This window comes from Leclercia sp. LSNIH8, assembly GCF_002920195.1.
In the GTDB taxonomy this organism is placed as follows: Bacteria; Pseudomonadota; Gammaproteobacteria; order Enterobacterales; family Enterobacteriaceae; genus Enterobacter.
In genome coordinates this window covers 403007-518349 of record NZ_PQJY01000001.1, presented here as the reverse complement: position 1 = coordinate 518349, position 115343 = coordinate 403007, and the positions used below count along the sequence as shown (strand labels likewise).

Below are 115343 nucleotides of genomic sequence, written 5' to 3'. Positions count from 1 at the left end.
GCTGGCGCTGGGGGCAGGTGCCTGCTGGGCCATCTATATTCTGACCGGACAGCGCGCCGGCGAAGAGCATGGTCCGGCCACCGTGGCGCTGGGATCGCTTATCGCCGCTATCATCTTTGTGCCGCTGGGGATGGCCCAGGCCACAGAATCGATCTGGCAGTGGTCAATCCTGCCGGTGGGGTTGGCGGTGGCGGTGCTCTCCACCGCGCTCCCCTACTCGCTGGAGATGATTGCCCTCACGCGTCTGCCTACGCGAATTTTCGGTACCCTGATGAGTATGGAACCGGCGCTGGCGGCGATATCCGGAATGATATTCCTCGGCGAAACCCTGACCTTCACCCAGACCCTGGCGCTCTGCTCGATCATTGCCGCCTCGATGGGTTCGACCCTCACCCTGCGCCGGGAGAGTAAAGTCGAAGAGGTGGATATTCGCTAGCGGGCGTTATTTTGCCGGGGAGCGGTTCCCCGGCAAAATATTCCCATTCGCATTAGCGTCATTATTTTGAAATATTTTACGCCCCTCCTTCAAAGTCCTTCAAAAATAAGATTAATTTACCCACCGATATAAGTATCCATTTGTTTTCAAATAGTTATATATCACAACCAACCTTTTACTATTAAACCGATAGGCAGGACCCGGTCGCGCTATCTATAGCCGGTGCTATACTTAATTTCGAAATAACTTTGGACGCCAACATCAAGAGGAAATGAGATTATGCCTACCGCTAAACTGGTAAAAACAAAAGCACCTAATCTGCTGTATACCCGTAACGATGTGTCAGACAGCGATAAGAAAGCGACGATTGAGCTGCTGAATCGCCAGGTGATCCAGTTCATTGACCTGTCCCTGATTACTAAACAGGCTCACTGGAATATGCGCGGTGCCAACTTTGTTGCTGTGCATGAGATGCTGGATGGCTTCCGCACTGCACTGACTACTCACCTGGATACCATGGCTGAACGCGCTGTACAGCTGGGCGGCGTGGCGCTGGGTACAACCCAGGTGATCAACAGCAAAACCCCGCTGAAGAGCTACCCGCTGGATATCCACAGCGTTCAGGACCACCTGAAAGAGCTGGCGGATCGTTATGCTGTTGTCGCCAACGACGTGCGTAAAGCGATTGGCGAAGTGAAAGACGAAGACACGGCGGATATCCTGACCGCGGCTTCTCGCGACCTGGATCAGTTCCTGTGGTTCATCGAGTCTAACATCGAGTAATCCATAGCATTTTGCTATCACACCCTCGCTCCTGGCGGGGGTTTTGCACTTTTATGGTGCAGTCATTTCTCCTCTCCCCCGCCAAACGTAAAGCATTTGTAATAATCACCTCACACAATCGTTAATGAAAGATTGTTTTCTCATCAATATTTGCGCTAAATAGCATAACCGTTAGTGATGGCGTTTCACTGCACCAAAACAGTGCTTCGTTATGGTGCAATTGACCGCCATTGTGACCTTTTTTGTGCAATGAAATCCGTCCTGGCCTTGCAAAAACAACACGTTGTAAAGTTGGCACGATTTTTTCATAGAGCGTTCGTTCTCGCAGGGGATCGCCCCGTGGATATAAAAGGAAATGCTATGAAGTCTGTATTAAAAGTTTCACTGGCTGCACTTACCCTGGCTTTTGCGGTCTCTTCTCAGGCTGCTGATAAGAAACTGATTGTTGCCACCGACACCGCCTTCGTACCGTTCGAATTTAAACAGGGCGACCAGTACGTTGGTTTTGATGTGGATCTTTGGGCGGCTATCGCGAAAGAACTGAAGCTGGACTACACCCTGAAGCCTATGGACTTCAGCGGCATCGTTCCGGCACTGCAAACCAAAAACGTTGACCTGGCGCTGGCCGGTATCACCATTACTGACGCACGTAAAAAAGCGATCGACTTCTCTGACGGCTACTACAAAAGCGGCCTGCTGGTGATGGTGAAAGCGGATAACAACGACGTTAAAAGCGTGAAAGATCTCGACGGCAAAGTGATTGCGGTGAAGAGCGGGACCGGTTCTGTTGATTACGCCAAGGCCAACATCAAATCGAAAGATCTGCGCCAGTTCCCGAATATCGATAACGCCTATATGGAACTCGGCACCAACCGTGCTGACGCTGTGCTGCACGACACACCAAACATCCTTTACTTCATCAAAACCGCAGGCAATGGCAAGTTCAAAGCGGTAGGTGATTCCCTGGAAGCACAGGAATACGGTATCGCCTTCCCGAAAGGCAGCGACGAGCTGCGTACTAAAGTGAATGGCGCGCTGAAAACCCTGCGCGAGAACGGCACTTACAACGAAATCTATAAAAAATGGTTCGGTACTGAACCTAAATAATTCAGCCTGACCCAGGCTCTGTCAGGCCCGGTGGCGCGCGCTCACCGGGCCTGCAATTTTAGTCACGCACACTGTCGCTGACTGTTTGTTTTCACCACGGTATACAGGAACTCATCATGCAGTTTGACTGGAGCGCCATCTGGCCCGCCATTCCTCTTTTGCTTGAAGGCGCCAAAATGACCCTGTGGATTTCGGTCCTCGGTCTGGTTGGCGGGTTGATTATCGGCCTTGTCGCCGGTTTTGCCCGCACTTACGGCGGCTGGATAGCCAACCACGTAGCGCTGGTTTTCATCGAAGTGATCCGCGGCACGCCGATTGTGGTGCAGGTGATGTTTATCTACTTCGCCCTGCCGATGGCCTTTACCGACCTGCGCATTGACCCCTTCAGCGCGGCGGTGGTCACCATCATGATCAACTCCGGCGCCTATATCGCCGAGATCACCCGCGGTGCGGTACTGTCGATCCATAAAGGCTTCAGCGAGGCTGGTCTGGCATTGGGTCTCTCCCGTCGCGAAACCATCCGCCACGTGATCCTGCCGCTGGCGCTGCGCCGTATGCTGCCACCGCTGGGTAACCAGTGGATCATCAGCATTAAAGACACCTCGCTGTTCATTGTTATCGGCGTGGCTGAACTGACCCGTCAGGGCCAGGAGATCATTGCCGGTAACTTCCGTGCGCTGGAGATCTGGAGCGCCGTGGCCGTGGTCTATCTGATTATTACGCTGGCGCTGAGCTTCGTGCTGCGTCGTCTTGAAAAAAGGATGAAAATCCTGTGATTGAATTTAAAAACGTTTCCAAGCACTTTGGTCAGACCCAGGTGCTGCACAACATCGACCTGACTATTCAGACCGGCGAAGTGGTGGTCATTATCGGGCCGTCCGGCTCCGGTAAATCGACCCTGCTGCGCTGCATCAACAAGCTGGAGGAGATCACCAGCGGCGATCTGATTGTCGATGGCCTGAAGGTCAACGACCCGAAAGTGGACGAACGCCTGATCCGCCAGGAAGCGGGCATGGTGTTCCAGCAGTTTTATCTCTTCCCGCACCTGACGGCGCTGGAAAACGTGATGTTTGGCCCCCTGCGTGTGCGCGGTGCCGACAAAGCGGCAGCCGAGCGGCTTGCAAAAGAGCTGCTGGCGAAAGTGGGGCTGGCGGAGCGCGGGCATCACTACCCGTCCGAGCTCTCCGGCGGCCAGCAGCAGCGCGTGGCCATCGCCCGTGCGCTGGCGGTGAAACCGAAGATGATGCTCTTCGATGAGCCAACCTCGGCCCTCGACCCGGAACTGCGCCACGAAGTGCTGAAGGTTATGCAGGATCTGGCGGAAGAAGGGATGACCATGGTGATCGTGACCCACGAAATCGGCTTTGCTGAGAAAGTGGCCTCACGCCTGATCTTTATCGACAAAGGCCGTATTGCCGAAGATGGCAATCCGCAGACGTTGATTGAGAACCCACCGAGCCAGCGTTTGCAGGAGTTTTTGCAGCACGTTTCGTAAGTTTTTGCCTTTTGTAAGCCGGGTAGGCGTAGCCGCCACCCGGCTTTTTTATTGCCGGAATTCTCCCAAAAACCCCCCGCTTCCGCTCGCCTTCTATACTTATCACTTTGCACAATTTTGTCACCGGAGGACATCGTGCCGTGGATTTTGCTGCTCCTGATAAGCCTGTTTTGTCTGCCTGCCCAGGCCGTCAGCCTGCCGGGCATTCCCGCCGCCACTGCCAGCGAGCAGAGCACGCCGCCACCGGAGCCGGACGTTGAGCAGAAAAAGGCGGCCTACTCGGCGCTGGCAGATGTGCTGGAAAATGACGCCTCGCGCAAGGAGCTGATCGATCAGCTGCGCAGCGTAGCTGCCACACCGCCTGAGACACCGGTGCCTAAAATAACCCCGCCGGAGATCACCGAAGAGAAAACGGTGCTGGAGAACGTCACTGATATCAGCCGTCACTATGGCGATGCCCTCGCCTCCCGTTTCGCCCAGCTCTACCGCAACCTGATCGGCTCCCCGCATAAGGCCTTTAACCCGCAAACCTTTACCGCCGCCGCGCAGCAGTTTCTGATCCTGGCCGGACTGGTCTTTGCCTTTTACTGGATGGTGAGGCTCTGCGCCTGGCCGTTGTACCGCAAAATGGGGAGCTGGGGGCGCAAAAAGAACCGCGAAACCAGCAGCTGGGTTCATCTGCCGCTGACCATCGCCGCGGCCTTTATTATCGATCTGCTGCTGCTGGCGCTAACCCTGTTTATTGGCCAGATGCTGCGCGAGTACCTCAACACCGGCAACCCGACCATTGCCTTCCAGCAGGCGCTGTTCCTCAATGCCTTCGCGCTGATTGAATTCTTCAAAGCGATCCTGCGGTTGATATTTTGCCCGCGGGTGCCCGATCTGCGACCTTTCGCCATTAACGACAGCGCCGCGCAGTACTGGTCGCTACGCCTGAGTATTCTGAGCGGCCTTATCGGCTATGGCCTGCTGGTGGCGGTGCCAATTATCTCCAATCAGGTCAACGTGCAGATTGGCGCCCTGGCCAACGTGCTGATCATGCTCTGTATTACCGTCTGGGCGCTGTACCTGATCTTTCATAACAAGCGCGCCATTACCGAGGGGCTGCTCCACCTTGCCGACCGTTCGCTGGCCTTCTTCAGCCTGTTTATTCGCGCTTTTGCCCTCGTGTGGCACTGGCTGGCGAGCGCCTATTTTATTGTGCTCTGCTTCTTCTCCCTCTTCGATCCGGGCAACAGCCTCAAGTTTATGATGGGGGCGACCTTCCGCAGCCTGGCCATCGTCGGCATTGCCGCCTTTGTGTCGGGGCTGCTCTCCCGCTGGCTGGCTAAAACCATCACCCTCTCACCGCACGTGCAGCGCAGCTACCCGGAGCTGCAAAAACGGCTCAACGGCTGGATCTCCGTGTCGCTGAAGGTGGCGCGGTTCCTGACGGTCTGCGTGGCCATTATGCTGCTGCTCAGCGCCTGGGGGCTGTTCGATTTCTGGAACTGGCTGCACAACGGCGCAGGGGAAAAGACGGTCGATATTCTGATCCGTATCGCGCTGATCCTCTTCTTCTCCGCCATCGGCTGGACGATCCTGGCGAGCCTGATCGAAAACCGGCTGGCGTCAGATATTCATGGCCGCCCACTGCCCAGCGCCCGCGCCCGAACGCTGCTGACGCTGTTTCGTAACGCGCTGGCGGTTGTCATCAGCACCATTACCATCATGATTGTGCTCTCGGAAATTGGCGTCAACATCGCTCCGCTGCTGGCAGGGGCCGGGGCGCTGGGGCTGGCGATCTCTTTTGGTTCCCAGACGCTGGTGAAGGACATCATCACCGGGATCTTTATTCAGTTTGAAAACGGGATGAATACCGGGGATCTGGTGACCATCGGGCCGCTGACCGGCACGGTGGAGCGGATGTCGATTCGTTCGGTGGGGGTGCGGCAGGATACCGGGGCGTATCACATCATTCCGTGGTCATCGATCACTACCTTTGCCAACTTTGTCCGCGGCATCGGGTCGGTGGTGGCGAACTATGACGTGGACAGGCATGAAGATGCCGAAAAAGCGAAAGATGCGCTGAAAGCGGCGGTGGATGAGCTGCTGGAGAGAGAGGATATTCGCGGGCTGATTATCGGCGAGCCGTCGTTTGCCGGGATTGTCGGCCTGACCAGCACCGCCTTTACCCTGCGCGTGTCGTTCACCACCCAGCCGCTGAAACAGTGGACGGTGCGTTTCGCCCTCGACAGCATGGTGAAAAAGCACTTTGACCTGGCGAACGTGCGGATGCCGGTGCAGATGTATCAGCTGTTGCCGTCGCCGGGCACGACACCACCAGCACCGCAGGAGCCCACCCTGTAGCCCCGGTAAGCGCAGCGCCACCGGGGAGAAGCGGTTAACGCTGGCGGCGTTTGGCGTTGTCCATAAAGGTCCAGGCGATAAAGCGGCTCTGCTTCTGTCCCTGGGCCATCTCTTTTTTCACCACTTTCACCGCGCCGACGTCGGTCAGGGCGCGGTAGAGCGGCGGCAGGTTTTCGCTGCGGGAGACCAGGGTGGTAAACCACTTCACCTGACGGGCAAACTGGGCGCTTTCGGCAATCATCTTTGTGATAAACGCCACTTCGCCGCCTTCGCACCAAAGCTCCTGCTGCTGGCCGCCGAAGTTCAGCGCGGCATCGGCCGCCTGGCCGAGGTTGCGACGCTTACGCTCGCTGCCCGCCCGGGCGGATTCAGCAGAATCATGGAACGGCGGATTGCACAGGGTGGCGTCGTACTGTTCGTTTTTATGGATGATACCCGTGAAGATCGCCGAGGCCTCTTTCTGACGACGCAGACGGATGGCGCGGCTCATGCCGGGGTTACCGTTAATGATGGCCGTGGCGTTGGTAAACGCCTGCGGGTCCACTTCGCTGCCGGTAAAGCGCCAGCCATATTCATGTACACCAATCAGCGGATAAATGAGGTTCGAGCCGGTGCCAATATCCAGGAGGGTTGCCTCTGCGGGAACGACGCCGTTGTTACCCTCCGCCAGCAGATCGGCGAGATGGTGAATGTAGTCGGCACGCCCCGGCACCGGTGGGCAGAGATAGCCGTCCGGAATATCCCACTGCGTCACGCCGTAGAAATGCATCAGCAGCGCTTTATTAAGCGTCTTCACCGCCTGTGGATCGGCGAAGTTCACCGTTGGCTCGCCTGTAGGCGTCTGGGTGATAAATTCGCGCAGCGCCGGACAGCTCTCGCATAAGGCATTCATGTCGTAACGGCTACGGTGGCGGTTGCGAGGGTGCAACCCCGGCTTCTGGGATGTCATGGCGTTCTCCTGTAAACAGCGGCGTAAGATACCCGTTGCGGGCGCAACGGTAAATATTTCTCTGCGTCGCAGAATAAAACACCAGAAATCAGTCACCTGTATGTCGCTGATTTGTCATGAAATTGTCAAAAAGTGTCGTTCAAAAAATAAGCAGATCATCATCAATTTTTTGCCCTAAATCACACTCTGCCCCGTTCTACACTTACTGTGCATCACCCGTTGTCAATCAGAGGAAGTGATTATGAAAAAATACCTGGTAATGCTCGCTGCCGCTTCACTGGCAGGTGCGTCGTTTGCTGCATGGTCAATCGAATCACTCAGCAATGGCGATACCGGTCAACTAAGACCAGCCGGAACCGTGCAGGCTTCTGGCGCAAGAAACCTTGACGATCTGCAGGACAAACTGGCTGAGAAAGCGCGTGAACAAGGTGCTAAAGGCTATGTGGTGAATTCTGCCAGCGGCGACAACACCATGTTCGGTACCGCCACGATTTACAAGTAATTCCCCGCCCTGCACTGCAACTGCATCCCCCGGGGTGCAGTTCATTTCTTGCCCGAAATCCACTTTGTGAAGTTTTTTAGCAGGCAATGTAAATTTACGTATTTCATTTTGTTGACGAGAGTGATAAAAAGTCACGCCAAATGATAATGTTTATCACAATTATTATCATTTGTAGGCTCATTACAAATATCACGTGGCACAGGATAAGGCGCATACCTGCCTGACAACGTAATGGAAACTCAATACTAAAAATTATAAGTCGCTAAACAATATGGATAAAAATCGCAACGTTCCGAACAGCTTTAACTCGCTGACCTTTTTTGCGGGTCTGTGTATCGGTCTTTCCCCGGTGGCGACAGCTCTTGCCGCAGACAGCACGGATAACAAACCTGACGATACCCTGGTGGTAGAGGCCACCCAGCCTTCGCTCTATGCCCCACAAAAGTCTGCGGACGCCAAATTCAGCCGCCCGGTGGCAGACACGACTCGTACCATGACGGTGATCTCCGAGCAGGTGCTGAAGGATCAGGGCACCACCAATCTGACCGACGCGCTGAAAAACGTCCCGGGTGTCGGCGCCTTCTTTGCCGGTGAAAACGGCAACTCCACCACCGGCGACGCGGTCTACATGCGCGGCGTGGATACCTCGAACAGCATCTACGTTGACGGTATCCGCGACATCAGCACCACCACCCGCGACACCTTCAACACCGAACAGGTGGAAGTGATCAAAGGGCCGTCCGGCAGCGATTACGGACGCAGCGCCCCGAGCGGCTCGATCAATATGATCAGCAAACAGCCGCGTCTGGATTCCGGTATTGATGCCTCTGCCAGCATTGGCAGCGCCTATATGCGCCGTGGAACCCTCGATATTAACCAGGTGATGGGCGATACCTCGGCGTTTCGTCTGAACCTGATGGGGGAAAAAACTCACGATGAAGGGCGCGATAACGTTAAAAACGAGCGCTACGGCGTGGCCCCTTCCCTCGCCCTGGGGCTGGGAACGGAAAACCGCCTCTACCTGAACTACCTGCATGTCACCCAGCACAACACCCCGGATGGCGGCATTCCGACCATCGGGCTGCCGGGCTACTCTGCCCCATCGGCGGGCACCGCGGCGCTGAATCACTCCGGCAAGGTGAACACCAGCAACTTCTACGGCACCGATTCCGATTACGACGATTCTACGTCTGACACCGCCACGATGCGCTTTGAGCACGACTTTAACGACAACACCACCCTGCGCAACACCACGCGCTGGTCGCGGGTGAAGCAGGATTATCTGATGACCGCCGTGATGGGCGGGGCCAGCAATATCACCCAGCCGGATCGCAACAACGTGGACACCTGGACCTGGTCGCGCAACGCCAACACCAAAGATGTCAGCAACAAGATCCTCACCAACCAGACCAACCTGACCACCAAATTTTATACCGGCAGCGTCGGGCACGACATCAGCACCGGGGTGGAGTTCACCCGCGAAACCCAGACCAACTACGGCGTGGATGCCCTCACCCCGCCGCCGGTCAATATCTATCACCCGAACAGCAATATCGACATCGGCGGTCTGAACAACAGCGGCGCCAACGCCAATGGCCGGACCGATACCTTCGGTCTGTATGCCTTCGATACGTTGCAGGTCACCCGTGACTTCGAGCTGAACGGCGGGATTCGTCTGGACACGTACCATACCGAATATGACAGCGCCAGCATCTGCGGCGGCACGGGGCGTGGGGCTGTGGCCTGCCCGGCCGGCACGCCGAAAGGTTCCCCGGTCACGACGATTGATACCGCTACCTCCGGTAACCTGGTCAACTGGAAGGCTGGGGCGCTTTATCACCTGAACGAATACGGCAACGTCTATGTGAACTACGCCATCTCCCAGCAGCCGCCGGGCGGCAATAACTTCGCGTTGGCCCAGGGCGGAACCGGTAGCAGCGCCAACCGCACCGACTTTAAGCCGCAGAAGGCTAAAACCAGCGAGCTGGGCACCAAATGGCAAGTGCTCGATAAGCGTCTGCTGCTGACCGCGGCGATCTTCCGCACCGACATCGAAAACGAAGTCGAGCAGAACGACGACGGCACTTACTCCCAGTACGGTAAAAAACGCGTCGAAGGTTATGAGCTGTCGGCAGCGGGTAACATCACCCCGGCCTGGCAGGTGATCGGCGGCTATACCCAGCAGCGCGCCAGCGTGCGCACCGGCAATGACGTGGCGCAGGATGGCACATCTTCCCTGCCGTATACCCCGGAACATGCCTTCACCCTGTGGAGCCAGTACCAGGCCACGGACGATCTCTCCGTTGGCGCAGGCGCCCGCTATATTGGCAGCATGCATCGCGGCGCTGACGGCGCAGTGGGTACGCCGTCGTTTACCGAAGGGTACTGGGTGGCGGATGCCAAACTGGGCTATCGCGTCAACCGCAACCTCGACATGCAGCTCAACGTCTACAACCTGTTTGATGAAGACTATGTCGCCTCCATCAACAAGAGCGGCTACCGTTACCATCCGGGCGAGCCACGCACCTTTATGTTAACGGCGAACATGCACTTCTGATCCCGCGTGGGGCTTCGGCCCCACCTTTCGGAGAACCTTTTATGATGTATCACATTCCAGGCGTGCTGAACGCCGATGAGGTAGCGCAGTTTTGCGCCCAACTGGAGCAGGCCCCCTGGATTGACGGGCGCGCTACGGTAGGCAACCAGGGCGCGCAGGTTAAAAACAACCAGCAGGTCGACACCCAAAGCCCGCTCTACGCCACGCTACAGGCCGCGGTATTGCAGGCGGTGAATCAGCACCCGCTCTTTTTTGCCGCCGCTCTGCCGCGCCAGATCTCAAGCCCGCTGTTTAACCGCTACCAGCAGCAGGAGACCTACGGTTTTCACGTTGACGGCGCCGTGCGCAGCCATCTACAAAGCGGCTGGATGCGGACCGATCTCTCTGCCACCCTCTTTTTAAGCGACCCCGACAGCTACGAGGGCGGCGAGCTGGTGGTGAACGACACCTACGGTCAGCACAGCGTCAAGCTCCCGGCGGGGGATCTGGTGCTCTATCCCTCCAGCAGCCTGCACTGCGTCACGCCGGTCACCCGCGGCGTGCGGGTAGCTTCCTTTATGTGGATCCAGTCGATGATCCGCGACGATAAAAAGCGCGGCATGCTGTTCGAGCTGGATCGCAACATCCAGACCCTTCGCGCCCGCCACGGCGAAAGCGACGAAGTGCTCTCCCTGCTGAATCTCTATCACAACCTGCTGCGTGAATGGTCTGAAATCTAGCCGTTCGCCTTGATTGTACGTTTTTTGGCCCCATAGTTACTGAACAGCGCAATAACCTGTCAGGAGGGGTCTATGGCTTCCGGTTGGGCAAATGATGACGCCGTTAACGAACAGATCAACAGTACCATTGAAGATGCGGTGGCGCGGGCGCGGGGCGAAATTCCGCGAGGCGAAAGCCTGAAATTCTGCGAAGAGTGTGAAGAGCCGATCCCCGAAGCGCGGCGTAAAGCGGTGCCTGGCGTGCGGCTGTGCATCGCCTGTCAGCAGGAGAAAGATTCACATAACGCATCACATGCAGGATATAATCGCAGAGGATCGAAAGACAGCCAGTTGCGATGACTGGCCGGGCGGCGACATCGCCACGCAAGCGATTACCTTTTAGCGCACGCTTTTTCACCGCAGGTTTGGCAAAATGTGCCCTCACCGCCGCGTCTGTAAAGCGCAACGGCAAGAAACGTAAATCCATTCACTGAATTTATTAATATTCAATAACTTATTTGTCATTCAAATTTTTCGAATGATGACGTCAATTCTCTTCGATTTTATCGCTCGCAAAAAAGCGTGATACTTATCACATCGACGGAACAACGTCCCCTTAACAGAATAACCTGCGAGATACTGACCATGAAAACCATCAAATATGCTGTTGCTGCTGTTGCCCTGACCACCCTCTCTTTCGGTGCTTTCGCTGCGGAATCTGTAACCGCTGCCCAGGCAAACAGCATGAATAAAATCGGTGTGGTCAGTGCAGAAGGCGCGACCACTCTGGATGGTCTGGAAGCACGCCTGGCGGCGAAAGCTGAAGCGGCTGGCGCGACCGGTTACACCATTACCTCCGCTAACACCAACAACAAACTGAGCGGCACTGCGGTTATCTACAAATAACCTGACCCTTATCTCTGCTCTGCTCGCCGGTTCGCTGGCGAGATGTTCCAACCCTCATTGACCCTGTTGTTATTTTTTGGCCCGTCCATCGCTGGACGGGCCTTTTTTTAGTTAAAAACTCTGGTTAACCCGCTCAAGCCCGGCCTCGACCGTTTCAACCTGACCCGTCGCCAGCAGGCAACAGGCCATCTGCAGCTTGAGGGAGTGCGGCACCGCTTCGCGCCCGGCGAGGCAGCCCTCAATCCAGCGCGCCGTGGTTTCGGCATCTTTTGCCTGCGGCAGCACAACGTCGCTGTTCTCTTCGCCGCGCTCCAGCACCACCCGGGTGCCCGCTGCATCAATCAGCGTTAGCTGCGGACAGCGCTGCGGGTTGGCATAGACTTCGCCTTCCGTCCCGTGCATCAGGAGCCCTCTGCCGCCGATATCGGCAAAAAATGTCGCCACGCGGGTGACATATTCCGGGTGAGACACGCTGGAAAGGCGTAGCGCGGCATCTTCTGCAAAGGGCGTCGCCAGCTTGGCAAGGGTGTGGGCGCTGTTACGTACCCCCATGCGCCAGCGCATCGCCAGCTGTTTTTCCAGCGGCGGACAGAGAGTGCTCACCGGGATATAGACCGGGTGATGGCCGTCGAGCTTCGCCTGCGCCTGGCCGCCGTGACGGGTCGGCTCAATGCCCAGCAGGGTGAAAATGGTTTCCGTCAGCACACGGGTTGGATCTTCACTCACACCGTGCACCACCACCGGGAAACCCAGCTTATGCAGCAGGATCGCCAGCAGCGGAGTCAGGTTGGCCTGCTTGCGTGCGCCGTTGTAGCTCGGGATCACAATCGGCATCGGCTTCGCAACCGGCGGCGTCAGGCGCAGAGTTTGTGCCTGCATCGCCTCATAGAAGCCACGCATTTCGCCTTCGCCTTCACCCTTAATGCGCAGGGCAATCAAAATGCCGCCCATCTCCAGGTCCGGCACCTCGCCGTTCAGCATCGCGGTATAGAGCGCCCGGGCGGTCTCCTGATCCAGGTCGCGGGCGTGGTTTTTCCCCCGCCCGACCTCTTTGATAATTTTGCGATAATCCACGTTGTTTCCCCTTGTGACATCTTGTTAACACTATAGCGTTGATAAGGGGCCATCGGACAGACATTTCTCTTATTGCTGCCGGGCGGCAATAACACCATCCCACTGTAATTACAGTAAAAATAAAAAATCAAGCATTAATGAAATCACTATTGACCGGGTCAATAGTTATCTGCCAACGATTAATTTCGTAAATTACCCCCGGTAAAAAGTCGCCCCGCTTTTTTCCAAAAATTAATCACAACGGATGTTATAAACACCGGAATTCACTCAGGAATTATTATGCGTAAAATTGTCTCCGGCACCTTTATTGCCACTGCATTATGTTGTTCTGTCTCTGCCTGGGCTGCAACCAGCGGCGAGGGGCAAATTAATTTTACGGGTGAGATCATCGACTCCGCCTGCCAGGTGGTCAATGGTGTCAGCAGCCCGCTGGATGTTTCCCTCGGCAAAGTGTCGCAAACGGCCTTTACCGGTTCCGGCTCCACCACTGCGACAACCCGTTTTGATATTCAGCTGAAAGACTGCCCGGAAACCATCACCAGCGCGGCCATCACCTTTGGTGGCTCCGCTGACGGCACCAACGCCAACGTGCTGGCCGTCACCCCAGGTACTGGTGCGGCAACCGGCGTGGGTATTCAGCTGCTGGATAAAACCGAAAATCCGCTGAGCCTCTATACCGCCTCGACCAGCTATGCGCTGCAGTCTGGCACCACCACCAACGATCTGGTATTCGGCGCACGCTATATCCAGACCGGCAGCACCATCACCGCCGGTTCGGCTAATGCGGTCTCCACCTTTACCGTCATGTACAACTAATCCTGCGGCGCCTGGCCTCTGCGGCCAGGCGTTGTCAGCTTTATTCAGAGTCCCACCATGCGTAAATCTATTTTCATCGCCTCCCTGTTAGTTATGACCACTGCCGCTCACGCCGGCGTGATTATCGAAGGGACCCGTTTAATTTATCAGGGAGATAAAAAAGAAGCGTCGTTAGGGATTTCGAACCCGGATAACCTCGACTACCTGGTGCAGTCCTGGGTAGAGAACGCCGATGCCGGGCAGGATAAAGCGCCGTTCCTCATCACCCCGCCACTGTTTCGCCTTGATGGCAAACAGGACAACGTCCTGCGCGTGGTGCGCACCGGGGGCAATCTGCCAGACGACCGCGAATCGCTCTACTGGCTGAATATCAAATCCATTCCCTCCACCTCCCGCAACGAGAGCAGCAACACGCTGCAAATCGCCATTAAAACGCGGATTAAACTGATCTACCGTCCGAGCGGAGTGAGCGGCAAGCCGGATGAGGTGGCGGATAAATTACGCTGGCACAAACAGGGTAATAACCTGGTGGTGAGCAACCCAACACCGTTTTACATGAACTTCCAGGCCATCACCGTAGGCGGCAAAAAAGTCAGCAACGTCACCTGGGTAGCCCCGGCCAGCGACGCGCACTTTGCCGTGCCGGGCGGCATCACCGGAAACACCGTTTCCTGGAAAATCATCAACGACTATGGCGCGGTGAGCCACGCCTTGTCTGCGCCTCTGCAATAAGCCCGACGCTGCCATGGCCTGGGACTACTCCACCAAAGCCCCCCGTAATCCCCTGCGCGCTCTGCTGGTTGCCCTGGGCTGCGCGGTGCTGAGCGTGGGGGTGCAGCAGGTGCTGGCGGAGGATTACTTCAACCCGGCGCTGCTGGATATCGACACCCCCGGCCAGGGCAAAACCGACCTCTCGCTGTATGAGAAGGGCCCGGGCATCGCGCCGGGGAACTATCAGGTGGATGTCTATGTGAATAATAATAAAGTCGCCAACAGAAAAATTGCCTTTGGCCTGCAACAGCCGGCCAATGGCCCGGCCACCCTGCAACCCTGCCTCTCGCAAGACACCCTCAAGAGCCTGGGTATCCAGAGCGATAAATTCAGCGTCACAACGGATGACGGCTGTGTCGATCTCTCTGGGTTACCTGCCGCCAGCGCCACTTTCCGCCCCGGCCAGCAGCAGCTGCTACTGAGTATCCCCCAGGCGGCCATCACACCGGTGCCCCACGGTTACGTGGCGCCGGAAGAGATGGACAACGGGATCAACGCTTTTCTGCTGAACTACAGCTACTCCGCCGGGGATAGCCACGGCCGGGGTGAAGAGAGCAGCCACGAGCGCAATGAATACCTGAACCTGCGGCCGGGACTGAACCTCGGCGCCTGGCGTCTGCGCAACTACTCCACCTGGAGCCGGACCCGGGACGATCGCACCACGCAGCACGACTTCTCCCCGGTCTACAGCTATGCCCAGCGCAATATCCTGTCGCTGGGCAGCATCGTCACCCTTGGGGAAAGCTCCACCCCTTCCGACGTGTTTGACAGCCTGTCGTTCACCGGGGCGCAGATCGCCTCCGACGATGACATGCTGCCGGACAGCCTGAAGGGCTTTGCCCCGCGCATTCGCGGCGTGGCGCACAGCAACGCCCAGGTGGTGGTGCGCCAGAACGGCTACGTGATCTATCAGAACTACGTCGCGCCTGGCGCGTTCGAAATTAACGATCTCTACCCTACCGGCGGCAGCGGCGATCTGAACGTCACCGTCAAAGAGACCGACGGCAGCGAGCAGCACTTCGTGGTGCCTTACGCCTCGGTGCCGGTTTTGCAGCGTGAGGGCCGGTTCAAGTACAGCCTGACAGGCGGGCGCTACCGCAGCTATGACCACAGCGTGGAGAAGACGCCGTTTCTGCAGGGCACCGGGATTTACGGCCTGCCGTACGATATCACTGCCTACGGCGGCATCCAGACCAGTGAATATTACGATGCCCTGGCGCTTGGCACCGGGAAGAACATCGGTAACTGGGGAGCGTTTTCCGTGGATATGACCGCGGCAAAATCGCAGATGGCGGGACAGAAAACCTCCCGTGGCCGCGCCTGGCGGGTGCGCTACAGCAAAGACTTCGCTAACACCGGCACCCACTTTACGGTGGCCGGGTATCGCTACAACAGCGCCGGGTTTGAGACCATGGCGGATGTGTTTGACTCCCATACCCACAACGATGACTGGAGCCCGGCGGATCGCCGCCGCAACCGCCAGGAGGCCACCGTCGATCAATCCCTGGGCGGGTCCCTGGGATCGATGACGTTAAGCCTGGTGAAAGAGAATTACTGGCACAGCGACCAGAGCATGACCTCGCTGAGCATCGGCTATAACGGCAGCTGGCACGGCATCAGCTACGGTATCAACTACGGCCTGAGCAAAAACGTGCAGGATGAGGATGACAATGACGATGACCAGCGGGAGAACGAGCAGACCTTCGGCTTTAACGTCTCCGTGCCGCTGGATCGCTGGCTGAGCAATACCTGGGTCAATTACACCTTTAACAACAGCAAGCATGACACCAGCCAGAGCATCGGTCTGAACGGTACCGCGCTGGCGGGCAACAACCTCAGCTGGGGCATACAGCAGGGCCACAGCCACGCGTCCGGCTACAGCACCAACCTGAACAGCGATTACAAAGCCACCTACGGCGAGATGACGGCGGGCTATTCCCAGGATAACCAGCAGCGCCAGCTCAACGTCGGCGTGCAGGGGAGCATGATTGTTCACGCCCACGGCGTTACCCTCGGCCAGCCGATGGGCGATACCGTGGCGCTGGTGGAGGCGCCGGGGGCCAGCGGCACCGGGATCCAAAACCAGACCGGGGTCAAAACCGACTACCGCGGCTATGCCATCGTGCCTTACGTCACGCCATACCATCACAACACCGTGGCGCTGGATACCGAGAGCCTGCCTGCGGGGGCCGACGTCGGCCAGGCGGCCAAAGTGATCACCCCGACCCGGGGAGCGGTTGTGCGTACCCACTTTGATACCCGCGTCGGCAGCCGCGTGCTGCTGACCCTCACCCGCGCCGACGGCCGTCCGGTGCCCTTTGGCGCCACGGCGGCACCGGCCCATGAGAGCGGGGAGTTTATCGTTGGCGACGGCGGCCAGGTCTACCTGACCGGGATGCACGCCCGGGGCAGCGTCAACGTCAGCTGGGGCAAAGGGGCTGCCGCCCACTGCTCCGCCCACTATCAACTGCCGTCCCGCTCCGCTGACCCGGTGATTCGCGTCACTGCGCAGTGCTCATGACGGCACCGAGGAAAAGATGAAACCCTTCCGTTACGGCTGTGTTCTGGCCCTGTTTGCCCTTCTGATTCTGTGGATGCCGCAGGCGAAAGCGGCCTGTTCCACCCCGGATCTGCCCTGGACCGCCACGCCGGGGACGCTGACGATGCCCGCCACCCTCGGCACTGGCAATGTCATCCCGGGTTCCGCCCGCTCGCATACGGTCAAAGGGACATGCGATGCTGCCGACAGCGGCAAGCCGATCACCGCCTGCCATCTGGGCGAAGGCGAGGAGGTGCCGGGAATGCCTGGGGTTTACCGCAGCGGTATCGAGGGGATCGGCATTGAGCTGCTGAACAGCGCCGGCCAGCCGGTGCGCGGTCGCGCCGCCCACTGCGACAGCCGCAGCACGCCGCTGGGCTACGTCAGCAGCGACGGCAGCTTCAACGTGCCGCTGACGATGCAGCTGATCAAAACCGGCACCACCACCGGCCACCAGACGACGGTACGCAACGGCATCTGGTCCCTGGGCATCTACCCGGATCACACTCTTGGCCAGCTGAATGCCGTGCGCTACGGCGGCAACCTGGCGCTGAAGGCCACCACCTGCTCGGTGGATCCGAGAAGCCTGGTCGTTAACCTGGGGGATTTCCCGGTCAGCCACTTTACCCAAATCGGCAGCACCAGCGACATGAAAAGCTTTAACCTGACGGCAACCTGCACCGACGCGGTGACCATTACCGCCCGGATCACCAGCCCTGACGGCGCCACCTCAATCAGAGATGGTAATGACGTGCTGAACATTGCGCCCGGCAGCGACAGCGCCACGGGAGTCGGGGTGAAAATGACGGTGGGCGGGGTGGCGTTGCGCTACGACTACCCGATCCCCTTTGGCGACCAGACCGTCCCCAACCAGCCGTTCGATCTGCCCTTCCTGGTGCAGTATTACCAGATAGCCGATCAGGTGACCGCCGGCAGAGCCAATACGCTTGCCACTATCGATATTGAATACCAGTGAGATCCCGATGAAATATGTTGCCCTGCTTATGCTGCTGGCCAGCCTGCCCGCCTCAGCCACCGACGTGATCCTCAGCATCAAAGGCAATATTTACGACACGGCCTGCGAGGTGGACAGCGCCAGCCAGAACAAGGTGGTCGATCTCGGCCAGGCGGTAGCCAGTGATTTTAAAGCGCCGGGGGATGTCGGCGTGTGGAAGAATTTTGATATCACCCTCTCGCACTGTCCGCAAAGCCTGACTCTGGCAACCATCAACCTGGAGGGGAAGCGCGACACGCTCCACCCGTTCAAGTTCGCCAACACCGGTACGGCGAGAGGGCTGGCGCTGGAGCTGGCCGACCGCACCGACTCGATCATTCTGGCGCCGGAAGCGCGCTTCAATGCGGTAATTGACCCAATCACCCACACCGCCGATTTCCCGATGGCGGCACGCTATTACGCCTCGTACGTTCCGGTCCACGCGGGGGAGTTTTCAAGCACGGTGCTCTTTACCTTCACTTACCAGTAGGACCGCGCCCCTTAGCACGGATGCTTTTCCTGCGCCCGGCGGCAATCTTGGCCGGGCGTTTTTTTACCTCCGGCACCCCGGGCTGCTCAATGGGAAAGACCGGCAGGGCGTTCAGCAGGCGCTTGCCGTAGTTTTTGGTCAGCAGGCGCTTATCGTAGATCACCACTTCTCCCCAGCAGCTGTGGCTGCGAATCAAACGCCCGACCTGTTGGATCAGGTTGAAGGATGCCGCCGGCAGGCTCTGCACTTCAAACGGGAAGCGGTTGAGGCTCTTCAGCCACTCGCCCTCGGTCAGCACTACCGGGCTGTCGATGGGGGGGAAGGCGATCTTGTGAATATGCACCTGGGTCAGATAATCGCCCTTCAGATCCAGCCCTTCAGCAAAGGACTGAAGCCCCACCAGCACGCTGCGCTCCCCGGCATCAATGCGTTTGCGGTGCAGCTCCACCAGCCGGTAGCGGGGCTGATCCCCCTGCACCAACAGCAGCAGACGCAGATCGGTGACAAAGGTTAAAAACAGGTTCATTGCCCGGGCGCTGGCGAACAGCACCAGCATGCCGGGGTATTTTTTGCTTTCCAGCTGTTCGCGGAAGTAGGCCGCCATCTCGGCCAGATGCTGCTCTTCGTTGTCGATCAGCGGCTCATACTGCATGCGCGGGATCACCAGCTTGCCCTGCTCGCAGTGGTTGAACGGCGAGTCGAGGGCCACAAAGCGATCGCCCGCTTTCTCCTTCAGGCCGCTCATCTCCTGCAAGCGCGAGAAGCTGTTCAGCGAACGCAGCGTGGCGGAAGTTACCACCACATGCGGGACGCTGCGCCAGAGCAGTTTTTCCAGCTGATCGCTGACGCGAATGCCCGCGCAGTGGAAGAAGAGATGCACCTGCCCCTCCCTGACCTCCCGCGTCGCCCATTTGGTGACCGGCGCGCCGGAGGCCTGGGCCATCGACGCCAGCCGCCACAGCTTGCTCTGCCCCTCGAACATGCCCAGGGCGCGGTTCATCTGCAGCAGCACCCGGTGCACACGCACCACGTCATGGGTGCCCGTTTTCTCACTGAGATCGTTTAAAAACAGCTCCGCCAGCCCACGCAGTTTTTCGATAAGCTGCGCCAGCTCGCGGCAAACATCCATGATCTCCTCCGGCAGCGTGCCCATCTCAAAGCGGTGCTCTGCCTCCTGGCCGGGTGGCAGATAGAGATTGAGGATGTTGTTCAGGGAGGCGATATGGCTATAGATCGTTTCACAGTGCTCGCTGAGGCGCTCCGCAACCGCCAGCGGCGGGATCGTTTTCGGCCGGAACTGATCCATGCAGGTCGCCACCAGCTTGCAGAACAGATCGAGCTGCAGGCGGAACCAGGTGGCAGTTATCTCGGCGCTCATCTCCAGGGCGTCGCGGGCGACGTCCGGCAGGTGATGGCCCTCATCCAGCACCAGCAGCAGATTTTTAGGATCCGGCAGCACCGCTTCGCTCTCCATCGCCGCCATTACCAGCGCGTGGTTGGCGACCACCACTTCGGCCTCCTGAATTTCACGGCGGGCGACAAAGAACGGGCATTCGCGATAGTAGTGGCAGTTGCGGTTCAGACAGCTGGCCTTATCGGTACTGAGCCTGCGCCACAGATCGTCGCTGAGCGCCTGATCGGTGTGATCCCGCAGGCCATCCCATTTATAGCTATCGAGATCGGCCTTAAGCCGGGCGCACTGCTCCTGCTCAGCTTTATTGTTAGGGGTCAGTTCGTCATCGAGAAAGGCCAGCAGATCCTGCTGGGTGGGCTCGGTGCTGGCAAGGGCGGTTAAGTTGCGCGGGCAGACATAGCGCCCGCGACCAAAGGCGGCAGTGAAGCGCAGCTCGGGAATAATTTTGCGCAGCAGGGGCAGGTCTTTGCTGTAGATCTGATCCTGCAGGGCGACGTTGGCGGTACTGACCACCAGCGTCTTTTGTTCTTCCCGGGCGATAGCGATGCCGGGGATCAGGTAGGAGAGGGTTTTACCGACGCCGGTCGGGGCTTCAATTGCCAGATGTCGACCCTCGTCACCGGCCAGCGTTTTTGCCACATCGGCAATCATCTGCCGTTGCGGTGCGCGGGGAATGAAGTCGGGGATCTGCTGTTGTAGCGCCTTATACCAGGCGGCAATTTGCGCTTTCAGCGCGGCGGTTAAAGCCATGATGAACCTGAAATACTGTATAAACAGCCACTATTGTGGCACTTTCTTAAGCGGGCCGCAAAAGAAAAGCCCGGCTTTACGACCGGGCTTCCAGATTACTGCGCGCTGGCAGGTTTGCGCGGACGGCGTCGGCGCTGGCCTTCACCTGCCGGTTTCGCGTCGCCATCGCGACGCGGTGGCTTGCTGGCCGCTTTCGGCGCGCCGCCTTCGCTACGGCGCGGCTGCTGCTGACCACGGCCACCGCCGCCCTGCCCGCGTCCACCACCCTGACCACGTCCGCCCTGACGCCCGTTCTGGATCGGCTCAGCTTTGATGGACGGATCTACCTCATAGCCCTCGAGGGCGATACGCGGGATCTCTTTTTTCAGCAGGCGTTCGATGTCGCGCAGCAGCTTGTGCTCATCCACACAGACCAGCGACAGCGCTTCGCCCGTTGCCGCCGCGCGACCGGTACGGCCGATACGGTGGACATAATCTTCCGGAACGTTCGGCAGCTCGTAGTTCACCACGTGCGGCAGCTCTTCGATATCCAGGCCGCGGGCGGCGATGTCGGTTGCCACCAGTACGCGGATATCACCAGATTTGAAATCGGCCAGCGCGCGGGTACGAGCCCCCTGGCTCTTGTTACCGTGGATGGCCGCACTGCGGATGCCGTCTTTGTTCAGCTGTTCCGCCAGGTGGTTCGCCCCGTGCTTGGTACGGGTGAAGACCAGCACCTGCTGCCAGTTCCCTTCGCCAATCATCTGGGAGAGCAGTTCGCGCTTGCGCTTTTTATCAACAAAGTGAACGTGCTGGGTCACCTGTTCGGAAGCGGTGTTGCGACGCGCCACTTCTACTTCCAACGGATTGTGCAGCAGCTTTTCCGCCAGGCCTTTGATCTCGTCGGAGAAGGTGGCAGAGAAGAGCAGGTTCTGACGACGGGCCGGCAATTTTGCCAGCACGCGACGAATATCGTGAATGAAGCCCATGTCGAGCATGCGGTCGGCTTCGTCGAGCACCAGGATCTCCACGCTGTCGAGCTTAACGGCGTTCTGGTGTTCCAGGTCGAGCAGACGACCCGGGGTGGCGATCAGCACATCCACGCCGCCGCGCAGTTTCATCATCTGTGGGTTGATGCTCACCCCGCCAAACACCACCAGCGAGCGGATGTTGAGATAGCGGCTGTACTCACGCACGTTCTCACCCACCTGGGCGGCCAGTTCACGGGTTGGGGTCAGGATCAGGGCGCGCACCGGGCGACGGCCTTTGGCGTGCGGTTCGCTTGAGATCAGGCGTTGCAGCAGCGGCAGGGTAAAGCCGGCGGTTTTACCGGTCCCGGTCTGGGCGCTGGCCATCAGATCGCGGCCTGCCAGTACAGCGGGAATGGCCTGCCGCTGAATAGGGGTCGGTTCGCGGTAACCCTGCTCCGCTACAGCGCGCAGAATTTCCGGGTTCAGGCCAAGGGTATCAAAAGACATAACAACTCCGAACCGCCCCGACCATTTTCAGGTGTAGTTTTCAGGGAGATATAACAAATGAAAGGACAAAAACCACGGTGTCGCGAAGCAGCGGAGTGTAGCAGCTTTTGTGATACAGCGCATAAATATCCCGTCGGGGGCTGCATTTACGCTATTAAACAAGCCGGATACCGGCAAGAAAACTGGACACGCTCAAAAAACAGTCATACTCTTAATCAATCGATTGATTAATTTTGTGTGCCGCTATGAATCCGATCCCGACCACCACCAAAGGTGAGCAGGCTAAAAGCCAGTTAATCGCTGCCGCGCTGGCGCAGTTTGGCGAATATGGGCTGCATGCCACCACCCGCGATATCGCTGCGCAAGCCGGGCAAAATATCGCCGCCATCACCTACTATTTTGGCTCGAAAGAGGATCTCTACCTCGCCTGCGCCCAGTGGATCGCCGACTTCATTGGCACCCAGTTTCGCCCCCACGTGGAGGAAGCCACTGCGCTGCTTGCCGAGCCGTCGCCGGATCGCGCCGCCATTCGTGGCCTGATCTTAACCGCCTGCAACAACATGATTCAGCTGCTGACCCATGACGATACGCTGAACCTGAGTAAGTTTATTTCACGCGAGCAACTCTCGCCCTCTGCCGCTTACCAGCTGGTGCACGATCAGGTTATCGCCCCGATGCACACCCACCTGACCCGGCTGGTGGCGGCCTATACCGGGCGTGACCCTCTTGATACGCAGACCATTTTGCATACCCATGCCCTGCTGGGGGAAGTGCTCGCCTTTCGCCTGGGGCGTGAAACCATTCTGTTACGCACCGGCTGGACCGAATTCGATGAGGATAAAGCGCTGCAAATCAGTCAGGTCATCACCTGTCATGTCGATTTGATCCTGCAGGGCTTAACGCAAAGGAGCCTGGAGTCATGAAAAAACCTGTCGCCATTATTGTGGCTGTGGTGGTTGTGCTGGCAGCCGGTATCGGCGGCTGGCTGTGGTATCAGAGCCAGCAGGATAAAACGCTGACCCTGTACGGTAACGTCGATATCCGCACCGTGAACATGAGCTTTCGCGTCGGCGGACGGCTCGCCTCCCTGAGCGTGGATGAAGGCGATGCTATTACCGCTGGTCAGACGCTGGGCACGCTGGACAAGGCCCCCTACCAGAACGCGCTGTTGCAGGCCCAGGCGGGGGTTGCCGTGGCACAGGCGCAATACGACTTAATGCAGGCGGGCTACCGTGACGAAGAGGTCGCCCAGGCCGCCGCCGCCGTTAAACAGGCGCAGGCCGCCTATGACTATGCGCAGAACTTCTTTGTCCGTCAGCAAGGGCTGTGGAAAAGCCGCACCGTGTCGGCCAACGATCTGGAGAACGCCCGCTCCTCGCGGGATCAGGCTCTGGCGACGCTGAAATCCTCCCAGGATAAGTTGCGCCAGTACCGCTCCGGCAACCGCGAGCAGGATATCGCCCAGGCAAAAGCCAGCCTCGAACAGGCCCAGGCTCAGCTGGCGCAAGCGCAGCTGGATCTGCACGACACTACCCTGGTGGCCCCAGCCAACGGCACCCTGCTGACCCGCGCCGTGGAGCCCGGCAGTATGCTGAATGCGGGCAGTACGGTACTGACCCTCTCCCTGACGCGTCCGGTGTGGGTGCGCGCTTACGTCAATGAAGCCAGTCTCGGCGAGGCGAAACCGGGGCGCGAAGTACTGCTTTATACCGACAGTCGCCCCGACAAGCCGTATCACGGGAAAATCGGCTTTGTCTCCCCGACCGCGGAATTTACGCCAAAAACCGTCGAAACCCCGGACCTGCGTACCGATCTGGTCTATCGCCTGCGCATTATCGTGAACGATGCCGACGATGCCCTGCGCCAGGGGATGCCGGTAACCGTCAGCTTCGACAATGGGCAAGCCCATGAATGACGCGGTGATCCAGCTTACCGGCCTGGTCAAACGCTTTGCCGGGATGGATAAACCCGCCGTCGCGCCGCTCGACTGCACGGTGCATAAAGGCTACGTCACCGGGCTGGTCGGCCCGGACGGCGCGGGCAAAACCACCCTGATGCGGATGCTTGCCGGCCTGCTGAAGCCCGACGAAGGCAGCGCCAGCGTGCTGGGGCTGGACCCGGTTCGCGACGATCGCGCCCTGCATGCGATGCTGGGCTATATGCCGCAGAAGTTTGGTCTGTATGAAGATCTGACGGTGATGGAGAACCTGACCCTGTATGCCGACCTGCGCAGCGTCACCGGTGAGACGCGGGAGAAAACCTTTCAGCGGCTGCTTGAGTTTACGTCGCTCGGCCCCTTCACCGACCGGCTGGCGGGCAAGCTCTCCGGCGGCATGAAGCAGAAGCTGGGGCTGGCCTGTACGCTGGTGGGGCAGCCGAAGGTGCTGCTGCTGGACGAACCCGGCGTTGGCGTCGACCCCATCTCCCGCCGCGAGCTGTGGCAGATGGTGCACGAGCTGGCGGGGGACGGAATGTTAATCCTCTGGAGCACCTCCTATCTCGACGAAGCGGAGCAGTGCCGCGACGTGCTGCTGATGAACGAAGGGGAGTTGCTCTATCAGGGCGATCCCACAGCCCTGACCCGGAGCATGACCGGGCGCAGCGTGCTGCTGCACTCCCCTCATGAGAATAACCGCCGCCTGCTGCAACGGGTGCTGAAGCTGCCCCAGGTAAGCGACGGCATGATCCAGGGGAAATCGGTGCGGGTGATCCTCAAAAAAGAGGCCAGCGCCGACGATCTACGCCAAAACGCGGATCTGCCGGATCTGGCGATTGATGAGACTGCGCCGCGGTTTGAAGATGCCTTTATCGATCTGCTCGGCGGCGCAGGCACCGCCGAATCGCCGCTGGGGGCGATCCTGCATACCGTGGAGGGCACCCCCGGCGAGACGGTGATCGAGGCCAAATCCCTGACCAAAAAGTTCGGTGATTTTGCCGCTACCGACAATGTGAACTTTACGGTAAAACGCGGCGAAATCTTCGGCCTGCTGGGCCCCAACGGCGCGGGTAAATCCACCACCTTTAAAATGATGTGCGGCCTGCTGGTGCCCACCGCCGGCAAAGCGCTGGTGCTGGATATGGATCTGAAGGTCAGCTCCGGCAAAGCGCGCCAGCATCTGGGCTATATGGCGCAAAAGTTCTCGCTCTACGGCAACCTGACGGTTGAGCAAAACCTGCGCTTTTTCTCCGGCGTCTACGGCCTGCGCGGGCGAGCGCAGAGTGAAAAGATTGCCCGCATGAGCGAGGCCTTTGGTTTGAGCAGCATCGCCAGCCAGGCCACCGACGCGCTGCCGCTCGGGTTCAAACAGCGGCTGGCGCTGGCCTGCTCGCTGATGCACGAGCCGGACATTCTGTTTCTTGATGAACCCACCTCCGGGGTCGATCCCCTCACCCGCCGCGAATTCTGGCTGCATATCAACAGCATGGTGGAGAAAGGGGTGACGGTGATGGTGACTACCCACTTTATGGACGAGGCGGAGTATTGCGACCGGATTGGGCTGGTGTACCGCGGCAAGCTGATTGCCCACGGCACGCCCGACGATCTGAAAGCTCAGGTGGCGGACGAGCAGCAGCCCGATCCCACCATGGAACAGGCGTTTATCACGCTCATTAACGACTGGGATAAGGAGCATGGCCATGTCTGACAAAGCCCTCTCCTGGCGTCGGGTCCGCGCCCTGTGCATCAAAGAGACGCGGCAGATTGTGCGTGACCCGAGCAGCTGGCTGATTGCGGTGGTGATCCCCCTGCTGCTGCTCTTTATCTTCGGCTACGGCATAAACCTCGACTCCAGCAAGCTGCGGGTGGGGATCCTGCTGGAGCAGCACAGCGAAGAGGCGCTGGACTTCACCCATACCCTGACCGGCTCGCCCTACATCGACGCCACCATCAGTGACGATCGCCATAAGCTCACCCAGGTGATGCAGGCCGGGCGCATTCGCGGGATGATTGTGATCCCGGTGGATTTTGCCGCCCGCATGGCGCGTCCGAACGACACCGCCCCGATCCAGGTGATCACCGACGGCAGCGAGCCCAATACCGCCAACTTTGTGCAGGGCTACTCAGAGGGGATCTGGCAGCTGTGGCAGATGCAGCGGGCGGACGATCGCGGCGAGACGTTTGAGCCGCTGATTGACGTCCAGACCCGCTACTGGTTTAACCCGGCGGCCATCAGCCAGCACTTTATTATTCCCGGCGCGGTGACCATTATCATGACGGTGATCGGCGCCATTCTGACCTCGCTGGTGATTGCCCGCGAATGGGAGCGCGGCACCATGGAGGCGCTGCTCTCCACCGAAGTGACGCGCACGGAACTGCTGCTGTGCAAGCTGATCCCCTACTACTTCCTCGGAATGCTGGCGATGCTGCTCTGTATGCTGGTGTCCGTATTTATTCTCGGCGTGCCCTATCGCGGCTCGCTGCTGGTGCTGTTCGCCATCACCAGCCTGTTCCTGCTCAGCACGCTGGGGATGGGGTTGCTTATCTCCACTATCACCCGCAACCAGTTTAATGCCGCCCAGGTGGCGCTGAATGCCGCGTTTTTGCCGTCGATTATGCTGTCCGGGTTTATTTTCCAGATCGACAGTATGCCGGCGGTGATCCGCGCGGTGACCTATATCATCCCGGCACGTTATTTCGTCAGCACCCTGCAAAGCCTGTTCCTGGCGGGCAATATTCCGGTGGTGCTGATGGTGAACCTGCTGTTTTTGATTGCCTCGGCGGTGATGTTTATCGGCCTGACGTGGATGAAAACCAAACGGCGATTAGATTAGGTTTCGCCCGGTGGCGCTGCGCTTACCGGGCCTACGGGTCTTGTAGGCCGGGCAAACACAGTACCGCCCGGCGTTTTGAGGAGTGACTATGTTTCACCGTTTATGGACATTGATTCGCAAAGAGCTGCAATCCCTGCTGCGCGAGCCGCAGACCCGGGCGATATTAATTCTGCCGGTACTGATCCAGGTGCTGCTCTTCCCCTGGGCAGCCACCCTGGAGGTAACCAACGCCACGATCGCTGTCTATAACGAAGATAACGGCAAACATTCGGTGGAGCTGACCCAGCGTTTCGCCCGCGCCAAAGCCTTTACCCACGTGCTCATCCTTAACAGCCCACAGGAAATACAACCCACCATCGACACGCAAAAGGCGCTCTTGCTGGTGCGCTTCCCGGCCGATTTTTCCCGTAACCTCGACACCCTGCAAACCGCCCCTATGCAGCTGATCCTCGACGGGCGTAACTCCAACAGCGCGCAAATCGCCGCCAACTACCTGCAACAGGTAGTGAAGGATTACCAGCAGGAGCTGATGGTGGGTAAACCGAAACCGAACAACAGCGAGCTGGTGGTGCGCAACTGGTATAACCCGAACCTCGATTACAAATGGTTTGTGGTGCCGTCGCTGATCGCCATGATCACCACCATTGGGGTGATGATCGTCACCTCCCTGTCGGTGGCCCGCGAGCGCGAACAGGGCACCTTCGATCAGCTGGTGGTCTCCCCGCTGGCGACCTGGCAAATCTTTGTCGGTAAGGCGGTCCCGGCGCTGATTGTTGCCACTTTCCAGGCCAGCATTGTGCTGGCGATTGGCATCTGGGCCTATCACATCCCCTTTGCCGGATCGCTTCTGCTCTTTTACTTCACAATGGTGATTTATGGGCTGTCGTTGGTGGGGTTTGGTCTGCTGATCTCGGCGCTCTGCTCGACCCAGCAGCAGGCGTTTATCGGGGTGTTCGTCTTTATGATGCCCGCCATTTTGCTCTCGGGCTATGTCTCGCCGGTGGAGAACATGCCGGTCTGGCTGCAGAACTTAACCTGGGTGAATCCGATCCGGCACTTTACCGATATCACCAAGCAGATCTATCTCAAGGATGCGAGTCTGGATATTGTCTGGGGGAGTTTGTGGCCGCTACTGGTGATAGCGGCCGTGACGGGTTCAGTGGCGTACGCGATGTTTAGGCGGAATATCGCGTAGCTTTTTGTCTTTGGTTAACAGTGAAACGATCGCGGGCCCAGCAAGGATAGCCAGCCCTGCGACAGCCAGCAAAAAGTTGTTTTGCAGCACGCGGGACAACAGCCACAGCACAATCAATGCCGCGCCAAAATACCAGGTGGTGGTGAGCTCTTCGAGCACATCTGCCACTTCGCGCCAGCGCGCTTCATGATGACGCTGTAAAAAGAGCATCAACAGGACAGTCACGCCGTACAGCACGCATAATCCTAAGCCGACCCGCACCAGGGTACCGCTCATCCAGGCCATCACCAGCACGGCCACCACCAATAAATGCAACATAATCTGCCAGCAACTCAGGCCGGTTGCGACGCGTATGCGTTGTTGCCACTTCATGGCACTCTCCTGAAGGATTTTACTCTGCCTGTTCAGACTATCGCACTTTACGGAAAATTCCGTAACACAGCACCTTTTTGTGACGACGACTACACTTTATTTTCATCAGGATAGTGACGCGGGAAGGAGTGTATGGCCCAACAAACCCGGCATTTTTCGCTTAAAGTGTTAACAATCAATATTCACAAGGGATTCGCGGCTTTTAACCGCCGTTTCATTCTGCCCGAACTGCGTGACGCTGTACGAACCGTCAGCGCGGATATCGTCTGCCTGCAGGAGGTGATGGGCGCGCATGAAGTGCATCCTTTGCATGTGGAAAACTGGCCCGATACCAGCCACTACGAATTTCTCGCCGACACCATGTGGAGCGACTACGCTTACGGGCGTAATGCCGTCTATCCCGAGGGGCATCACGGCAATGCCGTTCTCTCCCGCTACCCTATCGAACACTTTGAAAATCACGATGTCTCGGTGGGCGAGAGTGAAAAACGTGGGCTGCTTTACTGCCGTGTCGCGATCCCGGAGCTGACCAGACCGCTGCATGTGGCCTCGGTCCACCTTGGCCTGCGCGAAGCTCACCGCCAGGCGCAGCTGCAGATGATGACCGAGTGGGTCAACGGCCTGCCAGAAGGGGAACCGGTGGTGGTCGCCGGTGATTTTAACGACTGGCGCCAGCGCGCCAACCATCCGCTGAAAACGGGGGCCGGGTTAGAAGAGATCTTCACCCTTGCCCACGGCAGGCCCGCCCGTACCTTCCCGGTGAGATTCCCGCTGCTGCGTCTGGACAGGATCTATGTCAAAAACGCTCACGCCAGCAGCCCTACCGCGCTGGCCCTGAGCAACTGGCGTCACCTTTCCGACCATGCGCCGTTAAGTGCGGAGATTCATCTATGAAATGTTCATGGCAAAGCGGCAACCGGATAAAGCTGCTGGAAAATGGCGATCAATATTACCCGGCGGTATTTGCCGCCATCGAGAAAGCGCAAAGCCGGGTACTGCTTGAAACCTTTATCTGGTTTGAAGACAACGTGGGGCGAAAACTGCATTCGGTGATCCTGCGGGCGGCCCAGCGCGGGGTGCATATCGAAGTGCTGCTGGACGGCTACGGCTCCCCCGACCTCAGCGATGAATTCGTGGGGGAACTCACCTCAGCAGGCGTGGTATTCCGCTATTACGATCCACGCCCGCCTCTGCTGGGTATGCGCACCAACGTCTTCCGCCGCATGCACCGTAAAATTGTGGTGGTGGACGATCAGGTGGCCTTTGTGGGCGGCATTAACTACTCCGCGGAACATATGTCGGACTACGGTCCTGAAGCCAAGCAGGATTATGCCGTCCAGGTCGAAGGCCCGGTGGTACAGGATATTTTGCAGTTTGTCGTGGAAAACCTCCCCGGCAAAGCCGCAGTGCGTCGCTGGTGGAAGCGGCGTCATCGCGCCGAAGAGAATACCAAACCGGGTGAAGCGCAGGCGCTGTTTGTCTGGCGCGATAACGAAGAGCACCGGGACGATATTGAGCGGCACTATCTCAAGATGCTGACCAACGCCCGTCGGGAGGTGATTATCGCCAACGCCTACTTCTTCCCGGGCTATCGCCTGCTGCACGCCATGCGTAACGCAGCCCGGCGCGGCGTGCGGGTTAAGCTCATTGTGCAGGGCGAGCCGGATATGCCCATTGTGACCGTGGGCGCCCGCCTGCTCTACAACTATCTGGTGAAAGGCGGCGTCGAGATTTACGAATACCGCCGCCGTCCGCTGCACGGCAAGGTCGCGCTGATGGACGATCACTGGGTAACTGTCGGCTCCAGCAACCTCGATCCCCTTAGCCTGTCGCTGAATCTGGAGGCCAACCTGATTATTCATGATCGTGAGTTTAACCAGACCCTGCGTGACAATCTCACCGCCATCATCGCCGAGGATTGCGTCCGGGTGGATGAGTCGATGGTGCCGAAACGCACCTGGTGGAATCTGGGCAAAAGCGTGGTGGTGTTCCACTTCCTGCGCCATTTCCCGGCGCTGGTCGGCTGGTTGCCTGCGCATACGCCTAAACTGGCGCAGGTCCCCCCGCCGGTACAACCCGAGATGGAGACTCAGGATCGCGTTGAGGCGAGCAACACGGGGGTAAAACCCTGATGAGCAAAAAACATTCGCGCTGGCGTCTGGCAAAAAAGATCCTCACCTGGGTATTTTTTATAGCCGTTGCAGTGCTGCTGGTGATTTACGCCAAAAAGGTCGACTGGGGCGAGGTGTGGAAGGTCATCCGCGACTACGACCGTGTATCGCTGATGGGCGCCGTGGCGCTGGTGGTACTGAGCTTCCTGCTGTATGGCTGTTACGACCTGCTGGGGCGAGTCTACTGCGGGCATAAGCTGGCCAAGCGCCAGGTTATGCTGGTGTCGTTTATCTGCTACGCCTTTAACCTGACCCTGAGCACCTGGGTGGGTGGTATCGGCATGCGCTACCGCCTTTACTCCCGTCTGGGGCTACCCAGCAGCACCATCACCCGCATCTTCTCCCTGAGTATTACCACCAACTGGCTGGGTTATGTCCTGCTGGGCGGGGTCATCTTCACCGCGGGCGTGGTGCAGTTGCCTGCTCACTGGTATATCGATCAGTCAACGCTGCGCATTATTGGCATCGTGCTGCTGCTGGTGATTGGGTTCTATCTGTGGGCCTGCGCGTTCGCTAAGCGGCGCCATGTGACCATCAAAAAGCAAAAGCTGGTACTTCCCTCCTGGCGTTTTGCCCTGGCGCAGATGGGCATTTCCGCCGCCAACTGGATGGCGATGGGGGCCATTATCTGGCTGCTGATGGGTGAAGATATCAACTACTTCTTCGTGCTGGGTGTGCTGCTGGTGAGCAGTATCGCCGGGGTGATTGTGCATATCCCTGCCGGGATTGGGGTGCTGGAAGCGGTGTTTATCGCCCTGTTAGCGGGGGAGCATGTCTCTCACGGCACCATCATCGCCGCCCTACTGGCCTATCGTATGCTCTATTATTTCCTGCCTCTGGGGCTGGCGACGGTCTGTTATCTGGTGCTGGAGAGCCGGGCGAAGAAGTTACGAGCCAAAAACGAACAACAGATGGCGAAGTAATGATGGGAAATGCCGGGTGGCGCTGCGCTTACCCGGCCTACGGTGTTGTAGGCCCGGCAAGCGAAGCGCCGCCGGGCAAGGCAATCAACGACGGTTGCCGAAGATGCGCAGCAGCATCAGGAACAGGTTGATGAAGTCCAGATAGAGCGTCAGCGCCCCCAGAATGGAGTATTTACGCAGATTTGAGCTGTCGCGCACGTCAATCTGTTCGCCAATGTTTTTCAGCTTCTGGGTGTCATAGGCCGTCAGCCCGACAAAGACAATCACCCCGATATAGGTCACCGCCCACATCAGCGCTTCGCTCTTCAGCCAGAAGTTCACCAGCGATGCCAGCACGATACCAATCAGCGCCATAAACAGCATGTTGCCAAAGCCGCTCAGGTCGCGTTTGGTGGTGTAGCCGTAAAGGCTCATCGCACCAAACATCCCGCCGGCCACCACAAAGGTGCTGGCGATGGAGGAGTAGGTGTAGACGAGAAAAATACTGGAGAGCGTCAGGCCGGTCAGCGCCGAATAGAGCATAAACAGCGTGGTGGCCATTCCTGCGCTGAGCTTATGCACCAGCCCGGAGAGGACAAACACCAGCGCCAGTTGGGCGATGATCAGGCCAAAGAAGGTGATTTTGCTGGAGAAGACAAACATCATTACGGCAGGCGTGTTTGCTGAGAACCACGCGACAAACGCGGTAAGCAGCAAACCGCAGGTCATCCAGCCATAAACCTGGGCCATGTAGGTTTGCAGCCCGGTACGGCTCTGCTGCACGATGGAATCGGAACGGGGAAATCTGTCCATAACACACTCCTTTTTAAGTGGACACACTGTTAAAGCCTAACACATCCCGGCAATCCGGCTACCAGCGGTTGGCGGCTTCCTTGTCGCTGTCGCGGGACTCGACCCAGCGATCGCCCTCCGGGGTCGCTTCGCGCTTCCAGAACGGGGCGCGGGTTTTCAGATAATCCATAATAAACTCACCCGCCGCAAAGGCGCTGCCGCGATGGGCGCTGGTGACGCCGACAAAGACGATCTCCTCCCCCGGCCACATCTCGCCGATGCGGTGGATCACGGTCACGCGGCCGAGCGGCCAGCGCTGACGCGCCTGTTCAACGATCTCCGCCAGCGCTTTTTCCGTCATGCCAGGATAGTGCTCAAGGGTCAGCGCCTTCACGCTGTCGCCCAGATTATGGTTACGCACCTTGCCGGTGAAGGTGACCACCGCGCCATCTTCGTCACGCTCCGCCAGCCAGTTATACTCCGTGCCGACGTTAAAACGCGCCTGTTCAACCAGGATTTTGGTGTCACTCATCTCAGCCCCCGGTCACCGGTGGGAAGAAGGCCACCTCATCGCCCGGTTTGACCGGATGCGTGAACTCCACCAGCGTCTGGTTCACCGCCGCCAGCAGTTTGCTCGCGTCCAGCGCCAGCGCCCAGCGGTCGCTTTGCGCCGCCAGATGCGCCCGCAGCGCTTCGACGTTTTCCACCTCGATATCCAGCGTCAGGCTGTCGGTATTCACCAGCTCGCGCACCTGCGCAAAAAACAGTACTTTAATCATTCTCTTGTGCCCTGAAATCACCCGATTTTCCCCCGCTTTTCGCCAGCAGGCGAACCGGGCCGATAACCATGTCTTTCTGCACCGCTTTGCACATGTCATAGATGGTTAACGCCGCCACGGAGGCGGCAGTTAAGGCTTCCATCTCCACGCCGGTTTTCCCGGTCAGGCGGCACAATGATTCGATGCGCACGCGGTTGTGCTCCGGCTCGGCCCGCAGGTTGACCTCCACTTTGCTGAGCATCAGCGGATGGCACAGCGGGATAAGATCCCAGGTGCGTTTCGCCGCCTGGATCCCGGCGATCCGCGCCGTAGCGAAGACGTCCCCTTTGTGGTGGCTGCCGTCAAGGATCATTGCCAGCGTTTCGGGAAGCATGGTGACGAACGCTTCCGCGCGGGCTTCGCGCACCGTTTCGGCCTTGGCGGAGACATCCACCATATGGGCTTCGCCCGCGGCGTTAATGTGGGTCAGTTGCGACATAGCTTATTTCTTCAGGTGAGGATGGAAATTACACGGACGCGTGCGGGCATCCAGCTGCGGGGCAATGATATTTTCCCACGCGGTGCGGCACGCTTTGGTGGAGCCTGGCATGGCGAAAATCACCGTGTTGTTGGCGATCCCGGCCACGGCGCGCGACTGTAGGGTGGAGGTGCCAATCTCTTCAAACGAGAGCATACGGAACACCTCGCCGAAGCCTTCTATCTCGCGATCGAAGAGCGGCAGCAGCGCTTCCGGGGCCTGATCGCCTGCGGTAAAACCGGTGCCGCCGGTGATCAGCACCACCTGGACGTTATCGCTGGCGATCCAGCGCGACACTTCCGCGCGAATGGCGTAGCGGTTCTCTTTGATGATGGCCTTGTCGACGATCTGATGCCCGGCCTCGTGGGCTGCATCGCGCAGCCAGTGGCCGGAGGTGTCATCCTCTTCGCCGCGGCGTTCAGAAACGGTAAGAATAGCAATACGCGTCGGGATAAATTCAGCGCTTACCTGACTCATCTTCTGGTTCCTTGTAGCGATTACCCGCCAATGTATGACAGGTTCTGGGTGATCCCGGTGTTGCCCTGATGCAGGAAGTGGGTCTGTTTTTTGTGCATCAGCGCCTCAGAAATGCGTGCTTCCAGCGCCGCCTGCTGCGCATCATCGGCCAGCAAGTCGCGCAGATCGACGCCGCCGTCGCCAAACAGGCAGAGGTGCAGCTTGCCCACCGACGAGACGCGCAGGCGGTTACAGCTGGCACAGAAATCTTTTTCATACGGCATGATAAGGCCAATCTCCCCTTCGTAGTCGGGGTGGCAAAAGACCTGCGCCGGGCCGTCGCTGCGCTGGCGAAGCTGGTGGATCCAGCCGCGTTTGAGCAGCTCATCGCGCAATACCATGCCGGAGATGTGATGACGGGAGAAGAGGTCGCTGCCCTCGCCGGTTTCCATCAGCTCAATGAAGCGCAGCTGAATGCGGCGGGGCTTGATCCACGCCAGGAAGGTATCCAGCTGATGATGGTTCACATCGCGCATCAGCACGGTGTTGACCTTCACCTTGTCGAAGCCAGCCGCAAAGGCCGCGTCGATACCGTCCATCACCTGATGGAATTTATCCTGGCCGGTGATGGCATGAAACTGACGGGCGTCCAGGCTGTCGACGCTGACGTTGATGGCGGTCAGCCCTGCGTCGCGCCACTGCGCGACATCGCGCGCCAGGCGATAGCCATTGGTGGTGACCGCAATCTGGCGGATGGCGTCGTTTTCACGTACCGCCGCGATGATATCGGTGAAGTCCCGGCGCAGCGAGGGTTCGCCGCCGGTAAGACGGACCTTCTCCGTTCCCATGGCGGCAAACGCGCGCGTGACGCGGCGCACTTCATCCACGGAGAGAAAGCCGTTATTGGTGACGCTGCCAAGCTTATAGCCATCCGGCAGGCAGTAGGTGCAACGGAAGTTGCACACATCGGTAATCGACAAACGCAGGTAAAAAAACTTACGCGCGAATGCATCGGTAAGTTGTGAAGCCATGTACACCTTTCCTGATACGGGAGGCACAGTCATTTCTTCCTGTACCCTGGTGGCAAAAGCGCCACGGCCAGAGCGCCATATCTGTCGACACAGGCGCAAAGGCTAGAGTGTATGTTTTCAATGATGAAAACGTGGTTATGTCGATAGTAGCGTGTTAAAGCAAGTTTCGCTATCGTCGACTTACGTTATATAAATGTGCATATAACGAGCTAATCGTGCCATTTCGGTTCAGAATACGTCATTATCACATTTTTGCATTGATATACGTCATTTTGCGCGGGTCGCAGCATCGTCATTTAGGAGTAGTTGCGTTACTGTTTACATGTTGGTCTTAATAAGGAATTTTTATGCGCAATCGCACTTTTGCGGATCTTGACCGGGTGGTCGCTCTCGGCGGAGGCCACGGACTGGGCCGGGTCATGTCCTCCCTGTCATCGCTCGGCTCCCGCCTGACAGGGATCGTCACGACCACCGATAATGGCGGCTCAACCGGGCGCATCCGCCGCTCCGAAGGCGGCATCGCCTGGGGAGACATGCGCAACTGTTTAAATCAGCTTATCACGGAACCGAGCGTGGCTTCGGCCATGTTTGAGTATCGTTTTGCCGGTAATGGCGAACTTTCCGGGCATAACCTTGGAAATCTGATGTTAAAGGCGTTGGATCACCTCAGCGTCCGGCCTCTGGAGGCGATCAATTTAATTCGCAACCTGCTTAAAGTGGACGCCTTTCTCATCCCCATGTCCGAACTTCCGGTTGATTTGATGGCCATCGACTGCAACGACCATGAAGTGTATGGCGAGGTAAATATCGATCAGCTTGCCCTGCCCCCGAAAGAGCTGATGCTCTACCCCACTGTCCCGGCGACCCGCGAAGCAGTAGAAGCGATTGGTGAAGCGGATCTGATCCTCATCGGCCCCGGTAGTTTTTACACCAGCCTGATGCCGCTCCTGCTGATTAAAGAGCTGGCCCAGGCGCTGCGGCGCACACCCGCCCCGGTAGTCTATATCGGCAATCTGGGTCGCGAGCTCAGCCCGGCCGCCGCCGGGCTTTCGCTGGCCGCAAAGCTGGCGCTGATGGAGCAGTATGTCGGTAAAAAGATCGTCGATGCGGTAGTGGTCGGGCCGAAAGAGGATATCTCAGGTATGGAAGGCCGGGTGGTGGTGCAGGAGCCGCTCGAAGCAAGCGACATCAAGTACCGCCACGATCGGCATCTGCTCCGCGTGGCGCTGGAGAGAGCGATTCAGGCGTTGGGTTAGCTTGTACGGCCTGTAATGCCCGGTGGCGCTTCGCTTACCAGGCCTACAGGCAGAGTGCCGTTGTTGAGCCGGTAAGCGCCACCGGGTACAAACTACGACGCGGCGATGAATAAATCCCGTAGCTGATGCAGCTGGTCGCGGATCTGCGCGGCCTCTTCGAACTCCAGGTTCTGTGCGTGCTGCATCATCTGCCCTTCCAGCTCGTGGATTTTCTGCTGCAGCGCTTTCGGCGTCAGTGCCACGGTATCGGCCTCAACCGGTGAGCGCGACTTGCCGCGTCCCTTGGTTTTGGTTTTCGCGATATTCTGGCCAAGCTGCAGGATATCCACCACCTTCTTGTTGAGCCCCTGCGGAACAATCCCGTGCTCTTCGTTATAGCGCTGCTGCTTCTCGCGACGGCGTTCGGTTTCGCCGATCGCTTTCGCCATCGACGGGGTGATCTTATCCCCGTAGAGAATCGCTTTGCCGTTAACGTTTCGTGCCGCACGGCCAATGGTCTGGATCAGCGAGCGCTCGGAACGCAGGAAGCCCTCTTTATCGGCGTCCAGAATCGCCACCAGCGACACTTCTGGCATATCCAGCCCCTCACGCAGCAGGTTGATCCCCACCAGCACGTCGAACTCGCCAAGGCGCAGATCGCGGATAATTTCCATGCGCTCCACGGTGTCGATATCCGAGTGCAGATAACGCACCTTCTCGCCGTGCTCTTCAAGGTATTCGGTCAGGTCTTCCGCCATCCGTTTGGTCAGGGTCGTCACCAGCACACGCTCGTTAATGGCCGACCGGGCGCGGATCTCCGAGAGCAGGTCATCCACCTGGGTGGCCACCGGACGCACTTCGATAATCGGATCCAGCAGGCCGGTCGGACGCACCACCTGATCCACCACCTCGTCGCCCGATTTCTCCAGCTCGTAGTTGCCTGGCGTTGCGGAGACGTAGATGGTTTGCGGCGCCAGCGCCTCGAACTCTTCAAACTTCATTGGACGGTTATCCAGCGCCGACGGCAGGCGGAAGCCGTACTCCACCAGGGTCTCTTTACGCGCCCGGTCGCCACGATACATCCCGCCGATCTGCGGAATGGTGACGTGGGATTCATCCACCACCAGCAGGCCATCCGCCGGCAGGTAGTCAAACAGGGTTGGCGGCGCTTCGCCCGGCCCACGGCCAGAGAGATAGCGCGAGTAGTTTTCGATACCGGAGCAGTAGCCCAGTTCGTTCATCATCTCGAGATCGAACTGGGTACGCTGGCTGATACGCTGCTCTTCCAGCAGCTTGTTATTTTCTAACAGCACCCTGCGGCGATCCGCCAGTTCAACCTTGATGTCCTCCATCGCCTGCACGATGCGCTCGCGCGGGGTGACGTAGTGGGTTTTTGGGTAGACCGTGAAGCGCTGAATGGTCGATTCCACATGGCCGGTCAGCGGGTCGAACAGCGACAGCCGCTCCACCTCTTCATCGAAAAGCTCGACGCGCAGCGCGAAGTCGTCCGACTCCGCCGGGAAGATGTCGATCACTTCACCGCGCACGCGGAACGTACCGCGCTGGAACGCCTGATCGTTACGGGTGTACTGCAGCTCGGCCAGGCGACGCAAAATAGCGCGCTGATCGATAATCATCCCCACGGTCAGGTGCAGCATCATCTTCAGGTAGAGATCCGGGTCGCCGAGGCCGTAGATGGCCGATACCGAGGCCACCACCACCACATCACGGCGCTCAAGCAGCGCCTTGGTCGCGGAGAGACGCATCTGCTCGATATGCTCGTTCACCGAGGCATCTTTCTCGATAAAGGTGTCCGAGCTGGGAACGTAGGCTTCCGGCTGATAGTAGTCGTAGTACGACACGAAGTACTCTACCGCATTCTCGGGGAAGAACTCTTTCATCTCGCCGTAGAGCTGCGCCGCCAGGGTTTTGTTCGGGGCGAGCACCATTGTGGGGCGCTGGAGATCGGCGATCACGTTAGCGACGGTGAAGGTTTTACCCGACCCGGTCACCCCCAGCAGCGTCTGGTGCGCAAGCCCATCCTCCAGCCCCTCTTTCAGACGGCGAATCGCTTCAGGCTGATCGCCGGAAGGACGAAAAGCGGAATTCAGTTTGAACGGTTTACTCATGAACGGCGACCTGATGATGGTTGATACGGCAGGTGAGTAATTTTACTCTTGATGGCTATTTTTGCCAGTAAATTATACTGGACATAAACACAGTGGCAACTGCGACGTTTTGTGCCACCCTGGGCAAGAATCAAACGAAGCTGCACAAAATTTCGCCTGCGACGGGATAAAATTCCATCAACGCACGGTTATCCCCAGAACTTTTTATTTTTTAACATTTGTCAAGGCGAGACGCCGAACTTAAGCGCATTATCGTGACCGTTTAATGACAAAGATTGATTTTATTTAACGCATTGATTGCATTTATTATTTTCAAAAAGACGCGTTTCGCAGCAATTCAGGCGCAGGCCGCGTATTCTCTCGCTTACCCCGCGTTTTCTAACTCTAATGCACATGGTTATCCACAGGAATAGTGGATAACTGCCTCCAGCCCATACGGAGCGTGACTCGGCTAATTCCCGGTTTTTACCCACAGCGAGACGGTAAAAAATTTTTATGACCCAATTTTGGCGATCTTATGACAATAAAACGTTCACCTCCCAGTGAGACATTGCTCACATTTTAACTAAAATAGTACCTGCACCAGGTGAATCATACGGGGCACCGGCGCAGTGCATCCCCCTCTCCTCGCAGCGCTTATTTTTGCGCCTAATCTGAAAAAAGGCGGTTTAAACGCTATTTTTTGGCCAGTGGCAAGAGTCTTGCAAAGTATCAGGGGACACTGATGTCTGAAAAGGAGTAAGACCATGTTGAGCCTGCGTGCCGTTAATCAGTATTACGGGGATCGCCACACCCTGTGGAACGTTGACCTCGATCTGCCGCCCGGCGTCTGTACCGGGGTGGTCGGGCTGCCCGGAATGGGGAAAACCACCCTCGTAAACTGCATTGCCGGCCTGCTGCCTATCGCCAGCGGTACGATGGTCTGGCATGACGCCGGAGCCTCGCCTTGTGAGTGGCTTCCGGGAACCGAAATTGGCTTTGTCCCACAGGACAGGCGGATTTTTTCCCAGCTGACGGTAGAAGAGAACCTGCATATCGCGCGGATGGCAAAAGGGAGTGTAGGCGGGTCGGTGAGCAGCGAAATTTTTGAGTTCTTTCCGGAACTTTACCCGCTACGCCAGCAGCGGGCGTCAGGGCTGAACGACGACCAGCAGTACCAACTGGCACTGGCGAACGCGCTGGTCACTCGCCCTCGCCTGCTGATCCTCGACGAGCCCAGCCGTGGCGCCAGCCCGCTGTTTAGCATCAGGCTGGCGCAGCTGCTGCTGAGGTTTAACCGCGAACTGGGGCTAACGGTGCTGCTGGCCGAGCAGCACCTGTCGCTGATCCGCCGGGTGGCGGAGCGCTTCTGCCTGCTATACCGCGGGCGAAACGTGGCCCAGGGCCGCGTCAGCGAGCTGGATGACCCGCTTATTGCCCACTGGATGGGGCCGACGGCGCCAGTGCGCTGAGAGAGAGATAACGCCCAATATCCGCCGTGTCGGCCTGCTCGCCAAGCCAGGGGATTTCGCCCAGCAGCGGTGCAGGCAGTACGCGTTTCAGCGTTGCCATGTATTCGCCGTGACGTTTGCCGGGTGCCACCACCCCGTTCGCCACCCAGCCCGCAAAATGCAGCCCCGCCTGGCGGATTGCCTGGGCGGTCAGCATGGCGTGGTTGATGCAGCCCAGCTTCACCCCCACCACCAGGATCACCGGCAGGCGCTCGGCGATCGCCCAGTCGGCGAAGGTCTGCTCCGGGGAGAGCGGCGTAAACCAGCCGCCCGCCCCTTCCACCAGCACCCAGTCGGCCTGGCTTTCCAGCGCACGTAGCCCGGCGGAAAGCACGCTAAACTCGATGGGACGCTGCTCATCGGCGCTGACAATATGCGGCGAGGTGGGCTCCGCGAAAGTGTAAGGGTTCACCGCCTGATAGCTGAGCGCCACGCTGCTGTTGCGCTGTAGCGCAAGCGCATCGCTGTTACGCAGCCCTTCCGGGGTCATTTCGCTGCCCGAGGCCACGGGCTTATACCCGGCGGTGTTGCGCCCCAGCGTCCGCGCCGCCTGTAGCAGGGCGGTGCTGGCGACGGTTTTTCCGACCTCGGTGTCGGTGCCGGTGACAAAATAGCGTTCAGTCACGTTCGATAATCCCATGAAAAAGTTGATAAGAGAGCGGGTATTTGCCATCACGCTGCGGCCAGGCCTGCGCCAGGTTCTGCAGCTGTCCTCGGGTTAAGGGCCTGGCGGCCCGCCCGGCGTGCAGATGGGTGGCGCCGATCCCCTTCAGGGAGTGCATGGCGCTGAGCGCATCGTCAAAGTGCAGCGTGATGGTCTGGATCGCACAGCGGTGCCGCCAGCCATCGAGGGCATTGTTTACCTCTTCCCGGCTCAGAAAGCGGTTGGTGTGCGGCTGCGTATCTACTGCCTGCCAGGCCTGCTTCAGCTCCGGCAGGGAGCCGTTCAGCAGCGTGGTAAAGGCCACCCTGCCCCCGGGCTTCGCCACGCGCCAGAGCTCCGCCAGCGCCTGCGGCAGGCTGGCGCACCACTGCACCGCCAGATGGCTCCAGACCAGGCTGAACTGCGCATCCGCCAGCGGAATAGCTTCGATATCCGCCTGCAGGTAGTGGTCAGCCGCCCGGTTGCGGCGCGCCTCCTCCAGCATCGGGGCGCTGAGATCCATCGCCGTCACCACGCTACCACTTCTGCGCCAGGCGAGGCTGTTGCTGCCCGGGCCACAGCCAGCGTCCAGCACGCTGGGGAAGGTGTTTTCTGCGAGCAGCGTCCGCAGCCCGTCAGCACTTTGCCGCTGGAGCGCGTCGTGGCGGGAATAGCTCTGCGCCGCCCGGCCAAAGGCGGCGGCAATGGCCTGTTTATTCACTTGCGACATGCAGCGCCTCCAGTAACGCGGTGATGTCTGCCGCTTCATGGGCCGCCGTCAGGGTCAGGCGTAAGCGCGCCGTGCCCGCCGGTACAGTGGGCGGACGAATGGCCGTCACCCAGATCCCCTTCTCTCTGAGGGTCTGCGCCAGATGCAGGGCGCGCGCGTTTTCGCCCACAATCAGCGGCTGAATGGCGCTTTGCGACGCGGTGATCTCAAGCGGAAGGCCGCTCACGCCTGCGCGGAACTGGCTGATAAGTGCCGAGAGCCGTTGCCGCCGTGCCTCCCCTTCCTCGCTGCGAATAAGGTTAAAGGCCGCCAGCAGCGCCACCGCCTGGGCCGGGGGCATGCTGGTGCTGTAGATGAGATGGCGGGCAAACTGCAACAGATAATCAGCCACCGGGTCGCTGCACAGCACCGCCGCGCCGCTGATACCCACGCCTTTGCCAAAGGTGACCACCAGCAGCTCGGGTTTGACGCCCTGATGTGCCGCACTGCCGCGTCCTTCTGGCCCGGTGACGCCAATGCCGTGGGCATCGTCCACCAGCAGCCAGCTGCCCTTACGGCGGGCCGCAGCATGGATATCGACCAGCGGGGCGCTGTCGCCATCCATGCTGAAGATCCCCTCGGTCACCACCAGCTGCTGGCCCTCGCAGGGTTTATCCAGCAGCGAAGCGAGCTGAGCGGCATCGTTATGGGCGAAGCGCCGGAGCTGGGCCGGGCTGTGACTGGCCGCTTCCAGCAGGGAGGCGTGGCTTAAACGGTCGGCCACGATGCGATCGTCCTTGCCGGTCAGGGCTGCAATCAGCGCCTGATTGGCAGCAAAGCCGGAGATAAACAGCAGCGCCCGCGGGTAGCCGAGCCAGTCGGCGAGCTGCTCCTCCAGCGCCCGGTGCGCGCGGGTATAGCCGCTGACATGGCCGGAGCCACCGCTGCCCACGCCATACTGCTCCGCCCCCTGTTGCCAGGCGCGGATAAGAGCCGGATGCTGGCTCAGGCCGAGATAGTCGTTGCTGGAAAAATTAGAGTAGCGCCGCTGGTCGCAGGTGAGAAAACGGCCTGCGCCGTTTTCTACCGGGGTGCGCACGCGCAGCGCCTCTGCCGCCCGACGGGCATCGAGGGCGGCATCAATACGTTGCTGCCAGGTCATAGCGTCGCCGCGTTGTAGAACTGGTCGGTATCGGCGTTGAAGAGCTGCTGTTCCAGCTGGTGCTGCTGTTCGTTATCGCCGGTGAGAACCGCGGTCTGCTGCGGATTTAGCCCCAGCTTGCGGAACAGCTGGACATCTTTGTCCTCTTCCGGGTTCGGGGTGGTGAGCAGTTTGCAGCCGTAGAAGATGGAGTTGGCCCCGGCCATAAAGCACATCGCCTGGGTCTGCTCGTTCATCTGCTCGCGGCCTGCCGAGAGGCGCACATAAGAGGTTGGCATCATCACCCGCGCCACCGCAATGGTGCGGATGAAATCAAAGGCGTCAACGTCGTCGTTATCGGCCAGCGGGGTGCCCTTCACCTTCACCAGCATGTTGATCGGCACACTCTCCGGCGGGGTCGGCAGGTTCGCCAACTGCAACAGCAGACCGGCGCGATCGGTGACCGTTTCGCCCAGACCCACGATGCCACCCGAGCAGACCTTAATGCCCGCCTCACGCACTTTATCCAGCGTGTCCAGGCGCTCCTGGTAGGTACGGGTGGTGATGATGTTGCCGTAGAACTCCGGGGAGGTGTCGAGGTTGTGGTTGTAATAATCCAGCCCCGCCGAGGCCAGGCGCTGCGCCTGGCTGTCGTCCAGCGTGCCGAGGGTCATGCAGGCCTCCAGGCCCATCGCCTTAACGCCCTGCACCATCTGTTCGAGGTAAGGCATGTCGCGCTCGTGCGGGTTTTTCCACGCCGCGCCCATGCAGAAGCGGGTTGACCCGGCGTTTTTCGCCTGACGCGCCGACTCCAGCACCTGCTCCACCTCCATCAGCCGCTCGGATTCGAGGCCGGTTTTGTAGCGCGCACTTTGCGGGCAGTATTTACAGTCTTCCGGGCAGGCGCCGGTCTTGATCGACAGCAGCGTACTGACCTGAATCTGCTGCGGATCGAAGTGCTGACGGTGGATCTGCTGCGCTTCAAACAGCAGTTCAAGAAGGGGTTTTTCAAATAATGCAGTGACTTGCGACATTGTCCAGCGAGTCTGGTGAGCCATGGGGCATCTCCAAAGGGGTTTAGTTCAGTGTGGTTTCGGTTTATACTTGTAAACCTAAATGTTTTCAAAATGGTTTACAAGTCGATTATGACAACGGACGATCTCGCCTTCGATCGGCAACATATCTGGCATCCTTACACCTCCATGACCCAGCCCCTGCCGGTCTATCCGGTGACGGAAGCCCACGGCTGCGAGCTGACGCTGGCCAGCGGCGAGCAACTGGTAGACGGCATGTCCTCCTGGTGGGCGGCCATTCACGGCTACAATCACCCCCGGCTGAACAGCGCGATGAAAGCGCAGATTGACCGCATGTCGCACGTGATGTTCGGCGGGATCACCCATCCTCCCGCGGTAGATCTCTGCCGTCGGCTGGTGGCGATGACCCCCGACGCGCTGGAGTGCGTGTTCCTAGCCGACTCCGGCTCGGTGGCGGTGGAGGTGGCGATGAAAATGGCCCTGCAGTACTGGCACGCCAAAGGCGAATCCCGCCAGCGGTTCCTCACCTTCCGCAACGGCTACCATGGCGACACCTTTGGGGCAATGTCGGCCTGCGATCCCGACAACTCGATGCACAGCCTGTGGAAGGGCTACCTACCGGAAAACCTCTTTGCCCCGGCGCCGCAGAGCCGCTTTGACGGCGAGTGGGATGAGATGGACATGGTGGGCTTTGCCCGCCTGATGGCGGCCCATCGCCACGAGATTGCCGCGGTGATCCTTGAGCCCATCGTGCAGGGTGCGGGCGGCATGCGCATCTACCATCCCGAGTGGCTGAAGCGCATCCGCAGGATGTGCGACCGGGAAGGTATCCTGCTCATTGCCGACGAGATTGCCACCGGCTTCGGGCGCACCGGCAAACTGTTTGCCTGCGAACACGCGGGGATTACGCCGGACATTCTCTGCCTCGGCAAAGCCCTGACCGGCGGCACCATGACCCTCTCGGCCACCCTCACCACCCGCCTGGTGGCCGAGACCATCAGCAACGGCGAGGCGGGCTGCTTTATGCACGGCCCGACCTTTATGGGTAACCCGCTGGCCTGCGCCGTCGCCAGTGAGAGCCTGGCCCTGCTGGAGAGCGGCGAGTGGCAGACCCAGGTGGCCACCATTGAAGCCCAGCTGCAGAATGAGCTGGCGGCAGCGCGGGATTCAGCATTCGTCGCCGACGTGCGGGTGCTGGGGGCTATCGGCGTCGTCGAAACGACCCATCCGGTGAACATGGCAGCCCTGCAACGCTTCTTTGTGGCGCGCGGCGTCTGGGTGCGGCCGTTCGGCAAACTAATCTATCTGATGCCGCCGTATCTGATCAGCCGTGACCAGCTCAGCAAGCTGACCGCCGCGGTGGTAGATGCCGTTCAGGAACCTGCGCACTTCAGGCTCTAGTTTATGCGTTACACTTCTGGCAGAGCTCATTACGGAGGAACAGAATGAAACTCATCAGTCAGGATCTGCGCGACGGCGATAAACTCCCGCTGCGCCACGTGTTTAACGGTATGGGTTACGAGGGAGATAACATCTCTCCGCATCTGGCGTGGGATGAGGTGCCGTCAGGCACCAAAAGCTTTGTCGTGACCTGTTATGACCCGGACGCCCCTACCGGCTCCGGCTGGTGGCACTGGGTTGTCGCCAATATCCCGGCCGATACCCGCGTACTGCCGCAGGGCTCCGGCTCCTCGCTGGTGGCGCTGCCGGAGGGTGCTATAGAGACCCGCACCGATTTTGGTAAAGCGGGATACGGCGGCGCAGCACCGCCAAAAGGCGAAACCCATCGCTATATCTTTACGGTGCATGCCCTGGACGTGGAAAAAATCGAGGTGGATGAAGAGGCGAGCGGCGCGATGGTGGGCTTTAACGTCCATTTTCATACCCTGGGCAGCGCGTCCATTACGGCGATGTACAGTTAAATAAAAAAACCGGCACATTGGCCGGTTTTTTTGTAGGCCCGGTAAGCGAAGCGCCACCGGGCATGTTTTACAGGAAGGCCGGTAACAACCCAACCAGACTGCCTTTATCCAGCAGCCCCATCGCCGCATCAATATCCGGGGCGAAGAAGCGGTCATCATCATAGTGCGCCACCTGCTCCCGCAGGATATGACGCGCCTGCTCCAGCAGCGGGCTGGAGGTGAGGCCATCACGCAAATCGCAGCCCTGCGCTGCCGCCAGCCACTCTACCGCCAGCACGCCACGGGTATTGCCCGTCATCTCCCATAAGCGACGACCTGCCGCCGGAGCCATTGAGACATGGTCTTCCTGGTTGGCAGAGGTAGGCAGGCTGTCCACGCTGTGCGGGTGCGACAGCGCCTTGTTCTCGCTCGCCAGCGCCGCGGCGGTGACCTGGGCAATCATAAAGCCGGAGTTCACGCCGCCGTTGCGCACCAGGAACGGCGGCAGCTGGGACATATGTTTATCCATCATCAGCGCAATACGGCGTTCAGAGAGCGCACCGATCTCGGCAATCGCCAGGGCCAGATTATCCGCCGCCATCGCCACCGGTTCGGCGTGGAAGTTGCCGCCGGAGACCACCTCACTTTCCGCCGCGAAGACCAGCGGGTTATCGGAGACGGCATTGGATTCCACCAGCAGCACCTCTGCCGCCTGGCGCATCTGCGTCAGGCAGGCGCCCATCACCTGCGGCTGACAGCGCAGGGAGTAGGGATCCTGCACCTTGTCGCAGTTGTGATGCGACTCGGCAATGGCGCTGGTGTCGGTCAGAACGTAGCGGAACAGCGCTGCGGCGTCGATCTGCCCGCGCTGGCCGCGCACCTCGTGGATACGGGCATCAAATGGACGACGGGAGCCGAGCACCGCTTCGGTGGTCAGCGCCCCGCAGACCACCGCCGAGGCAAAGAGATCTTCGGCTTCAAACAGGCCGCGCAGGGCAAAGGCGGTGGAGGCCTGGGTGCCGTTCAGCAGGGCCAGCCCCTCTTTTGCCGCCAGCGTCACCGGGGCCAGCCCCGCTTTTTGCAGGGCGGTGGCGGCCGGGAGCCATTCGCCACGGTAGCGGGCTTTGCCTTCGCCGAGCAGGGTCAGAGACATATGTGCCAGCGGCGCCAGATCGCCAGATGCCCCCACCGAGCCTTTGGCCGGGATCCACGGGTAGACGCCCGCATTGACCATGGCAATCAGCGCTTCAATCACGCTCAGGCGGATGCCGGAGAAACCGCGCGCCAGGCTGTTGATCTTCAGCACCATCATCAGGCGCACCATGTCATCATCCAGCGGGTCGCCCACGCCCGCCGCGTGGGACAGCACCAGCGAACGTTGCAGATTTTCCAGATCGTGGGTGGCGATGCGCGTCTGCGCCAGCAGGCCAAACCCGGTGTTGATGCCGTAGGCGGTGCGCCCTTCGGCGACAATGGCTTCCACGCAGGCGACGCTGTCGTTAATCGCCTTATGGGCCGCCTCATCGAGCGTGAGCTGGAGCGGCTGCTGCCAGATCTGGCGCAGCTGGGCCAGGGTCAGGGAGCCGGGCGTCAGGGTTAAGGCGTTCATTAGTGCTTTCCTTGTGTGGCCGCGATCATCGGCAGGTTGAGTCCCTGCTCTTTCGCGCAGTCGATGGCAATGTCATACCCGGCATCGGCATGGCGCATAACACCTGTCGCCGGATCGTTGTGCAGGACGCGGGCAATACGGGCCGCGGCTTCATCAGTGCCGTCGCAGACGATCACCATCCCGGCATGCTGGGAGAAGCCCATGCCCACCCCGCCGCCGTGGTGCAGCGAAACCCAGGTGGCGCCGCTGGCGGTGTTGAGCAGCGCGTTCAGCAACGGCCAGTCGGAGACCGCGTCGGAGCCGTCCTGCATCGCTTCGGTTTCGCGATTCGGGCTGGCAACCGAGCCGGAATCGAGGTGGTCGCGACCAATGACGATAGGCGCGGAGACTTCACCGCTGCGCACCATTTCGTTGAAGGCCAGGCCCAGCTTCTGGCGCCACTCCAGCCCAACCCAGCAGATCCGCGCCGGCAGCCCCTGGAAGTTGATGCGCTCGCGGGCCATGTCCAGCCAGTGATGGAGGTGCGCATCATCGGGGATGATCTCTTTCACTTTGGCGTCGGTTTTGTAGATATCCTCCGGGTCGCCGGAAAGGGCTACCCAGCGGAACGGGCCAATCCCGCGGCAGAACAGCGGACGGATATAGGCCGGGACAAAGCCCGGGAAGTCGAAGGCGTTGGTCACGCCCATCTCTTTTGCCATCTGGCGGATGTTGTTGCCGTAATCGAAAGTCGGTACGTCCTGCTGGCTGAAGGCCAGCATCGCGTTAACGTGGTCAGCCATGGAACGCTTCGCCGCCAGTACAGTGCCTTCTGGATCCTGCTGCGCTTTCTGCTGGTACTCTTCCCAGCTCCAGCCTTTTGGCAGGTAGCCGTGCAGCGGATCGTGGGCGCTGGTCTGGTCGGTGACCAGGTCCGGGCGCACGCCGCGCGCCACCAGTTCCGGTACGATGTCGGCGGCGTTGCCGCACAGGGCAATGGAGACGGCCCGTCCCTCGGCGGTATATTTCTGGATGCGCGCCAGGGCGTCGTCAAGCGTTTCGGCCTGCTCATCAACGTAGCGAGTCCGCAGACGGAAATCGATGCGGCTCTGCTGGCACTCAATGTTCAGGGAACAGGCCCCTGCCAGCGTTGCCGCCAGCGGCTGTGCGCCGCCCATGCCGCCTAAGCCCGCGGTGAGCACCCAGCGGCCTTTCAGGGAGCCGTTATAGTGCTGACGGCCCGCTTCGACAAAGGTCTCGTAAGTGCCCTGGACGATGCCCTGGCTGCCAATGTAGATCCAGCTGCCGGCGGTCATCTGGCCATACATCGCCAGCCCTTTCGCATCCAGCTCGTTGAAGTGTTCCCAGGTGGCCCAGTGCGGCACCAGGTTGGAGTTGGCGATCAGCACCCGAGGGGCGTTTTTGTGGGTTTTGAACACCCCGACCGGTTTGCCGGACTGCACCAGCAGGGTTTCGTCGCTTTCCAGTTCGGTAAGCGCGGCGACAATGGCGTCATAGCACGCCCAGTTGCGCGCGGCGCGGCCAATCCCGCCATAGACCACCAGCTCGTGAGGATTCTCCGCCACGTCGGGATCGAGGTTATTCATTAACATGCGCAGCGGGGCTTCGGTGAGCCAGCTTTTGGCAGTCAGCCTGGTGCCACGTGGGGCGCGGATCTCTTGCTGGCGAAACTTACCTGACGACATTGTGTGCTCCTCATTGGGACAGAATATACAGTAAGATATACTTGTATAGACAAGTGCACACAAGACCGGTTTTAACAATTAAGATACATTTTTGTCATATTGCGTCAGCAATCACGCTTTTGGCTTATGACATGAAATGGCCCTGCAGCCGGTAGCGGTTGCCGGGGAACAACAGCCGGGCATGGGAGACGATGTGGGAGGCTGACCAGGTGCGGCGGTGGATCAGCAGGCAGGGATCGTGCTCCTTGATGCGCAGCAGCTCGCACTCCTTCGGCGTGGCCCGCACCGCCTCGACGATATGCTCCCCTTCCGTCAGCGGCGCAACCCGCGACAGATAAGCATGGGGCGTGGTGGTGGTGTAGTCCTGCTGGAGGTAGTCCGGCACCAGCGCGGCATTGACGCAGCGATCCTCTATCTGCACCGGAACGTCGTTTTCATAGTGCAACATCAGGGAGTGAAAGATGCGCGATCCCTCTTTGACGTTCAATGCCACCGCCTGGGCAGCGCTGGCCTGCGTCTCTTCGAGGAACTGCACTTCACACCGGTGCTGATGGTTGCGGGAGGCGATCTCATCGGCAATGCTGCGGATCTCAAACAGCGCTGACTGCCCTTTTGGCTCGGCGACAAAGGTGCCGACCCCCTGCAAACGCACCAGCAGCCCTTCATCGGTCAGCTCCCGCAGCGCGCGGTTGATGGTCATCCGGCTAAAGCCGAACTGGGCCACCAGCTCCGCCTCGGACGGGATGCGATCGTGGGGACGCCAGACGCCGGTGGCGATCTGATGGCTGATCGCCTGCTTGACCTTTTCATAGAAAGGGGCTGGCGCACTGGCCTGCTGCTGCGGGGCGCGAGAGAACATAGCAATTCCTTAAGCCGTCATAAAAAATCGAGTATATACAAGCTTTATGCCCACCAGTGAGCGATTTGCCACGCCAGCCGTGCGGCGAGCTTCGCCCCCTGGCCGTCGCAATCGAAGCCGGGACTGAACTCAACCAGATCGGCCGCCTGCAGTTTGCCGCTGCGACAGATCTGCTCGATGACCGGGAGCAGATCCCGGGCGGGAACCCCCAGCGCGGCGGGGGCCGATACTGCGGGCATCTCCCCGGCAGGCATCACGTCGAGATCGATAGTCAGGTAGACACGGTCTGCCTGTTCAAGAAGCGTTGTGAGCGCGTCCAGCGCCTGCTGCCGGAAATCGAGATCCTCCACCAGCGTAACGTTCAGGCGCGCAGCCTCATCCCACAGCGCCTGGGTATTGGCCGCCCGGCTGACACCCAGACAGGCATAGTGAAACTCACGCTGCTGCGCGGCGCAGTACCGGGCCAGCTGGCGGAACGGCGTGCCGGAGGTCGCCTGACTGGCGTTTCGCAGATCGAGATGGGCATCGAGGTTGACGATCGCCACCCGCTCGCCGGGAAAGGCATCCAGCACGCCGCGACCATGGCCCCAGGCGGTTTCGTGTCCGCCGCCAAAAACCAGGGTGCGCATGCCCGCCTGTTGGCAGGCGGTGACCGTCTCGCTCAGGGCCTGCTGGGCCGCCTCCAGCGCATTGTCCTCTACGCCAACATTACCCATATCCATCAGCCGATCGTGCCCCTGATGGCTCGCCATGTTCGCCAGCGCACGGCGTAACACATCCGGCGCCTGTGCGGCGCCGGGGCGTCCCTGATTGCGTCTGACCCCTTCGTCACAGGCGAAGCCAATCAGGGCGATACCGTCACCGGTCGGCGTTGGCGTGTCGCTAAGTTGCACTGTCTGGAACAGGCGCAGCGCATTGCTGGCCTCGCTGCTGTCGTCACGTCCTTGCCAGACGTCCGGTGAAACCGGCTGCCACAGGCTCATACTGTTTTTCCTCTGAATACGCGCTGATAAAGCGGGTTACGACCCGGCTCATAGACCATCTCCACCGGGTTTTTCGCATCCCAGATGGCCAGATCGGCGACAAACCCGGCCTTCAACTGGCCGTGGGTCTCACCGCGGCCCAGCGCCTTCGCGGCATGCCGGGTGACACCTGCCCACGCCTCTTCCGGGGTTAAGCCAAACTGGACGCAGGCCATGTTCATCGCCAGGTGCAGGCTGGCGAACGGACTGGTGCCCGGGTTGTAGTCCGTGGCGACCGCCATCGGTATCCCCCGCTGGCGTAACAGCGCAACCGGCGGGCGCTGGCGCTCCTGTAAAAAGTAAAATGCGCCGGGGAGTAAGACCGCCACGGTGCCGCTCTGCGCCATCGCGTCGACACCAGCCTCGTCGAGATATTCAATATGATCGGCGGAGAGTCCGCGATATCGGCTGACCAGCGCAGTACCGCCGAGATTGGAGAGCTGCTCAACGTGGCCTTTAATGGGGATGCCCAGCGTCTGCGCCGCCTGGAACACTCGCTCGCTCTGTTCAGGCGTAAACCCGACATTTTCGCAGAAGACATCGACAGCTTCGAAGAGTCCTTTTTCCCACAGTGCAGGCAGCATATGCTGACAAACATGGTCGATGTAGGCATCCGGATCGTGGCGATACGCCTTCGGCACGGCGTGCGCCGCCAGTAGCGTCGGGCTGATCTCTACCGGGTTGGTCTGTGCAAGACGCCGGGCCACGCGCAGCATCTTCTCTTCGGATTCGTCATCCAGGCCGTAACCCGACTTAATCTCAAGGGTGGTGACGCCCTCGCGCATTAAGCGCTGCAAGCGCTCCTGCGCGAGCTGTTCGAGCTGCTCAGGCGTGCTCTCCCGGGTGGCAGTGACCGTGGCGTTAATGCCGCCGCCCTGAGCGCTGATGGTCTGATAAGAGACCCCGTTGAGTCGCTGCTCCCATTCAGCGGCACGATCGCCGCCAAACACCAGATGCGTGTGGCAATCGATCAGGCCCGGCGTCACCAGCTGCCCCTGTAAATTGATGGTGTTGGGCAGATCCTCCGGCAGGTCTGATTCCGGCACGATGGCCAGGATGGTCTCACCGCGCACAATCAATGCCCGGTTTTCCAGCAGGCCATAGGGAGTGTTGTGGTCGGGATCCAAGGTCGCGAGGCGCAGGTTACGCCAGATCAGATCATCAGGATGAAGTTGCAGCATCGGGCTTCCGCTTGTCATGGGTTGTATAGACATTTATTTTCATTCCTGTCGCCCTGTCAATCGCCTTTACCGAGATTGTTATTTATTTGTGACAACTTCCCCGCTAACCACGGGAAGAAAAAGCAACTTTTTGCCTTTTATTCTTCCCGTTTCGCTCAACTTAGTATAAAAAAGCAGGCTATTTCAGTTGTCCCCCTATTGATATGTTTTGCAGGAGCTTCCCTTGAACATTTCCAGGATTTCTCGTCTGGCGCTGGCACTCGCATTTGGCGTGACGTTATCGGCGTGCAGCTCTACCCCGCCGGATCAACTGCCATCAGAGCAGGCTGCGCCGGGCACGGCTTCCCGCCCGATCCTTTCCGCTGACGAAGCGAAAAACTTCCAGCAGGCTCGCTACTTTACGGCCATGGATCCGAACGCGGCGCCGTGGAGTCCTTATGCCATCCGCCTGCCTGAGCAGCCGAACTTTGTGGTTGGCCCGGCGGGAACCCAGGGCGTGACGCACACCTCCATCCAGGCGGCAGTCGATGCTGCCATTGCTAAGCACAGCAGCTCCCGTCAGTACATCGCCATTTTACCGGGCGAATACGAAGGTACCGTCTATGTGCCTGCTGCGCCGGGGAGCGTGACGCTCTACGGTACGGGTGAAAAACCGATTGATGTCAAAATTGGTCTGGCGATCGACTCCGAGATCGACACTGCAACCTGGCGTCGTCTGGTTAACCCGGGTGGTAAATACATGCCGGGCAAACCGGCCTGGTATATGTTCGACCGTTGCCAGAGCAAGCACAGCGCCACCGTTGGCCTGATGTGTTCCGCGGTCTTCTGGTCGCAGAACAACGGCCTGCAGCTGCAGAACCTGACGATTGAAAACAATCTGGGTGACAGCGTGGATGCCGGTAACCACCAGGCGGTGGCCCTGCGCAGCGATGGCGATCAGGTGCAGATTGACAAGGTGAACATTCTGGGTCGCCAGAACACCTTCTTCGTCACTAACAGCGGCGTTGACAACACCCTGAAAAACAACCGTATCACCCGTACGCTGGTGACCAACAGCTACATTGAAGGGGATGTGGATATGGTTTCTGGTCGCGGTGCCGTGGTGTTTGATAACACCGATTTCCGCGTCATGAACACCCGTACCCAGCAGGAAGGCTATGTCTTCGCCCCTGCGACGCAGTCCAATCTGTTCTACGGCTTCCTGGCAGTGAACAGCCGCTTTACCGCGATGGGCGACGGCGTGGCGCAGCTCGGCCGCTCCCTGGATGTCGATTCCGCCACTAACGGTCAGGTGGTGATCCGTGACAGCGTGATCAACGAAGGCTTTAACATGGCTAAACCGTGGGGCAACGCCGCCATCTCTCAGCGTCCGTATGCGGGTAATACCGGTGCGGTGGATGAAAAAGGCAACGTGCAGCGTAACCTCAACGACGCTAACTTCAACCGCATGTGGGAATACAACAACCGCGGCGTGGGAAGTAAAGTGATCGCAGAGCCGAAGCAGTAAACGTTTAGCAAAAAGGGGGAGCAACTCCCCCTTAATGCTGCGGCTGAAAACGTCAGGCACCAGTTTTAAGATACGCATCCAGCAGTTGCAGAACTGCAACCATGAGTTGCAGGAACAGAATTATCCATCCCATCATGCTCATACGCCACTCCTTGGGTCAGGAGCACTTCCACTGACTTACCTTTCCGCTGCCTGTCGCCAGTGGGCGTTGGTTTATGTTGATGTGCTCCGCAGTTAAGGCACTGACAGCACCACCCGCCAGCCAGGACTTAAAAGTGATCCCAGATTGCGGACTGCCACACATCCACACCAACAGTTCTGATTATAAGCAGACGAGACTGGATATTTAAACAGTCTTTCATCAAATAGGAATTTATAAAGGAGCGAGACTAAAAACAATATTATTCAAAGCATTAAGTAAATATCACTACAAGTCACTCTTTCAGGATTAAGCAACTGACGTTGTGCAAAGGGTCAGCACGACGCTAATATAAGGCGGTTGGTTTATGTTGATGTGCTCACCCGGCTACCACCGGGCATAAAAAAACCTCGCATTCGCGAGGTTTTTTTGTTTCATCCGTTTTAGTGCGCGTTCACCACCACCCACATTGGCCCCTGGCCGACGGCGTAACGTCCCTTCTCTTCCAGCAGACCCTGCTCGCCCTGAATCTCATACAGCGCGATATGGTGCGATTTTTGCCCCGCCGCAATCAGGAATTTACCGCTGTGATCGACGTTGAAGCCGCGCGGCTGCGTTTCGGTTGGCTGGAAGCCTTCGATAGCCAGCACGCTACCATCTTCCGAAACACTGAACACGGTGATCAGGCTGGAGGTACGGTCGCAGGTATAGAGGTGACGGCCATCAGGCGTGATATGGATATCTGCCCCCCAGCGGGTATCGGTGAAATCAGACGGCATCATGTCCAGGGTTTGCACACACTCAATCTTACCGTGCGGATCGCGCAGGGCCCAGACGTCCACCGAGCAGTTCAGCTCGTTCACCACGTAGGCGTACTGCTGATTCGGATGGAAGGCCATATGACGCGGACCGGCCCCTTCAACAGTAGTCACTTCCGCCGGGTTCTGCGCGGTCAGCTTGCCGTCATCGCCCAGCGTAAACAGGCAGATACGATCCTGCTTCAGCGCCGGTACCCACAGGGTGCGGTTATCCGGGGAGATGTTCGCCGAGTGGCACCCTTCCAGCCCTTCAATCACCTCAAAGGTTTCACCAGGAATACCGTCATCCAGACGGGTTACGCTGACGCAGCCAGCATTGTAGGAGCCGCTAAAAATGAAGCGTCCCTGCAGATCGGTGGAGATATGCGTCGGGCTGCCCGGCAGCGCGGCTTCGGCCGTGTATGTCAGAGCGCCATCTTCAGGCGAGATACGGTACGCGAGCACGCGGAATTCCGGGCGAACACCCACATACAGGAAACGTTTATCCGGGCTGATCACCATCGGCTGAACCTGGCCGGGAACATCGACAACCTGAACCAGGGTGAGCGAACCTTCGGGATTCAGACGCCAGACATGGATCTGCTGGCTTTCAGGACTGGCGGTATAAACGGTTTGTTTCATGAATGCTCCTTTCCTCACTGCGCGTAAAAGTAATGTACCAGGATAGTCGTTTTTAACGGTGAATGCTGAATTTTAACCAGGAATTTTGCAGCGTTAGTTGCACGGTGTACCATCTGCGCATCCCCTCCTTTCAACATTAACCCGGAATATCAAATGACCTCGCGTGTGATTGCACTGGATTTAGACGGTACGCTGTTAACGCCGCAAAAAACCCTGCTCCCCTCTTCGCTTGAAGCACTGAAGCGTGCCCAGGAGGTAGGATATCAACTCCTCATCGTTACGGGTCGGCATCACGTTGCTATTCATCCTTTTTATCAGGCACTGGCGTTAGATACACCTGCAATTTGTTGTAATGGAACCTATTTGTATGATTATCAAGCAAAAAAGGTTCTGCAGTCCGATCCGCTGCCTGTCCCTCAGGCGCTGCAACTGATTGAACTGCTCGATGAACATGCCATTCACGGCCTGATGTATGTCGACGAGGCGATGATGTACGAGCGTCCTACCGGCCACGTGATTCGCACCAGCAACTGGGCACAGGCGCTGCCGGAAGCGCAGCGCCCGGTGTTTACGCAGGTACCGTCCCTCGCCCAGGCCGCCCGTGAGGTCAACGCGATCTGGAAATTTGCCCTGACCGGTGAGGACACAGGCAAACTTAACGACTTTGCCTCACAGGTCGAGCAGACGCTGGGGCTGGAGTGCGAATGGTCATGGCACGATCAGGTGGATATCGCCCGTAAAGGCAACAGCAAGGGGAAACGCCTGACGGAGTATGTGGAATCCATCGGCGGCTCTATGAAGGACGTCATTGCCTTTGGCGATAACTACAATGACATCAGCATGCTGGAAGCGGCTGGTACCGGGGTGGCGATGGGGAATGCGGACGACGCCGTCAAAGCGCGCGCGAATGTGGTGATCGGCGATAACACCACCAACAGCATCGCCGAATTTATCTATACCCGTCTGCTGTGATCAGGTGGTGATGGAGACGCTCTTGATCTGCGCGTAAAGCCAGAGGCCAGGTTTGATCCCCAGTTCATCCCTGGCCCACGGGCTGATGCGGGCCCACAGCGTGCGGCTGCCAATCTCCAGCTGCACTTCCACCTGGCCGTTATCGTCGTAACACTGGGCGACTTTGGCGCGCAAAATATTACGGATGCTGCTCTGTAGCGGCGGCTGGAGTACCAGCGAGACATCGGACGCCTGAATGCGAATGCGCAGGTTGGTTTGCAGCGGTTTATCCAGCTTGTTGACCCAGACATGCTGATCCCCGATAGCCAGGGCGGTCATGGCATAGTGCGGATGGTGTTCCAGCACGCTCACCTTCAGAATACTGCTCTGCTGCTCCTGCGGCAGCCAGGGATGCATTACGCTGCTCCCCCACACCTCTTCCAGATTACCGAACGCTTTCACGCTGCCATTTTCCAGCACCAGTACCTTATCGGCCAGATGCAGGATCTCATCCAGCGAATGGCTCACATAGAGCATTGGGATGTTGATTTCGCGGGCCAGGCGCTGCAGATAAGGCAGCAGCTCGCGCTTGCGCGGGATATCGAGGGAGGCCAGGGGTTCGTCCAGCAGCAGCAGTTCCGGGGCGGTGAGCAGCGCCCGGCCTATCGCCACGCGTTGCTTTTCCCCGCCCGACAGCGACGACGGCAGCCGGTCAAGCAGGTGCTCAATGCCCAGCAAAGCCACCAGCTTATCGAACTGCCCGGCCATGCTTTTCGCCATGCCGTAACGCAGGTTACCCAGCACTTTGTAATGGGGAAAAAGCCTGGCGTCCTGGAAGACATAACCAATCCGGCGCTTTTCTGGCGCGAGAAAAATACGCTTTTCGACATCGTTCAGCACCCGATCGTTGAGTACGATCCGCCCCGTCTGAGGTCGTGTCAACCCGCTGATCGCGTTGATTAGCGACGTTTTGCCCGCGCCGGAGACACCAAAAATGGCGGTAATGCCGCTGGCAGGCAGGGTTTCGTTGAGAGTCAGGCAGTGATCGCCCAGCGTCTGGGTAAAATTGAGTTCCAGCATGATTATTTTCCCATCCGTTCACGGCTGATGCGCGACAGCCACTCCGACACCAGCAGCGACACCAGCGCCAGCACAATGGAGATCAGGCACAACCGCGCCGCAGCCCCCTCGCCACCCGGGGTCTGGATCAAGGTATACATGGCCGACGGGAGAGTGCGTGTTTCGCCCGGAATGTTGGAAACAAAAGTGATGGTGGCGCCAAATTCCCCCAGCGAGCGGGCAAACGCCAGCACCGTGCCGACAATAATGCCTGGCAGCGTCAGGGGAAGCGTGATGGTGAAAAAGACGCGCCAGCGTCCGGCACCGAGGGTACGGGCCGCCTGTTCAAGTTTAAGATCGACCCCTTCAAGCGCCAGGCGTATCGCCCGCACCATCAGCGGGAATGACATCACCGCCGCCGCCAGCACGGCACCGCGCCAGCTGAAGGCAAAGCTGATGCCAAACCACTCATACAGGCGTTCGCCGATAAAACCGCGCCGCCCCATGGCAATCAGCAGCAGATACCCCACCACCACCGGCGGCAGCACCAGAGGCAGGTGCAAAATACTGTCGAGAAGCGCTTTGCCCGGAAACTGACAGCGAACCAGTAACCAGGCGAAAAAGACCCCAAAGGGCAAACTCAATGCAACCGCGAGGGAAGAGACTTTCAGGCTCAGCAGCACGGCCTGCCATTCGGGATCGGTCAATATCATTCGTGCGTCGTAAATCCGTAACGTTTAAAGATGGCAGACGCCTGCGGCCCCTTCAGATAATCGTAAAAGGCGCTGACGGTTGCGTTTTTATGTCCATCAATGATGGCCACAGGATATTCCACTTTCTTATGCGAGTCTTCAGGGAACGTACCCACCACTTTCACCCCTTTTTCAGCAACCGCATCGGAACCGTAGACGATCCCAAGCGGCGCTTCATTGCGCGCCACCAGCGCCAGTGCGCCACGCACATCTTCTGCCGGTGCCAGTTGAGGTGCCAGCGTCTCCCAGGCACCCAGTTTTTGCAGCGCCTCTTTGGCATAAATGCCTGCCGGAACGTGTTCCGGATCGCCCACCGCCAGACGCCCCCCTTTCAGCAGGCTGGTCCAGTTTGTCTCCTTGTTGATACTCACCTCGCTCTGAGTGCTGGCTTTAGGCGCCACCACAACCAGGCTGTTGCCGAGCAGGGTGACACGGCTCGCTGCATCAACCGCTTTTTTATCGACGGCGTAATCCATCCACTTTTGATCGGCCGAGATAAAGAGATCGGCAGGCGCGCCTGCTTCAATCTGTCGCGCCAGGGTGGACGAAGAGGCAAATGACGACACCACGTCGACGTTTTTCTCTTTTTTATACACCGCGGCAATATCCTGCATTGCGTTCGTCAGCGATGCGGCGGCAAAGACGGTGATCTTGCCTTCGTCTGCCAGCGCCTGGCTGGCCAGCGTGAGTGTCAGCGTCACGCCGGTAACAAATCCTGACCATGTACGTTTCATTTAAAGCTCCTGCAAAGACCGTTATATAAATCGAAATATAACGATAACCGTCAGGTTTGCCCAGCGTTAAATCGTACCGATCGGGGAGTAGATCAATTTTGTACTAAAAATAGTATCGGCGAGGAAGGGGGAAACTTGAGAGCAAAACGCCCGGCGGAACCGGGCGTTTTTAAAGGGAATTAATGCTGTTTTTTCGGCTGTTTTCTGTGGCCGACATTGGAAAAGATGTTGAACACCTCACCCAGGCCGTAGATGGCACCGAGGATGATAGCCATCACCACTGGTACCATGATCACGGCGAATACCAGACTTTTCAGCAACTCTAACATGGCTTTCTCCAGACAATGTGAATTGCCTTATTCTAACCGGAAAAGCGAGAATTACATCCCCTTTTGTGCGGTACAGTTTGCGCCGGTAACGAATTACGTCACAATAACCCTTTTGCCAGGACATTGTTATGCAGGCCGAAATTCTCCTCACCCTACGTCTTTCGCAAAAACTGTTCGCCGATCCCCGCCGCATTGCCCTGCTCAAGCAAATTGAGCAAACCGGCTCCATCAGCCAGGGGGCAAAAAACGCCGGAATTAGCTATAAAAGCGCGTGGGATGCCATCAACGAGATGAACACCCTGAGCGAACAGACCCTGGTCGATCGCGCCACCGGCGGCAAAGGCGGCGGCGGTGCCATCCTGACACGCTACGGGCAGCGGCTGATCCAGCTCTATGACCTGCTGGCGCAGATTCAGCAAAAGGCCTTCGATGTCTTAAGCGATGACGACGCCCTGCCGCTGGACAGCCTGCTCGGCGCCATCTCGCGTTTCTCTTTGCAAACCAGCGCCCGTAACCAGTGGTTTGGCACGGTCACCGCCCGCGATGATGACCAGGTGCAGCAGCATGTCGATATTTTGCTCGCCGACGGCACCACCCGCCTGAAAGTCGCCATTACGGCCCAGAGCGGCAAGCGGCTGGGGCTGGATGAGGGCAAAGAGGTGCTGGTGCTGTTGAAAGCGCCCTGGGTCAGCATCACGCTGGACAGGGAAACGGCAAAACAGGCGGATAACCAGCTACAGGGAGTTATCAACCATATCGACCGTGGCGACGAGCAGTGTGAAGTGCTGATGACCCTGCCCGACGGTCAGACGCTCTGCGCCACCGTACCTGCGGCCCAGAGCCAGGATTTAGAAGAAGGTGCTGAGGCGACCGCATATTTTAATGCCGACCGGGTGATTATCGCCACGTTGTGCTAAGCGCATTGACATGTGTGCCGACAGTAGGTTATCCCTGATGCTTATTGCTGCAAAAAATGGGATAAATCATGTCATCATTGCAAATTTCGCAAGGCACGTTTCGTCTTAACGACACGCGTACGCTCACCCTCGCTGATTTTACGTTGAATGGTGGTGAAAGCTGGGCTTTTGTGGGCAGTAACGGCAGCGGCAAATCTGCCCTCGCCCGCGCCCTGGCTGGCGAGCTGACGCTGTTGAAGGGCGAACGCCAGAGCAGTTTCACCCGCGTGACCCGCCTCTCCTTCGAGCAACTGCAGAAACTGGTCAGCGACGAGTGGCAGCGTAACAACACCGATATGCTCAGCCCCGATGAAGACGATACTGGCCGAACGGCCGCCGAAATCATTCAGGACGAAATTAAAGATGAGGCCCGTTGCCGCCAGCTGGCGGAACAGTTCGGCATCGCTCACCTGCTGGACCGACGCTTTAAATACCTCTCTACCGGCGAAACCCGCAAAACATTACTGTGCCAGGCCCTGATGGCCGACCCCGACCTGCTGATCCTGGATGAACCTTTTGACGGCCTCGACGTGCAATCCCGCAGCCAGCTGGCGGATCTGCTGGCCTCGCTTAATCAGCAGGGCTATACCTTGGTGCTGGTGCTGAACCGTTTTGACGAGATACCCGATTTTGTGCAAAACGCGGGGGTGCTGGCCGACTGCATCCTGACGGCGGTGGGGGATAAAGCGACCCTGCTTAACCAGGCCTTGATTGCCCAGCTTGCGCACAGTGAAAAACTGAACGGGGTCACCCTGCCCGAACCGGATGCCCCGTCTGCGCGTCACGGTTTGCCGGAAGGCGAAGCGCGGATTGTGCTGAATAACGGCGTGGTCTCCTATAACGATCGTCCGATCCTCAACCAGTTAAGCTGGACGGTAAATCCCGGCGAGCACTGGCAGATTGTCGGCCCTAACGGCGCCGGTAAATCGACCCTGCTGAGCCTCATTACCGGCGATCACCCCCAGGGCTACAGCAACGATCTCACCCTCTTTGGCCGCCGTCGCGGCAGCGGCGAAACCATCTGGGATATCAAAAAACATATCGGCTACGTCAGCAGCAGCCTGCACCTCGATTATCGCGTCAGCACCACGGTGCGCAACGTCATCCTGTCCGGTTATTTCGACTCCATCGGGATTTATCAGGCGGTGTCTGACCGGCAGCACAAGCTGGCGCAGCAGTGGCTGGATATTCTGGGGATGGATAACCGGGTGGCGGATGCGCCGTTCAGCAGCCTCTCCTGGGGACAGCAGCGGCTGGCGCTGATTGTGCGCGCGCTGGTGAAACACCCGACGCTGCTGATCCTCGACGAGCCGCTGCAGGGGCTGGATCCCCTGAACCGCCAGCTTATTCGCCGTTTTGTTGATGTCCTGATTAACGAAGGTGAAACGCAGCTGCTGTTTGTTTCTCACCATGCCGAAGACGCACCCGCCTGTATCACCCACCGCCTGGAATTTGTCGCCGACGGCGACGGCTATCGCTACCAGGTTGGCCGCATCTGACATCCTGACGGGGGCCACGCCCCCGCTCTTTTTCGGACAACCTGCAACATCCCACCCCAAGCGCTTTGATCTACAATCCTTTTTTAGCCGGAGAGCAGCTGCGTTTTGTGCAGTGTAAACGATTCCACTATTTTATCCCATGTCACACTTTCCTGCTCTCTGTTATGCTAGGATTATCTCATACCATAAGCCTAATGGAGCGAAATATGCGAGTTCTGGTAACAGGTGGTAGCGGTTACATAGGAAGTCATACCTGTGTGCAACTGCTGCAAAATGGCCATGACGTCATCATCCTTGATAACCTGTGCAACAGTAAACGCAGCGTGCTGCCGGTTATGGAGCGCCTGGCCGGTAAGCAGCCTGCTTTTGTCGAAGGCGATATTCGTAACGAAGCGCTGATGACTGAGATCCTCCACGATCACGCCATTGATACGGTGATCCACTTTGCTGGCCTGAAAGCGGTGGGCGAGTCCGTGGCGAAGCCGCTGGAATATTACGACAACAACGTAAACGGCACGCTGCGTCTGGTCTCTGCCATGCGCGCGGCGGGCGTCAAAAACCTGATCTTCAGTTCTTCCGCCACCGTCTACGGTGACCAGCCGCAAATCCCTTATGTTGAAAGCTTCCCGACCGGTACGCCGCAAAGCCCGTACGGCAAGAGCAAGCTGATGGTGGAACAGATCCTGACCGACCTGCAAAAAGCACAGCCGGAGTGGAGCATTGCCCTGCTGCGTTATTTCAACCCGGTGGGCGCACACCCATCCGGCGACATGGGTGAAGATCCGCAGGGTATTCCTAACAACCTGATGCCCTATATCGCCCAGGTTGCGGTAGGCCGTCGTGACTCGCTGGCGGTGTTCGGCAACGACTACCCCACCCCGGACGGCACCGGCGTTCGCGACTACATTCACGTGATGGATCTCGCTGACGGCCACGTCGCCGCCATGCAGCAGCTGGCCGATAAACCGGGCGTTCACATTTACAACCTCGGCGCAGGCGTCGGCAGCAGCGTGCTGGATGTGGTGAATGCCTTCAGCGCCGCCTGCGGCAAACCGGTGAGCTATCACTTTGCCCCGCGTCGCGAGGGCGATCTGCCCGCCTACTGGGCCGATGCATCGAAGGCGGATAAAGAGCTTAACTGGCGTGTCTCCCGCACGCTTGACGAAATGGCACAGGATACCTGGCGCTGGCAGTCTCGCCACCCCCAGGGCTATCCGGACTAAGGACCTGTCATGACCCAATTTAACCCCGTCGATCACCCGCATCGTCGTTTTAATCCATTAACCGGGCAGTGGATTCTGGTCTCTCCGCATCGCGCCAAACGCCCCTGGCAGGGCGCGCAGGAGACACCGTCCAGCGAGACGCTGCCCCAGCACGATCCGGACTGTTTCCTCTGTCCGGGGAATACCCGCGTCACCGGCGATATCAACCCGGACTACAAAGGCACCTTCGTCTTTACCAACGACTTTGCCGCCCTGATGACCGACACGCCGGACGCCCCACAGAGTGACGATCCGCTCCTGCGCTGCGAAAGCGCGCGCGGCACCAGCCGGGTGATCTGCTTCTCGCCGGATCACAGCAAAACCCTGCCGGAGCTGAGCGTCGAGGCGCTGACCGAAGTGGTGAAAACCTGGCAGGAGCAGACCGCCGAACTGGGACAGACCTATCCCTGGGTGCAGGTCTTCGAGAACAAAGGCGCGGCGATGGGCTGCTCCAACCCGCATCCCCACGGCCAGGTGTGGGCCAACAGCTTCATGCCTAACGAAGTGGAGCGGGAAGATCGGTTGCAAAAAGCCTATTACGCTGAGCAACAGTCGCCCATGCTGCTGGACTATGTTCAGCGCGAGCTGGCTGATGGCAGCCGCACCGTCGTGGAAACCGAACACTGGCTAGCGGTGGTGCCATACTGGGCGGCATGGCCATTCGAGACCCTGCTGCTGCCGAAAGCCCACGTTCTGCGGTTAACCGATCTGAGCGACGCCCAGCGCAGCGATCTGGCGCTGGCGCTGAAAAAACTGACCAGCCGCTATGACAATCTGTTCCAGTGCTCCTTCCCCTATTCCATGGGCTGGCACGGGGCGCCCTTTAACGGCGAAGAGAATCAACACTGGCAGCTGCACGCCCACTTCTATCCGCCGCTGCTGCGCTCCGCCACCGTACGTAAGTTTATGGTCGGCTACGAGATGCTGGCAGAAACCCAGCGTGACCTGACGGCGGAGCAGGCCGCAGAGCGTCTGCGTGCAGTGAGTGATGTCCATTTTCGCGAATCCGGAGAATAACAATGAGTCTGAAAGATAAAACCCACGCCCTGTTTGCTGAAAAATTTGGTTATCCCGCCACTCACGCAATCCAGGCGCCAGGCCGCGTTAACCTCATCGGCGAACACACCGACTACAACGACGGTTTTGTCCTGCCCTGCGCCATTGATTACCAGACGGTGATCAGCTGCGCGAAACGCGACGACCGCAAGGTGCGCGTGATGGCAGCGGATTATGACAACCAGATCGATGAATTTTCGCTGGATGAGCCGATTGTTGCCCATGACAGCCAGCAGTGGTCTAACTACGTCCGCGGCGTGGTGAAGCATCTGCAAAAACGTAACAAAGAGTTTGGCGGCGCGGATCTGGTGATCAGCGGCAACGTCCCACAGGGTGCAGGCCTGAGCTCCTCTGCCTCACTGGAAGTGGCCGTCGGCACCGTCTTCCAGCAGCTCTATCACCTGCCGCTGGATGGCGCGCAGATCGCCCTTAATGGCCAGGAAGCAGAGAACCAGTTCGTCGGCTGTAACTGCGGCATCATGGATCAGCTGATCTCGGCGCTGGGCAAAAAAGGCCACGCGTTACTGATCGACTGCCGCTCGCTGGGCACCAAAGCGGTCAGCCTGCCGAAAGGCGCGGCGGTGATCATCATCAACAGTAATTTCAAACGCACCCTGGTGGGCAGCGAGTACAACACCCGTCGTGAGCAGTGTGAAACTGGCGCACGCTTCTTCCAGCAGTCTGCACTGCGTGATGTCTCGCTCAACGAGTTTAATAAAGTGGCCCACGAGCTGGACCCGGTAGTAGCAAAACGCGTTCGTCACGTCCTGACCGAAAACGCCCGTACCGTAGAAGCAGCAGCTGCGCTGGAGAAAGGCGATCTGCAACGGATGGGTGAGCTGATGGCCGAGTCGCATGCCTCTATGCGTGACGACTTCGAAATCACCGTCCCACAGATCGACACCCTGGTTGAGATTGTGAAATCCGCCATTGGCGATCAAGGCGGTGTGCGTATGACCGGCGGCGGCTTCGGCGGCTGCGTGGTAGCGCTGGTACCGGAGGAACTGGTGCCGGTTGTTCAGCAAGCCGTGGAACAACAGTATGAAGCCAAAACCGGTATCAAAGAGACTTTCTATGTTTGTAATGCATCACAAGGAGCTGGCCAGTGCTAAACGAAACACCTGTTCTCGCCCCTGACGGCCTGCCGTATCGCCTGATCACCCTGCGCAACGAAGCAGGGATGGTCGTCACGCTGATGGACTGGGGTGCGACGCTGCTCTCCGCCCGCGTCCCGATGACCGACGGCAGCGTCCGCGAAACCCTGCTCGGCTGTGCCTCGCCTGAGCAGTATGTGGAGCAAACGGCCTTCCTGGGCGCCTCGGTAGGCCGTTATGCCAACCGTATCGCCAAAAGCCGCTTTGAACTGGACGGCGTGCGCTATGACCTGCTGCCAAGCCAGGGCGAAAACCAGCTGCACGGCGGCCCGGATGGATTTGATAAACGTCGCTGGCGCATTATGCAGCAGAACGATGCCGAAGCGCTGCTGGCGCTCGACTCGCCGGACGGTGATCAAGGTTTTCCGGGTAACTGTGCGGCGAGTGTACGTTACCGCTTAACGGATGATAACCGTATCGCCATTGAGTATCGCGCCACCGTGGATAAGCCCTGTCCGGTCAACCTGACCAACCACGCTTATTTCAACCTCGACGGCAGCTGCAGCGACGTGCGCCAGCACCGCCTGCAACTGCTGGCGCAACGCTATCTGCCTGTGGATGAGATGGGGATCCCGCAGGAAGGATTAAAAGACGTTGCCGGTACCAGCTTTGATTTCCGCACCACCAAAGCCATCAGCCAGGATTTCCTGGCGGATGAACACCAGCGCAAGGTGAACGGTTACGATCATGCTTTCCTGCTTGATGCCCAGGGCGATCTGAACCAGCCCGCGGCGCATCTCTGGTCTGCCGATGAAAAGCTACAGATGACGGTCTATACCACCGCCCCTGCACTGCAATTCTATTCCGGCAACTTCCTCGAGGGTACCCCGGCGCGCGAAGATGGAGAATACCGGGCCTGGCAAGGTCTGGCGCTGGAGAGCGAGTTCTTACCCGACAGCCCGAATCACGGGGAATGGCCGCAGCCTGACTGCATACTGCGCCCGGGCGAAGAATACATCAGCGTCACCGAATATCACTTTATTGCGCAATAAAAACGAGCCCTCCTGCCGGAGGGCTTTTTTTATCCATCTTGCTGAAAATAGCGCCAGTTACGGACAAAATCACAACCCCTCATTCACAAGCATCTTACACTGCGACACTATTTTCGCTATGGTTAGGGTTAAGCGTTGCCCGCGGCTCAGCCGCAGCAATATAATGAGAATTGTTATCATTCAAATAATGCTTGTTCTGGAGGAGTAAAATATGGCTGTAACTAAGCTGGTTCTGGTACGTCATGGCGAAAGCCAGTGGAACAACGAAAACCGTTTTACCGGTTGGTATGATGTTGACCTGTCCGAAAAAGGTGTTGGCGAAGCGAAAGCAGCGGGCAAACTGCTGAAAGACGAAGGCTTCAGCTTCGATTTTGCTTATACCTCCGTGCTGAAACGTGCCATCCATACCCTGTGGAACGTGCTGGACGAACTGGATCAGGCCTGGCTGCCGGTTGAGAAGTCCTGGAAGCTGAACGAGCGTCACTACGGTGCGCTGCAGGGTCTGAACAAAGCCGAAACCGCAGAGAAATACGGTGACGAGCAAGTTAAACAGTGGCGTCGCGGCTTCGCGGTCACCCCACCAGAGCTAACCAAAGATGACGAGCGTTATCCGGGCCACGATCCGCGTTACGCGAAACTGACCGATGCTGAACTGCCAACCACCGAAAGCCTGGCGCTGACCATCGATCGCGTTGTTCCTTACTGGAACGAAACCATTCTGCCACGCCTGAAAAGCGGTGAGCGTGTCATCATCGCTGCGCACGGTAACTCCCTGCGCGCGCTGGTAAAATACCTGGACAACATGGGTGAAGATGAGATCCTCGAGCTGAACATCCCAACCGGCGTGCCGCTGGTGTACGAGTTCGACGAAAACTTCAAACCAATCAAGCACTACTATCTGGGCAACGCTGACGAAATCGCGGCTAAAGCAGCGGCGGTAGCGAACCAGGGTAAAGCTAAGTAATAAAAAAGCCCGGTCGCGATGACCGGGCTCTGCGTTCTGAATGCCGGATGCTTATCCGGCTTTTTTTTAGCCGCGACGGGCTTTCACCGCGTTCGCCAGCTGGCGCAGTACCGTTTCGGTATCGTCCCAGCCGATACAGGCATCGGTGACGCTCTTACCGTAGACCAGCGGCTCGCTGCCTTCCAGATTCTGATTGCCTTCCACCAGGTGGCTTTCAATCATCACGCCGATAATCGCCTTTTCACCGCTGGCAATCTGCTGGCAGACATCGGCGCCTACCTCCATCTGCTTTTTGAACTGCTTGCTGGAGTTGGCATGGCTGAAGTCGATCATCACCTGCGCCGCCAGACCGGCTTTTTCCAGGCCCGCCTTCACTTCGGCGACGTGCGCCGCGCTGTAATTAGGCTCTTTGCCGCCGCGCAGAATGATATGGCAGTCGCCGTTCCCGCTGGTGTTCACAATCGCGGAGTGACCCCACTTGGTGACGGAGAGGAAGCAGTGCGGCGCCCCGGCAGCGTTAATGGCGTCGATCGCCACTTTGATGGTGCCATCGGTGCCATTTTTAAAGCCAACCGGGCAGGAGAGCCCTGACGCCAGCTCGCGGTGAACCTGTGACTCGGTGGTACGCGCGCCAATGGCGCCCCAGCTCATCAGGTCAGCGAGATATTGCGGGGTGATCATATCGAGGAATTCACCCGCCGCAGGCAGACCGCTGTCGTTGATGTCCAGCAGCAGCTTACGGGCGATGCGCAGGCCGTCGTTGATCTGGAAGCTGCCATCCATATGCGGATCGTTAATCAGCCCTTTCCAGCCTACGGTGGTACGCGGCTTTTCAAAATAGACGCGCATGACGATTTCCAGCTCATCCTTCAGCGCTTCGCGCAGGGTCAGCAGTCGCGCCGCATACTCTTTTGCCGCCGCAGGATCATGAATGGAGCACGGACCGATTACTACCAGAAGACGATCGTCATTACCTTTCAGGATCTTGTGGATCGCTTTACGGGCATGAGAAACGGTGTTGGCGGCGTTTTCGGTGGCGGGAAACTTCTCAAGGAGCGCTACAGGGGGTAATAACTCGTTGATCTCTTTAATACGTAAATCGTCATTCTGATAATTCATGTTCGTTCCAGCGTTGCCATACTTTTATAAATGAATGCAATCCCTCCAATCTATCTTGTCAGTCAGGAAGTGTAAACTCAATTTTACACTAGGCACAGATAAATCCTGGAATTCGCTTAAAAAACGCAACAAAGTAGCGAAAAACGAGATACACCCTAAACTTTTTAACTGTATGCACTGCATTTATAAACTTTATCGCGATTCCATACTGACCTAAGTAGGGATCATGGCATCTTTAACCACTGAGCAGTATATCGATTTCGCATATGCACTGTGGAAAGAAGTTATCCAGAACATAACGACCAGAACAGGAGCAGCATGATGAAAATGACTAAACTCGCAACCCTCTTCCTGACAGCTTCGCTCACGATGGCGAGCGGTGCAGCCCTGGCTGCTGATAGCGCCACCGGCTCTAACACCAATAATGGCCAGGCGAATGCCGCCGCTGATGCAGGGGCCGTTGCGCCTGATGCACGCCAGAATATTGCTCCAAACAACACCGGCAACAGCCAGATTAATACGGGTTCTGGTACAACCGGCACCACAGGTACGACCGGTACCGGCACAACAGGTACGGGTACAGGGACTGGCACAGGTTCTATGCTGAACTCAGATGGTACGAATTCCGGCAGCACCGGAGTGACCAATGGTACCGGCAACAGTTCAACCACTGGCGGCACTAACTCTGTCATGGGTAATGATGACCCAAGTAAGATGGGTAATGACGGCATGTCCAAGGACGATCAGCACAAAAATTCAATGTGTAAAGACGGTAAATGCCCGGATCAATCCGGCAAAGTTGATTCTGAAAGAACCCCGCAAGAACAAAAAACTGACGGCACTACTCAGTAATTAAGGGTAATGCAGTTATGATGAAGGAGAGCTACGGCTCTCCTTTATTTTTTGTGCAAAATGTTAAAAACTCTACACTTACAATAATAATTTACCGGGAAAGTATTCATGGCGCACTCCCACTCGCACGCCCCTTCTTCACAGGATGAAAATGCTAAACGCTTAACACTGGCGTTCGGCGTCACCGCCACCTTTATGGTCATTGAGGTGATTGGCGGGTTGTTTTCCGGCTCGCTGGCGCTGCTGGCCGATGCGGGTCATATGTTAACGGACGCCGCTGCGCTGCTGTTTGCGCTGCTGGCGGTAGTATTCGCCCGCCGCCCGCCAAGCCACGGACGCACTTTTGGCTGGTTACGTCTCACGACCCTCGCCGCCTTCGTCAACGCTATCGCGCTGGTCTTGATCACGATTTTAATCGTCTGGGAAGCCTTCCAGCGTTTCCGCCATCCGCAGCCTGTCGCGGGTGTCACCATGATGGTGGTGGCCGTGGCCGGGCTTATCGCTAATATCCTGGCGTTCTGGATTTTGCATCGTGGCAGTGGAGAAAAGAATCTCAACGTGCGGGCAGCAGCGCTGCATGTGCTGGGGGATCTGCTGGGGTCGGTGGGGGCCATCGTTGCGGCGCTGGTGATCCTCTGGACCGGCTGGACGCCCATCGACCCGATATTGTCGATTCTAGTCTCGTGCCTGGTGTTACGCAGTGCCTGGCGGCTTCTGCAGGAGAGCATCAATGAGCTGCTGGAAGGAGCGCCGGCGACGCTGGATATCCCGGCGCTGAAGCGCAACTTAACGCGCTCCATTCCTGAAGTGCGCGATGTGCATCATGTACACGTCTGGATGGTGGGAGAAAAACCGCTGATGACGCTGCATGTTCAGGTTATCCCGCCTCACGATCATGATGCGTTACTGGGGCGTATTCAGCACTTTCTGGAGCACCATTACGCCATTGCGCACAGCACCATTCAGATGGAATACACCCCCTGTAACGGACCGGACTGCCACCTCAACGAGATCCCGTCCGGTCACGCCCATCACCACCACCATTAACGTGCCAGCGCGTGTGAACCCCGTTCACGCGCGCTGTTAATCCACATCCTGCTGCCGTTCAGGGCGATGAAGGTGAGGATCATGTACTCCAGCGACATGGCGTAGACGCCCTGCAGGGCAAAGATCGCCACGCTTATCACGTTAATAATCACCCACAGCAGCCAGTTTTCGACATATTTGCGGGTCATCAGGATCATGGCGGCAATCGACAGAACCATCATGCATGAATCCCAGAACGGGAAGGCATCAGGCTGCAGCTCCGGCATGGTGACGTTCAGCCCCAGGATATTCATCACCGAGACCGCTACGCGGGTCAGGAAGGCGAACACCGGGTCGATATAGACCGTCATCAGGCCAATGGCTACCACGCAGGCAGCCAGCCAGCCCATGGCCTTCGGCAACGGTAGCCAGCGGATCTGCAGTTCCGCCTCCTGCTGGCTGTTCTGCCGGGACCAGGCGTACCAGCCGTAGATATTGGCTCCAAAGAAGAACAGCTGCAGCAGCAGGCTGGCATACAGCTGGATCTGGAAGAAGATGATGGCGAACAGCGTAACGTTCACCAGGCCAAACGCGTAGTTGACGATCTTCTCCAGACTGGCGAGCCAGATACAGAGCAGACCTGCAATCGTCCCGACCGCTTCAATCCATGACAAGTCATAGCCGCCAGCGCCAATCGGTATATGTACCAGAATGTTTTGCGTGCTAAAAAAATCCATCTTTTCCCCTGAGCGTTACGTTTACGTGGTTTAAGGACGTAGTGTAGCCGCAAAATCCAGCATTCGGTTAAGCGGAATTAACGCCCCCTCTCGCAGCGCGGCATCAACATGGATTTCATGGGCGGCTCCGCCCGTCTCCAGACCGTCTGCAATCGCTTTGAGCCCGTTCATGGCCATCCACGGACAGTGCGCGCAGCTGCGACAGGTTGCCCCCTCGCCTGCGGTCGGTGCTTCCAGCAGCTCTTTCTCTGGCACCGCCTGCTGCATTTTGTAGAAGATGCCGCGATCGGTCGCCACAATCAACTGGCGATGCGGCAGCCTCTTCGCGGCAGCGATCAGCTGGCTGGTTGAGCCGACGGCATCCGCCATATCAACGATCGCCTGCGGGGATTCCGGGTGAACCAGAATGGCTGCATCCGGGTAGAGCCCCTTCATGCGCGCCAGCGCCTGCGTTTTGAATTCATCATGGACGATACAGGCGCCCTGCCAGCAGAGAATATCCGCTCCGGTCTGTTTCTGGACGTAATTGCCAAGATGTCTGTCCGGTGCCCAGATAATCTTCTCGCCCAGGCTGTCGAGATGCTCGATCAGTTCAACGGCGATACTGGAGGTGACAACCCAGTCGGCGCGTGCTTTCACCGCCGCAGAGGTATTGGCGTAGACGACGACCGTTCTGTCAGGGTGGGCATCACAGAAGGCGGTAAACTCGTCGATCGGACAGCCCAGATCGAGCGAGCACTCCGCATTCAGGGTCGGCATCAGAATCGTTTTTTCCGGGCTGAGGATTTTGGCCGTTTCGCCCATAAAACGGACCCCGGCCACCAGCAACGTCGAAGCAGGATGCTTAGCACCAAAGCGCGCCATCTCCAGCGAGTCCGAGATACAACCGCCCGTCTCTTCTGCAAGCTGCTGAATTTCAGGATCGGTATAGTAATGGGCCACCATAACCGCATCACGCTCTTTGAGCAGACGCTTAATTTTCTCACGGTAAAACTGCTTTTCGTCCAGGCTCAGCGGGGCAGGCTTTGGTGGGAAAGGATAGATAGCGGCTTCTGGATCAAACATCACACTCATTTTGGCTTCTCGTTTTACAGGCTTAACAAATTTGCCATGCTTTAGCGATGATAACCAAAGTGACGGCAATTGTGTTTTGTATACTAAACAAGATAGCGAATCTGAGAGGGAAAGTCACATCAAAAAGCGTGCGGGCAGCATTTGTCGGGTGGCGCTTCGCTTACCCGACCTACGTAAACCCGCGCATTTTTAATTCTGGAATAACAGATAGCAAAAAGGCGCCTTTAGGGCGCCTTTTTACATTGGTGTGTCGTACAGGATGACTCGGCTTCGCCTCGCCCTTCGGGCCGTTGCTAAAGCAACGTTATCCTTCACGTTTAATATCTGAGTCAGATATTAAAATTGGTGGGTCGTGCAGGATTCGAACCTGCGACCAATTGATTAAAAGTCAACTGCTCTACCAACTGAGCTAACGACCCCTTGCGGGATGTACTGCTTTTCTTCGAAGTGGTGGGTCGTGCAGGATTCGAACCTGCGACCAATTGATTAAAAGTCAACTGCTCTACCAACTGAGCTAACGACCCATTCGGGTGCTGACTTCGAAGATTTTACTCGGTACCACCAGAAAGTGGTGGGTCGTGCAGGATGACTCGGCTTCGCCTCGCCCTATGGGCCGTTGCTGACGCAACGTTATCCTTCACGTTTAATCCCTGAGTCAGAGACTAAAATTGGTGGGTCGTGCAGGATTCGAACCTGCGACCAATTGATTAAAAGTCAACTGCTCTACCAACTGAGCTAACGACCCGAGTGGTGGGTGATGACGGGATCGAACCGCCGACCCCCTCCTTGTAAGGGAGGTGCTCTCCCAGCTGAGCTAATCACCCGATACTACGCTGGATACTACTTACTACTTAGTTAGTGGTGGGTCGTGTAGGATGACTCGGCTTCGCCTCGCCCTACGGGCCGTTGCTGACGCAACGTTATCCTTCACGCTAACCTACTGCTTTCTACTTAAGTAGTGGTGGGTCGTGCAGGATTCGAACCTGCGACCAATTGATTAAAAGTCAACTGCTCTACCAACTGAGCTAACGACCCACTATTTCGGCTGCTTCTGGGGTGTTTGATATCCCTTGGCAACGGCGGCATATATTACTGATTTAAGAATTCTGCGCAACTAAAATTTTGATGAATATCACTTAACTGCTTACGAATTATGCGGCAAGACCAGAAATAAAGCGATTTCTGGTCATGCGGCAATCATCCCATCGCAGCAAGGCGTTTTTGCGCTTGTTTTGCCCCTTCGGTGCCCGGGAACTTTGTGACTACCTGCTGGAAAACGGCTTTCGCTTTTGCGGTGTCGCCTTTGTCCTGCATGATCACACCGACCTTATACATCGCGTCAGGTGCTTTCGGTGATTTCGGGTAATTTTTAACGACTGAGGCAAAATAGAATGCCGCATCGTCTTTTTTACCCTTGTTGTAATTCAACTGTCCCAGCCAGTAATTTGCGTTTGGCTGATAAGTCGAATCCGGGTATTTCTTCACGAAGTTCTGAAACGCCGCCATCGCCTCGTCCTGGCGCGAGTTATCCTGCACCAGGGCAATTGCCGCATTGTAATCAGTATTCGCATCACCGCTCTGCACAGGCGCAGCGGTCGAGGCTGATGTGTCAGCCTGAGGCGTTGCCGCAGCACCCTGATCCCCTGCTGCCGGTTGCGCTGCTGCGCCGCCATTATTCAGGTTATCAATCTGCAACATGATCTGCTTCTGGCGCTCCACAACCTGATTGAGCTGATACTGGCTTTCCTGGATCTGTCCGCGCAGTGAGTCAATATCGGTTTGGTTGTCAGAGAGCTGCTGCTGAAGTTGGGTTAAAAGCTGGCTGTGAGCATTAGAAATACGCTCGAGTTGGGTGACTCGGTCTTCTACCGAGCCTGAGCCGACACTACTGATTGGTGCCTGAGCAAAAGCGGCCCAGGGGGCCGCTATACCAACCAGTAACGACAGACTCAACAGATGATGTCTGAAGTTACTGCTCATGCAATTCTCTTAGTAAACCAGTACGGCACGACGGTTTTTGGAGTAAGCCGCTTCGTCGTGGCCCAGTACTGCAGGTTTTTCTTTACCGTAAGAAACGATGGAGATCTGGTCAGCAGAAACGCCTTTACCCTGCAGGTACATTTTAACGGCGTTAGCACGACGCTCACCCAGGGAGATGTTGTACTCAGGAGTACCACGTTCGTCCGCGTGACCTTCTACGGTGACTTTGTAAGACGGGTTGCTACGCAGGAAGTTAGCGTGCGCATCCAGCATCGCAGCGAAGTCTGAACGGATGTCGAACTTGTCCAGATCGAAGTAAACAATGTTGTTCTGCTGCAGCTGTTGCATCTGAAGACGCGCCTGCTCTTCAGAAGACATATTGCCGTTGCCGTTTGCGTCCATACCGGTGCCGGCACCCATCATGCCTTCGCCGCTCTGGTCGTTGCTGGCGTTCTTGTTAGAAGAACACGCTGCGATTGCCATAACAGGCAGAGCGATCATCAGCCCTTTCAGCACTTTGTTCAGTTGCATTTCTATGATTCCTATATTATTCAATTAATTATTATTACAGGTACGGCGACCAGGCAGGTGATTTTACCTGTCCATCAGTTGCCGGAATACGCGCTTTGAAACGCCCATCGGTAGAAACCAGATTCAGCACGGATCCCATCCCCTGAGAAGAGCTGTAGATAACCATAGTGCCGTTAGGTGCCAGACTTGGCGTTTCATCCAGGAAAGTCGACGACAGAACTTGTACGCCGCCCCCGCCCAGATCTTGTTTAGCAATGTGCTGCTGACCACCGGCCGAGCTAACCATTACCATAAATTTACCATCAGCGCTCACGTCGGCGTCCTGGTTCTGAGAACCTTCCCAGGTGATACGTTGTGGTGCACCGCCATTAATATTAACTTTATAGACCTGTGGACGACCCGCCTGGTCAGAGGTAAAGGCCAGGTTCTGGCTGTCCGGGAACCAGGTTGGTTCAGTGTTGTTGCTGCGACCATCGGTTACCTGACGGATCTGGCCAGAGGCGATGTCCATCACGTACAGGTTCAGGCTACCGGTTTTAGACAGGGCAAACGCCAGTTTAGAACCGTCAGGCGAGAATGCTGGTGCGCCGTTGTGACGTGGGAAAGAGGCAACCTGGCGTACCGCGCCGTTAGACAGCGTCTGGATAACCAGCGCCGAACGACCGCTTTCGAAGGTCACGTAGGCCAGCTTAGAGCCGTCCGGAGACCAGGCCGGAGACATCAGCGGCTGTGGTGAACGGTGAACGGTGAACTGGTTGTAGCCATCGTAATCAGAGACGCGCAGCTCATACGGGAATTGGCCGCCGTTGGTCTGTACAACGTAAGCGATACGGGTGCGGAATGCGCCTTTGATGCCGGTCAGATTCTCGAATACCGCATCGCTGGCAGCATGGGCCGCATAGCGCAGGTACTGTTTAGTGACCTTGTAAGAGTTCTGAGACAGAACGGTCCCCGGTGCGCCGCCGGTATCTACCAGCTGATAGGCCACGGTGTAAGAGCCGTCCGGGTTAGGGGTAACCTGACCTACAACCACGGCATCAATTCCCAGTGCAGACCACGCCGCAGGCTGAACTTCCTGCGCGTTACCCGGCTGCTGAGGCAGGCGAGAACGGTCTAACGGGTTGAATTTACCACTGTTGCGCAGGTCAGCAGCCACGACGCCGCCTGCGTCTTCAGGCGCCGCACCAGGGCCAGTCCACTGGAACGGAACCACACCAATCGGACGTGCCGAATCCACTCCCTGGGTGATTTCGATACGCACTTCTGCGTGCAGCACCGCTGCCCACAGCATTAAGAAACTCATTGCAACACGTAATGCCTGCTTCATCATATCTCCCATATCCGGGTAACCTTACCCGCATAATTTAGCAGAATGTTAACAAACCCAAATAAACAAAACTACCAGAACGCTAAGACTAAACCTGGCCTGTTTTTCCCCGTTTGCACAGGGAAATTAAAACTTAAGGCTTGAAGTCCAGCGGTGCATTTTTGAACGTTTCATACACAGCCTGTGAAGGCGGTTTCGGGAACTTCGTCATCCTGCTGGTTGCAGATAACATCTGCTGACAGAAGGCCTCGTCGCCCCCCTCTTTTTTCACGCTGAGGATGGTTCCGTCCGCGGCCAGGTTTACCCGAAGCGTACAGGTTTTCCCGCGATAGCTATCCCAGTCGTACAGATGCCCACGAATGGCGGCCTGTACCTGTGCAATATACGACGCAATCTCAGCCTGAGATGCACCGCCTTGCCCTGGCTTACTTCCTTTAGCAGGAGAAGTGCCACCTGCGCTACCGCTGTTGGTACCTTTCGGCGCATTCTTACCTGAGCTTAAGTCACCGAACAGGTCGTCAACGTCCGATGCGGCCGCTTTTTCTGCTGCGGCTTTCTTAGCGGCAGCGGCTTTCGCGGCGGCAGCTTTGTCAGCAGCAGCTTTATCGGCAGCCGCTTTCTTTTCTGCAGCCGCTTTTTCTGCTGCGGCTTTCTTCTCGGCTGCGGCTTTTTCTGCGGCAGCCGCTTTCTTCTCAGCAGCCGCTTTTTCAGCAGCAGCCTTTTCAGCTGCCGCGGCTTTTTCCGCAGCAGCCGCTTTCTTCGCTGCTTCAGCAGCCGCTTTTTTCTCGGCTTCCTGGGCGGCTTGTTTAGCGGCTTCTGCTTCCGCTTTTTTCTGTGCGTCGGCAGCGGCTTTCTTAGCCGCTTCCGCTTCTGCCTTTTTCTTCGCGTCAGCCGCTGCTTTTGCGGCTTCGGCTTCAGCTTGTTTCTGGGCATCGGCTGCAGCTTTTTTCGCTGCGGCTGCGGCGGCTTCAGCAGCTTCTTTTGCCTGAGCATCTGCCTTCGCTTTTGCTTCCGCTGCGGCTTTGGCTGCCGCCTCTTCCGCCTGCTTCTGCTGCTCCTGCGCTTTTTTCGCGGCGGCTTCAGCCTGTTTTTGCTGCTCCGCCTGCTCTTTCGCCGCTTCCTGCGCCTGCAAACGTTCTTTCTCAAGCTGCTTCAGGCGCTCCTGCTCGGCGGCCTGCTTTTCACGCAGCTCCTCCGCCTGCTGTTGCGCCTGCTTTTCACGCTGCTCTTCAGCGCGCTTTGCACTCGCCTGCTGCTGCTGCTGACGGTTATAGTTCTGAACGACCGCGCCGGGATCGACCATGACGGCATCGATGGATGAACCTCCACCACCTCCGGCAGCGGCATCCAGATGCTCATCGAACGAACTCCAGATCAGTCCTGCAAAAAGAATGACATGCAGCACCGCCGAGATAATTATCGCCCGTTTAAGCTTATCGTTTTGTTCGGTTGCCTTTGACACTATGGGTTCCCAAAAACTCTGTTGTTTACGCAGATAATCAAATAGGCTGCGTCATCAAGCCGACTGACTTAACGCCCGCGCTATGCAACAGGTTCAGCGCTTTAATTATTTCATCGTAAGGCACGTCTTTCGCACCACCGATTAAGAAGACCGTTTTCGGATTGGACTGCAGACGTCGTTGCGCTTCCGCAATGACCTGCTCCGGCGGCAACTGATCCATACGATCTTTTTCCACCACCACGCTGTACTGCCCTACTCCGGATACCTCAATGATGACCGGTGGATCGTCATTGGTGCTTACAGCCTGAGATTCTGTCGCATCCGGCAGATCAACCTCAACGCTCTGGGTGATGATGGGTGCTGTCGCCATAAAGATCAGCAGCAGCACCAGCAGCACGTCCAGCAGCGGTACAATGTTGATTTCGGACTTCAGTTCGCGACGACCCCGTCCACGCTGTCTGGCCATGGTTTACCCCTTGTTGCTCTCGGTGCTGGTAAACGCCTGGCGGTGCAGAATCGCAGTGAACTCTTCCATGAAGTTGTCGTAGTTCAGTTCCAGTTTGTTCACGCGCTGGTTCAGACGGTTATACGCCATAACCGCTGGAATTGCGGCGAACAGACCGATAGCAGTCGCGATCAGCGCTTCAGCGATACCCGGAGCAACCATTTGCAGCGTCGCCTGTTTTACTGCACCCAGGGCGATAAAGGCATGCATGATCCCCCAGACCGTACCAAACAGACCGATATAGGGACTGATGGAACCCACGGTACCCAGGAAAGGAATATGCGTTTCCAGCGTTTCCAGTTCACGGTTCATCGAGATACGCATCGCACGGGATGCCCCCTCAACCACCGCTTCCGGCGCATGGTTATTGGCGCGGTGCAAACGGGCAAACTCTTTAAACCCACTATAAAAGATTTGCTCGGAGCCGGAGAGGTTTTCACGACGGCCCTGGCTTTCCTGATACAAACGGGAAAGTTCGATACCAGACCAGAACTTGTCTTCAAAAGCTTCCGCTTCGCGGCCTGCCGCATTGAGGATACGGGTTCTCTGAATGATGATGGCCCAGGATGCGATTGAAAAACCAATCAAAATCAACATGATAAGTTTAACCAGAAGGCTTGCCTTCAGGAACAAATCAAGGATATTCATGTCAGTCACTGCTTAAACTCCGCGACAATAGACTTAGGAAGCGCACGAGGCTTCATGATGAGTGGATCAACACAGACAATCAGGACTTCAGCTTCGTTCAGTACCGTGTTCTCTGCATTGACGATCCGCTGCGTGAAAACCAGTGAGGTTCCGCGCATTGATGTTATTTCTGTTTGGACTTCGAGCATATCGTCGAGTCTGGCAGGCGCAAAATACTCCAGCGTCATCTTGCGTACCACGAAGGCAACTCGCTCCGCCAACAGAACCTGCTGGCTAAAGTGATGATGGCGCAGCATTTCAGTGCGTGCTCGTTCATAAAAGGCAACGTAGCTGGCGTGGTAAACCACACCACCGGCATCCGTATCTTCATAGTAGACACGAACCGGCCATCGAAATAGCGTTGTATTCACTTTACATCCCGGTAATGCAAAAAAGGTTAGAGCTTTTAAACTTCGCTACTATACGCGCGGGAATGGTGGTTTGGAATGGGGGAAAGTAAACAGAGAGTAAATTTTTATGGGCCCGGGTAAGCCCATAATATTAACGGATAGTTCTTATTCAGTTGAAAAAGAAAAACAGGCCCAACAGCAGGATCACATCAGCAATCAGCGGGCAAAAAATACCCTGCCAGTGTACGGCTTTCGGACGAAATCCCACCCCGTGGATTACGCCTGCACATACCGCCCACATAATAAGAAAACCGTGCCAGATCTCGAGCTCGCTGGTCTTCGCTGCGAAGCGCGACGGGTCCCAGAAAATGCAGCCCGCCAGCAGTAAGGCCATCACTAAGGAAAGCGCCCTTAACGGGCGCTTGTCCATAATCGCGTAGAGATACGTGATCATCAGTGTTTTTCTTCACCGGCTTTGGACGCTTCAACGTGCTCAAGCGCAAGGGCGGTAATCACACCAAATGCACAGGCCAGAAGCGTTCCTAAAATCCATGCGAAATACCACATATTCAGCTCCTTCCTTAATACATAGAGTGAGTATTGCTTTCAATATGTTCTTTCGTGATACGACCGTACATTTTCCAGTAACACCAGGCGGTGTAAGCCAGAATAATCGGTACGAACACGGCAGCCACAAACGTCATCAGATTAAGGGTCATCTGGCTGGAGGTTGCATCCCACATCGTCAGGCTGGCATTCATCATCGTGCTGGATGGCATCACGAACGGGAACATCGCGATACCGGCTGTCAGGATGATGCACGCAAGCGTCAGTGAAGAGAAGACAAACGCCAGTGCCCCTTTCTCCGCGCGGGAGGTCAGGATGGTCAGCACCGGCAGCGCGACGCCCAGAGCCGGAATCGCCCACAGGATCGGTGTGTTATTGAAGTTCACCAGCCAGGCGCCAGCCTCGCGAGCCACCTCTTTGGTCAGCGGGTTAGACGGTGCGCTATGGTCAATCGCAGTAGTCACAACATAACCGTCGATACCAAACATCACCCACAAACCTGCCAGCGCAAAGCCAACCAGCGTCACCAGAGCCGCCATCTGCGAGACGGCGCGAGAGCGCAGGTGCAGCTCGCCCACGGTACGCATCTGCAGGTAGGTTGCCCCCTGAGTAATGATCATCGCCACGCTGACGACCCCTGCCAGCAGACCAAACGGATTCAGCAGCTGGAAGAAGTTACCGGTGTAGTAGAGGCGCATATATTCATCGAGGTGGAACGGCACGCCCTGCAGCAGGTTGCCGAACGCCACGCCGATGACCAGCGGCGGCACGAAGCTACCGATGAAGATGCCCCAGTCCCACAGGTTACGCCAGCGGGTGTCTTCGATCTTCGAGCGGTAATCAAAACCGACCGGACGGAAGAACAAGGATGCCAGCACCAGAATCATCGCCACATAGAAGCCGGAGAACGCAGCCGCGTAGACCATCGGCCAGGCAGCGAACAGTGCGCCGCCTGCGGTGATGAGCCACACCTGGTTACCGTCCCAGTGTGGGGCGATGGAGTTAATCATAATTCGACGCTCGGTATCATTACGACCGAGGAAGCGGGTGAGCATGCCCACCCCCATGTCGAAACCGTCAGTGACCGCAAAACCAATCAGTAAGATCCCGACCAGCAGCCACCAGATAAAACGCAATACTTCATAATCGATCATTTGACGACTCCTGTCTTACCGTGCCGGCTGAGTAGTCACGGTGGACTGCTCGTATTGAGGCTGAGAAGCAACGGTGGACTGCTCATAATGGTAGCGACCGGTTTTCAGGCTGCTTGGGCCAAGGCGCGCAAACTTGAACATCAGGAACAGTTCAGCCACCAGGAACAGGGTGTAGAGGCCGCAAATCAGCAACATGGAGAAAATCAGATCGCCTGCGGTCAGAGAGGAGTTCGCCACCGCAGTTGGCAGCACCTCACCGATAGCCCACGGCTGACGGCCATACTCCGCAACAAACCAGCCAGATTCAATGGCAATCCACGGCAGCGGAATCGCATACAACGCGGTGCGCAGCAGCCATTTCTTCTCACCGATACGGTTACGAATGACCGACCAGAAGGAGGCGGCGATAATCAGCAGCATCAGCACACCACAACCCACCATGATACGGAAGGCGAAGTAGAGCGGCGCCACGCGCGGAATCGAGTCTTTGGTCGCCATCTGGATCTGCTCTTCCGTCGCGTCAGAGACGTTCGGGGTATAGCGTTTCAGCAGCAGGCCATAGCCAAGGTCTTTTTTCACGTCGTTAAACTGGTCGCGAACAGACTGATCGCTGGTCCCGGAACGCAGTTCTTCCAGAAGCGTATAGGCTTTCATCCCGTTACGGATACGCTCTTCATGCTGCACCATCAGATCTTTCAGACCGATAACCGGCGTATCCACAGAGCGGGTGGCAATGATGCCCAGCGCATAAGGGATCTGAATAGCAAAGTGGTTTTCCTGCGCATCCTGATCGGGGATACCAAACAGGGTAAAGGCGGCCGGTGCAGGCTGGGTTTCCCACTCTGCTTCGATCGCTGCCAGTTTGGTTTTCTGCACGTCGCCCATTTCGTAACCGGATTCATCACCCAGCACGATAACGGAGAGGATAGCCGCCATACCGAAGCTCGCCGCGATGGCGAAAGAGCGCTTAGCAAAGGCGAAGTCACGACCACGCAGCATGTAGTAGGCGCTGATGCCCAGCACGAACATCGCGCCGCAGACATAGCCGGAGGCCACAGTGTGAACGAATTTCACCTGTGCGACCGGGTTCAGCACCAGCTCGGAGAAGCTGACCATCTCCATACGCATGGTTTCGAAGTTGAAATCAGACGCGATAGGGTTCTGCATCCAGCCGTTGGCGACCAGGATCCACAGTGCGGAGAGGTTAGAGCCCAGGGCCACCAACCAGGTTACGCACATATGCTGGACTTTACCCAGACGATCCCAACCAAAGAAGAACAGACCTACAAAGGTGGATTCGAGGAAGAAAGCCATCAGACCTTCAATGGCCAACGGCGCCCCGAAGATATCCCCGACATAGTGGGAATAATAAGACCAGTTAGTCCCGAACTGGAACTCCATGGTCAGACCGGTTGCCACGCCCAGCGCAAAGTTGATACCAAACAACTTGCCCCAGAACTTGGTCATATCTTTATAAATCTGTTTGCCGGAGAGGACGTAAACCGTTTCCATGATGGCCAACAGGAACGCCATACCGAGCGTCAGCGGCACAAACAGGAAGTGGTACATCGCGGTCAAGGCAAACTGTAAGCGCGACAGTTCGACTACGTCTAACATTATGACTCCTTGCTCATCGCATGAAGACTCCGAGAGTGAATCCCGTTAGAGAAGGATCCACACACATGCCCCAAAAATTATCAGCACCCTTTCTTCGTTACTTAATCCTCGCAGGAGGAAAAAAGCGATGATGAAAGGTTACAGATGCGTTAATAAAAACTGAAATTGATCCCGCAAATATATTACGCTGCAAAACCCTTACAATAAACAGGTTTTTAATGGAAGTCTTTTACGATTTACGACAGCGATCAATATTTAGCAAAATTATCACTTTCCGACCAATTTGATCGGGAACAATTTAGCGCCTTTTGACGCTCTTTTCCAGGTATTAAATATTGATATAAATCAATAATCCCTGAACGTGTTAAGGGTGTTTCCGCGTGGTAAATGCAATGAAAATGATGTTAATGATATGTTTTAATATTCGCTTGATGGTTATCAAATAAAGCGGGGATTATAAATAAAGGTGATTTAAATTAACGCAGGCAGCGAAGCATTTTTTTAATAAGCCTGTGCTGCTAATGTCAGATGGTTCACAGTAATTTTCCGTATAGGTTTTATCAAAAATTATTATCACAAATATTTTACTTTTAATAATCTATAATTTAACACCCATGTGTTGCTAATTTGTTTCAATTCGTCGACCCCAAAATGTTTTCACGCCCGTTCGCTTAACTTTCATCCGCCCTGCCCGCCTCTGTCTCCACGCGGAAACACTGTCGCGCAAAAAAAAAGGCCATCTTGCGATGGCCAACCATGTCGAAACGGACATTTATTATGTCAAAGCTCCCCGCACGGGGAGCAGAGAGGATTTACTTAATGATAGATTTCAGTGCTTCACCGATGTCAGCCAGGCTGCGCACGGTTTTCACGCCTGCGGCTTCCAGCGCAGCGAATTTCTCATCCGCAGTGCCTTTGCCGCCCGCGATGATGGCGCCTGCGTGGCCCATACGCTTGCCTTTCGGCGCGGTCACACCCGCGATGTAGCCAACAACTGGCTTGGTCACGTGATCTTTGATGTAAGCAGCCGCTTCTTCTTCCGCGCTACCGCCGATTTCACCGATCATCACAATCGCTTCAGTCTGCGGGTCTTCCTGGAACAGCTTCAGGATGTCGATGAAGTTAGAGCCCGGGATCGGGTCGCCGCCGATGCCCACGCAGGTGGACTGGCCGAAACCGTAGTCGGTGGTCTGCTTAACCGCTTCATAGGTCAGGGTACCAGAGCGGGAAACGATGCCCACTTTACCTGGCTTGTGAATGTGACCCGGCATGATGCCGATTTTGCATTCGCCTGGGGTGATCACGCCCGGGCAGTTTGGCCCGATCATGCGTACGCCCGCTTCGTCCAGTTTCACCTTCACGGTCAGCATATCCAGGGTCGGGATACCTTCGGTAATGGTGATAATCAGTTTGATGCCTGCGTCGATCGCTTCCAGGATGGAGTCTTTGCAGAACGGCGCCGGAACGTAGATCACGGTGGCAGTTGCGCCAGTCGCTTCTACCGCTTCACGGACGGTGTTGAACACCGGCAGGCCCAGATGGGTGGTGCCGCCTTTACCTGGCGTTACGCCGCCAACCATCTGCGTACCGTAGGCAATCGCCTGCTCAGAGTGGAATGAACCCTGGCTACCGGTGAAGCCCTGGCAGATAACCTTGGTATCTTTATTAATTAAAACGGACATTATTTCCCCTCCACTGCGGCAACAACCTGCTGAGCTGCATCCGTCAGACTTTTCGCTGCAATAATATTCAGGCCGCTGTCAGCCAGTTTTTTCGCGCCGAGTTCAGCGTTGTTACCTTCCAGACGAACGACAACCGGGACGTTCACGCCCACTTCTTCTACCGCGCCGATGATACCGTCAGCGATCAGGTCGCAACGTACGATACCGCCGAAGATGTTAACCAGAACGGCTTTCACGTTGTCATCGGAGAGAATAATTTTGAATGCTTCGGTCACGCGCTCTTTGGTTGCGCCGCCGCCCACATCCAGGAAGTTTGCCGGCTCGCCGCCGTGCAGCTTAACGATGTCCATGGTGCCCATTGCCAGGCCCGCACCGTTAACCATGCAACCGATGTTGCCATCGAGTGCCACGTAGTTCAGTTCCCACTGTGCAGCCTGCGCTTCACGTGGATCTTCCTGAGACTGGTCGCGCATTTCGCGCAGGTCAGCCTGGCGGAACAGTGCGTTGCCGTCAGCGCCCAGTTTGCCGTCGAGGCAGATCAGATCGCCCTGCTTGGTGATTACTAGCGGGTTGATTTCGATCAGCGCCAGATCGCGCTCCAGGAAGATAGTTGCCAGGCCCATGAAGATCTTGGTGAATTGCTGCACCAGTTTGCCTTCCAGACCCAGTTTGAAGGCCAGCTCGCGACCCTGGTAAGGCATTGGGCCTGCCAGCGGATCGATAGCGACTTTGTGGATCAGATGCGGCGTCTCTTCCGCCACTTTTTCGATTTCCACGCCGCCTTCGGTAGAGGCCATGAACACCACGCGACGGGAGCTACGGTCTACGACTGCGCCGAGGTAGAGTTCTTTAGCAATATCGGTTGCCGCTTCAACCAGGATCTGGTTAACCGGCTGGCCGCCTGCGTCTGTCTGGTAGGTCACCAGACGTTTGCCCAGCCAGTGCTCAGCAAAAGCGCGGATCTCTTCTTTACTGTTAACGACTTTCACACCGCCCGCTTTACCGCGGCCGCCAGCGTGAACCTGACATTTCACTACCCATGGACCCGCACCGATTTTAGAGGCGGCTTCTTCTGCTTCACGAGGGGTATTGCAGGCATAACCCACCGGAGCCGGTAAGCCATACCGGGCAAACAGCTGTTTTGCCTGATATTCATGTAAGTTCATGTGTTCTATCCATCCTTCAGGGTAATCGTTAGGTCATGCTTTTGTAGGCCCGGCAGACCAGGTGCCGCCGGGCAGTACCGCGAAAAACTAGACGTCCAGCAGCAGACGGGTCGGATCTTCCAGCAGCTCTTTAATCGCCACCAGGAAGCCCACGGACTCGCGGCCATCGATCAGACGGTGATCGTAGGAGAGCGCCAGATACATCATCGGCAGGATCTCCACTTTACCGTCTACCGCCATCGGGCGGTCTTTAATGGCGTGCATGCCAAGGATCGCGCTCTGCGGTGGGTTGATGATCGGGGTAGACATCAGCGAACCGAATACGCCGCCGTTGGTAATGGTGAAGTTACCGCCAGTCAGGTCGTCTACGGTCAGCTTGCCGTCACGGCCTTTCACTGCCAGCTCTTTAATTTTCTTCTCGATGTCAGCCATGCCCAGGGTATCCACATCACGCAGAACCGGGGTCACCAGGCCGCGCGGGGTAGAAACGGCCATGCTCACGTCGAAGTAGTTGTGATAAACCACATCATCGCCATCGATAGATGCGTTCACTTCCGGATAGCGTTTCAGCGCTTCAACAACCGCTTTCACGTAGAAGGACATAAAGCCCAGACGGATACCGTGACGTTTTTCAAAGGCGTCACCGTACTGCTTACGCAGGTCCATGATTGGCTTCATGTTCACTTCGTTGAAGGTGGTCAGCATCGCGGTGGAGTTTTTCGCTTCCAGCAGACGCTCGGCCACACGCTTACGCAGGCGGGTCATCGGCACGCGTTTTTCGCTGCGTGCGCCCAGAGCAGGCTGTGCTGCTGGTGCAGCTTCAGGCGCTTTGGCTTCTGCTTTCGCTTCAGACGGCGCTTTCGCCAGGTGTTTGTCGATATCTTCGCGGGTCAGGCGGCCGCCGACGCCGGTGCCTTTAATGGCCGCCGGGTCGAGGCTGTGCTCAGCCAGCAGGCGACGGATCGCCGGGCTCAGCGCGTCGTTGCTCTGCTCTTCCAGAGAAGCCTGCTGGCGCTGGGCTGGCGTAGAGGCTTTCTCTTCAGACTTAGCGCTGGACTCTTTGCCCGCGCTGTTGCCTTCACGCAGGCGACCCAGGATCTGGCGAGAGGTTACCGTCGTACCTTCATCTTCCAGGACTGCATCCAGAATGCCATCCGCTGAAGCCGGTACTTCCAGTACCACTTTGTCAGTTTCGATTTCTACCAGCACTTCGTCGCGGGTTACCGCGTCGCCTGGTTTTTTGTGCCAGGTGGCGACGGTTGCATCTGCTACGGACTCAGGCAGGTCGGGAACAAGAATATCTACGCTACTCATTATGTATCCTTTAATTAATCGACGTTCAGCGCGTCATTGACCAGATCTTGTTGCTGCTTCTGGTGAACGGACATATACCCTACCGCCGGAGAGGCGGAGGCCGGGCGACCTGCATAACGCAGAGCAGACCCAAATGGAATCACTTCACGGAAATGATGCTGGCTGCAGTACCATGCGCCCTGGTTGAGCGGCTCTTCCTGGCACCAGACAAAATCATGTACGTGAGCGTACTGTTTCAGCACTTCCTGCATCGCCTGATGCGGGAACGGATAAAGCTGTTCGATACGCACGATGGCGACATCTTTCTGATCGTTCTTACGGCGCTGTTCCAGCAGGTCGTAATAAACCTTACCAGAACACATCACGACACGCTTAACGCCCTGCGGATCCAGTTCGTCAATTTCACCGATGGCCGGCAGGAAGGTGCCGTTTGCCAGCTCTTCCAGGCTGGAGACCGCCAGCGGGTGACGCAGCAGCGATTTCGGCGACATCACCACCAGCGGACGGCGCATCCCGCGCAGCGCCTGACGACGCAGCATGTGATAAACCTGTGCCGGGGTAGACGGTACGCAAACCTGCATGTTCTGCTCGGCGCAGAGCTGCAGATAACGCTCCAGACGTGCGGAGGAGTGCTCCGGGCCCTGCCCTTCGTAGCCGTGCGGCAGCAGCATCACCAGGCCACACATACGGCCCCACTTCTGCTCGCCGGAAGAGATGAACTGGTCGATAACCACCTGCGCACCGTTGGCGAAGTCGCCGAACTGCGCTTCCCAGATGGTCAGGGTACGCGGTTCTGCGGTGGCGTAACCGTATTCGAATGCCAGGACTGCTTCTTCAGAGAGCACGGAGTCCCAGACCTTAAACTGGCCCTGGCCGTTGTGCACGTGCTGCAGCGGGGTGTAGGTTGAACCGTTGGTCTGGTTATGGATCACCGCATGACGGTGGAAGAAGGTGCCGCGGCCCGCATCTTCACCAGACAGACGGACCGGAATACCTTCATCAACCAGAGTGGCGTACGCCAGGTTCTCTGCTCCGCCCCAGTCAAAGAGCTTCTCGCCTGAGGCCATTGCCTGACGGTCAGCATAAATCTTCTGCACGCGGGACTGCATCTCGATCGCTTCAGGTACGGTGCTGATGCGTTTTGCCAGCTCCTGCAGACGCTTCATCTCTACCTTGTTCGGGTAGCTCTCATCCCACTCGTGGTTGAGGTATGGCGACCAGGTAAAGGAGTGCATGTTCATCGGACGCAACTCTTTCACCACGCATTCGCCGGCATCCAGCGCGTCGCGGTAGAGGTTGACCATCTCGGTGGCATCTTCCAGGGTGACAACCTTCTCCGCTTCCAGCTTGTCAGCATAGATTTTACGCGGGGTCGGATGTTTTTTGATTTTCTGGTACATCAGCGGCTGGGTTGCACTCGGCTCGTCCGCTTCGTTATGGCCATGACGGCGATAGCAGAACAGGTCGATGAACACATCGCGCTTAAAGGTGTTACGGAAATCCAGCGCCAGGCGGGTCACGAACGCGACCGCTTCCGGGTCATCGGCGTTCACGTGGAAAATTGGTGCCTGAACCATCTTACCGATGTCGGTGCAGTATGGGGTGGAACGTGCATCCAGCGGGTTAGAAGTGGTGAAGCCCACCTGGTTGTTGATGACGATGCGAACGGTACCGCCCACTTCGTAACCCCGCGCTTTCGACATGTTCAGGGTCTCCTGAACCACGCCCTGCCCGGTGACTGCCGCATCGCCGTGGATGGTGATTGGCAGAACTTTGTTGCTGCTTGGCTCGTCCAGACGATCCAGACGGGCGCGCACGGAGCCGATAACCACTGGGCTGACGATCTCAAGGTGCGACGGGTTAAACGCCAGCGCCATGTGAACCAGGCCGCCCTGGGTTTCGATATCCGATGAGAAGCCCATGTGGTACTTCACGTCACCGGTACCGAGGTGTTCTTTATGTTTGCCCGCGAATTCGTCGAACAGATCCTGTGGCTTTTTACCCAACACGTTGATCAGCACGTTCAGACGACCACGGTGCGCCATGCCCAGTACCACTTCGCGGGTACCGCTGTTGCCCGCGTGGCGGATCAGCTCTTTCAGCATCGGCACCAGCGCATCGCCGCCTTCCAGCGAGAAGCGTTTTGCGCCCGGGAATTTCGCACCGAGATAACGCTCCAGCCCTTCGGCTGCGGTCAGTTCGTTCAGGAAACGCTTTTTCTCGTCGGCATTGAAGGTGGATTTACCGGCAACGGATTCGATACGCTGCTGGATCCAGCGTTTCTCTTCGGTAGAGGTGATGTGCATATACTCTGCACCGATGGAGCCGCAGTAGGTCTGCTTCAGCGCTTCCAGCAGATCGCCCAGCTTCATGGTGTCTTTGCCGATAGCGAAAGAGCCAACGTTGAAGGTTTCCTGGAAATCCGCTTCGGTCAGATCGTGATATGCCGGATCTAAATCAGCCACGCGCTCCTGCTTCCACAATCCCAGCGGATCCAGATTTGCGTGCTGGTGGCCGCGGAAGCGGTAGGCGTTAATCAGCTGCAGGACTTTAACCTGCTTCGCATTGGTGTCAGGGTCGGAGATAGCGGAAGAGTAACGTGAGGCATCCTTCGCCAGACGACGGAAATAATCACGTGTTTTGGAATGAAATTGATCCGGTTTGACACCCGTTCCAGGTAACTCCTGGAACATGGAACGCCAGTTAGCGTCCACTGAGTCAGGGTCGGTTAAGAAGTCTTCATAGAGCTGTTCAATCCAGCTTTGGTTTGCACCAGAGAGGAATGAAGAGTCCAGCCAGGCTTTCATTGCGCCGTTCTGCATCGTGATCCCTTAAGCATTTTTATGCTTACTTTCGCCGTAGAAACTACCACGCACACCACGTGTACGTGCCGGGGTTCACCTGCGAGCTCTTTTACTTTGGCCCGCGAAGGAACCTTTAGAAACTGTCTAAATAATCTTCGTCGTTCCGGCTGCGACTGCGTTGCGGCTTTCACTCACCCCAGTCACATAGTTCACTATGCTCCAGGGGATTCGTTCAACCGCGCCTTGTCTCGCGCTGAACGTCTCGATTATTTACTTAACTGGCAGTTTTTAAAGGTTTCTGCAAATTGCCCGGTGGCGCTACGCTGACCGGGCCTACAAAATCGTAGGCCGGATAAGCGCAGCGCCATCCGGCGTTGTTACTTACGCACTGCGCTGCAACAACATCGACTTAATGTGGCCGATAGCACGCGTCGGGTTCAGCCCCTTAGGACATACACTGACGCAGTTCATGATGCTGTGGCAGCGGAATACGCTGAAAGCATCACTCAGCCCTTCCAGGCGGTTGTCGGTTTCGGTATCGCGGCTGTCAATCAGGAAGCGGTACGCTGCCAGCAGGCCAGCCGGGCCGATAAACTTGTCCGGGTTCCACCAGAACGACGGGCAAGAGGTCGAACAACATGCACAGAGGATACACTCATACAGGCCATCGAGTTTTTCACGCTGCTCTGGCGACTGTAAATGCTCGCGAGCGGGTGGATTTTGCCCATTATTCAATAAGTAAGGCTTAATCTTCTCATATTGTGCATAGAATTGCCCCATGTCCACCACCAAATCGCGCACGACCGGCAGTCCTGGCAGAGGGCGGATGACAATCTTCTGTCCCGGACGGTTAAGCGCCGAGATAGGCGTGATACAGGCCAGACCGTTTTTGCCATTCATGTTCAGACCGTCGGAGCCACACACCCCTTCACGGCAGGAACGACGAAACGACAGTGTCGGATCCTTTTCTTTCAGCTGCATTAAGGCGTCCAGCAGCATCATGTCACGGCCTTCTTCCGCTTCCAGGGTGTAATCCTGCATACGCGGAGCGTCATCAACATCAGGGTTATAACGATAAACTGAAAATTCGAGTTTCATTGTCCTGTCTCCGCATTAGTAAGTACGAATCTTCGGCGGGAACGCCGGACGCAGTTTCGGTTCCATATTGACGCTGCGTCGCGTCATGGATTCCGTCTCTGGCAGATACAGGGAGTGGCACAGCCAGTTTTCATCATCACGATCCGGGAAGTCGAAGCGGCTATGGGCGCCACGGCTCTCGGTACGGAAGTTTGCAGAGACCGCCGTTGCGTATGCGGTTTCCATCAGGTTATCCAGCTCCAGGCACTCAACGCGCTGGGTGTTGAACTCGCTGGAGGTGTCGTCCAGACGGGCATTTTTCAGACGCTCGCGGATCGCTTTCAGCTGCTCAAGACCTTTGGCCATCGCGTCACCTTCACGGAATACCGAGAAGTTGTGCTGCATGCACTCCTGCAGCGCTTTACGGATTTCCACCGGATCTTCGCCGTTACGGTTGCCGTTCCAGCGGTTGAGACGCTCCAGAGAGGCTTCAATATTTGCTTCGGTGGCATCACGCAGTGGCCCCTGCTCGGCAATGGACTCCTGCAGATGCAGACCGACCGCACGACCAAACACCACCAGGTCGAGCAGAGAGTTGCCGCCCAGACGGTTGGCGCCGTGTACGGATACACAGGCAATTTCGCCTACCGCAAACAGGCCCGGGATCACCACATCTTCGCCCTGCTCGTTCACGGTCAGCGCCTGGCCGGTCACTTTGGTCGGAATACCGCCCATCATGTAGTGGCAGGTTGGGATTACCGGGATCGGCTCTTTAACCGGGTCGACGTGAGCGAAGGTACGGGACAGCTCCAGGATGCCCGGCAGACGGGATTCCAGAACCTCTTTACCCAGATGGTCAAGTTTCAGCTTCGCGTGCGGGCCCCATGGACCGTCGCAGCCGCGACCTTCACGGATTTCGATCATGATGGAACGCGCCACCACGTCACGACCCGCCAGGTCTTTGGCATTTGGGGCATAACGCTCCATGAAGCGCTCGCCATGTTTGTTCAGCAGATAACCACCCTCACCGCGGCAGCCTTCTGTGACCAGCACGCCCGCACCGGCGATACCGGTGGGGTGGAACTGCCACATCTCCATATCCTGCACCGGCACACCTGCGCGGATAGCCATACCGACGCCGTCACCGGTGTTGATATGGGCGTTCGTGGTGGACTGATAAATACGGCCTGCGCCGCCAGTTGCCAGCACGGTGGCACGGGCTTTGAAGTAGACCACTTCACCGGTTTCAATGCACAGGGCGGTACAACCGACGATGGCGCCATCTTCGTTTTTCACCAGATCCAACGCATACCACTCGGAGAAGATGGTGGTTTTGTTCTTCAGGTTCTGCTGATACAGGGTATGCAACAGGGCGTGACCAGTACGGTCGGCCGCTGCCGCTGTACGTGCCGCCTGCTCGCCGCCGAAGTTCTTCGACTGGCCGCCAAACGGACGTTGATAGATGGTACCGTTCTCCAGGCGGGAGAAAGGCAGACCCATGTGGTCAAGCTCCAGAATCGCTTCCGGGCCGGTTTTACACATATATTCAATGGCGTCCTGGTCACCGATATAGTCGGAACCTTTCACCGTGTCGTACATATGCCATTCCCAGTTATCATCATGGGTATTACCGAGCGCAACGGTGATGCCACCCTGCGCAGATACGGTATGGGAACGGGTCGGGAACACTTTAGAGAGCAGCGCACAGGTCTGGCCGCTCTGGGAAATTTGCAGCGCCGCGCGCATACCTGCGCCGCCGGCGCCAATCACTACAGCGTCAAATTCTCTGACTGGAAGTTTCATCACACACCCCACACCACAACAAATCCATAAATAACGTAAACCACCAGTGCAACGACAATAGCCAGCTGCAGCGCGAGACGAATCGCCATTGATTTAACGTAGTCGGTCAGTACCTGCCACATGCCAATCCACGCGTGGATCAGAATGGAGAAGAGCGCCAGCAGGGTAAACACTTTGGTAAAGGCAGACCCGAAGAAGCCAGTCCAGATTTCCCAGGTCAGATCGCCGCTGGTGGCAAAGAAACCGATCATGTAGATGATGTAGAGGGTGAGAACGATAGCGGTAGCACGGACCAGAATGAAGTCATGTACGCCGTTGCGTCCTAATGCGGAGGCGTTGCTTACCATACGAGAACTCCTGCGAGAAGTGAAAGCACGACAGTGATAACAAAGGAGATGTTAGCGGTACGTTTGCCGGTTTCGAAGGTCTCTTCCAGATAGCCGACATCCATCAGCATATGGCGGATGCCGCCAACAACGTGATAGGCCAGCGCGGTGAGGATGCCCCACATGATAAATTTCACAAAGAAACCGTTCATGATGTTGGCGGCCTGCTGGAATCCTTCCGGAGACGAGAGGCTGGTACCCAGTAACCATAACAGGATACCCACCGCGACAAACGTGATCACACCGGATACACGATGAAGGATGGACGCTATTGCCGTTACGGGGAATCGGATCGTTTTGAGATCCAGATTGACAGGTCTTTGTTTTTTCACATTTCTTATCATGAATAACGCCCACATGCTCTTCTTATAGTTTCCTTCCTCCGGACTGCGATGCGGGTCAGACAGCGTGCCTTTTATATAACTGTGCGTCATGCAAAACATTGCTTCCAGATGCTCAAATGACACGTTACAACGCTGGTTGGCTCGGGATTGCAGGGTTTTCCGGAGACCTGGCGGCAGTATAGGCCGTTCACAAAATCATTACAATTAACCTACATACAGTTTGTCGGGTTTTCTCTGGAACAGTGATCAGGGTCACGATAACAACATCTTTTTAATTTTTAATCATCTGATTTGACAAATGTTAAACATTATTGTTACAAACATCACCAGAAAAGGCATATAATGCGCAAAAGTTATGAGGTCTCTCTTTCACCTGAGAATAAGTTATGTAACAGTGTGATGGTATTGACCGAAGTTATCAGGACAGTTATTAGTGATATACAGGTTTGAAAAATTCGGACTGAACAAACACTGATTTGCTGTTATTTCTCTGGTTTCTCATTTGTTTACCTGCTAGCGCCATTGCTCTGTACCCTGGTTTCTCCTCGTGAGCTGAGCGGCGAGCCAAATAACAAACTGGTAACAATGATAAATCAGCTGAATGCAAATCCGGTTATGGGCAGTCTTAAGCAATAAGGCGCTAAGGAGACCGTAAATGGCTGATACTAAGGCAAAAATCACCCTAAATGGTGACGCTGCTATTGAACTGGATGTGCTAAAAGGCACGCTCGGTCAGGATGTTATTGATATCCGTAGTCTTGGTTCTAAAGGTATGTTTACCTTTGACCCTGGTTTTACCTCCACCGCATCTTGCGAGTCCAAAATCACCTACATCGACGGTGATGAAGGTATCCTGTTGCACCGCGGTTTCCCCATCGACCAGTTAGCGACTGACTCCAACTATCTGGAAGTGTGCTACATCCTGCTGAACGGCGAAAAGCCGACTCAGGAACAGTACGATGAGTTCAAAACCACCGTCACCCGTCACACAATGATCCATGAGCAGATTACCCGTCTGTTCCACGCCTTCCGCCGCGATTCACACCCAATGGCGGTAATGTGCGGGATCACCGGTGCGCTGGCTGCGTTCTACCATGACTCCCTGGATGTAAATAACCAGCGTCACCGCGATATCGCCGCGTTCCGTCTGCTGTCCAAAATGCCAACCATGGCAGCGATGTGTTACAAATACTCCATCGGACAGCCGTTTGTTTATCCACGCAACGACCTCTCTTACGCCGGTAACTTCCTGCGTATGATGTTCGCCACGCCGTGTGAAGAGTACGAAGTGAACCCGGTTCTGGAACGCGCAATGGATCGTATCCTGATCCTGCACGCTGACCACGAGCAGAACGCCTCCACCTCTACCGTACGTACCGCTGGCTCCTCCGGCGCGAACCCGTTCGCCTGTATCGCAGCAGGTATTGCCTCCCTGTGGGGACCGGCACACGGCGGCGCGAACGAAGCGGCACTGAAGATGCTGGAAGAGATCAGCTCCGTTGAGCACATTCCTGAATTCGTCCGTCGTGCGAAGGATAAGAACGACTCCTTCCGTCTGATGGGCTTCGGTCACCGTGTTTACAAAAACTATGACCCGCGCGCAACCGTGATGCGTGAAACCTGCCACGAAGTGCTGAAAGAGCTGGGCACCAAAGATGACCTGCTGCAGGTGGCGATGGAGCTGGAACACATCGCGCTGAACGACCCGTACTTCATCGAGAAGAAACTCTACCCGAACGTCGATTTCTACTCCGGTATCATCCTGAAAGCGATGGGCATTCCATCTTCCATGTTTACCGTTATCTTCGCGATGGCGCGTACCGTGGGCTGGATTGCACACTGGAACGAAATGCACACCGAAGGCATGAAAATTGCCCGTCCTCGTCAGCTCTATACTGGCTACGAGCAGCGTAATTTCGAGTCTGACGTGACTAATCGCTAAAAGTGATGCCCGGCGGCGTTACGCTTGCCGGGCCTAAGCAGGCCGGGTCAGCGTTAGCGCCACCCGGCTTTTTTACATCTGGCACGCAGGACACCAGTAAAACGGTCTGGAAGAGAGCGTCGTTTTCTCAATCACCCCGCCGCACCGCTCGCACTTTTTCCCCGCCCGATGAAACACCTTAAAGCGGAATAACGCCCCGTGATGCTTCTTGTCATTCACCACCCCGCGGGTGTTGTACGACAGACGCGGGATCGCCAGTAGCGCATGCGCCAGCGCGTCGAGCTGTTCTTCGGTGAGCTGTGACGCTTTACGCTGCGGCGCCAGCCCCACCTCCCACAGAATTTCGACCCGCAGATAGTTGCCTAAACCAGCCAGAAACGCCTGGTCCAGCAGCAGGCCGGAAAACTGCCGGTTACGGAATTTTGCCGACAACAGCCGCGCTTTCACCTCCTCTGTCGTCAGGCGTAAATCGAGCACATCCGGCCCCACCCGCTGCAGGAAGGGATGGGTGGTGAGTTGCTCCGGCAAGAGCATCTCAATATCCGAGGCGCTGTAGAGCAGAATGGTTTTATCCGCGGTCTGTAACTTAACGCGCAGGACCCGCGTGGTCTGCGGCTCCTGGCCGGTCTCGACCACCCGCCAGACGCCATACAGCTGGTTATGGCTGTAGAGCGTCAGCTGGTTAGAAAAGTGAGTGAGCAGCGCTTTACCGCGCGTCTCCAGATGCGTGACCGTCTCACCGATAAGCCGGGATTCAAACGGTTTTAACTGAGGAAAAGCAAACCACACGTCAGTGAGCGGTTTGCCTTTTATCGCCGCCTCCAGGCTATCCGCCGCGCGGCGGATCTCTGGTCCTTCTGGCATGATGACTCCTTGTTAGTGCGTTGCGCCGCCCACCACTTTTATATCCGCCTCCTGACGCAGTGCCACCGTAATGGCGATCTCCAGCGCCTGCTTCACGGTTTGCGTCGCCATGCTCGGGGCGCCAGGGTGCGCCGCCGCCTGCTCGGGCAGGTAAGGAATATGGATAAACCCGCCCTTCACCTCCGGGCTGTTGGCCAGCTTGTGCAGCACGCCATACATCACGTGGTTGCAGACAAATGTCCCCGCCGTCTGCGAAACCGAAGCAGGAATACCTGATTCACGCAGCGCCGCCACCATCGCTTTAATGGGCAGGGTGCTGAACCAGGCCGCCGGGCCGCCCTCAACGATGGCCACATCCACCGGCTGTTGTCCGTGGTTATCCGGGATACGGGCATCATCAACGTTGATCGCCACCCGCTCAACGGTGACATCCACCCGGCCCCCGGCCTGCCCTACCGCCAGTACCACGGAGGGCTGTAGCGCGTCAATGGCCGCGTTCAGCACCGATAACGACTCGCCAAACACGCAGGGCAACTGCCGCGCCACCACGCGGCAGTCGTCAATAATTGCGCCATCAAGCTGCTTTACCACCTCCCATGAGGGGTTAACGGTTTCGCCGCCAAACGGCTCAAAGCCGGTGATTAATACGGTTCGCATCATTTCTCCTTACAGGAACATCAGGAAGTAGAGCAGGAAGACGTTAGCGATCAGCAGCAATACCCCGGTGGGGACCTGCGCTTTAATGACCGCGTTTTTATCGGGTAACTCCAGCAGCGCGGCGGGCACAATATTGAAGTTGGCCGCCATCGGCGTCATCAGGGTGCCACAGTAGCCGGAGAACATGCCAATCGCCGCCATCACCGCCGGGTTGCCGCCGTGTTGCAGCACCAGAATGGGAATACCGATCCCGGCGGTGACAATCGGAAACGCGGCGAAGGCGTTACCCATTACCATGGTCAGCAACGCCATGCCCACGGCGTAGACCGCCACCGCAATAAACCGGCTGTCGACTGCCAGGTACGTCTGGGTGAGGTAAGAGATTCCCTCCCCGACGCCGGCGGCGGTAAACAGCAGGCCAAGGGTCGCCAGGATCTGCGGCAGAATAAAGGCCCAGCCGATGGAGTCGAGCAGACGGCGTGCCTCCTGCAAAGGCTGGTGCACTTTTTCATGAGTCATTTTAACCGCCATCGCCAGACCAATCAGCGAGCCGACGGTCATGGAGAAGAGCGTCACCAGCGTCGAGTGGTTACCCGGCCCGAACAGCGTCTCCTGCAGGCCCGGGATGTGGTTGAACATCAGCACGCCCACCACCGTCACCACCGGAATGGCCAGGGCCGGTAAAAAGAGGCGATTGCCCAGACGCTTCGCGCTGCTCTCACGCTCTTCTGGCGTGTGCTGATGGTAACTCCCCAGCCGGACCCCGCCGAAACCGGCGATCAGCGCCAGCAGCACAACTGCCACACCCACCGCGATATGGACGGTGCGCTTGTCGCCCACCAGATCGTAGGTCCAGTTCCCCAGCAGGAACAGCAGGCCGTAAATGCCCCAGAACAGACCGGTGGTAATACGTCGCGGGTTGGCTTTATCGCGAAACGACATCAGCGCCACGATGAGCAGGATCAGGCCTGCCAGCCAGTAGAGATAGCTTTGCTGGAAGTTCATTTCACCGCTCCCTGCACTTTGGCCAGCTCGCGCTCCAGATGCTTATCCAGGCGGTAGAGGCGGGTCGCGTGGATCGCAAAGGCGCAGAGCGCGGTCGGGATCCCCCAGAGGGCAATATGCAGCGGCTCCGTCTGGATCCCGCCGGATTCCAGCATAAAGTTATGCATAAAGATGATGGCGCCAAAGGCGACAAAGATATCTTCGCCAAAGAATAGCCCGACGTTATCGGTGGCTGCCGACATCGCCCGCAGACGATAGCGCACCGCCCCCGGCAGCTCGCCATACTTTTTCTCCGCCGCCCCTTCCGCCATCGGCGCCAGCAGCGGGCGCACCATCTGCGGGTGTCCGCCAAGGCTGGTCAGCCCCATTGCTGCCGACGTTTCACGGACGAAGAGATAGACGATCAAAAGCCGTCCGGCGGTGGCGCTGTGGATCTTCGCGATCCACGCCTGGGCCCGCTCTTTCAGGCCGTGGCGCTCCAGCAGACCAATAACCGCCAGCGGGATCAGCAGGATATAAGGCAGGTTACGGGTATTGAGGAACCCTTCGCCCAGTTTTTCCAGAATAGTGGCGATGGGCATTTGCGCCGCCAGGCCGGTGACGATCCCGGCGACAATGACCACCAGCACCGGGTTAAAGCGTAAAAGAAACCCGACCACAATCACCGCGATACCGATGAGTGGCCAGAGGGATAGCGTCTCTGGCATGATGTTTTCCTGTTGTGGTGTTTGCAGTTGTGCGTTATGCACTGATTTTTATATTGTTTGCTTCAAACTCTGTGCGCAGGCGACGGGCAAAGGCCAGCGCGTGTTCTCCGTCACCGTGGATACACACCGTCTGCGCATGCACGGTTGCCCATTCACCGGTAATACTCTTCACCCGCCCGTGCTGGATCATCTCCAGGGTTTGCGCCAGAGCCTGATCTTCATCGGCGATCAGCGCCCCGGCCTGGGTACGCGGCACCAGGCTGCCATCGGCCTGATATCCGCGATCGGCAAACACCTCTTCCCGGGTGATCAGGCCATAGCGCGTTCCCGCGCGGATCAACTCGCTCCCCGCCAGACCAACCAGAATCAGATCCGGGTCAACGGTCGAAACGGCGCGGGCGATCGCATCCGCCAGGTCGCGATCTTTTGCCGCCTGGTTATAGAGCATGCCGTGCGGTTTTACGTGACGCAGCTGCCCGCCTTCGGCGCGAACGATCGCCGCCAGGGCACCAATCTGGTAGAGCATCTGGGCGTAGACCGTCTCCGGCGGCAGGGTCATGGCTGTGCGGCCAAAGTTTTCCCGGTCCGGGAAGCTGGGATGCGCCCCGATGGTCACCCCATTTTTCAGCGCCTCGCGCACGCAGGCCAGCATGGTTGCGGCATCGCCGGCATGGAATCCGCAGGCGATATTGGCTGACGACACCAGCTTTAACAGTGCGGCATCGCTGCCGCACCCTTCACCTAAATCTGCATTTAAATCAACCGCGATCATGTAACCTCCACGCCAGCTGTTCGATGTACTGCTTCTGGATGCGCCGCGCCTCCAGCGCCTCTTCCAGCGTGCAGGGGACAAAGTGAATAGGTTGTCCGAGCGGGGCCTGCGCCAGATGGTACATATCGGCCTCGATGATGCAGGCGATCCGCGGATAGCCCCCGGTGGTCTGGGCATCGTTCATCAGAATGATAGGCTGCCCGTTGTGCGGCACCTGAATCACGCCCGGGAGTAGCCCGTGCGACAGCATCTCCCGATCGGTGGTGCGCGCCAGTTTTTGCCCCTGCAGGCGGTAGCCCATACGGTTACTCTGTGGGCTGAGCTGCCAGGGCAGACGCCAGAGCGCATCCTGGGAGGCCTGATCGAACTCATGGTATTCCGGTCCCGGCAAGGCACGCACGCGGTTACTCCAAAGGAGCTGTTTCACGCCCTGGGCTTCACGGAATTCGCGTCCACCGGCCCGAACCTGCAGGCGATCGCCATCTTTCAGCAGCCGCCCTTCATGACCGCCCAGCCCCACCTTCAGATCGGTGCTGAGGGAGTTCATTACCGACGGCACATCAATTCCGCCCGCAATCGCCAGATAGCTGCGCATGCCGCGGCGGGGACGATTGAGCGTGAGTTGCTGCCCGGCTTTCACCGGCAGGCGCCAGCCGGTCCAGACCGCGGCCCCGTCAAGCCGGGCATCACAGCCCGCACCGGTCAGGGCAAACCAGCCATCCTGTTCAAATTCGAAGATACATTGCCCCAGGGTGATCTCCAGCGCGGCATCATCCGGGTCATTGCCCACAAGTATATTGCCAATCTGCAAGGCCGGTTTATCCAGCGCGCCGCAGTAGCTGATCCCTGACTGGCGAAAACCGATGCGCCCGCCGTCCTGCACCGAGGTATAGAGCCCTGCTCGAATAATTTTTAACATACCCCCTCCTTCTGCGGGATAAACCGCACGGTATCGCCCGGTCGCAGCAGCACCGGCTCGTCACGAGCGGGATCGAACAGCGGCAGAGAGGTGTGTCCAATCAGCTGCCAGCCTCCGGGTGTGGCTAAGGGATAAATACCGGTCTGCGACCCGCCAATCCCCACCGAGCCTGCCGGCACCTGCAACCGGGGTTCGGCGCGACGCGGCGTAGCCAACTGCTCAGGCAGCCCGCCCAGGTAAGGAAAGCCCGGCTGAAAGCCCAAAAACCAGACCACATAATCCGCGGAGGAATGGAGCTCCACGACCTGTTTCTCGGTCAGCCCCGCGTGCCGCGCCACCTCGCCCAGATCGGGGCCCGCGGCGGTACCGTACACCACGGGGATCTCGATAGCGCGGGAATCGGGCTCCAGCGCCTCGCTCTCTTCCCACCAGCGCTGCAGACGTTCGATGGCATCCAGCGCCACCGAGTGGGGATTGCGCAGCACCACGGTGATGTTATTCATCCCCGGAATGGCTTCCACCACTTCAGGGATTTCACCCAGTCGCTGGGTCAAGCGCCAGATCCGTTTTTGCGTCGCCAGGGTTACCGGCGGCTCCAGTTCCAGTACGACGGCGGTTTCGCCTAGCAGATAACAACGTGCTCGCTGCACTTAGATACCTCTCATCAGGCTGGATTAGGAATATCGACAAAGGTGACATCCAGGTCGGTGTTTTCTGTCAGCCATTCGCTGAGCGCGCGAATGCCGCCGCGTTCCGTGGCATGGTGACCTGCCGCATAAAAATGCAGCCCCTGCTCGCGGGCGGAGTGAATGGTTTGCTCAGAGACTTCGCCGGTAATAAATGCATCGACGCCAAAACGCGCCGCGCTGTCAATAAAGCTCTGCCCGCCGCCGGTACACCAGGCGACGCGTTTTACCTCATCCGGCCCGGTATCGCCGCTCCACAGCGGACGGCGCCCCAGCCGCGCTTCGATCCACGAGGCCAGCTCCAGTCCCGGTACCGGCATGGAGAGTTCCCCCCACGGCACCAGCGGCTCGATTTCGCCCATGATGTTAATGCCGAGCAGCGCCGCCAGCTGGGCGTTGTTCCCCAGCTCCGGGTGCGCATCCAGCGGCAGGTGCCAACCATAGAGGTTGATGTCGTTTTCCAGCAAGGTCTTCAGGCGGTTGCGCTTCATGCCGCGAATAACCGGGGATTCCCCCTTCCAGAAATAGCCGTGGTGAACGATAACGGCATCGGCCTTCTGGCGTACCGCTTCATCCAGCAGCGCCTGGCTTGCCGTCACGCCGGTAACAATCTTCTGAATAGTTTCGCGCCCTTCCACCTGCAGGCCATTCGGTGCGTAGTCGCTGAAGCTGGCGCTGTTCAGTTTGTCGTTAATCAGTCGTTCCAGTTCACTGTTTTTCATTATGACTCCCTATGCTTTACGGGCGGCTTCATACGCGGCCAGCGTGGCAACGCGCGCCTGTTTATGATCGACAACCGGGCGGGGATATGCGAGGGTGACGCCCTGCTTGTCCGCCCAGATCCAGGGATCGTGGATGGCCTTGTCCGGCACGGTGGCCAGCTCCGGCAGCCAGCGGCGGATAAACACGCCGTCGGAATCAAACTTCTGTCCCTGGGTTGTCGGGTTAAAAATACGAAAATAGGGGGCGGCGTCGGTTCCGGTTGATGCCGCCCACTGCCAGCCGCCGTTATTGGCGGCCAGGTCGCCGTCGATCAGCTGTGAAATAAAGTAACGTTCCCCGGCACGCCAGTCGATAAGCAGATCCTTTACCAGAAAGCTGGCGGTGATCATCCGCAGGCGGTTGTGCATCCAGCCGGTTTCATTCAGCTGACGCATGGCTGCATCGACAATCGGATAGCCGGTTTGCCCCTCTTGCCAGGCTTTCAGCTGCACATCGTCAGACTGCCATTCAACGTTATCAGTCCAGCGGATGAATGGCCGATATTTACATAAATCAGGGTGATACGTCATCAGATGACGATAAAACTCCCGCCAGATAAGCTCGTTGAGCCATACCGCCCCCGGCCCCCCCTCCAGCGCCTGGGGTTGCTCGGCCAGCAAGCGGTGCAGGCACTGGCGAGGAGAAAGCACCCCCAGCGCCAGGCAGGCGGAGAGACGGCTGGTGCCTTCGATAGCCGGAAAATCACGCTGCGCCTCATACTCCCCAGCCCCCTGTTGGCAGAACTGACGCAGACGGGTAATCGCCTCTTTCTCGCTCGCGGGAAAGAGGTCGGTATCGAATGGCTGTTGCGGATAATCGAAATCCAGCGCCGACGGGGTCACCTTTTCGCCCTCGCGGGCGGCAGGTGCCGCCGCGCACTCTGGCAGCCCCTCTTTCAGCCGCCGCAGCCAGGCATTTTTAAACGGCGTAAAGACCTTGTACATCTTATGATCGCCGGTCATGACGCTACCCGGCGGCAGGATCACGCTGTCATCAAAACCCTGACAGATCACGTTCTGCAACGCGCGCTCCAGCTGGAGATCGCGCTGCTGCTCGTTCAGTTCGTACTGGTAGTTATAAAAGAGATGGGTGACCTCATGCTCTGCGCAAAGCTGCGCCACTTTTTCGCCCTGGGCGGCGAAATCAGCCACCTGAGCATAGAGCAGCGGAATACCTCTGTCGGCCAGCTGCTGTTGCAGATCGTTAAGATGAGCATGAAGAAAGGCGGCCTGGCGAGGCGCCATGGCGTGCTCACGCCACTGCTGCGGCGTGGCGATGAAAAGCGCCAGGACGCGAGCATGTTTGTCGCGGCAGGCGGCGGCAAGCGCAAGGTTATCGTGGATGCGCAGATCGGCGCGAAACCAGACCAGATAGGTGGCCATAACACTCCAGTATTATCGTCTGTAACATCTACAAGTCACCGAGGATACTTTGCTTTAACAAGTGTAGCCATACTGAAATAAAAAAGGCCGCCCAACGGACCGCGAATCTCTGGGGATAAAAAAACCGCCACATTGCTGTGGCGGTTTTTTTGTTACTGCAATTGCTGTGTGTAGTCTTTCTTAATAAAAATCACAAATGGCTTTTTCAGCCTGATCCATCCACACCGGCTTATCGCTGGTCTTCGCCCATACGCGATGCAGATAGCTGTAAAAACGTGCACGATCTTTCCAGAAAAGCATGACTGGTAACGCCAGAACACCCGCTAACACAGCGAAAGTGCGGCGAATAAAAACGATATGTGCCGGATACGCTTTGTAAAATTCCATCATTTTCTCCCCTCTTTCTGGCCGGAAACCTGCTCCGGAAAAGTAAAACTGATTATCTGCTGAAAATAGTAACGCTTTGGCTGTAATTTTACTACTCATCCGACCACTTTTTTGCCCTCAAAAAAGGATCTTTACACTTCACCCCGTAATTTAGTTACATAAAAGTTAAATTAATACTAACCATTAGTTAAATTATGGTCTTAGCCATTTTTATACTTTTTTTACACCTCCCCGTCTGATTTTTGCGAAATCTTTGCGCCAGAAAATTTACCGTTTGCACCATGACTAATGTCACCTGGAGGTGAATTGTGAGTGCAGGTGTAATTGTGGGCATCGCGCTGGTGTTTCTGTTACTGGGGTATCTGATTTATGCCCTGCTTAACGCGGAGGCATTCTGATGGCCGCTCAGGGATTTCTGCTTATCGCCAGCTTTCTGCTGGTGCTGTTCATACTCGCCCGGCCACTGGGGATGTGGCTGGCACGCATGATTAACGGCCTGCCGCTGCCCGGGGTGCAGGCCATTGACGCAGGGATACTGCGCCTGCTCGGGATCCGCGCCGATGAGATGGACTGGCGTCATTACCTGTTTGCTATTCTGCTGTTGAATGGCGTGGGCCTGGTCGTGCTCTTCGCCATGCTGATGCTTCAGGGCGCTCTGCCGTTCAATCCGCAGCAGCTCCCGGGGCTTTCATGGCATCTGGCGCTGAACACCGCAGTGAGCTTTGTCAGCAACACCAACTGGCAGTCCTATGCCGGTGAAACCACCCTGAGCTATTTCAGCCAGATGGCGGGGCTGACGGTGCAAAACTTCCTCTCGGCAGCCAGCGGCATTGCGGTGATCTTCGCCCTGACCCGCGCCTTCTCCCGCCAGAATGTTACTACGCTTGGCAACGCCTGGGTCGATCTGACCCGCATCACCCTGTGGGTGTTGCTGCCGCTGTCGCTGGTTATCGCCCTGCTGTTTATGCAGCAGGGCGTATTGCAGAACCTGCTTCCTTATCAGCCCTTCACCTCGCTGGAGGGGGCCAGACAGCTGCTGCCGATGGGGCCGGTCGCCTCCCAGGAAGCGATCAAAATGCTCGGCACCAACGGGGGCGGCTTCTTTAACGCTAACTCTGCCCATCCGTTTGAGAATCCGACCGCGCTGACCAACGCCGTGCAGATGCTGGCGATCTTCCTGATCCCCACCGCACTGTGCTTTGCCTTTGGCGAGTCGGTCAGCGATCGGCGTCAGGGGCATACGATCCTCTGGACCATGTCCGCCATCTTTGTGGTCTGCGCGGCGCTGGTCATGTGGGCGGAGTGGCAGGGTAACAGCCACTTTATGCTGCTCGGCGCGGACAGCAACAGCAACATGGAAGGTAAAGAGAGCCGCTTTGGCATTCTCGCCAGCAGCCTGTATGCGGTGATCACCACCGCCGCCTCCTGCGGAGCGGTCAACGCCATGCATGACTCCTTCACCGCGCTGGGCGGCATGATCCCGATGTGGCTGATGCAGATTGGTGAAGTGGTGTTTGGCGGTGTCGGGTCGGGCCTGTACGGCATGCTGCTGTTTGTGCTGCTGGCGGTCTTTATCGCCGGGCTGATGATTGGCCGCACCCCGGAATATCTGGGTAAGAAAATCGACGTGCGTGAGATGAAACTGACCGCGCTGGCGATCCTCGTCACCCCGGCGCTGGTGCTGCTCGGCACCGCCCTGGCGCTGATGACCGACGCCGCGCGCAGCGGCATCTTTAACCCCGGTATCCACGGCTTCAGCGAGGTGCTGTACGCGGTGTCATCGGCGGCCAACAACAACGGCAGCGCCTTTGCGGGCCTGAGCGCCAACTCGCCGTTCTGGAACTGCCTGCTGGCGTTCTGCATGTTGGTCGGCCGCTTTGGGGTGATTATTCCGGTCATGGCCATCGCCGGATCGCTGGTGAACAAGACCCGCCAGCCTGTTTCTGGCGGCACGCTGCCTACCCACGGCGCGCTATTTGTCGGCCTGCTGATCGGCACTGTCCTGCTGGTCGGCGCCCTCACCTTTATTCCCGCCCTCGCATTAGGCCCGGTTGCGGAACACCTCTCTTTACGCTGATTTTACGGAGTATTCTTCATGAGTCGTAAGCAACTGGCCCTGCTTGAACCTGCTCTGGTTCGCCAGGCGCTGATGGATGCGATAAAAAAATTAGATCCGCGCGTGCAGTGGCGCAATCCGGTGATGTTTATCGTCTGGCTGGGGAGCCTGCTGACCACCCTGCTGGCTCTTGCCATGGCGGGCGGATGGCTGTCAGGCAGCGCCACCTTTACCGCGGCGATCAGCCTGTGGCTGTGGTTCACCGTGCTGTTTGCCAACGTCGCCGAAGCGCTGGCGGAAGGACGCAGCAAAGCGCAGGCCAACAGCCTCAAAGGGGTGCAGAAAACCGCATTCGCCCGCAAGCTGCGCGAAGCGAAATATGGTGCGGCCAGCGAAACAGTGCCTGCGGATACGCTGCGCAAAGGCGACATCGTCCTGGTGGAGGCCGGAGACATTATCCCCTGCGACGGGGAGGTGATCGAAGGGGGCGCCTCGGTGGATGAGAGCGCCATCACCGGGGAGTCCGCGCCAGTGATCCGTGAGTCCGGGGGCGATTTTGCCTCGGTCACTGGCGGAACGCGCATTCTTTCCGACTGGCTGGTGATCCAGTGCAGCGTCAATCCGGGCGAAACCTTCCTTGATCGGATGATCGCCATGGTGGAAGGCGCCCAGCGGCGTAAAACCCCAAACGAAATCGCCCTGACCATTCTGCTGGTGGCGCTGACTATCGTCTTCCTGCTGGCGACGGCAACCCTGTGGCCCTTCTCGTCCTATGGCGGGACGGCGGTGAGCGTCACCGTGCTGGTGGCCCTGCTGGTCTGCCTGATCCCGACCACTATCGGCGGCCTGCTGTCGGCCATCGGCGTGGCGGGCATGAGCCGGATGCTGGCGGCCAACGTCATCGCCACCAGCGGTCGGGCGGTCGAGGCGGCTGGCGACGTCGACGTGCTGCTGCTGGATAAAACCGGCACCATCACCCTCGGCAACCGTCAGGCCTCCGAATTTCTGCCCGCCCCGGGCGTGGACGAACAAACGCTGGCCGATGCCGCCCAGCTCGCCTCGCTGGCGGATGAAACCCCGGAAGGCCGAAGCATCGTGATCCTCGCCAAACAGCGCTTCAACCTGCGCCAGCGCGACGTGCAGAGCCTGCACGCCACCTTTGTGCCCTTTACGGCGCAAACGCGGATGAGCGGGATTAACATTCAGGACCGGCTGATACGCAAGGGCTCGGTGGACGCCATTCGCCGCCATATCGCCGCCAATAACGGCCATTTCCCGCCGCAGGTCGATACCCTGGTGGAGAACGTCGCACGTCAGGGGGCCACGCCGCTGGTGGTGGCGGAAGGAGCCAGCGTTCTCGGGGTGATCGCTCTGAAAGATATCGTCAAAGGCGGCATCAAGGAGCGTTTTGCCCAGCTGCGCAAAATGGGCATCAAAACGGTGATGATCACCGGGGATAACCGTCTGACTGCCGCCGCCATTGCTGCCGAAGCGGGGGTGGATGATTTTCTCTCCGAAGCGACGCCGGAGGCCAAACTGGCGCTGATCCGCCAGTACCAGGGAGAAGGACGGCTGGTGGCCATGACCGGCGACGGTACCAATGACGCCCCGGCCCTTGCCCAGGCAGATGTCGCAGTGGCAATGAACTCCGGCACCCAGGCGGCGAAAGAGGCGGGCAATATGGTCGACCTCGACTCTAATCCGACCAAGCTGATCGAGGTGGTGCATATCGGCAAACAGATGCTGATGACCCGGGGCTCGCTGACCACCTTCAGTATCGCCAACGACGTGGCGAAATATTTCGCCATTATTCCGGCGGCGTTTGCGGCAACTTATCCGCAGCTGAACGCCCTGAACGTGATGCAACTGCACTCCCCCGCCTCGGCCATCCTGAGCGCAGTAATCTTCAACGCGCTGATCATTATCTTTCTCATCCCGCTGGCGCTGAAAGGGGTGAGCTACAAGCCGCTCACCGCCGCCGCCATGCTGCGCCGCAACCTGTGGATTTACGGTCTGGGTGGGCTGGTGGTGCCGTTTATCGGCATTAAAGCCATCGACGTTGTGCTCACCCTGTTCGGGCTGGTTTAAGAGGAAAATCAAATGGCTATGTTACGCTCCGCTATACTGTTGTTTATTCTGCTGGCCCTGATAACCGGCGGGCTCTATCCGCTGGTGACCACCGCGCTGGGTCAGTGGTGGTTTACCAACCAGGCGAACGGATCGCTTATCTACCAGCAGGGGGAGATCCGCGGTTCCCGGCTGATTGGGCAAGACTTTACCGCGGCGGGTTACTTTCACGGGCGTCCTTCCGCTACGGCTGAGAGCCCGTATAATCCCATGGCCTCGGGCGGCAGCAATCTGGCGGGCAGCAACCCTGAGCTGGATGACGCCGTTCGCGCCCGCGTGGCGGCTCTGCGTGCAGCCAACCCGCAGGCGAGCCCGGCAGTGCCGGTTGAACTGGTGACCGCCTCAGGCAGCGGGCTGGACTACAGCCTGACGCCGCAGGCCGTCGCCTGGCAGATCCCGCGCGTTGCTCTGGCGCGTCAGCTCAGCACCGAACAGCTCAGCCAGCTGGTGGCCGCCCATACGCAAAAGCCATTATTCAGCGCGATGGGCAATCCAGTGGTCAATATTGTTGAATTGAATCTGGCGCTGGACGCGCTAAGGAAAGAGTAAATGATTGACGAGCCTCTGCGCCCGGACCCGGACAAACTGCTGGAGCAGGCTGCCGCTCCCCATCGCGGCAAGCTGAAAATCTTCTTCGGCGCCTGCGCGGGCGTCGGCAAGACCTTCGCCATGCTCAGTGAAGCCCAGCGTCTGCGCGCCCAGGGGCTTGATATTCTCATCGGCGTGGTGGAGACCCACGGTCGCCAGGAGACCGCCGCGCTGCTGGCGGGGCTGGCAACCCAGCCGCCACGCCGCATTCATCATCGCGGGCGGCTGGTAACGGAATTCGATCTCGACGCCGCCCTCGCCCGCCGTCCGGCGCTGATCCTGATGGACGAGCTGGCGCACACCAATGCCCCGGGCTCGCGCCATCCCAAACGCTGGCAGGATGTCGAGGAGCTGCTGGACGCCGGGATTGATGTCTTTACCACCGTCAACGTTCAGCATCTGGAGAGCCTTAACGATGTGGTCAGCGGCGTCACCGGCATCCAGGTGCGGGAGACCGTCCCGGATCCGTTTTTCGATGCCGCGGACGAAGTAGTGCTGGTGGATCTCCCCCCGGACGATCTGCGTCAGCGCCTGCACGAAGGCAAAGTTTACATCGCCGGGCAGGCTGAGCGGGCCATCGAGCACTTCTTCCGTAAAGGCAATTTGATCGCCCTGCGCGAGCTGGCTCTGCGCCGCACCGCCGACCGGGTGGACGATCAGATGCGGGCCTGGCGCGACCGCCAGGGTCAGGAGAAGGTGTGGCATACCCGCGATGCGATTTTGCTCTGCATCGGCCACGGCAGCGGCAACGAGAAGCTGGTGCGCACCGCCGCGCGTCTGGCCGCGAAGTTCGGCAGCGTCTGGCATGCGGTCTACGTGGAGACGCCGCAGCTACACCGTCTGCCGGAGAACCAGCGCCGCGCCATTCTTGGTGCCCTGCGTCTGGCGCAGGAACTGGGGGCCGAAACCGCCACCCTGGCCGAGCAGGCGGAAGAGAAAGCCATCCTGCGCTACGCCCGGGAGCATAACCTCGGCAAAATTGTTATCGGCCGACGTTCCCGTCGCCGCGGGTTCAGCCGGGAGAGCTTTGCCGACAAGCTGGCACAGCGCGCCCCCGACCTCGATCTGCTGATCGTTGCACTGGATGACAAACCGGCCGCCCTGCCCGCCAGAACCCCGGACAACCGGGCATTCAGCGATAAATGGCGGATCCAGCTGCGCGGCTGTCTGGTGGCGGTGCTGCTCTGCGCGCTGATCACCTTTGTCGCCAGCCAGTGGTTACCCGGCTTCGATGCCGCCAACCTGGTGATGATCTACCTGCTGGGAGTGGTGCTCGTGGCCCTGTTTTATGGCCGCTGGCCCTCGGTGCTGGCGACGGTGATCAACGTGATCAGCTTCGATCTCTTTTTTATCGCCCCGCGCGGCACCCTGGCGGTGTCGGATGTGCAGTACGTCCTTACCTTCGCCGTGATGCTGGCGGTAGGATTGCTTATCGGCAACCTGACGGCGGGGGTGCGCTATCAGGCGCGGATCGCCCGTTACCGCGAGCAGCGCACCCGCCATCTGTATGAGATGTCGAAGGCGCTGGCGGTGGGCCGTACCGCGCAGGATATCGTCCAGACCAGCCAGCAGTTTATTCACTCCACTTTTAACGCCCGCAGCCTGATCCTGCTCCCGGATCGCGAAGGCAAACTGTGTCCGCTCACCCCGGTCTCGGGGATGACCCCGTGGGATGAGGCCATTGTCCGCTGGAGCTTTGATAAAGGCCAGCCTGCGGGTGCGGGCACTGACACGCTCCCGGGTGTGCCCTATCAGATCCTGCCGTTGCAGCGTCAGGGGGTGGTGATTGTCGAGCCGGCTAACCTGCGCCAGCTGATGATCCCCGAGCAGCAGCGGCTGCTGGAGACCTTTACCCTGCTGGTGGCGAGCGCGCTGGAACGGCTGGCACTCACCGCCAGCGAAGAACAGGCTCGGTTAGCCAGCGAGCGGGAGAGCATTCGCAATTCGCTGCTGGCCGCCCTCTCCCACGATCTGCGCACGCCGCTGACGGTGCTGTTCGGCCAGTCGGAGATCCTGACCCTCGACCTGGCGGCAGAAGGCTCCCGCCACGCTATCCAGGCCAGCGAGATCCGCCAGCATGTGCTGAACACCACCCGGCTGGTGAACAACCTGCTGGATATGGCGCGGATCCAGTCCGGCGGCTTTAACCTGAAAAAAGAGTGGCTGACGCTGGAAGAGGTGATCGGCAGCGCCTTAAAAACGCTGGAGCCGGGGCTGGGTGGTCGGCATATCGCGCTCGCGATGTCCGATCCCCTGGCGTTGATCCACGTGGATGGCCCGCTGTTCGAGCGGGTGCTGATTAATCTGCTGGAGAACGCCGCGAAATATGCGGGCAGCAGAGCGCAAATCGGCATTGACGCCAGCGTCACCCCCGAGCAGCTGCAGCTGGAGGTGTGGGACTCCGGACCGGGCATTCCGGCGGGTCAGGAAGAGGCTATCTTTGATAAGTTTGCCCGCGGGAATAAGGAGTCCGCCATTCCCGGCGTCGGGCTGGGGCTGGCGATCTGCCAGGCGATTGTTGAGGTGCACGGCGGCACCATTACCGCCCATAATCGCCCCGAAGGCGGGGCCGGGTTTTGTGTTACACTGCCGCTTGATGCGCCACCCGAGCTGAATGAATTTCCAGAGGATTTGTGATTAACGTCCTGATTGTTGAAGATGAACTCGCCATCAGTCGTTTTCTGCGTGCCGCGCTGGAAGGTGAAGGGTTGCGCGTTCACGATGCCGGGACGCTGCAACGAGGCCTGATAGAAGCCGCCACCCGCAAGCCGGACCTGGTGATCCTCGATTTGGGCCTGCCGGACGGCGACGGCCTCGACTTTATCCGGGAGGTGCGCCAGTGGAGCCAGATGCCGATCATTGTGCTCTCGGCGCGTCTGGAGGAGAGCGACAAAATTGCCGCACTCGATGCCGGTGCCGACGACTATCTCAGCAAGCCGTTTGGTATTGGCGAACTGCAGGCGCGTCTGCGCGTCGCCCTTCGCCGCCACGCGACCACCGTCCCCGTCGACCCGGTGTATACCTTTTCGGATATTCGTGTCGATCTGGCCTCGCGGCGTATTCAACGCGGTGAGGCTGAAATCCACCTGACCCCCATCGAGTTTCGCCTGCTGGCGGTGTTGCTCAACAATCACGGCAAAGTCCTCACCCAGCGCCAGCTGTTAAGTCAGGTCTGGGGACCGAATGCGGTGGAGCATAGTCACTACCTGCGCATCTATATGGGACACCTTCGCCAGAAACTCGAAGCGGATCCCGCGCGTCCACAGCACCTGTTAACCGAAACAGGGATTGGCTACCGCTTTATGCTTTGAGCATAAAAAAGCCCGGTGGCGCTAGCGCTTACCGGGCCTACAAAATCGAAGCAGTTGTAAGCCGGGCAAACGCAGTGCCGCCCGGCGCACAAACCGCAGTTATGCGTTTTTCAGCACTTCGCTGACAATCTCTACCGCTTCTTTCTCAATCTGCTGGCGGTGTTCCGCCCCAAGGAAGCTTTCGCAGTAAATCTTGTACGCATCTTCCGTACCGGATGGACGCGCCGCGAACCAGCCGTTCTCGGTCATCACCTTCAGACCACCGATTGAGGCACCGTTGCCCGGGGCCGCCGTCAGACGGGCGGTGATCGGGTCGCCTGCCAGGGTGCTGGCGCTGACCATGTCAGGTGAGAGCTTAGAGAGCGCCGCTTTCTGAGCGGAGGTGGCAGAAGCCTGGAGACGGTTGTAGCTCGGCGCACCGAAACGGGCGGCCAGCTCATCGTAGTGCTCCTGCGGGTTCTTACCGGTGACGGCAGTGATCTCCGCCGCCAGCAGGCACATGATGATACCGTCTTTGTCAGTAGACCACGGCGTACCGTCGAAGCGCAGGAAGGAAGCGCCCGCGCTCTCTTCGCCGCCAAAGCCGAAGCTGCCGTCGAACAGACCATCAACAAACCACTTAAAGCCCACCGGTACTTCCACCAGCTTGCGGCCCAGGTCGTTAACCACACGGTCGATCATTGCGGAGGAGACCAGGGTTTTACCCACGGCAACCTCTGCGCCCCACTGTGGACGATGCTGGAACAGGTAGTTGATCGCCACCGCCAGATAGTGGTTTGGATTCATCAGACCCGCCGGGGTAACGATGCCGTGACGGTCATAGTCCGGGTCGTTAGCAAAGGCGAGGTCGAACTTGTCGCGCAGCGCCAGCAGGCCAGCCATCGCACACTCGGATGAGCAGTCCATACGGATTGCGCCGTCTTTGTCGAGGTGCATAAAGCGGAAGGTCTGATCGACATGATCGTTAACGATGGTCAGATCCAGCTTGTAGTACTCCGCAATACGCTTCCAGTACTCAATACCGGAACCGCCCAGCGGGTCGACGCCCAGCTTCAGACCCGCTTTCTGGATCGCCGCCATGTCGACGATATTTGCCAGTCCTTCCACGAAGGGCTGCACCAGATCCTGCTCTTTCACGTGGCCGGAGGCCATCGCCTCGTCCAGAGAGATGCGCTTCACGCCTTTCAGGTCATCAGCTAGCAGCGCGTTGGCACGATCTTCCACCACTTTGGTAACGTTGGTGTCAGCCGGGCCGCCGTTGGGTGGGTTGTATTTGATACCGCCATCTTCCGGCGGGTTGTGGGACGGCGTGATCACAATGCCGTCAGCCTGCGCGCCGCCCTTCTGGTTATGCACCAGGATGGCGTTAGAAACGGCAGGGGTCGGCGTATAGCCGTTGTTTTCCTGAATGATGACATCCACGCCGTTGGCCGCCAGCACTTCCAGTACGGAGATAAACGCTGGCTCTGACAGGGCGTGTGTATCCTTACCCACGTAACACGGACCGGTGACGCCGTTTTTGGCACGCTCTTCCGCGATGGCCTGAGCAATGGCCAGAATATGCGGCTCGTTAAAGCTATGGCGTACCGCACTGCCGCGGTGCCCGGATGTACCAAACTTAACTGCGTGTTCTGCGTTGCCCACTTCCGGCTTCAGCACGTAATACTGTGCGGTAAGCTGGGCGACGTTAATCAAATCGCTCTGTTGTGCAGGTTGACCCGCACGATTGTGATTTGCCATTGCCTGGTCCTTTTGATGCAAGGGTTAGATAGTACCGCAAACCTTATCAATCAATTCCACCGGGAACTGCATCGACTGCATGATGTGTTCGATCATGCTGCGTTTACGTCCGGTATTGGTATTGGTGATCACCCAGTACGGTGTACCAGGGAGGTGCTTGGGTTTAGTTTGATTGCCATTCTGTAACAGCGTTTGCTCGTCACCCGCGAAGTAGACACGCGTGCGACCATGCAGTGACTCCGTCGCATCGGCAAACGCGTTGTTATCCAGTGAATAGAGTGTAGTCAGCACTAGCATAAAGCGGTTAACTGCTTTCTTCTGCTCAGCGTATTCGTCAGAAAGCAGCAGTTCGCGCATCGCACGCACTTTGTCTTTTACCTGCGTCAGCGGCTTTTCCTGGGCGACGGCAACGGGCTGGCGCGTCTCTTTGAGGGCCGGAGCGGCAGACTGCGAGGCGGCGGCCATTTTAAGCATGCGCCGTAAAATGTCGGACGCGCTCTCACCGATATGCCGCGTCTGGCTGGCGATATACTGATAGAGTTCGTCATCAACTTCGATTGTTTTCATCTTAATCCAGTGCGATATCTTATCTGAATACAAGTCGTTGGGAGTATAAGGTCAAAACCCAACAGCGGATAGCGTCAAGCCAGAATGGCGGCAAAAGTCAGAATTAACTGTTTCCTTGCAGCCGGGCGGCAGAATGGTCAACATGATACCCTAACCTGACATACGTAAAAAAAGAACTTTGCCATGAAATTGAATACCCGAGCGCAATCTGCACAATCGCCGCACAATAATTCTCCCATCGTCCTGGTGCATGGTCTGTTTGGTAGTCTGGATAATCTTGGCGTACTGGCACGGGATCTGGTGCAGGATCACGCGCTGCTGCAGGTGGACATGCGCAACCACGGCCTGTCGCCGCGCTCGCCGCAGATGACCTACGCCGATATGGCCCAGGATCTGCTGGATACGCTGAATGAGCATAATATTGAAAAAGCGATCCTGATTGGTCACTCCATGGGTGGCAAAGCGGTGATGGCGCTGACGGCGCTTGCGCCGGAGCGCATTGCCGGCCTGGTGGTGATCGACGTGGCGCCGGTGGATTACGACGTACGCCGCCACGATGAGATCTTCGCCGCTATCAACGCCGTCACGGACGCTGGCGTCAGTACCCGCCAGCAGGCCGCGGCGGTCATGCGCGAACATCTGGATGAAGAAGGCGTGGTGCAGTTTCTGCTGAAATCCTTCGTCGACGGCGAGTGGCGCTTTAACGTGCCGGTACTCTGGGATCAGTATGACCAGATCGTCGGCTGGCAGCCGGTACCGGCGTGGCCGCATCCGACGCTGTTTATTACCGGCGGCAACTCCCCGTACGTGACCGAAGCGTACCGTGATGCGCTGCTGGCGCAATTCCCCCAGGCGCGTGCGCATGTCATTGCCGGGGCCGGACACTGGATACATGCCGAAAAACCGGACGCGGTGCTGCGCGCTATCCGTCGTTACCTCGCTGACACGGCAAATTGATTAAAAAGAGAGCGACTGGTCGCCTGCGGGCCTCCAGTCGTTGGCGTGCCGTTTTCGGTGATGTATGATGGCGCGCTTATCGCCCGGGCATTAGCAGGGTGTCTTGTTTCCCCCGAAGTCTCAAAATCATGGCCAAAGAACACACGGACCGCACGACATTAGATCTGTTCGCGAATGAGCGTCGCCCGGGACGACCGAAAACCAATCCGCTTTCGCGTGATGAACAGCTGCGCATCAATAAGCGCAATCAGCTTAAACGCGATAAAAGCCGCGGGCTTAAACGCGTCGAGCTGAAACTGAACGCTGAAGCCGTCGATGCGCTGAACGAGCTGGCGAATGCCCGTGATATCAGCCGCAGTGAGCTGATTGAAGAGATGCTGATTTCGCAGCTCGAGAAATGGCACGGCAAAGCGTAAGTCAGAAAACTCCCCTTCTTATTGCTTTCATGTAGCACAGAGTGCAGTCCTGGGTGATTGCAGTTTCCGCAGGCTTCTCTGTTCTGCTATGATTGCCCTTATCCGTGGCTAAATTGCGCCACCATACCATTAAGTTTCAAGAGGTTATTTTACTCATGGCAATCATCGGCATTTTTTTTGGCAGCGACACGGGTAATACCGAAAATATCGCAAAAAACATTCAAAAACAGCTAGGTAAAGACGTTGCCGATGTGCATGACATTGCGAAAAGCAGCAAAGAAGATATCGAAGGTTACGATATTCTGCTGCTGGGCATCCCTACCTGGTACTACGGTGAAGCGCAGTGCGACTGGGACGACTTCTTCCCGTCTCTGGAAGAGATCGATTTCAACGGCAAACTGGTTGCCCTGTTCGGCTGTGGCGATCAGGAAGACTATGCCGAGTACTTCTGCGATGCTCTCGGCACCATTCGCGACATCATTGAGCCGCGCGGCGCCGTGATCGTTGGTCACTGGCCAACTGCTGGATACCACTTCGAAGCCTCAAAAGGTCTGGCCGATGATAATCATTTCGTGGGCCTCGCCATCGACGAAGATCGCCAGCCTGAACTGACCGCTGAGCGCGTAGAGAAATGGGTTAAGCAGGTTCGCGAAGAGCTGCATCTCGACGATATCCTCAACGCCTGAAATGCTGCGGCGCAACGTTGAAGTTGCGCCGCATTGATAGGTAATATCAATCAAAATAATTGCTACAAATTTTTAACTTTTCCTGCCATACCTGTACAATGATCCAGGTTCAAACGGGTCACCCTGTAACAAGTTTGTTGGCGGTACCACGTTTTTATAAGCATACTTTACTTGAGACTTGCAGTTTTCATTAGGTCATGGCAGTTCTATAATGAGACGCATTTCCCAGGTGCATTTTCTGTCACTTCTTCTTTAGAAGTGAATCGTTTAGCAACAGGACAGATTCCGCATGACTGACAACAACACCGCATTAAAGAAGGCCGGACTGAAAGTCACGCTTCCACGGTTAAAAATCCTGGAAGTGCTTCAGGGTCCGGATAACCATCATGTCAGTGCGGAAGACTTATACAAGCGTCTGATCGACATGGGCGAAGAGATTGGTCTGGCTACCGTTTACCGTGTACTGAACCAGTTCGACGATGCAGGCATCGTGACGCGTCACAATTTTGAAGGCGGGAAATCCGTATTTGAACTGACGCAGCAGCATCACCACGATCACCTGATTTGCCTGGATTGCGGCAAAGTGATCGAATTCAGCGACGACTCTATCGAATCACGTCAGCGTGAAATTGCCGCACGTCATGGCATTCGTCTGACCAACCACAGTCTCTACCTATATGGCCACTGTGCCGAAGGCGACTGCCGCGAAGATGACCACGCGCACGACGCGAAATAATTCATCCGC

At 57.7% G+C, this 115343-nt stretch carries 112 protein-coding genes, 5 tRNA genes and 1 riboswitch (1 of these 118 cut by a window edge); of the genes, 51 read left to right on the top strand and 66 right to left on the bottom strand.

Annotated features, from left to right (window positions below; genetic code table 11):
* From rhtA to ybiO, 6 genes are all read left to right on the top strand, one after another.
* A protein-coding gene (gene rhtA / locus C3406_RS02580; RefSeq protein ID WP_103823498.1) for a threonine/homoserine exporter RhtA crosses the window boundary here: on the top strand, window positions 1–436 show its end. It extends 452 nt beyond the left edge of the window; the window shows 436 of its 888 coding nt (coding positions 453–888); its start codon lies beyond the left edge, outside the window; it ends in the stop codon at window positions 434–436.
* A 279-nt stretch (window positions 437–715) separates the two neighbouring features.
* On the top strand, window positions 716–1219 hold the full coding sequence (dps, locus tag C3406_RS02575) for a DNA starvation/stationary phase protection protein Dps (protein WP_103823499.1): 504 nt from the start codon (window positions 716–718) through the stop codon (window positions 1217–1219).
* A gap of 360 nt (window positions 1220–1579) precedes the next feature.
* Complete coding sequence (glnH, locus tag C3406_RS02570) at window positions 1580–2326, top strand: glutamine ABC transporter substrate-binding protein GlnH (protein WP_103823500.1); 747 nt, start codon at window positions 1580–1582, stop codon at window positions 2324–2326.
* Window positions 2327–2442: 116 nt separating this feature from the next.
* Window positions 2443–3102: a glutamine ABC transporter permease GlnP gene (gene glnP / locus C3406_RS02565; RefSeq protein WP_103823501.1), complete on the top strand. Its 660-nt coding sequence runs from the start codon at window positions 2443–2445 to the stop codon at window positions 3100–3102.
* Window positions 3099–3821, top strand: coding sequence for a glutamine ABC transporter ATP-binding protein GlnQ (gene glnQ / locus C3406_RS02560; RefSeq protein ID WP_039029407.1), 723 nt, complete (start codon window positions 3099–3101; stop codon window positions 3819–3821). Before glnP ends, glnQ begins: the two co-directional genes overlap by 4 nt.
* 135 nt (window positions 3822–3956) lie before the next feature.
* Window positions 3957–6170, top strand: a complete 2214-nt coding sequence (gene ybiO / locus C3406_RS02555; RefSeq protein ID WP_103823502.1) for a mechanosensitive channel protein — start codon at window positions 3957–3959, stop codon at window positions 6168–6170.
* 34 nt (window positions 6171–6204) lie between these two features.
* Here ybiO and rlmF read toward each other — a convergent pair whose 3' ends face one another.
* On the bottom strand, window positions 6205–7119 hold the full coding sequence (rlmF, locus tag C3406_RS02550) for a 23S rRNA (adenine(1618)-N(6))-methyltransferase RlmF (RefSeq protein WP_158250559.1): 915 nt from the start codon (window positions 7117–7119) through the stop codon (window positions 6205–6207).
* Between the two features lie 241 nt (window positions 7120–7360).
* Between rlmF and mcbA the strand changes: the two genes are divergently transcribed.
* The 5 genes from mcbA to ybiJ all read left to right on the top strand — a co-directional run bounded on the left by mcbA (window position 7361) and on the right by ybiJ (window position 11782).
* A complete protein-coding gene (gene mcbA / locus C3406_RS02540) occupies window positions 7361–7621 on the top strand; it encodes a DUF1471 family periplasmic protein McbA (protein ID WP_103823503.1) in 261 nt (86 codons plus the stop codon).
* 271 nt (window positions 7622–7892) lie between these two features.
* A complete protein-coding gene (locus tag C3406_RS02535; RefSeq protein ID WP_103823504.1) occupies window positions 7893–10178 on the top strand; it encodes a catecholate siderophore receptor Fiu in 2286 nt (761 codons plus the stop codon).
* Between the two features lie 41 nt (window positions 10179–10219).
* Window positions 10220–10897, top strand: a complete 678-nt coding sequence (gene ybiX, locus C3406_RS02530) for a PKHD-type hydroxylase YbiX (protein WP_103823505.1) — start codon at window positions 10220–10222, stop codon at window positions 10895–10897.
* 72 nt (window positions 10898–10969) lie between these two features.
* Entirely contained in the window at window positions 10970–11236 is a 267-nt protein-coding gene (locus C3406_RS02525; protein WP_039029401.1) for a DksA/TraR family C4-type zinc finger protein, read from the top strand.
* A gap of 285 nt (window positions 11237–11521) precedes the next feature.
* Window positions 11522–11782 carry a DUF1471 family protein YbiJ gene (gene ybiJ, locus C3406_RS02520; protein WP_103178785.1) on the top strand — a complete coding sequence of 87 codons (261 nt, stop codon included), beginning with the start codon at window positions 11522–11524 and terminating at the stop codon, window positions 11780–11782.
* A 111-nt stretch (window positions 11783–11893) separates the two neighbouring features.
* Here the strand turns inward: ybiJ and ybiB are convergent, their stop codons facing one another.
* Window positions 11894–12856, bottom strand: coding sequence for a DNA-binding protein YbiB (ybiB, locus tag C3406_RS02515; RefSeq protein ID WP_103823506.1), 963 nt, complete (start codon window positions 12854–12856; stop codon window positions 11894–11896).
* A gap of 279 nt (window positions 12857–13135) precedes the next feature.
* Between ybiB and C3406_RS02510 the strand changes: the two genes are divergently transcribed.
* From C3406_RS02510 to C3406_RS02490, 5 genes are read left to right on the top strand one after another with little or no spacing between them, the layout of a single operon-like run.
* On the top strand, window positions 13136–13672 hold the full coding sequence (locus C3406_RS02510) for a fimbrial protein (RefSeq protein WP_103823507.1): 537 nt from the start codon (window positions 13136–13138) through the stop codon (window positions 13670–13672).
* A 57-nt stretch (window positions 13673–13729) separates the two neighbouring features.
* Window positions 13730–14404, top strand: a complete 675-nt coding sequence (locus C3406_RS02505) for a fimbrial biogenesis chaperone (RefSeq protein WP_103823508.1) — start codon at window positions 13730–13732, stop codon at window positions 14402–14404.
* A gap of 13 nt (window positions 14405–14417) precedes the next feature.
* Window positions 14418–16964 (top strand): fimbria/pilus outer membrane usher protein, encoded by a 2547-nt coding sequence (locus C3406_RS02500; RefSeq protein ID WP_103823509.1) that lies wholly within the window; start codon window positions 14418–14420, stop codon window positions 16962–16964.
* A 16-nt stretch (window positions 16965–16980) separates the two neighbouring features.
* Window positions 16981–17958 carry a fimbrial protein gene (locus C3406_RS02495; RefSeq protein ID WP_103823510.1) on the top strand — a complete coding sequence of 326 codons (978 nt, stop codon included), beginning with the start codon at window positions 16981–16983 and terminating at the stop codon, window positions 17956–17958.
* Window positions 17959–17965: 7 nt separating this feature from the next.
* Window positions 17966–18466 carry a fimbrial protein gene (locus tag C3406_RS02490; protein WP_103823511.1) on the top strand — a complete coding sequence of 167 codons (501 nt, stop codon included), beginning with the start codon at window positions 17966–17968 and terminating at the stop codon, window positions 18464–18466.
* Here the strand turns inward: C3406_RS02490 and dinG are convergent.
* Window positions 18453–20630 carry an ATP-dependent DNA helicase DinG gene (gene dinG / locus C3406_RS02485; RefSeq protein ID WP_103823512.1) on the bottom strand — a complete coding sequence of 726 codons (2178 nt, stop codon included), beginning with the start codon at window positions 20628–20630 and terminating at the stop codon, window positions 18453–18455. The two genes, C3406_RS02490 and dinG, sit on opposite strands and share 14 nt — an antisense overlap.
* A gap of 95 nt (window positions 20631–20725) precedes the next feature.
* Window positions 20726–22087 (bottom strand): ATP-dependent RNA helicase RhlE, encoded by a 1362-nt coding sequence (gene rhlE, locus C3406_RS02480; protein WP_103823513.1) that lies wholly within the window; start codon window positions 22085–22087, stop codon window positions 20726–20728.
* Between the two features lie 245 nt (window positions 22088–22332).
* Here rhlE and cecR point away from each other — a divergent pair, with 245 nt between their 5' ends.
* From cecR to C3406_RS02455, 5 genes are all read left to right on the top strand, one after another.
* Window positions 22333–23010, top strand: a complete 678-nt coding sequence (gene cecR, locus C3406_RS02475) for a transcriptional regulator CecR (protein ID WP_103823514.1) — start codon at window positions 22333–22335, stop codon at window positions 23008–23010.
* Window positions 23007–24002: a secretion protein HlyD gene (gene hlyD / locus C3406_RS02470; protein ID WP_103823515.1), complete on the top strand. Its 996-nt coding sequence runs from the start codon at window positions 23007–23009 to the stop codon at window positions 24000–24002. Before cecR ends, hlyD begins: the two co-directional genes overlap by 4 nt.
* Window positions 23995–25731 (top strand): ATP-binding cassette domain-containing protein, encoded by a 1737-nt coding sequence (locus C3406_RS02465; protein WP_103823613.1) that lies wholly within the window; start codon window positions 23995–23997, stop codon window positions 25729–25731. Before hlyD ends, C3406_RS02465 begins: the two co-directional genes overlap by 8 nt.
* A complete protein-coding gene (locus C3406_RS02460) occupies window positions 25724–26857 on the top strand; it encodes an ABC transporter permease (protein WP_103823516.1) in 1134 nt (377 codons plus the stop codon). The genes C3406_RS02465 and C3406_RS02460 overlap by 8 nt, the downstream gene beginning before the upstream one ends.
* Before the next feature lie 88 nt (window positions 26858–26945).
* Window positions 26946–28052, top strand: a complete 1107-nt coding sequence (locus C3406_RS02455) for an ABC transporter permease (RefSeq protein WP_103823517.1) — start codon at window positions 26946–26948, stop codon at window positions 28050–28052.
* Here the strand turns inward: C3406_RS02455 and C3406_RS02450 are convergent.
* Window positions 28014–28424 carry a YbhQ family protein gene (locus C3406_RS02450; protein WP_103823518.1) on the bottom strand — a complete coding sequence of 137 codons (411 nt, stop codon included), beginning with the start codon at window positions 28422–28424 and terminating at the stop codon, window positions 28014–28016. The two genes, C3406_RS02455 and C3406_RS02450, sit on opposite strands and share 39 nt — an antisense overlap.
* Before the next feature lie 132 nt (window positions 28425–28556).
* Between C3406_RS02450 and C3406_RS02445 the strand changes: the two genes are divergently transcribed.
* From C3406_RS02445 to C3406_RS02435, 3 genes are read left to right on the top strand one after another with little or no spacing between them, the layout of a single operon-like run.
* Window positions 28557–29318, top strand: coding sequence for an endonuclease/exonuclease/phosphatase family protein (locus tag C3406_RS02445; RefSeq protein WP_103823519.1), 762 nt, complete (start codon window positions 28557–28559; stop codon window positions 29316–29318).
* Window positions 29315–30556, top strand: a complete 1242-nt coding sequence (clsB, locus tag C3406_RS02440; protein ID WP_103178771.1) for a cardiolipin synthase ClsB — start codon at window positions 29315–29317, stop codon at window positions 30554–30556. Before C3406_RS02445 ends, clsB begins: the two co-directional genes overlap by 4 nt.
* The gene (locus tag C3406_RS02435) at window positions 30556–31518 is read left to right on the top strand and encodes a lysylphosphatidylglycerol synthase domain-containing protein (protein ID WP_103823520.1); all 963 of its coding nucleotides are present in this window, start codon (window positions 30556–30558) and stop codon (window positions 31516–31518) included. The genes clsB and C3406_RS02435 overlap by 1 nt, the downstream gene beginning before the upstream one ends.
* A gap of 84 nt (window positions 31519–31602) precedes the next feature.
* Here C3406_RS02435 and C3406_RS02430 read toward each other — a convergent pair whose 3' ends face one another.
* The 6 genes from C3406_RS02430 to moaA all read right to left on the bottom strand — a co-directional run bounded on the left by C3406_RS02430 (window position 31603) and on the right by moaA (window position 35072).
* The gene (locus C3406_RS02430; RefSeq protein WP_103178769.1) at window positions 31603–32310 is read right to left on the bottom strand and encodes a Bax inhibitor-1/YccA family protein; all 708 of its coding nucleotides are present in this window, start codon (window positions 32308–32310) and stop codon (window positions 31603–31605) included.
* 58 nt (window positions 32311–32368) lie between these two features.
* Window positions 32369–32821: a molybdopterin synthase catalytic subunit MoaE gene (moaE, locus tag C3406_RS02425; RefSeq protein ID WP_103823521.1), complete on the bottom strand. Its 453-nt coding sequence runs from the start codon at window positions 32819–32821 to the stop codon at window positions 32369–32371.
* Between the two features lies 1 nt (window position 32822).
* Window positions 32823–33068: a molybdopterin synthase sulfur carrier subunit gene (gene moaD, locus C3406_RS02420; protein WP_103178767.1), complete on the bottom strand. Its 246-nt coding sequence runs from the start codon at window positions 33066–33068 to the stop codon at window positions 32823–32825.
* Window positions 33061–33546, bottom strand: a complete 486-nt coding sequence (moaC, locus tag C3406_RS02415; protein WP_103823522.1) for a cyclic pyranopterin monophosphate synthase MoaC — start codon at window positions 33544–33546, stop codon at window positions 33061–33063. The genes moaD and moaC overlap by 8 nt, the downstream gene beginning before the upstream one ends.
* Window positions 33547–33549: 3 nt before the next feature.
* On the bottom strand, window positions 33550–34062 hold the full coding sequence (gene moaB / locus C3406_RS02410; protein WP_103823523.1) for a molybdenum cofactor biosynthesis protein B: 513 nt from the start codon (window positions 34060–34062) through the stop codon (window positions 33550–33552).
* A gap of 20 nt (window positions 34063–34082) precedes the next feature.
* A complete protein-coding gene (gene moaA / locus C3406_RS02405) occupies window positions 34083–35072 on the bottom strand; it encodes a GTP 3',8-cyclase MoaA (protein ID WP_103823524.1) in 990 nt (329 codons plus the stop codon).
* Window positions 35060–35194, bottom strand: a riboswitch (molybdenum cofactor riboswitch). It overlaps the preceding gene by 13 nt.
* Window positions 35195–35419: 225 nt before the next feature.
* Between moaA and yvcK the strand changes: the two genes are divergently transcribed.
* The gene (gene yvcK / locus C3406_RS02395; RefSeq protein ID WP_103178763.1) at window positions 35420–36328 is read left to right on the top strand and encodes a uridine diphosphate-N-acetylglucosamine-binding protein YvcK; all 909 of its coding nucleotides are present in this window, start codon (window positions 35420–35422) and stop codon (window positions 36326–36328) included.
* A 92-nt stretch (window positions 36329–36420) separates the two neighbouring features.
* Here the strand turns inward: yvcK and uvrB are convergent, their stop codons facing one another.
* Window positions 36421–38436, bottom strand: coding sequence for an excinuclease ABC subunit UvrB (uvrB, locus tag C3406_RS02390; RefSeq protein ID WP_103178762.1), 2016 nt, complete (start codon window positions 38434–38436; stop codon window positions 36421–36423).
* A gap of 746 nt (window positions 38437–39182) precedes the next feature.
* Between uvrB and C3406_RS02385 the strand changes: the two genes are divergently transcribed.
* Window positions 39183–39887 (top strand): ABC transporter ATP-binding protein, encoded by a 705-nt coding sequence (locus tag C3406_RS02385; RefSeq protein ID WP_103823525.1) that lies wholly within the window; start codon window positions 39183–39185, stop codon window positions 39885–39887.
* Here the strand turns inward: C3406_RS02385 and bioD are convergent.
* From bioD to bioB, 4 genes are read right to left on the bottom strand one after another with little or no spacing between them, the layout of a single operon-like run.
* A complete protein-coding gene (bioD, locus tag C3406_RS02380) occupies window positions 39847–40551 on the bottom strand; it encodes a dethiobiotin synthase (RefSeq protein ID WP_199182730.1) in 705 nt (234 codons plus the stop codon). The genes C3406_RS02385 and bioD overlap by 41 nt on opposite strands.
* Window positions 40544–41299: a malonyl-ACP O-methyltransferase BioC gene (gene bioC / locus C3406_RS02375; RefSeq protein WP_103823527.1), complete on the bottom strand. Its 756-nt coding sequence runs from the start codon at window positions 41297–41299 to the stop codon at window positions 40544–40546. The genes bioD and bioC overlap by 8 nt, the downstream gene beginning before the upstream one ends.
* Complete coding sequence (gene bioF, locus C3406_RS02370; RefSeq protein ID WP_103823528.1) at window positions 41283–42440, bottom strand: 8-amino-7-oxononanoate synthase; 1158 nt, start codon at window positions 42438–42440, stop codon at window positions 41283–41285. The genes bioC and bioF overlap by 17 nt, the downstream gene beginning before the upstream one ends.
* Complete coding sequence (gene bioB, locus C3406_RS02365; RefSeq protein WP_103823529.1) at window positions 42437–43477, bottom strand: biotin synthase BioB; 1041 nt, start codon at window positions 43475–43477, stop codon at window positions 42437–42439. The genes bioF and bioB overlap by 4 nt, the downstream gene beginning before the upstream one ends.
* Window positions 43478–43564: 87 nt before the next feature.
* Between bioB and bioA the strand changes: the two genes are divergently transcribed.
* Window positions 43565–44854, top strand: a complete 1290-nt coding sequence (bioA, locus tag C3406_RS02360) for an adenosylmethionine--8-amino-7-oxononanoate transaminase (protein ID WP_476629922.1) — start codon at window positions 43565–43567, stop codon at window positions 44852–44854.
* A gap of 44 nt (window positions 44855–44898) precedes the next feature.
* Window positions 44899–45375, top strand: coding sequence for a kinase inhibitor (locus tag C3406_RS02355; protein WP_103823531.1), 477 nt, complete (start codon window positions 44899–44901; stop codon window positions 45373–45375).
* Window positions 45376–45442: 67 nt separating this feature from the next.
* Here the strand turns inward: C3406_RS02355 and hutH are convergent, their stop codons facing one another.
* The 5 genes from hutH to hutI all read right to left on the bottom strand — a co-directional run bounded on the left by hutH (window position 45443) and on the right by hutI (window position 51710).
* Window positions 45443–46963, bottom strand: coding sequence for a histidine ammonia-lyase (hutH, locus tag C3406_RS02350; RefSeq protein WP_103823532.1), 1521 nt, complete (start codon window positions 46961–46963; stop codon window positions 45443–45445).
* Window positions 46963–48648: a urocanate hydratase gene (gene hutU / locus C3406_RS02345; RefSeq protein ID WP_103823533.1), complete on the bottom strand. Its 1686-nt coding sequence runs from the start codon at window positions 48646–48648 to the stop codon at window positions 46963–46965. The genes hutH and hutU overlap by 1 nt, the downstream gene beginning before the upstream one ends.
* A 124-nt stretch (window positions 48649–48772) precedes the next feature.
* Window positions 48773–49507, bottom strand: a complete 735-nt coding sequence (locus tag C3406_RS02340) for a histidine utilization repressor (protein ID WP_103178753.1) — start codon at window positions 49505–49507, stop codon at window positions 48773–48775.
* A gap of 44 nt (window positions 49508–49551) precedes the next feature.
* A complete protein-coding gene (hutG, locus tag C3406_RS02335) occupies window positions 49552–50490 on the bottom strand; it encodes a formimidoylglutamase (protein ID WP_103823534.1) in 939 nt (312 codons plus the stop codon).
* A complete protein-coding gene (gene hutI / locus C3406_RS02330) occupies window positions 50487–51710 on the bottom strand; it encodes an imidazolonepropionase (protein ID WP_103823535.1) in 1224 nt (407 codons plus the stop codon). The genes hutG and hutI overlap by 4 nt, the downstream gene beginning before the upstream one ends.
* Window positions 51711–51933: 223 nt before the next feature.
* On the opposite strand from hutI, the gene C3406_RS02325 reads away from it, so the two are divergent.
* Complete coding sequence (locus C3406_RS02325; RefSeq protein WP_103823536.1) at window positions 51934–53217, top strand: putative acyl-CoA thioester hydrolase; 1284 nt, start codon at window positions 51934–51936, stop codon at window positions 53215–53217.
* Between the two features lie 52 nt (window positions 53218–53269).
* Here the strand turns inward: C3406_RS02325 and tisB are convergent, their stop codons facing one another.
* Together tisB and pgl are read right to left on the bottom strand one after the other, a co-directional pair.
* Entirely contained in the window at window positions 53270–53359 is a 90-nt protein-coding gene (gene tisB / locus C3406_RS02320) for a type I toxin-antitoxin system toxin TisB (protein ID WP_103178749.1), read from the bottom strand.
* A gap of 440 nt (window positions 53360–53799) precedes the next feature.
* Window positions 53800–54795, bottom strand: coding sequence for a 6-phosphogluconolactonase (gene pgl, locus C3406_RS02315; protein ID WP_103823537.1), 996 nt, complete (start codon window positions 54793–54795; stop codon window positions 53800–53802).
* A gap of 153 nt (window positions 54796–54948) precedes the next feature.
* Here pgl and C3406_RS02310 point away from each other — a divergent pair, with 153 nt between their 5' ends.
* Entirely contained in the window at window positions 54949–55767 is an 819-nt protein-coding gene (locus C3406_RS02310) for a pyridoxal phosphatase (protein WP_103823538.1), read from the top strand.
* Here the strand turns inward: C3406_RS02310 and modC are convergent, their stop codons facing one another.
* The 4 genes from modC to C3406_RS02290 form a co-directional block, all read right to left on the bottom strand.
* Window positions 55768–56826: a molybdenum ABC transporter ATP-binding protein ModC gene (gene modC / locus C3406_RS02305; protein ID WP_103823539.1), complete on the bottom strand. Its 1059-nt coding sequence runs from the start codon at window positions 56824–56826 to the stop codon at window positions 55768–55770.
* A gap of 2 nt (window positions 56827–56828) precedes the next feature.
* Window positions 56829–57518, bottom strand: coding sequence for a molybdate ABC transporter permease subunit (modB, locus tag C3406_RS02300; RefSeq protein WP_103823540.1), 690 nt, complete (start codon window positions 57516–57518; stop codon window positions 56829–56831).
* Window positions 57515–58291: a molybdate ABC transporter substrate-binding protein gene (gene modA / locus C3406_RS02295; protein ID WP_103823541.1), complete on the bottom strand. Its 777-nt coding sequence runs from the start codon at window positions 58289–58291 to the stop codon at window positions 57515–57517. The genes modB and modA overlap by 4 nt, the downstream gene beginning before the upstream one ends.
* A 179-nt stretch (window positions 58292–58470) precedes the next feature.
* Window positions 58471–58620 carry an AcrZ family multidrug efflux pump-associated protein gene (locus C3406_RS02290; protein WP_103178743.1) on the bottom strand — a complete coding sequence of 50 codons (150 nt, stop codon included), beginning with the start codon at window positions 58618–58620 and terminating at the stop codon, window positions 58471–58473.
* 128 nt (window positions 58621–58748) lie between these two features.
* On the opposite strand from C3406_RS02290, the gene modE reads away from it, so the two are divergent.
* The 7 genes from modE to gpmA all read left to right on the top strand — a co-directional run bounded on the left by modE (window position 58749) and on the right by gpmA (window position 66503).
* A complete protein-coding gene (modE, locus tag C3406_RS02285) occupies window positions 58749–59537 on the top strand; it encodes a molybdenum-dependent transcriptional regulator (protein ID WP_103823542.1) in 789 nt (262 codons plus the stop codon).
* Between the two features lie 68 nt (window positions 59538–59605).
* On the top strand, window positions 59606–61075 hold the full coding sequence (gene modF, locus C3406_RS02280) for a molybdate ABC transporter ATP-binding protein ModF (protein ID WP_103823543.1): 1470 nt from the start codon (window positions 59606–59608) through the stop codon (window positions 61073–61075).
* A gap of 206 nt (window positions 61076–61281) precedes the next feature.
* A complete protein-coding gene (gene galE / locus C3406_RS02275) occupies window positions 61282–62298 on the top strand; it encodes a UDP-glucose 4-epimerase GalE (protein ID WP_103823544.1) in 1017 nt (338 codons plus the stop codon).
* A 9-nt stretch (window positions 62299–62307) separates the two neighbouring features.
* Window positions 62308–63354: a galactose-1-phosphate uridylyltransferase gene (gene galT / locus C3406_RS02270; protein WP_103823545.1), complete on the top strand. Its 1047-nt coding sequence runs from the start codon at window positions 62308–62310 to the stop codon at window positions 63352–63354.
* A gap of 2 nt (window positions 63355–63356) precedes the next feature.
* Window positions 63357–64505, top strand: a complete 1149-nt coding sequence (gene galK, locus C3406_RS02265) for a galactokinase (protein WP_103823546.1) — start codon at window positions 63357–63359, stop codon at window positions 64503–64505.
* A complete protein-coding gene (gene galM, locus C3406_RS02260) occupies window positions 64499–65539 on the top strand; it encodes a galactose-1-epimerase (protein WP_103823547.1) in 1041 nt (346 codons plus the stop codon). Before galK ends, galM begins: the two co-directional genes overlap by 7 nt.
* A 211-nt stretch (window positions 65540–65750) precedes the next feature.
* Window positions 65751–66503 carry a 2,3-diphosphoglycerate-dependent phosphoglycerate mutase gene (gene gpmA / locus C3406_RS02250; protein ID WP_103823548.1) on the top strand — a complete coding sequence of 251 codons (753 nt, stop codon included), beginning with the start codon at window positions 65751–65753 and terminating at the stop codon, window positions 66501–66503.
* 66 nt (window positions 66504–66569) lie between these two features.
* Here the strand turns inward: gpmA and aroG are convergent, their stop codons facing one another.
* Window positions 66570–67622 (bottom strand): 3-deoxy-7-phosphoheptulonate synthase AroG, encoded by a 1053-nt coding sequence (aroG, locus tag C3406_RS02245; RefSeq protein WP_103823549.1) that lies wholly within the window; start codon window positions 67620–67622, stop codon window positions 66570–66572.
* 321 nt (window positions 67623–67943) lie between these two features.
* Between aroG and C3406_RS26760 the strand changes: the two genes are divergently transcribed.
* Complete coding sequence (locus C3406_RS26760; protein WP_103823550.1) at window positions 67944–68474, top strand: protein YbgS; 531 nt, start codon at window positions 67944–67946, stop codon at window positions 68472–68474.
* A gap of 108 nt (window positions 68475–68582) precedes the next feature.
* On the top strand, window positions 68583–69521 hold the full coding sequence (zitB, locus tag C3406_RS02235; RefSeq protein ID WP_103823551.1) for a CDF family zinc transporter ZitB: 939 nt from the start codon (window positions 68583–68585) through the stop codon (window positions 69519–69521).
* Here zitB and pnuC read toward each other — a convergent pair.
* The 26 genes from pnuC to sdhC form a co-directional block, all read right to left on the bottom strand.
* The gene (pnuC, locus tag C3406_RS02230) at window positions 69518–70237 is read right to left on the bottom strand and encodes a nicotinamide riboside transporter PnuC (RefSeq protein ID WP_103823552.1); all 720 of its coding nucleotides are present in this window, start codon (window positions 70235–70237) and stop codon (window positions 69518–69520) included. The two genes, zitB and pnuC, sit on opposite strands and share 4 nt — an antisense overlap.
* Before the next feature lie 30 nt (window positions 70238–70267).
* Window positions 70268–71311: a quinolinate synthase NadA gene (gene nadA / locus C3406_RS02225; RefSeq protein WP_103823553.1), complete on the bottom strand. Its 1044-nt coding sequence runs from the start codon at window positions 71309–71311 to the stop codon at window positions 70268–70270.
* Window positions 71312–71654: 343 nt separating this feature from the next.
* A tRNA-Lys gene (locus tag C3406_RS02220) sits at window positions 71655–71730 on the bottom strand.
* Window positions 71731–71759: 29 nt separating this feature from the next.
* Window positions 71760–71835 (bottom strand) — tRNA-Lys (locus C3406_RS02215).
* 145 nt (window positions 71836–71980) lie between these two features.
* Window positions 71981–72056 (bottom strand) — tRNA-Lys (locus C3406_RS02210).
* A gap of 3 nt (window positions 72057–72059) precedes the next feature.
* A tRNA-Val gene (locus C3406_RS02205) sits at window positions 72060–72135 on the bottom strand.
* Between the two features lie 135 nt (window positions 72136–72270).
* Window positions 72271–72346 (bottom strand) — tRNA-Lys (locus tag C3406_RS02200).
* A 162-nt stretch (window positions 72347–72508) separates the two neighbouring features.
* A complete protein-coding gene (gene cpoB / locus C3406_RS02195; protein ID WP_103823554.1) occupies window positions 72509–73291 on the bottom strand; it encodes a cell division protein CpoB in 783 nt (260 codons plus the stop codon).
* A 9-nt stretch (window positions 73292–73300) separates the two neighbouring features.
* A complete protein-coding gene (gene pal / locus C3406_RS02190) occupies window positions 73301–73822 on the bottom strand; it encodes a peptidoglycan-associated lipoprotein Pal (RefSeq protein WP_032617096.1) in 522 nt (173 codons plus the stop codon).
* A 34-nt stretch (window positions 73823–73856) separates the two neighbouring features.
* A complete protein-coding gene (gene tolB / locus C3406_RS02185) occupies window positions 73857–75149 on the bottom strand; it encodes a Tol-Pal system beta propeller repeat protein TolB (RefSeq protein ID WP_103823614.1) in 1293 nt (430 codons plus the stop codon).
* A gap of 133 nt (window positions 75150–75282) precedes the next feature.
* Complete coding sequence (gene tolA / locus C3406_RS02180) at window positions 75283–76611, bottom strand: cell envelope integrity protein TolA (RefSeq protein ID WP_103823555.1); 1329 nt, start codon at window positions 76609–76611, stop codon at window positions 75283–75285.
* A gap of 37 nt (window positions 76612–76648) precedes the next feature.
* Window positions 76649–77077, bottom strand: a complete 429-nt coding sequence (tolR, locus tag C3406_RS02175) for a colicin uptake protein TolR (protein WP_039029343.1) — start codon at window positions 77075–77077, stop codon at window positions 76649–76651.
* A gap of 3 nt (window positions 77078–77080) precedes the next feature.
* Window positions 77081–77773 carry a Tol-Pal system protein TolQ gene (gene tolQ, locus C3406_RS02170; RefSeq protein WP_072036639.1) on the bottom strand — a complete coding sequence of 231 codons (693 nt, stop codon included), beginning with the start codon at window positions 77771–77773 and terminating at the stop codon, window positions 77081–77083.
* Complete coding sequence (gene ybgC, locus C3406_RS02165; RefSeq protein WP_032617092.1) at window positions 77770–78174, bottom strand: tol-pal system-associated acyl-CoA thioesterase; 405 nt, start codon at window positions 78172–78174, stop codon at window positions 77770–77772. Before ybgC ends, tolQ begins: the two co-directional genes overlap by 4 nt.
* A 148-nt stretch (window positions 78175–78322) precedes the next feature.
* Window positions 78323–78607: a cyd operon protein YbgE gene (gene ybgE / locus C3406_RS02160; RefSeq protein WP_103178726.1), complete on the bottom strand. Its 285-nt coding sequence runs from the start codon at window positions 78605–78607 to the stop codon at window positions 78323–78325.
* Window positions 78607–78720, bottom strand: coding sequence for a cytochrome bd-I oxidase subunit CydX (gene cydX, locus C3406_RS02155; RefSeq protein WP_006177208.1), 114 nt, complete (start codon window positions 78718–78720; stop codon window positions 78607–78609). The genes ybgE and cydX overlap by 1 nt, the downstream gene beginning before the upstream one ends.
* A gap of 14 nt (window positions 78721–78734) precedes the next feature.
* Complete coding sequence (gene cydB / locus C3406_RS02150) at window positions 78735–79874, bottom strand: cytochrome d ubiquinol oxidase subunit II (RefSeq protein WP_103823556.1); 1140 nt, start codon at window positions 79872–79874, stop codon at window positions 78735–78737.
* Between the two features lie 15 nt (window positions 79875–79889).
* Window positions 79890–81491: a cytochrome ubiquinol oxidase subunit I gene (cydA, locus tag C3406_RS02145; protein ID WP_103823557.1), complete on the bottom strand. Its 1602-nt coding sequence runs from the start codon at window positions 81489–81491 to the stop codon at window positions 79890–79892.
* 812 nt (window positions 81492–82303) lie between these two features.
* Window positions 82304–83173, bottom strand: a complete 870-nt coding sequence (gene sucD, locus C3406_RS02140; RefSeq protein ID WP_032617085.1) for a succinate--CoA ligase subunit alpha — start codon at window positions 83171–83173, stop codon at window positions 82304–82306.
* Entirely contained in the window at window positions 83173–84339 is a 1167-nt protein-coding gene (gene sucC, locus C3406_RS02135; RefSeq protein ID WP_032617084.1) for an ADP-forming succinate--CoA ligase subunit beta, read from the bottom strand. The genes sucD and sucC overlap by 1 nt, the downstream gene beginning before the upstream one ends.
* Before the next feature lie 87 nt (window positions 84340–84426).
* Window positions 84427–85653: a 2-oxoglutarate dehydrogenase complex dihydrolipoyllysine-residue succinyltransferase gene (odhB, locus tag C3406_RS02130; RefSeq protein WP_103178721.1), complete on the bottom strand. Its 1227-nt coding sequence runs from the start codon at window positions 85651–85653 to the stop codon at window positions 84427–84429.
* Window positions 85654–85667: 14 nt separating this feature from the next.
* The gene (gene sucA, locus C3406_RS02125; RefSeq protein ID WP_103823558.1) at window positions 85668–88475 is read right to left on the bottom strand and encodes a 2-oxoglutarate dehydrogenase E1 component; all 2808 of its coding nucleotides are present in this window, start codon (window positions 88473–88475) and stop codon (window positions 85668–85670) included.
* A 363-nt stretch (window positions 88476–88838) separates the two neighbouring features.
* Window positions 88839–89555 carry a succinate dehydrogenase iron-sulfur subunit SdhB gene (gene sdhB / locus C3406_RS02115; RefSeq protein WP_103178719.1) on the bottom strand — a complete coding sequence of 239 codons (717 nt, stop codon included), beginning with the start codon at window positions 89553–89555 and terminating at the stop codon, window positions 88839–88841.
* Window positions 89556–89570: 15 nt separating this feature from the next.
* Complete coding sequence (gene sdhA, locus C3406_RS02110; protein WP_103178718.1) at window positions 89571–91337, bottom strand: succinate dehydrogenase flavoprotein subunit; 1767 nt, start codon at window positions 91335–91337, stop codon at window positions 89571–89573.
* Complete coding sequence (gene sdhD, locus C3406_RS02105) at window positions 91337–91684, bottom strand: succinate dehydrogenase membrane anchor subunit (protein ID WP_103178717.1); 348 nt, start codon at window positions 91682–91684, stop codon at window positions 91337–91339. Before sdhD ends, sdhA begins: the two co-directional genes overlap by 1 nt.
* Window positions 91678–92082, bottom strand: a complete 405-nt coding sequence (sdhC, locus tag C3406_RS02100) for a succinate dehydrogenase cytochrome b556 subunit (RefSeq protein ID WP_168194524.1) — start codon at window positions 92080–92082, stop codon at window positions 91678–91680. The genes sdhD and sdhC overlap by 7 nt, the downstream gene beginning before the upstream one ends.
* Window positions 92083–92409: 327 nt before the next feature.
* Here sdhC and C3406_RS26755 point away from each other — a divergent pair, with 327 nt between their 5' ends.
* A complete protein-coding gene (locus C3406_RS26755) occupies window positions 92410–92517 on the top strand; it encodes a hypothetical protein (protein WP_418936630.1) in 108 nt (35 codons plus the stop codon).
* A 205-nt stretch (window positions 92518–92722) separates the two neighbouring features.
* Complete coding sequence (locus C3406_RS02090) at window positions 92723–94009, top strand: citrate synthase (protein WP_103823560.1); 1287 nt, start codon at window positions 92723–92725, stop codon at window positions 94007–94009.
* 72 nt (window positions 94010–94081) lie between these two features.
* Here C3406_RS02090 and nei read toward each other — a convergent pair whose 3' ends face one another.
* The 10 genes from nei to C3406_RS02040 all read right to left on the bottom strand — a co-directional run bounded on the left by nei (window position 94082) and on the right by C3406_RS02040 (window position 102150).
* Window positions 94082–94873 carry an endonuclease VIII gene (gene nei, locus C3406_RS02085; RefSeq protein WP_103823561.1) on the bottom strand — a complete coding sequence of 264 codons (792 nt, stop codon included), beginning with the start codon at window positions 94871–94873 and terminating at the stop codon, window positions 94082–94084.
* 12 nt (window positions 94874–94885) lie between these two features.
* Entirely contained in the window at window positions 94886–95530 is a 645-nt protein-coding gene (gene pcp / locus C3406_RS02080; RefSeq protein ID WP_103823562.1) for a pyroglutamyl-peptidase I, read from the bottom strand.
* Window positions 95531–95539: 9 nt separating this feature from the next.
* Window positions 95540–96535, bottom strand: coding sequence for a DUF979 domain-containing protein (locus C3406_RS02075; RefSeq protein WP_103823563.1), 996 nt, complete (start codon window positions 96533–96535; stop codon window positions 95540–95542).
* A complete protein-coding gene (locus C3406_RS02070; RefSeq protein ID WP_103823564.1) occupies window positions 96532–97242 on the bottom strand; it encodes a DUF969 domain-containing protein in 711 nt (236 codons plus the stop codon). Before C3406_RS02070 ends, C3406_RS02075 begins: the two co-directional genes overlap by 4 nt.
* Window positions 97243–97276: 34 nt before the next feature.
* Window positions 97277–98011: a 5-oxoprolinase subunit PxpA gene (gene pxpA / locus C3406_RS02065; RefSeq protein ID WP_103823616.1), complete on the bottom strand. Its 735-nt coding sequence runs from the start codon at window positions 98009–98011 to the stop codon at window positions 97277–97279.
* A complete protein-coding gene (gene pxpC / locus C3406_RS02060; protein ID WP_103823565.1) occupies window positions 98001–98933 on the bottom strand; it encodes a 5-oxoprolinase subunit PxpC in 933 nt (310 codons plus the stop codon). Before pxpC ends, pxpA begins: the two co-directional genes overlap by 11 nt.
* Complete coding sequence (gene pxpB / locus C3406_RS02055) at window positions 98927–99583, bottom strand: 5-oxoprolinase subunit PxpB (protein ID WP_103823566.1); 657 nt, start codon at window positions 99581–99583, stop codon at window positions 98927–98929. The genes pxpC and pxpB overlap by 7 nt, the downstream gene beginning before the upstream one ends.
* Before the next feature lie 14 nt (window positions 99584–99597).
* Entirely contained in the window at window positions 99598–100341 is a 744-nt protein-coding gene (locus C3406_RS02050; protein WP_103823567.1) for a type 2 GTP cyclohydrolase I, read from the bottom strand.
* Between the two features lie 9 nt (window positions 100342–100350).
* The gene (gene phrB / locus C3406_RS02045; RefSeq protein ID WP_103823568.1) at window positions 100351–101763 is read right to left on the bottom strand and encodes a deoxyribodipyrimidine photo-lyase; all 1413 of its coding nucleotides are present in this window, start codon (window positions 101761–101763) and stop codon (window positions 100351–100353) included.
* Window positions 101764–101943: 180 nt separating this feature from the next.
* Window positions 101944–102150: a YbfA family protein gene (locus tag C3406_RS02040; protein WP_103181047.1), complete on the bottom strand. Its 207-nt coding sequence runs from the start codon at window positions 102148–102150 to the stop codon at window positions 101944–101946.
* A 308-nt stretch (window positions 102151–102458) separates the two neighbouring features.
* Here C3406_RS02040 and kdpF point away from each other — a divergent pair, with 308 nt between their 5' ends.
* Genes kdpF through kdpE form a run of 6 tightly spaced genes read left to right on the top strand, consistent with a single transcriptional unit; the run spans window position 102459 to window position 110232 of the window.
* Window positions 102459–102548 carry a K(+)-transporting ATPase subunit F gene (kdpF, locus tag C3406_RS02035; protein WP_103823569.1) on the top strand — a complete coding sequence of 30 codons (90 nt, stop codon included), beginning with the start codon at window positions 102459–102461 and terminating at the stop codon, window positions 102546–102548.
* Complete coding sequence (gene kdpA / locus C3406_RS02030; protein ID WP_103823570.1) at window positions 102548–104227, top strand: potassium-transporting ATPase subunit KdpA; 1680 nt, start codon at window positions 102548–102550, stop codon at window positions 104225–104227. Before kdpF ends, kdpA begins: the two co-directional genes overlap by 1 nt.
* Window positions 104228–104245: 18 nt before the next feature.
* The gene (gene kdpB, locus C3406_RS02025) at window positions 104246–106294 is read left to right on the top strand and encodes a potassium-transporting ATPase subunit KdpB (RefSeq protein ID WP_103823571.1); all 2049 of its coding nucleotides are present in this window, start codon (window positions 104246–104248) and stop codon (window positions 106292–106294) included.
* A 12-nt stretch (window positions 106295–106306) separates the two neighbouring features.
* Window positions 106307–106882: a potassium-transporting ATPase subunit KdpC gene (gene kdpC, locus C3406_RS02020; RefSeq protein WP_103823572.1), complete on the top strand. Its 576-nt coding sequence runs from the start codon at window positions 106307–106309 to the stop codon at window positions 106880–106882.
* A complete protein-coding gene (kdpD, locus tag C3406_RS02015; RefSeq protein WP_103823573.1) occupies window positions 106883–109558 on the top strand; it encodes a two-component system sensor histidine kinase KdpD in 2676 nt (891 codons plus the stop codon).
* Window positions 109555–110232 carry a two-component system response regulator KdpE gene (gene kdpE, locus C3406_RS02010; RefSeq protein ID WP_103823574.1) on the top strand — a complete coding sequence of 226 codons (678 nt, stop codon included), beginning with the start codon at window positions 109555–109557 and terminating at the stop codon, window positions 110230–110232. The genes kdpD and kdpE overlap by 4 nt, the downstream gene beginning before the upstream one ends.
* Before the next feature lie 99 nt (window positions 110233–110331).
* On the opposite strand, the gene pgm is transcribed toward kdpE, so the two are convergent.
* Complete coding sequence (gene pgm, locus C3406_RS02005) at window positions 110332–111972, bottom strand: phosphoglucomutase (alpha-D-glucose-1,6-bisphosphate-dependent) (protein WP_103823575.1); 1641 nt, start codon at window positions 111970–111972, stop codon at window positions 110332–110334.
* A 24-nt stretch (window positions 111973–111996) separates the two neighbouring features.
* Window positions 111997–112539, bottom strand: a complete 543-nt coding sequence (gene seqA / locus C3406_RS02000; protein WP_103823576.1) for a replication initiation negative regulator SeqA — start codon at window positions 112537–112539, stop codon at window positions 111997–111999.
* A 183-nt stretch (window positions 112540–112722) separates the two neighbouring features.
* On the opposite strand from seqA, the gene ybfF reads away from it, so the two are divergent.
* From ybfF to fur, 4 genes are all read left to right on the top strand, one after another.
* Complete coding sequence (gene ybfF, locus C3406_RS01995; RefSeq protein WP_103823577.1) at window positions 112723–113496, top strand: esterase; 774 nt, start codon at window positions 112723–112725, stop codon at window positions 113494–113496.
* A gap of 128 nt (window positions 113497–113624) precedes the next feature.
* Complete coding sequence (ybfE, locus tag C3406_RS01990) at window positions 113625–113912, top strand: LexA regulated protein (RefSeq protein WP_103823578.1); 288 nt, start codon at window positions 113625–113627, stop codon at window positions 113910–113912.
* A gap of 155 nt (window positions 113913–114067) precedes the next feature.
* The gene (gene fldA, locus C3406_RS01985) at window positions 114068–114598 is read left to right on the top strand and encodes a flavodoxin FldA (protein WP_168192007.1); all 531 of its coding nucleotides are present in this window, start codon (window positions 114068–114070) and stop codon (window positions 114596–114598) included.
* Between the two features lie 289 nt (window positions 114599–114887).
* Complete coding sequence (fur, locus tag C3406_RS01980) at window positions 114888–115334, top strand: ferric iron uptake transcriptional regulator (protein WP_010428651.1); 447 nt, start codon at window positions 114888–114890, stop codon at window positions 115332–115334.
* Window positions 115335–115343 lie beyond the last annotated feature (9 nt).

Coding starts and splice junctions, on each gene's coding strand:
- dps (WP_103823499.1), top strand. CDS start 716: ATGCCTACCGCTAAACTGGTAAAAACAAAAGCACCTAATCTGCTGTAT.
- glnH (WP_103823500.1), top strand. CDS start 1,580: ATGAAGTCTGTATTAAAAGTTTCACTGGCTGCACTTACCCTGGCTTTT.
- glnP (WP_103823501.1), top strand. CDS start 2,443: ATGCAGTTTGACTGGAGCGCCATCTGGCCCGCCATTCCTCTTTTGCTT.
- rlmF (WP_158250559.1), bottom strand. CDS start 7,119: ATGACATCCCAGAAGCCGGGGTTGCACCCTCGCAACCGCCACCGTAGC.
- mcbA (WP_103823503.1), top strand. CDS start 7,361: ATGAAAAAATACCTGGTAATGCTCGCTGCCGCTTCACTGGCAGGTGCG.
- C3406_RS02535 (WP_103823504.1), top strand. CDS start 7,893: ATGGATAAAAATCGCAACGTTCCGAACAGCTTTAACTCGCTGACCTTT.
- ybiX (WP_103823505.1), top strand. CDS start 10,220: ATGATGTATCACATTCCAGGCGTGCTGAACGCCGATGAGGTAGCGCAG.
- C3406_RS02525 (WP_039029401.1), top strand. CDS start 10,970: ATGGCTTCCGGTTGGGCAAATGATGACGCCGTTAACGAACAGATCAAC.
- ybiJ (WP_103178785.1), top strand. CDS start 11,522: ATGAAAACCATCAAATATGCTGTTGCTGCTGTTGCCCTGACCACCCTC.
- C3406_RS02510 (WP_103823507.1), top strand. CDS start 13,136: ATGCGTAAAATTGTCTCCGGCACCTTTATTGCCACTGCATTATGTTGT.
- C3406_RS02505 (WP_103823508.1), top strand. CDS start 13,730: ATGCGTAAATCTATTTTCATCGCCTCCCTGTTAGTTATGACCACTGCC.
- C3406_RS02500 (WP_103823509.1), top strand. CDS start 14,418: ATGGCCTGGGACTACTCCACCAAAGCCCCCCGTAATCCCCTGCGCGCT.
- C3406_RS02495 (WP_103823510.1), top strand. CDS start 16,981: ATGAAACCCTTCCGTTACGGCTGTGTTCTGGCCCTGTTTGCCCTTCTG.
- C3406_RS02490 (WP_103823511.1), top strand. CDS start 17,966: ATGAAATATGTTGCCCTGCTTATGCTGCTGGCCAGCCTGCCCGCCTCA.
- dinG (WP_103823512.1), bottom strand. CDS start 20,630: ATGGCTTTAACCGCCGCGCTGAAAGCGCAAATTGCCGCCTGGTATAAG.
- rhlE (WP_103823513.1), bottom strand. CDS start 22,087: ATGTCTTTTGATACCCTTGGCCTGAACCCGGAAATTCTGCGCGCTGTA.
- cecR (WP_103823514.1), top strand. CDS start 22,333: ATGAATCCGATCCCGACCACCACCAAAGGTGAGCAGGCTAAAAGCCAG.
- hlyD (WP_103823515.1), top strand. CDS start 23,007: ATGAAAAAACCTGTCGCCATTATTGTGGCTGTGGTGGTTGTGCTGGCA.
- C3406_RS02465 (WP_103823613.1), top strand. CDS start 23,995: ATGAATGACGCGGTGATCCAGCTTACCGGCCTGGTCAAACGCTTTGCC.
- C3406_RS02460 (WP_103823516.1), top strand. CDS start 25,724: ATGTCTGACAAAGCCCTCTCCTGGCGTCGGGTCCGCGCCCTGTGCATC.
- C3406_RS02455 (WP_103823517.1), top strand. CDS start 26,946: ATGTTTCACCGTTTATGGACATTGATTCGCAAAGAGCTGCAATCCCTG.
- C3406_RS02450 (WP_103823518.1), bottom strand. CDS start 28,424: ATGAAGTGGCAACAACGCATACGCGTCGCAACCGGCCTGAGTTGCTGG.
- C3406_RS02445 (WP_103823519.1), top strand. CDS start 28,557: ATGGCCCAACAAACCCGGCATTTTTCGCTTAAAGTGTTAACAATCAAT.
- clsB (WP_103178771.1), top strand. CDS start 29,315: ATGAAATGTTCATGGCAAAGCGGCAACCGGATAAAGCTGCTGGAAAAT.
- C3406_RS02435 (WP_103823520.1), top strand. CDS start 30,556: ATGAGCAAAAAACATTCGCGCTGGCGTCTGGCAAAAAAGATCCTCACC.
- C3406_RS02430 (WP_103178769.1), bottom strand. CDS start 32,310: ATGGACAGATTTCCCCGTTCCGATTCCATCGTGCAGCAGAGCCGTACC.
- moaE (WP_103823521.1), bottom strand. CDS start 32,821: ATGAGTGACACCAAAATCCTGGTTGAACAGGCGCGTTTTAACGTCGGC.
- moaD (WP_103178767.1), bottom strand. CDS start 33,068: ATGATTAAAGTACTGTTTTTTGCGCAGGTGCGCGAGCTGGTGAATACC.
- moaC (WP_103823522.1), bottom strand. CDS start 33,546: ATGTCGCAACTGACCCACATTAACGCCGCGGGCGAAGCCCATATGGTG.
- moaB (WP_103823523.1), bottom strand. CDS start 34,062: ATGAGTCAGGTAAGCGCTGAATTTATCCCGACGCGTATTGCTATTCTT.
- moaA (WP_103823524.1), bottom strand. CDS start 35,072: ATGGCTTCACAACTTACCGATGCATTCGCGCGTAAGTTTTTTTACCTG.
- yvcK (WP_103178763.1), top strand. CDS start 35,420: ATGCGCAATCGCACTTTTGCGGATCTTGACCGGGTGGTCGCTCTCGGC.
- uvrB (WP_103178762.1), bottom strand. CDS start 38,436: ATGAGTAAACCGTTCAAACTGAATTCCGCTTTTCGTCCTTCCGGCGAT.
- C3406_RS02385 (WP_103823525.1), top strand. CDS start 39,183: ATGTTGAGCCTGCGTGCCGTTAATCAGTATTACGGGGATCGCCACACC.
- bioC (WP_103823527.1), bottom strand. CDS start 41,299: ATGTCGCAAGTGAATAAACAGGCCATTGCCGCCGCCTTTGGCCGGGCG.
- bioF (WP_103823528.1), bottom strand. CDS start 42,440: ATGACCTGGCAGCAACGTATTGATGCCGCCCTCGATGCCCGTCGGGCG.
- bioB (WP_103823529.1), bottom strand. CDS start 43,477: ATGGCTCACCAGACTCGCTGGACAATGTCGCAAGTCACTGCATTATTT.
- bioA (WP_476629922.1), top strand. CDS start 43,565: ATGACAACGGACGATCTCGCCTTCGATCGGCAACATATCTGGCATCCT.
- C3406_RS02355 (WP_103823531.1), top strand. CDS start 44,899: ATGAAACTCATCAGTCAGGATCTGCGCGACGGCGATAAACTCCCGCTG.
- hutH (WP_103823532.1), bottom strand. CDS start 46,963: ATGAACGCCTTAACCCTGACGCCCGGCTCCCTGACCCTGGCCCAGCTG.
- hutU (WP_103823533.1), bottom strand. CDS start 48,648: ATGTCGTCAGGTAAGTTTCGCCAGCAAGAGATCCGCGCCCCACGTGGC.
- C3406_RS02340 (WP_103178753.1), bottom strand. CDS start 49,507: ATGTTCTCTCGCGCCCCGCAGCAGCAGGCCAGTGCGCCAGCCCCTTTC.
- hutG (WP_103823534.1), bottom strand. CDS start 50,490: ATGAGCCTGTGGCAGCCGGTTTCACCGGACGTCTGGCAAGGACGTGAC.
- hutI (WP_103823535.1), bottom strand. CDS start 51,710: ATGCTGCAACTTCATCCTGATGATCTGATCTGGCGTAACCTGCGCCTC.
- tisB (WP_103178749.1), bottom strand. CDS start 53,359: ATGAGCATGATGGGATGGATAATTCTGTTCCTGCAACTCATGGTTGCA.
- pgl (WP_103823537.1), bottom strand. CDS start 54,795: ATGAAACAAACCGTTTATACCGCCAGTCCTGAAAGCCAGCAGATCCAT.
- C3406_RS02310 (WP_103823538.1), top strand. CDS start 54,949: ATGACCTCGCGTGTGATTGCACTGGATTTAGACGGTACGCTGTTAACG.
- modC (WP_103823539.1), bottom strand. CDS start 56,826: ATGCTGGAACTCAATTTTACCCAGACGCTGGGCGATCACTGCCTGACT.
- modB (WP_103823540.1), bottom strand. CDS start 57,518: ATGATATTGACCGATCCCGAATGGCAGGCCGTGCTGCTGAGCCTGAAA.
- modA (WP_103823541.1), bottom strand. CDS start 58,291: ATGAAACGTACATGGTCAGGATTTGTTACCGGCGTGACGCTGACACTC.
- C3406_RS02290 (WP_103178743.1), bottom strand. CDS start 58,620: ATGTTAGAGTTGCTGAAAAGTCTGGTATTCGCCGTGATCATGGTACCA.
- modE (WP_103823542.1), top strand. CDS start 58,749: ATGCAGGCCGAAATTCTCCTCACCCTACGTCTTTCGCAAAAACTGTTC.
- modF (WP_103823543.1), top strand. CDS start 59,606: ATGTCATCATTGCAAATTTCGCAAGGCACGTTTCGTCTTAACGACACG.
- galE (WP_103823544.1), top strand. CDS start 61,282: ATGCGAGTTCTGGTAACAGGTGGTAGCGGTTACATAGGAAGTCATACC.
- galT (WP_103823545.1), top strand. CDS start 62,308: ATGACCCAATTTAACCCCGTCGATCACCCGCATCGTCGTTTTAATCCA.
- galK (WP_103823546.1), top strand. CDS start 63,357: ATGAGTCTGAAAGATAAAACCCACGCCCTGTTTGCTGAAAAATTTGGT.
- gpmA (WP_103823548.1), top strand. CDS start 65,751: ATGGCTGTAACTAAGCTGGTTCTGGTACGTCATGGCGAAAGCCAGTGG.
- aroG (WP_103823549.1), bottom strand. CDS start 67,622: ATGAATTATCAGAATGACGATTTACGTATTAAAGAGATCAACGAGTTA.
- C3406_RS26760 (WP_103823550.1), top strand. CDS start 67,944: ATGAAAATGACTAAACTCGCAACCCTCTTCCTGACAGCTTCGCTCACG.
- zitB (WP_103823551.1), top strand. CDS start 68,583: ATGGCGCACTCCCACTCGCACGCCCCTTCTTCACAGGATGAAAATGCT.
- pnuC (WP_103823552.1), bottom strand. CDS start 70,237: ATGGATTTTTTTAGCACGCAAAACATTCTGGTACATATACCGATTGGC.
- nadA (WP_103823553.1), bottom strand. CDS start 71,311: ATGAGTGTGATGTTTGATCCAGAAGCCGCTATCTATCCTTTCCCACCA.
- cpoB (WP_103823554.1), bottom strand. CDS start 73,291: ATGAGCAGTAACTTCAGACATCATCTGTTGAGTCTGTCGTTACTGGTT.
- pal (WP_032617096.1), bottom strand. CDS start 73,822: ATGCAACTGAACAAAGTGCTGAAAGGGCTGATGATCGCTCTGCCTGTT.
- tolB (WP_103823614.1), bottom strand. CDS start 75,149: ATGAAGCAGGCATTACGTGTTGCAATGAGTTTCTTAATGCTGTGGGCA.
- tolR (WP_039029343.1), bottom strand. CDS start 77,077: ATGGCCAGACAGCGTGGACGGGGTCGTCGCGAACTGAAGTCCGAAATC.
- ybgE (WP_103178726.1), bottom strand. CDS start 78,607: ATGATCACGTATCTCTACGCGATTATGGACAAGCGCCCGTTAAGGGCG.
- cydX (WP_006177208.1), bottom strand. CDS start 78,720: ATGTGGTATTTCGCATGGATTTTAGGAACGCTTCTGGCCTGTGCATTT.
- cydB (WP_103823556.1), bottom strand. CDS start 79,874: ATGATCGATTATGAAGTATTGCGTTTTATCTGGTGGCTGCTGGTCGGG.
- cydA (WP_103823557.1), bottom strand. CDS start 81,491: ATGTTAGACGTAGTCGAACTGTCGCGCTTACAGTTTGCCTTGACCGCG.
- sucD (WP_032617085.1), bottom strand. CDS start 83,173: ATGTCCGTTTTAATTAATAAAGATACCAAGGTTATCTGCCAGGGCTTC.
- sucC (WP_032617084.1), bottom strand. CDS start 84,339: ATGAACTTACATGAATATCAGGCAAAACAGCTGTTTGCCCGGTATGGC.
- odhB (WP_103178721.1), bottom strand. CDS start 85,653: ATGAGTAGCGTAGATATTCTTGTTCCCGACCTGCCTGAGTCCGTAGCA.
- sucA (WP_103823558.1), bottom strand. CDS start 88,475: ATGCAGAACGGCGCAATGAAAGCCTGGCTGGACTCTTCATTCCTCTCT.
- sdhB (WP_103178719.1), bottom strand. CDS start 89,555: ATGAAACTCGAATTTTCAGTTTATCGTTATAACCCTGATGTTGATGAC.
- sdhA (WP_103178718.1), bottom strand. CDS start 91,337: ATGAAACTTCCAGTCAGAGAATTTGACGCTGTAGTGATTGGCGCCGGC.
- sdhD (WP_103178717.1), bottom strand. CDS start 91,684: ATGGTAAGCAACGCCTCCGCATTAGGACGCAACGGCGTACATGACTTC.
- sdhC (WP_168194524.1), bottom strand. CDS start 92,082: ATGTGGGCGTTATTCATGATAAGAAATGTGAAAAAACAAAGACCTGTC.
- C3406_RS26755 (WP_418936630.1), top strand. CDS start 92,410: ATGCGCAAAAGTTATGAGGTCTCTCTTTCACCTGAGAATAAGTTATGT.
- C3406_RS02090 (WP_103823560.1), top strand. CDS start 92,723: ATGGCTGATACTAAGGCAAAAATCACCCTAAATGGTGACGCTGCTATT.
- nei (WP_103823561.1), bottom strand. CDS start 94,873: ATGCCAGAAGGACCAGAGATCCGCCGCGCGGCGGATAGCCTGGAGGCG.
- pcp (WP_103823562.1), bottom strand. CDS start 95,530: ATGCGAACCGTATTAATCACCGGCTTTGAGCCGTTTGGCGGCGAAACC.
- C3406_RS02075 (WP_103823563.1), bottom strand. CDS start 96,535: ATGAACTTCCAGCAAAGCTATCTCTACTGGCTGGCAGGCCTGATCCTG.
- C3406_RS02070 (WP_103823564.1), bottom strand. CDS start 97,242: ATGCCAGAGACGCTATCCCTCTGGCCACTCATCGGTATCGCGGTGATT.
- pxpC (WP_103823565.1), bottom strand. CDS start 98,933: ATGTTAAAAATTATTCGAGCAGGGCTCTATACCTCGGTGCAGGACGGC.
- C3406_RS02050 (WP_103823567.1), bottom strand. CDS start 100,341: ATGAAAAACAGTGAACTGGAACGACTGATTAACGACAAACTGAACAGC.
- phrB (WP_103823568.1), bottom strand. CDS start 101,763: ATGGCCACCTATCTGGTCTGGTTTCGCGCCGATCTGCGCATCCACGAT.
- C3406_RS02040 (WP_103181047.1), bottom strand. CDS start 102,150: ATGGAATTTTACAAAGCGTATCCGGCACATATCGTTTTTATTCGCCGC.
- kdpA (WP_103823570.1), top strand. CDS start 102,548: ATGGCCGCTCAGGGATTTCTGCTTATCGCCAGCTTTCTGCTGGTGCTG.
- kdpB (WP_103823571.1), top strand. CDS start 104,246: ATGAGTCGTAAGCAACTGGCCCTGCTTGAACCTGCTCTGGTTCGCCAG.
- kdpC (WP_103823572.1), top strand. CDS start 106,307: ATGGCTATGTTACGCTCCGCTATACTGTTGTTTATTCTGCTGGCCCTG.
- kdpD (WP_103823573.1), top strand. CDS start 106,883: ATGATTGACGAGCCTCTGCGCCCGGACCCGGACAAACTGCTGGAGCAG.
- pgm (WP_103823575.1), bottom strand. CDS start 111,972: ATGGCAAATCACAATCGTGCGGGTCAACCTGCACAACAGAGCGATTTG.
- seqA (WP_103823576.1), bottom strand. CDS start 112,539: ATGAAAACAATCGAAGTTGATGACGAACTCTATCAGTATATCGCCAGC.
- ybfF (WP_103823577.1), top strand. CDS start 112,723: ATGAAATTGAATACCCGAGCGCAATCTGCACAATCGCCGCACAATAAT.
- ybfE (WP_103823578.1), top strand. CDS start 113,625: ATGGCCAAAGAACACACGGACCGCACGACATTAGATCTGTTCGCGAAT.
- fldA (WP_168192007.1), top strand. CDS start 114,068: ATGGCAATCATCGGCATTTTTTTTGGCAGCGACACGGGTAATACCGAA.
- fur (WP_010428651.1), top strand. CDS start 114,888: ATGACTGACAACAACACCGCATTAAAGAAGGCCGGACTGAAAGTCACG.